We start from the raw sequence: 115,343 nt of genomic DNA on the forward strand, positions 1-115,343 counted from the left end.
CACCAGCGTCCGCTCCGCCTGCCCGGCGGCCGGCGTGCCCGCCGGCACCGGCGACATCACCCTGTTCGATCCGGCCGGCAACCAGCTGGCGAGCGCGATCGACGTGACCGCGACGATCACCAACGTGCGCGCCACCTGCAACGAGTCGGGCGAGGACATCGTCTCCACCGTCACCTTCGACATCCAGGCGCGCCGCACCCGCACCGATGGCGCACGCCAGGTCGACCTGCCGTACTTCCTGACGGTGGTGCGCGGCGGATCGCAGGTGGTGGCCAAGCGCATCAACCATGCCGTGCTCGACTTCCCGGCCGGCGAGGCGCGCGCGCAGGCGACCGGGAGCGCGACCGCGGTGGTGCAGCGCTCGGCCGCGACGCTGCCCGACGCGATTCGCCAGCAGATCGTCCGCCCGCGCAAGGCCGGCGCAGAGGATGCCGCGGTCGATCCACTGTCGACGCCGGAAGTGCGCCAGGCCGTGCTCAACGCCTCGTTCGAGGCGCTGGTCGGCTTCCAGCTGACCCAGGACCAGCTGCGCTACAACGTCACGCGCTGATCTGGCGCCGGCCTAATCGACTCGCGCCGCGCGAGGCCGATTGACTCGGCTCCGCGGCCGAGCCAGAGCGAAACCGTCGATGGTCGGACAAAACGGCCATGGGCACGCGCGGGAGAGCGCCGCCGGCCTTGCAGGCCGCATGCGGCCGCCGAAGGAGCAACCGCCCCGGAATCTCTCAGGCTAAAGGGACCGCGCGCGCCAACGACACTCTGGAAAGCGCGCCGTGATTTCGGCGCCACCGAAGGGGTAAGCGTGGGGTGCCCGCGCGAAAGCTCTCAGGTTCCGTGACAGAGGGGGCGGCGGGGACGCGGGGAGGCCTGTGTCTGCGTCGTGCCGACCTGCCGGAGACTGCGCAATGAGCGACCCGAATTCCTCCCAAGATGCGGACGGCCTGGAGCCGATCGCCCCTTCGCTGCTGCCGCTCGATGCGTGGCATCGCGCCAAGGGCGGCCGCATGGTGCCCTTCGCCGGCTATGTGATGCCGGTGCAGTATGAAGGCATCATGGCCGAGCATCTGTGGACCCGCCAGCACGCCGGCCTGTTCGACGTCAGCCACATGGGCCAGCTGCTGTTCACGGGCGAGGGCGTGGCCCAGGCGTTGGAAGCGCTGCTGCCCGGTGACCTCCAGGTGCTGGCGGCCAACCGCATGCGCTATTCGCTGCTGCTCGCCGACAACGGCGGCATCCTCGACGACCTGATGGTGACCCGCCTGCCGGAAGCGCATCCATTCGGCGAGGCGGGCGAGCCGGTGCCGGCCGGCGAGGCCTTCTACATGGTCGTGAACGGCGCCACCAAATACGACGACCTCGGCCATCTGCGCGAGGCGCTGCCCGACTCGATCACCATCAACCACCTGGAAGATCGCGCGCTGCTGGCGCTGCAGGGGCCGGAGGCGGTCACCACGCTCGCACGCCTGATCCCCGGCGTCGACGCGCTGCGCTTCATGACCGCGGGTGCGTTCGAATGGGCCGGCCATGCGCTGTGGATCAGCCGCTCGGGCTATACCGGCGAGGACGGCTGCGAGATCTCGCTGCCGGCCGAGGCGGTCGAGGCCTTCGCCGACGCGCTGACCGCCGAGGCAGAGGTCCAGCCGATCGGCCTGGGCGCCCGCGACTCGCTGCGCCTGGAGGCGGGCCTGCCGCTCTACGGCCACGACCTGGACGAAGAGACCACGCCGGTCGCCGCCGACCTGGGCTTCGCGCTGTCGAAGCGCCGTCGCGAGGAGGGGGGCTTTCCTGGCGCCGAGCGCATCCTGGCCGAGCGTGCCGAGGGGCCGGCGATCAAGCGCGTCGGCCTGCGCGTCGACGGCCGCCAGCCGGTGCGCGAGGGCGCGACGGTTGTCGATCAGGCCGGCAAGACCATCGGCCGCGTGACCTCGGGGGGCTTCGCCCCCAGCGTCGGCGCGCCGATCGCCATGGCCTATGTGCCGGCCGCACTTGCGGTCGCCGGTACCGAAGTCACCCTGTCCCAGCGCGGCAAGACCCATACTGCAGAGGTCGTGCCGATGCCGTTCATTTCCCACCGTTACGTCCGCTAAGGAGCGCCGTCGATGAGCCGTTATTTCACCGAAGAGCATGAGTGGGTCGAAGTCGACGGCGACGTCGCGACCGTCGGCATCACCGAATATGCCCAGAGCCAGCTGGGCGACGTCGTGTTCGTCGAAGTTCCCGACGAGGGTCGCGCACTCTCCAAGGGCGACGACGCGGCGGTGGTGGAGTCGGTGAAGGCCGCCTCCGACGTCTACACCCCGGCCTCCGGCACGGTGGTGGAGGGCAACCCGGCGCTTGAAGCCAATCCGGCGCTCGTCAACGAGGACCCGGAAGGCGAGGGTTGGTTCTTCCGCCTGACGCTCGCCGACGCCTCCGAGCTGGAAGGGCTGATGGACGCGGACCAGTACGCGGCGTTCGTCGCCAAGCTCTAACCCCAAGTCCTGCCGGCTGCGAGGCCGGCATCTCGGGCGGGTGGCTCTTGTGGAGCATACCCGCCGCAGGAGAACCCGGCGGTCGCCGGACCTTTGCAAAAGGCGCAACAGGCGCCCAGATACTCCCGTATCCCTGCGCAGGCAGGGATCCAGGGCCAGGCAGAACACCGGCTTGCGGCGTCTGGAACCCTGGGCTCCTGCTTTCGCAGGAGCACGAAGCGGGGCTTTCGCAAAGGTCTTACGGGCACCGGGCTACTGTCCCGAAGGATCGCCATGCGCTACCTGCCTTTGACCCAGCCCGACCGTGAGGCGATGCTCGCCGCGGTGGGCGCGTCCTCCGTCGACGCGCTGTTCGCCGATGTGCCGGAGGCCGCGCGCCTCGACGGGCCCATTCCCGGCCTGCCAAACCATGCCAGCGAGCTCGCCGTCGAGCGCCACCTGTCGGCGCTTGCCGCCAAGAACCTCGCCGCCGGCACCGCGCCGTTCTTTCTCGGCTGCGGCGCCTATCGCCACCATGTCCCGGCGAGCGTCGACCATCTGATCCAGCGCGGCGAGTATCTCACCGCCTACACGCCCTATCAGCCGGAAATCGCGCAGGGCACGCTGCAGATGCTGTTCGAGTTCCAGACGCAGGTCGCGCAGCTGTTCGGCTGCGACGTGGCCAACGCGTCGATGTACGACGGCTCGACCGCCTGCTGGGAAGCGATCACCATGGCGCGCCGGGTCACCCGCCGCGGCAAGGCGATCCTGTCGTCGGGGCTGCACCCGCACTATGTCTCGGTCGCGAACACCATGGCGAAGTTCACCGGCGACGTGCTGGAGACCTCCGCGCCGACGCTCACCGCCGACACCGATGCCGAGGCGCTGATCGCCGCGATCGACGGCGACACCTCGTGCGTGGTCGTACAGTATCCCGACATCCTCGGCCGCATCCCGGACCTGCGCCCGATCGCCGAGGCGGCACACGCCAACAAGGCGCTGCTGATCGCCGTTGTCACCGAGCCGGTGGCGCTGGGCGCGATCGCCTCGCCGGGCGAACTGGGCGCCGACATCGTCGTGGGTGAAGGCCAGTCGCTGGGCGTCGGGCTGCAGTTCGGCGGGCCGTACGTCGGCCTGTTCGCCTGCTCGGACAAGCTCGTCCGCCAGATGCCGGGACGTTTGTGCGGCGAGACCGTGGATGCCGAGGGCAAGCGCGGCTTCGTGCTGACGCTGTCGACCCGCGAGCAGCACATCCGCCGCGAAAAGGCGACGTCGAACATCTGCACCAACTCGGGGCTGTGCGCGCTCGCCTTCTCGATCCACATGACGCTCTTGGGCGAAAAGGGCCTGCGCCAGCTCGCCGCGAGCAATCACGCGCGCGCCGTGGCTGCGGCCGACCGGCTGGCGAAGGTGCCGGGCATCGAGCTGGTCAACACCAGCTTCTTCAACGAGTTCACGCTCAAGCTGTCCAAGGAAGCGCGGCCGGTCGTCCGCACGCTTGCCGATCGCGGCGTGCTCGCGGGCGTGTCGCTCGGCCGGCTCTATCCGGGCGAGGCGGAGCTCGCCAACGGCCTGGTGGTGGCGGTGACCGAGACGGTGACCGCGGAAGATATCGAGACGCTCGCAACCGAGCTCGAAGAGGTGCTGGCATGACGATCAACCAGAGCGGCTGGCGCCCCGAGATGGGCGGCAGCGACGAGGCCACCCAGGCGACCTTCACCGGCAACCGCGCGCTGATGCTCGAAGAGCCGCTGCTGTTCGAGATTGGCTCCACGCGCACGACCGGCGTCGACTTCGACGACGCGCCCGAGGCGCCGTCGCGCCTCGGCGGCATGGAGCGCAAGGACCCGATCGGCCTGCCGGGCCTGTCGGAGCCGGAGGCGGTGCGCCACTACACGCGTCTCAGCCGTCAGAACTATGCCATCGATCTGGGCCTGTTCCCGCTCGGCTCGTGCACCATGAAGCACAACCCGCGCCTGAACGAGCGCATGGCGCGGCTGCCTGGCTTCGCCGACGTGCATCCGCTGCAGCCGGTCGACACGGTGCAGGGCGCGCTTGAGGTGATCCACCAGCTGGCGCACTGGCTGGTGACGCTGACGGGCATGGACTCGGTCGCGATGAGCCCCAAGGCGGGCGCGCATGGCGAACTGTGCGGCATCCTCGCGATCCGCGCGGCGCTGGAAGCGAAGGGCGAGGGCCACCGCAAGGTGATCCTGGTGCCCGAGAGCGCCCACGGCACCAACCCGGCGACCGCGGCCTTTGCCGGCTTCAAGGTCGAGGACATTCCCGCCACCGCCGAAGGGCGCGTGGACCTGGAGGCGCTGAAGGCGCGGCTGGGGCCGGACGTGGCGGGCGTGATGATCACCAACCCGAACACCTGCGGCCTGTTCGAGCGCGACATGCGCGCGATCAGCGACGCGGTGCATGGCGTCGGCGGCTATGTCTATTGCGACGGCGCCAACTTCAACGCGATCGTCGGGCGCGTGCGTCCGGGCGACCTGGGCATCGATGCGATGCACATCAACCTGCACAAGACCTTCTCGACCCCGCACGGCGGCGGCGGACCGGGTTCGGGGCCGGTGGTGTTCTCGGCGGCGCTGACGCCGTTCGCACCGCTGCCCTTCGTCGAGAAGCAGGGCGACCGCTTCGCGCTGATCGAGGAAGAGACGGCGGGCGAGCATCATGCCGGCAGCTTTGGCCGCATGGTCGCCTTCCACGGCCAGATGGGCATGTTCACCCGGGCGCTCAGCTACATCCTCAGCCACGGCGCCGATGGCCTCAAGCAGGTGTCCGAGGACGCGGTGCTCAACGCCAACTATGTGCTGCGGAGCCTGGAGGACGTGCTCGACGCGCCGTTCGGCGGCAGCGGCCCGTGCATGCACGAGGCGCTGTTCTCGGACGAGGGGCTGGCCGAGGGCTTCACGACGCTGGACGTGGCCAAGGGGCTCATCGATGAGGGCTACCACCCGATGACGATGTACTTCCCGCTCGTCGTCCACGGCGCGATGCTGATCGAGCCGACCGAGACCGAGTCGAAGGCGGCGCTCGACCAGTTCATCGGCGCGCTGCGCTCGGTGGCGGAACGCGCCAAGGCCGGCGATCAGGCGCTGAAGGGCGCGCCGCACTTCGCCCCGCGCCGCCGCCTGGACGAGACCCAGGCCGCCCGCAAGCCGGTGTTGCGCTGGAAGGCGCCGCAGCCGGCGGCGCAAGCGGCCGAGTAAGTGCATGCAGCCTCCTCCCGGGCGGGCCGTCCGGGAGGAGAAGCGGCCGACACGCGCGCGCGGGCGCCTATCGTCGGGACCACGCCGGAACCGGCCAAGTATCGCCTACGTTGTTCCGAATAGTTCACGCTCCGTTCAACCGCTTTCTGCGATCAACGGCTCATCTCTATTCGGGAGATTTTCCCATGTTTCTGAAGCGCATCCGTACTTTGGCGCTGATCGCGGCGGCGGGCCTGGGCGTCAGCGCCTGCGCCTATGACGATTATGGCTATGGCGGCATGTCGGTCGGCTATGGCTCGGCCGGCTATTACGATCCCTATTACGACGGCTATGGCTACGGCTACGGCAGCGGCTTCGGCTCGCCCTATTGGGGCTGGTACGGCGACTATTATTATCCGGGCACGGGCTATTACGTCTACGACCGCTACCGGCGTCCGCATCGCTGGAACGACGGCCAGCGCCGCTATTGGGAGCAGCGCCGGCACGGCTGGCGCGGCAACGACCGTCCCCGCAACAACTGGAACGACTTCCGGCCTGGCGACGGGCGTCCCGGCGTGCGGCCTGGCCGCCCCGGCGACGGGCGTCCGGGCGTGCGGCCTGGCCGCCCCGGTGACGGTCGTCCGGGCGTGCGCCCCGGTCGTCCCGGCGATGGCCGTCCGGGCGACGGGCGCCCCGGTGTTCGTCCGGGGCAAGGCGGCGAGTATCGTCCCGGCGTCCGCCCGGGCCGGCCGGGTGCCTGGATCCCCAGTTCGCGTCCCGACCAGGGCGGCGCGGGTGCCCAGCGTCCGGATCGGCCGGGCGGCAGCGACGCGCGGCCGGGCGGCCGTCCCAGCCCCAGCTGGGGAAATCGCGGCGGGCGTTCAGGCCCGCGCTGGGGCGGGCAGGGTGGCCGTTCGGGCGGTCCGCGGTTCAGCGGCCGGGGCGGATCGCGTCCGAACTGACGCCGGCAGGCGACGGGCCCGGGGCTGAACTAGGGCCCGCGCCGGCCGAACGCCTTACTGCGCCTTGAGAACGCCGCGGAACGGCGCGTCGGTGCCGTCGACCCCTTCAGCGGGCGGGAGGCCGATCAGGTCGCGCAGCAGCGGGTAGACGGCGACGTTGTCGAAGTCCGGCAGCGTGCGTCCGTTCGCAAAGGCAGGGCCGTGGGCGATGAACAGCGCCGTCATGTCCGGCGCCATGTTGTCGAAGCCATGGTTGCCGCCGGTCTGCGGCTTTGCCGGCGCGGTCGGCAGCACCTGCCAGCCGTCCTCCGCCAGGCACAGGATGGCGGGCACGCGCGGATTGCGGCCATAGTGGAAGCGGGCGGGGATCTCCGCCTTGCGCCAGCACTCCATGTGCGCGTGCGGCTTCAATAGCGCCCTTTCGACCGCCGCTTCCTTGCCGGGCGTCGGCGTCAGCGCGGCGTAGGGGCCGGCCTCCACGACGTGGTAGAGCGACGGATCGGCGAGCTTGTCGAGGGCCACGACTCGTTCGCTGCTGGTGGCGGCCATGCCGTGATCGGCGACGATCACCAGGTTTGCGGGCTGGCCGATCGCCGCAAGGCCGTCGACGAGCGCACCGACCGCCGCGTCCACGCCGGCAGCGGCCTCGTTCACCTCCTGCGAATCCGGACCGAAGCGATGGCCGGCGGTGTCCACCGCCTCGAAATAGAGGGTGAGCAGGCGGGGACGGATCGCGGCCGGGCGACGCAGCCAGTCGAGCACCCCCTGGACGCGCTGCGTCGGGCTGATCGCCTCGTTATATTGCTGCCAGTCCGAGGGGCGGGTGCCGCCGTGCGTCTCGTGCGGCCATTCGGGGCTGCGGGTGGCACCGATCGGAACGTTGGATCCGGGCCAGAACTGGGTCGCGGTACGGATGCCCGCCTGTTCGGCCGCCACCCAGATCGGCTCCGCGCCGTTCCACCAGCTCGGGTCGTCCGTCGCCATGGTGAAGACGTTCTTGGGATCGGCAGGATCCTCCATCCGGTTGGCGACGATGCCGTGCCGGTCGGGACGGACGCCGGTCACCAGCGTCCAGTGGTTGGGAAAGGTCTTGGAGGGGAAGGAGGGGTGCATCGGCCCGGTCACGCCGCCGGCCGCCAGTCGAGACAGCACCGGCGTCACGCCGCGGCCGAGATAGTCCGGGCGGAAGCCGTCGATCGAGACGAGGATGGTGACGGGTGCGCGTGCCTCGGCCGGCGCGGTGCCGGCGACGGTGTCCGTAGCAGGCAGGGTCTGAGTGCAGGCGGTGAGCGAAGCGAGTGCCAGGAACGCGGCGAAGACGGGCTTGAACATGGCCCGCCCTTCGCGCGCGTCCGCGGCAGGAATATGACAGTTGCGGCCCTTGGCCGGCCTTTCGGCCGGCGAAGAATCAGACGTTGAAGCGGAACAGCATCACGTCGCCGTCGTGGACGACATATTCCTTGCCCTCCTGGCGCAGCTTGCCCGCCTCGCGCGCGCCGGCTTCGCCGTTGCAGGCGACATAGTCGTCATAGGCGATGGTCTCGGCACGGATGAAGCCGCGCTCGAAGTCGGTGTGGATCTCGCCTGCGGCCTGCGGCGCCTTGGCGCCGGCCTCCACGGTCCAGGCGCGCGCTTCCTTCGGGCCGACCGTGAAGAAGGTCAGCAGGTTGAGCAGCTTGTAGCCGGCGCGGATGACGCGGGCGAGGCCGGTCTCGGTCAGGCCCAGGTCGCTCAGGAACTCCTGGCGATCGGCGGGTTCCATGGTGGCGATCTCGGCCTCGATCGCGGCGGAGACGACGACGGCCTGTGCGCCTTCGGCCGCAGCCTTCTCGAACACCTTGGCAGAGAGCGCATTGCCTTCGGCCGCGTCTTCCTCATTCACGTTGCAGACGTAGAGGACGGGCTTGGCGGTGAGCAGCTGCGCCTGGGCGAACACGCGCGCTTCCTCGTCGTCCTTGGGCTGGGTCAGCCGTGCGGGCTTGCCCTCGCGCAGCAGGTCGAGCGCCTGGCCGAGCACGGAGGCGCCGATCTTGGCCTCCTTGTCGCCCTGCTGGCCCTTCTTGACCAGGTTGGGGACGCGTTTTTCCAGGCTTTCCAGGTCGGAGAGCATCAGCTCGGTCTCGACCGTCTCGGCGTCGGCGATCGGGTCGACCTTGTTGTCGATGTGCTGGATGTCGTCGTTCTCGAAGCAGCGCAGCACGTGGACGATCGCGTCCACCTCGCGGATGTTGCCCAGGAACTGGTTGCCCAGGCCCTCCCCCTTGGATGCGCCGCGCACGAGCCCCGCGATGTCGACGAAGCCCAGCTGCGTCTCGATGATCTTCTGGGAGCCGGCGATGGCAGCCAGCTTCTCCAGCCGCTCGTCGGGCACGGCGACGTTGCCGACGTTCGGCTCGATCGTGCAGAACGGATAGTTCGCCGCCTGCGCCGCTGCCGTCTGGGTCAGCGCGTTGAAAAGGGTGGACTTGCCGACGTTCGGAAGCCCGACGATGCCGCAGCGGAAACCCATGTCCGGTTCTTCGATCCCGATGGTGAAGGTGAAGCCCGCCGCATAGGGCTTTCGGGCTCCCTTGACCAGCCGGGTGCTGCGGCACCGCCGCGATGGCTAGGCTTTCTTCGCGCCCTTCTTGCGTTTGGCCTTGGCCTTGGGCGCCTCGCTGTCGCGGGAGAGCAGCAGCACGGCGCCGATCGCGAGCGCGCCGATGCCGACGCCGGCGAGGGTCGCCAGGGTCAGGCTGCGCGTCCGCTCGCGATCGGCCTCCTCTTGCGCGCGGCGGGTGGCTGCACGCGCCGCCGTCTCTGCCAATGCCGGTGACGGCGGGGGAGGTGCGTGGCGCGGGTAGGGGGCCTGGTTCGCGTCAGGGACGGGCGGGGTGTGGCTCATGGGCGATCTTTCGGTCTGCTGGGGATGGGGGGGCGGCTTATTGGTAGCCGCCCTCTTCCTCGCGCTCCTCGGCGGCCTCGGCCTGCGCTTCTTCCAGTTCGTCCTGGTTCTGGTTCTCGGTGGACTGGTCGTCGGGGTTGGGATCCTGGATCATCGGGACGGTCCTTTCTGGCTGGGTTCCCCCTTCAACCGTCCAGCCCGCCCCGGCGTTCCCCTTACCAGCGGTAGTTGAAGCTCACGCTGATCCGCTCGCCCTTGCCGGCGTGGGGCATCACCTCGTGCCGAAGCCAGCTTTCCCACAACAGGATGGTGCCGGGCTCGGGGTTCACCTCGACAAAGGTGGCGAGGCTTTCGGGCGCATCCGGCCGGCGGGGCGGGGCCGCCATGAACCGTGCGAGGCGCGGGTCCTCCAGCTTGAGGCCGCCGGCACCCTCGGGCACGGCGACATAGACGGTTCCGGAGACGACACTGTGCGGGTGGATGTGGCCGGAATGGCCGCCGCCGGGCTTGAGCAGGTTGACCCACAGGCTGTCGAGCTTCAGCCGGCGCCCGCCCAGGTCCATCGCGCAGGCTTCCGCGAAGCGGGCGACATGGCGGTCGAGCAGGCGCTTCAAATCGGCGAACGCCGGATCGCGGATCGGCAGGTCGTCAAGCGAGGCATAGCTGGTGTAGCCGCGGTAGCGGTGCTCACGCGACCAGCGCTTGCCGGCAATGTCGTCCTCGGCGAGCGCGCGGACGCTTTCCTCAAGCTCCGCGATCAGCTCGGGCTGGCCGATCTGCTCCTGGTAGAGCGGGGTGGTGAAGAGGTGGCGGACGGGCATGGTCGCTTCCTTAGTCCCGCTGCAGCCGCCGCGCGACCTCGTTCATGAAGCGGACGTCGTCGCCGCGCGCCAGCCATTCCGCCTCGGCCGCGACCGCGCCCAGCATGTCGGACAGGTCCTCGATCTCGGCCTTGGCATAGTTGCCGAGCACATAGCCGGTCACCCGGTCCTTGTGCCCCGGGTGGCCGATGCCGAGCCGGACGCGGCGATAGTCGTTGCCGATGTGCTGGTCGGTCGAGCGCAGGCCGTTGTGGCCGGCAGCACCGCCGCCGGTCTTCACCTTCACCTTGAAGGGGGCCAGGTCGAGCTCGTCGTGGAACAGCGTCACGTCGGCCGGCGTGAGCTTGTAGAAGCGCATCGCCTCGCCGACCGAGCGGCCGCTCTCGTTCATGTAGGTGCCGGGCTTCAAGAGCAGCAGCTTCTCGCTGCCGATGCGGCCTTCCTGAACCCAGCCGTGGAACGCCTTTTTGGGCGGGGAGAAGCCGTGCACCTCGCCGATCGCATCGACGGCCATGAAGCCGACGTTATGGCGCTGCATCGCATGTTGCGGGCCCGGATTGCCCAGGCCGACCCAGAGCTGCATGGCTGTCCCCGTGCTTGGGTGTTCCAAAAGAACATCGCCCCCGCAACGGGTTGCGGAGGCGATGCTGTCTTTACCGATGTCGGGAAAGGAAAGGGCTCAGGCGCCCGCATCCTCGACTTCGGTCTGCGTGTCGCCTTCGCTCGACTTGAGCGCAGACGGCGCCACGATCGTCGCGATGGTGAAGTCGCGGTCTTCGATCGCCGGCTGCGCGCCCTGGGGCAGCGTCACCGCGGAAATGTGGATCGAGTCGCCGACTTCGGCGCCCTTCAGCGAAACCTCGACCTGGTCGGGGATGTTCGCCGCGTCGACCACCAGCTCCAGCTCGTGACGGACGACGTTCAGAACGCCGCCGCGCTTGATGCCGGGAGCCTCTTCCTCGTCGGTGAACACGACGGGCACCTGGACGGTGACGGTCGAGTGCTCGCCGATGCGCAGGAAGTCCACGTGCACCGGCAGGTCGGTGACGGGATCGAAAGCCACGTCCTTGGGCAGCGTGCGGATCGTCGAACCGCCGGCGTCGACCATCACGACCGAGTTCATGAAGTGGCCGGTCATCAGCAGGCGCATCAGTTCGCGGCCGTTGACGTGGATCGGGGTCGGTTCTTCGTTGTTGCCGTAGATCACGGCGGGCACGCGGCCTTCACGACGAAGCGAACGGGAGGCTCCCTTGCCAACCCGATCGCGCGTCTCGGCCGACAGCGTAAGCTGGTCGCTCATCACAGTCTCCGTATTGCGCTTGGTTCCATGTTCGCCGGCCGGGCCTCCAGGGATGACCCCGGCACGACAAGGGCGGGCGCTTAGGCGAAAGTGCGGCGAAAGGCAAGCGAACCGCCGCCGTGAGCGGCCGCCGCTACTTCTTGAGCACGTCGAGCGCCGCTGCCGTCAGCGCCTCCGTCGCGGTGCCGATCACGGCCTCCGCATCCGGTGCCCAGCCAGCGCTGTGGAGCGAGGGCAACTCCGCCAGCCCGTCCTGCGCCGCCGCCCAGTTGTCGGCGGGCACTCCGCCGACCCAGAAGATCATGCTCTGGATCGACTTGTCCGCCAGATAATAGCGGCTGAAGTCCTCGCCGCCCATGGTGGCCGGCACGTCGCGCACCCGCGCGTCGCCGAAGCGGCCGGTGAACAGCGTGCGCAGCTCGCCCGACAAGGGCTCGGTGTTGAAGGTGGCGGGGGTGTAGGTCTGCTCGACCCGGACGGTCGGCATGCGATCCTCGGGGATGCCCGCGGCGATGGCCTCGCCGCGCGCGATCCGGGCGATCCCGTCGAGCAGCTGCTTGCGCGACTCGTCGGTGTAGCTGCGCACGGTCAGCAGCAGCTTCGCCTCGTCGGGGATGATGTTGTGCTTGGCGCCGGCATGGAAGCTGCCGACCGTCACCACGCCCGGCGTCTGCGGATCGAGCTCGCGCGAGACCAGCGTCTGGAGCGCGCCGACGATGCGGGAGGCGAGCACGATCGGGTCCTTGGTGGTGTTGGGATAGGCGCCATGGCCGCCGACGCCGCGGACCACCACGTCGACCGAGTCGACGTTGGCGAAGGTGTAGCCGGAATGGACGCCGATCACCCCGGCCTGCAACCCGGCGCTGTCGTGGAAGGCGATGGCGTGGGTGGGCTTGGGAAAGCGCGTGTAGAGGCCGTCCGCCAGCATCGCCTGCGCGCCGAGCCCCACTTCTTCGGCCGGCTGCGCGATCATCACCAGCGTGCCGGACCATTGGCCTTTCATCGCCGACAGGTTGCGCGCAGTGCCGACCCAGCTCGCCATGTGCGTGTCGTGGCCGCAGGCGTGCATCACGCCCGTTTCGACGCCATCTGCGGTGGTGGCGCGGACTTTCGAGGCGAAGGGGAGGCCCGTCGCCTCCGTCACCGGCAAGCCGTCTATGTCCGTCCGGATCAGCAGCGTGGGGCCGGGGCCGTTGCGCAGCACCGCGACGATGCCGGTGCCGCCCACCTTCTCGGTAACGGTGAAGCCCGCCTTCCGCGCCTCGGCCGCCATGCGCGCGGCGCTCTTCACCTCCTGCCGGCTGAGCTCGGGTGCGGCGTGCAACTCGCGGTAGAGCGCGGTCAGCTGCGGCAGTGCCGCCATCGTTGCGTCGCGAACCGGTTCGGCAGCGGCGGGCGACGCCACGGCGGAGAACGCAGTCGCGAGCAAAGTGGCGGCGAACATCGGATGCATGGCGGTTCCCCCTGAAGTCGACGCCAGCGTGCGACGGCGTCCCGCCCTTGGCAAGCGTCGCTCAGCCGGCGGGAACCAGCTCGATCACGTCCAGCGTGGATTCGAAGCGGGGATAGGGAAGGGCGATCCGCCACCGGCCCTCCGCCACGCGCTCCACCCGGCCGGCCATGTCGCGGGTCGCATCGCGGCCATAGTCCAGGGGGGCGGTCTCGTCGCTGAGCATCAGCGTGCCCAGGAAGATGCCGCGCACGTCGCTGTCGGGCAGGATCAGCCCGACCGGACGCTGTGAGCCGGTGCGCTTGTAGAAGCTCAGCACATCCCCCTCCTGCTCGATGCGGCAGTCGAAAAAGGGATAGGCGACGTAGCCGGGCGTGGCGGCGCGACCAGTGCCGAGCTTGAAGACGCGGCAGCGATAGTCGCCGGGCGGTGGAGGCGAGCCGGGCAGCGCCAGGTCCGGATCGAACAACTCTCCCTGCGCGGCCACTTCCTTCGGACTAATCACCCGTGCAGCCGCCAGTGCCGCCATCCAGGCGGTGCGCCAGTTGCGCAGCCGGTCGCGATCGGCGGCGGTCGCCATCGAGCGCCAGTCGGGCGAGGGGCTCGGCGTGGCGGCGACGGCGGAACGCTCGCCTCCACCATGGGCGCACCCGCTCGCGAGCAGTGCCGCCGCCAACACCGTCCAACACCCGCCAATTCGCATCCGCACCATCCCCCCGATCCGATTTTGTTTTGTCGAACGACCAAGCTTGCCGCTTCGATCCGCAAGCGCAAGCGCAAGCGCCGTCAGGCAGCGGTCCAGCCGCCGTCCATGGAGAGATTGGCGCCGGTGATCGCCTTGGCCTCGTCCCGGCACAGGTACAGTGCGAAGGCCGCGACCTGCTCTGCGGTCACGAACTCCTTGGTCGGCTGGGCGGCGAGCAGCACGTCGTTCATCACCTGCTCGCGGGTCAGTCCGCGCGATGCCATGGTGTCGGGGATTTGCCGTTCGACCAGCGGCGTCCAGACATAGCCCGGCGAGATGCAGTTGACGGTTATGCCGTGGGTGGCGGTCTCCAGCGCGATCGTCTTGGTGAGGCCGGCGATGCCGTGCTTGGCGGCAACATAGGCCGACTTGTTGGGGCTCGCGACCAGCGAGTGGGCGGAGGCGGTGGAGAGGATCCGGCCCCAGCCGTTCCGCTTCATGTGCGGCACCGCGGCGCGCATCATGTGCCACGCCGACGACAGGTTGATCGCGAGGATCGCGTCGAACTTGTCGACCGGGAACGCCTCGATCGGCGCGACGTGCTGGATGCCGGCGTTGTTGACGATGATGTCGACGGAGCCGAACTCGGCCGCCGTGCGCTCCACCATCGCCGCGATCTCGTCCGGCCTGGTCATGTCGGCGGCGTCGTAGCGGGCCGCGCCGCCGTTCAACTCGGCAAGCCCCGCGCGCTCGCGCTCGATTGCGTCCCCCTCGCCGAAGCCGTTGATGACCAGGGTCGCGCCCTCCGCGGCCAGCGCCCTGGCGATCGCCAGGCCGATGCCGGAGGTGGAGCCGGTGACGATCGCGGTCTTGCCCTTCAGGAACATGGCAGTGCCCTTTTGCTGATCAGCGCGGCGCCGGCGACAGCGGCGGCGTGCGGGTGAGGTCGTAGGCGGCAGTCTTGCCGTCGAGGAGATCGGCGGCGACGACGCGTGCGTTGGCCATGGTCTCGGCAACGGCGGCACGGCCGGCGACCCAATGCTCGTGCATGGTGCGCGCGGAGAATTCGAAGTCGCGCGATCCGCCCTCCCAGGCGTTCGCGCGGTAGATCAGTTGCACGAGGCTCACCGGCAGCTCGGCCGCCATCGCGGCGAGCGCCTGCACGTCGGGATCCCCGGACATCTCGGCAGGGAGCTTTGCGAGGACCTTGCGGATCGCCTCGCGCTCCTGGCGCAGCCGCATGCGTTCGTCGCTGATCTGGCGGGTGCGGCTGGAAAAGCGGATCTCCTTCTCACGCGCCAGCACGTCGGTGATCGTGCGCGGGCGTTCGGAGGCGGCGGCGAACAGGTCGACCTGGAACACCAGCATCGCCGCGTCCTGGTGATCGAGCACATGGGTGAGTGGCGTATTGGAGACGAGGCCGCCGTCCCAGTACCAGCAGCCGTCGATCTCCACCGGGGGCAGGCCCGGCGGCAGCGCGCCCGACGCCATGATGTGGCGCGCGTCGATGCGGCGCTCGCGGGTGTCGAAATAGGCGAAGTTGCCGCTCTCCAGGTTCACGGCGCCGACCGAGAGCCGCACCGGACCGTTGTTGAGCAGGTCCCAGTCGACCAGCGCGTCGAGCGTGTCGCGCAACGGCGCGGTGTCGTAGAAGCTCAGCGCCTCGCGGCTGCCCGGAAGGGCGAGGGCGGGGGGCCAGGGCCGCGGGCGGAAGAAGCCGGGGACGCCCTGGCCGAGCACAAAGGCGGCGGACCATTCGTGCACCGCCTCGCGCACGCGGTCGTCGGGAAGGAGCGGGAACTGCGGCAGGGCGCTGCTCGCCTGTTCCCAGAAGGCGCGAAGTCGCTCCATGCGTCGTTCGGGCGGGTTGCCGGCGATGATGGCGGCGTTGACCGCGCCGATCGAGATGCCCGCGACCCAGTCGATCTCGATGCCGGCGCCCTCCAGCGCCTCGACCACGCCGGCCTGATAGCTGCCGAGCGCGCCGCCGCCCTGCAACACCAGGGCCACGCAGTCGGGCAGGGGAAGGACATCGCGGCTGCGGCGCGTGCGGCGCAGGCTGGGATCGGCATCGGCCATCCCGGCGACCATGGACCGGAAGCGCCGCGGCATCAACGGGATGCGCACATTCGGCAGCACCCGTGCAACGTCCCGGCCCGCCGCGCATTTTGGTTGCGGACCTTCAACGAACAGGGATGGCGCGATGCGTCTCGACGATCTCGATCCGACACGGAACGCACGCGACCTGGGAAGCGGCGGGGGCGGGGGCGGCGGCTTCGGCCTGCTCGGCCTGTTGCCGCTGTTGCTCGGCCGCGGGCGGATGGGCTGCGGCAGCTTTGCGATCCTGGCGGTCGTGGTCGTCGGCTATCTGATGATGAGCGGCGGAGGGGGTATCCTGGGCGGCGGCGGTGGCCAAAGCGTGCAGCAGGGCCGGGTCGCCGGCAGCGGCAACAACGTCGCCTGCGATACCGAGGCGGAGCTGTTCTCGTGCCGGGTGATGACCTCGACCGAGCAGACCTGGGGCCGGATCTTTCAGGAACAGGGCGCCACCTATCGCCCGGCCACGATCAACTTCTACCAGGGTGGCGCCCAGTCGGGCTGTGGCGCGGCCCAGTCCGCAATGGGGCCCTTCTACTGCCCGCCGGACCAGGGCGTGTACCTCGACACCAGCTTTTTCCAGGAGCTGAGCCAGCGCTTCGGCGCGGCGGGTGACTTCGCCCAGGCCTATGTGATCGCGCACGAGGTCGGCCACCATATCCAGAACCTGACCGGCACTGCCGAAAAGGTGACGGCGATCCAGCAGCGTTCGAGCCAGGCGGAGGGCAATGCCGCTTCGGTGCGGCTGGAACTGCAGGCGGACTGCTATGCCGGCGTCTGGGCGGCGCGCAACCGCGACCGCATCGAGCCGGGCGACGTCGAGGAGGGCATGCGCGCGGCGCAGGCGATCGGCGACGATACGCTGCAGCAGCAGGCGCAGGGCCGCGTCGTTCCGGAGAGCTTCACCCACGGCACCTCCGCCCAGCGGATGAAGTGGTTGCGCACCGGCCTGGAATCGGGTGATCCGGCCAAATGCGATACTTTTTCCGGAGCGATCTGACCCGATGAGCGTGGCCTTTCGACGTGAGGACGACGACGAGCACAAGGAGCCGAAGTTCGAGCTGCCGCTGCCGCCCGGCCAGAATCTGGTGACCCGCCGGGGCCTGGCGAAGATCGAGGCCGAGGTGGCGCGACTGGAAGCGGCGGTCGCGGCCGAAACCGGCGAGGAGAAGCGCGCGACGTTGAAGCGGGACCTGCGCTACTGGCACGCACGCTTCTCGACCGCGACCATCGCGCCGCCCCCGCCCAAGGACGAGGTGGCGTTCGGCTCCTGCGTCACCTTTCGTCTAAACGGGCAGACCCGCACCGTGTCGCTGGTCGGCAGCGACGAGGCGGAGCCCGCGGCCGGCCTGATCCCGTTCACCGCGCCGCTTGCGGTCGCGATGACGGGCGCGGAAGTGGGCGACCTGATCGACTTCGGCGGCCGTACCGCGGCGATCGAGGTGCTCGACACCCGGCCGATCGCGGAGGCGGAATCCTGAGCGGGGCCATGCGCGTGCTGGTCGACGCCGACGCCTGCCCGGTCAAGGACGAGGTGTACCGCGTCGCCGAGCGCCACGGCGCGCAGGTGACGATCGTCAGCAATGCGTGGCTGCGGGTGCCGCCGGGCGTCGAGCGGGTGGTGGTCGACAGCGGCTTCGACGCCGCCGACGACTGGATCGCCGAGCATGCCGATGCGCGATCCGTGGTGGTCACCGCCGACATCCTGCTCGCGGACCGGGCCTTGAAGGCGGGGGCGAGCGTGGTCGCGCCCAGTGGCAGGCCCTTCACCACCGCCTCGATCGGAAGCGCCATCGCGGTGCGCGCGATCATGGCGGACCTGCGCGCCGGAGGCGAGCAGATCGGCGGACCGCCGCCCTTTTCGAAGGCCGACCGCTCGCGCTTCCTTCAGGCGCTCGACGCGCTGCTGGTGCGGCTCGCGCGGACAGGCTAGCGCAGAGCTCCCAAGGAGAACCGACATGGCCGAACGCTTCGAACGCCATCGCCAGCCGTGGCGTCCCGACGAGATCCAGAAGCTGCACACGCTCGCCAAGAAGGGCATGGCCCTCAAGGCGATCGCCAAGGCGCTCACCCGCAGCGAGGAATCGGTGAAGCAGCGCGCGAAGGAAGACGGGCTGCCGATCGCCAAGCTGCATTGATCGCCCGGGCGGGAGACCCGCGCCGTCGCCTGCGTTGTGCCTGCGTCCCGAACAGGAGAAGCAGACGATGAAGGCGATGACACTAGCCGCCCCCGGCGGCCTCGACAGACTGCGGCTGGAGGAGCGGCCCGAGCCGGGCGATCCGGGCCCCGGCGAGATCCGCGTGGCGCTGCACGGGAGCTCGCTCAACTACCACGATTATGGCGTGGCGACCGGCGCCATGCCCACCGACGATGGGCGCGTGCCGATGGCCGACGGCGGCGGCACCGTGGAGGCGGTCGGCGAGGGCGTCAGCGAGTTCGCCGTCGGTGACTCAGTGGTGTCCTGCTTCTTCCCGGATTGGCTCGCCGGACCGCCCAGGATCGGCGACTTCAGCCGGACGCCCGGCGACGGCATCGACGGCTTCGCGCAGGAGCGGGTGGTGTTGCCCGCCACCGCCTTTACGCGTGCCCCCCAGGGCTATGACGCGGTGGAAGCGGCGACGATCACCACCGCCGGCCTCACCGCCTGGCGCGCGCTGGTGGTCGACGGAAACCTCAAGGCCGGCGACACGGTGCTCTTGCTGGGCACCGGCGGCGTCTCGATCTGGGCATTGCAGATCGCCAGGGCGATGGGCGCGCGGGTGGCGATCACCTCTTCGTCCGACGAGAAGCTGGAACGCGCCCGGAGCCTCGGCGCGGACTTCACGCTCAACTATCGTTCGGAAGCCGAGTGGGGCCGCCGGGTGCGCGACTGGAGCGGGACGGGCGTCGACCATGTCGTGGAGGTCGGCGGGCCGGGTACGCTCGCCCAGTCGATCGAGGCGGTTCGGGTCGGCGGGCACATCTCGCTGATCGGGGTGCTGACCGGGCGAGGCGGCGAGGTGCCGACCGCGGCCCTGATGGCCAAGCAGGCACGGCTGCAGGGGCTGATCGTCGGCAGCCGCGCCGACCAGCAGGCGTTCGTCACCGCCCTGGAGGCGACCGGCATCCGCCCGGTGGTGGACCGGCGCTTCGCACTCGAGGAACTGGCCGATGCCTTCCGCTACGAGGAAAGCGGCAGCCACTTCGGCAAGATCGGCGTCGCGTGGTAGCGCCTCCCTAGGTACGCCAGGGATACAAAAAGGGCCCGGACCGAAGTCCGGGCCCTTGCCGTAGGTGCTGCCGGGCAGGGGGAAGCCCGGCAGCGCTCGGGGGCTCAGCGGAAGGTTGAGCCGCCCTGAGGGGTGGTCCCGCCGGTCGTGCCCGACCCCGCGGCAGTACCCGTTCCCGACGTGCCGCCGGTGTTGGCGGTGGCGCCCACCGTGCCCAGCGTGCCGGTGGTGCTGGAGCCGCTCGTGCCCGAGGTGCCGGTGCTGCGGCCCGCGCCCGAAGCGCCCTGCGCCTCGTCGCCGAACATCGCCTGGCTGCGCTCCTCGTCGCGCCAGTGGCGCTTCGCCTCGTCCGCGGTCTTGCGGATCTTCACCTTGTCGTCGACCGTCTCGATCCAGCGCGAGGGGATCGAGTGGTGGCGGCCGTGGGCGTCGGCATCATTCTTGGTCAGGATGATCCGGTCGCCCCGGACCTTGTCGACGGTCCCGACGTGCTGATCGTCGGAGCCGACCACTTCCATATGCTCCTGAACGCGGTTCAGCGAGGTGCGCTGGCCCTGCCGCTCGGTGCGCCAGCTGCTGAACTCGTTGTGGAACTTGCTCGCATTTTCCTGGCGGTATTCGTCATAGTCGCGATCGAACTCGGCGAGCTGGGCGCTGCGCCAGCTGCTGTAGTGCGGATCGCGGCCATAGCGGTCGTCGCGACGCTCCTGCTGCTCGTCGTAGCGCTGGTCGAGCTCGCGGCGGCGTTCGGCCTCTTCGTCGCCGAACCACGAGCGAACCTCGTCGCCGGCACGTTCTAGGAAGCCGCGCTCGTCATGGTCATAGCCCTGCGGCCGGCCGCCGAAGCGCCGCTCGTCGAGGTCGTCCCGGTCGCGATAGCGGTTCTGCGCGCCATAGCCGCGATGCTCCCGCTCGCCATAGCTCCGCTCGCCGTAGCTCCGCTCGCCATAGCCGCGTTCGCCGTGGCTGCGATCGACGAAGCCGCGCTCGCCATAGCCCGAGGACGCGCCATAGCCGCGAGGGCGCTGGTCGCGGTCGCTCAGGTACCGGCCGCCGGAGTTGCGATCGCCGCCGTAGCGGTTGTCGCGATCCCAGCTGCTGCCCTCGTCCTGGCTGTCGACGTCGGTGAAGCGGTGGCCGTCGCTCGCATAGCTGCCGCGATAGGGCTGGCTCGACCCGCGGTCGCGGTAGCGCCCGCCGCCGTATCCGCCCGAACCTTCGCCGAAGCTGCGCGCGCCATAGTCCCGGTTGCCGTAGTCGCGGCCGCCATAGTCACGCTCGCCATAGCCGCGGCCCTCGTCGCGCCGGTAGCCGCCGCGTCCGCGATCCTCGTCGGAACCGGCCGCCGCATAGTCGCGGGCGCTGGAATAGGTGTAGTCGCGGCCGGAGCCGAAATCTTGGCCATAGTCGCCCGCGGTACCGCGGCCGCGGGGGTAGCGTTCATACGCCATGGATCGTCTCCTGAAACGTCATCCTGCGGCGCCGCGTCTCGTGGCGCGGCTTCCGGGAATTATAACAGGTTAAGGATGGGCCGGTTCCGCGCGCTAGACGCACGGCGGGTGCCGTTCGGCGCACGACGAGCGGTGGTTTTGCGACACGGGGACAGTTGCATCGCCCCGAAAGCCCCGCTAAGGGAGCGGCCCCGGCTTTGCCGGGAACGGGGCGGGGCTGTAGCTCAGATGGGAGAGCGCTGCAATCGCACTGCAGAGGTCAGGGGTTCGATTCCCCTCAGCTCCACCACCCCTTCCGCCGCCGGATTGCCGGGCGGCACGCCGCTCCGGACATTGCGATAGATCGGTGCCTCTCTTCGGAGCTTGTGGGCCCACTGGATCGGCGTCTCAGTGCCGGTGTTCGCGGCGCAAGCGGTAGCGGCCTTCCGAATAGACGTCGAACAGGCCCTGGATGGCGGGATGCTCGACCGGCTCATCGCTTTCGTCCACCACCAGATTCTGCTGGCTGACATAGGCGATGTAGCTCGCCTCCGCATTCTCCGCGAGCAGGTGGTAGAAGGGCTGGTCCTTGCGCGGGCGCACCTCGGCCGGGATCGCCGCATACCATTCCTCGCTGTTGGCGAAGACGGGATCCACGTCGAAGATCACGCCGCGGAAGTCGAACAGGCGGTGGCGCACGACATCGCCGATGGAAAAACGCGCATGTGCGACAGGCGGCATCGCCACCGGCGCTTCCAGCAGATTCCGGGGCTCGGACATTTCGATCATGCGCAATATCTAGTCCCGCGGGAAAAAGGCACAAGGAGGCGCTTGCACTCCCGAACGCTTTGGCCTAACGGCGACCGCTCGCTGACCGGCGCGCCGTTCTTTCCAGGAACGGATCGCGCCAAACCTCTGCGGAGAGGTGCCGGAGTGGTCGATCGGGGCGGTCTCGAAAACCGTTGAGCCCGCAAGGGTTCCGAGGGTTCGAATCCCTCCCTCTCCGCCAGAGCTTCTTATTTTACAGCAACTTAGGGGCATCGGCGGCGGCGCTGCCCACCGGCGTGCCCACTTCTGCAGCGGCTTTAGGCGGACGGCGGCGAACGCTTGGCATCTAAAGCCGGGGCATCATCAGCGTAGGTCTGTCGATCGGGCGACCCAAGAGTTCTGGTTCCTTCGGCTGTGCCAGCGCCTTCCGCTTGGCGCGATGAGTCTGCTCGATGGGCGCACGCGACAATGCTCGGGCTCTGCGCCAAGGTCATACACGACCGGTTCTTCGCAACACGATCGCATCTTCATCAATAAGGCGCCGGCGTGAACCTGCGCTGGCCTGAACGTGGCGGTGGCGCTGATCGAAAGGGTATGGGCACCGTGGTACGTTCGGGGGTGGTCGCAGCATTCAAGCTGCGCGATCTCGCCCCCAGTAGCGATAACCTTTATGGTGCTGATCCACGCATGCAGCATCTGATCAACCCGCTGATGAAGGTAGAGTTGACAGAAGTCGCGGCGTTATCCCCGCGCCAATTCAGCCGCGCCTTTTGAGCTAAGAGCGGCCAGTCGCCGGCCAACCGGGTCCAGCAACGGCGGCGATGTCAGTCACCGGGGCTGTCGTGACGGAAGTCGCGCCTCCCGCACCGGCTTGTGTGTCCGGCATGTGGCGGGCAGTCGCCACCGACCCTGCCGATCAGGCAAACGCCCGATTGCCACTGCGACGGGAGACGGATCATTTCGCCCTCCATTGGGTGGGCGAGTTGGTGACGGCGGCCGATGCCGAGGCTGCAGGCAAGCACCTGGAGTATGTCTGGGGCGAGTTCATCGGCCGCATCGGCTATCCCGAACCCGACTGCACACGCGCCGAAAAGCGCAAGGTCAGTGTCTTTGTCGGCGCGGACTACGGCCTGATCGGCGGTGCCGACAACTTGGGTCAACTCGGCACGTGGATCGGCCTGGGCGGTGTACGCGATAGGTTCGGCTTGGCGCACGAGCGGACCCATGCGCTGCAGGTCGGCTCCGGCGGATTGCGCGATTCGCCGTTCACCGGATGGCTGTTCGAAAGCCACGCCAACTGGATGACCCACCAGCTGCCCGAATTCGGACCACGACCCATTGCTCGGTGCTGTCGGTCAACTATCCGCACCTCAACTTTGGCTCCGCGCGGGTGCGATACTGCAACTGGCAGTTCCTGGAGTATCTGAAGGACCGCTTCGGCTACGGGTCCTCAACGACATTCGGACCAAGTCGCCACGGGTCGGCGCCGCGGACGCGGACCCGATTGAAGTGCTGATGCGCAACCAAGGCTGGACGATCGCGGTGAGTTCGAGCGTGGCATCTTGCTGGCCGGGGGAGGGCAGAACATCGGCGACGTGGAGCAGCGTGGTGCATCGGCAGCCGCCGGCGTTTATTATTATGGCCTCGTCGATCCCGCTGCGACCAGCGACGAGCGCCGGGGGGCGCAGTTGACCGTTCGGGTGAATGAAGTGACGGAAATTCCGGATTATTGTTGGCGCGATTGAGCGACAAGTGCTGCAACGTTCCCGCCCACTCTTCCGGCATGCTGCTCCATCGACAGACAGATACCTGCTAGGCGCCCGCTCGACGGCTCTGGCGAGGTATTCTGTTTGCTCAAAGGCAGGTCCTTAGGGCGCGCTTGCGGTCTGCTCCGCCACTACGCTGCGGGGCCACGGATTGAGGTTCCGCCCACCCGCCGCGATATAGGCGTCCACAGCGCGCTCCAATGTCGGCAGCGGCACCGGGCCGATCTGCAGGATCACGTCGTGGAAGATCCGCTGGTCGAACTTCACGCCGAGCTTGGCCTCTGCCTCGGCACGTTGCCGCCGAATCTGAATTTCGCCCAGTTTGTACGCAAGCGCTTGGCCCGGCCACGCGATGTAGCGGTCGATCTCGGTCGTGATCTCATGCTCGGAGAGCGCGACGTTCTCCCTGAAATAGTCGAGCGCCTTCTGCCGCGGCCAGCCGTAATGATGCAGGCCCGTATCGACGACGAGACGCGCCGCTCGCCACATCTCGTAGGTCAGTCGTCCGAAATCCTCGTACGGCGTTTCGTAAATGCCGGTCTTGGTGCCGAGCCACTCCATGTAGAGCGCCCAGCCCTCGCCATATCCTGAAAAGCCCGCCTGCTTACGGAACTCGGGCCGCGCAGGCGCTTCGAGCGCGAGCGCTGCCTGGAAGCTGTGCCCGGGCGTGCACTCGTGCACGACAAGCGACGGCAAGGTGTAGAGCGGTCGCACGGGCAGGTTGTACGTGTTCATCTGACACGCCTCGAGCCCGCCGCGACCTCCGGTGTAGATCGGCGCGAGCGCAGGCGGCACCGGCACGATGCCGTGCCGGTAGCGCGGCAGGAATCCGATGACGTGCTTCAGCTGATAATCGGCCTTTTTCGCCGTGTAGGCGGCGTTCGCGAGCAATTCTTTGGGCGTCTTGGCATAGAATTGTGGATCGGTGCGCAGGAAGGTCATGAACTCGGCCATGCTGCCGGTGAAGCCCGCCTTCGTCTTCGTCGCCTCCATCTCGGCTCGGATGCGGGCAACCTCCTTCAGGCCGATCGCGTGAATCTGCTCGGGCGTGAGCGTCAGCGTCGTGAACTTCTCGATCATGGCCTGGTAATAGGCGTCGCCGTCGGGCAGCTTGTTCGCTGCCGTCTCGGTGCGGGCATTCGGGATATATTCGGTCCGCAGGAACCGGAGCAGCTTCGCATAGGCCGGCACCACCAGATCGTTCAGAGCGGCGCGGCCCTCCTGTTGCAGCTGTGCCTGCTCGGCTGCCGGGATGGCATTCGGCATTTGCGCGAACGGCGCCCAAAAGGGATTGGTGTCGTCGGCGACGCTATAGGGCTCCGCCGTCTTGTCGCGACCGATCGTGGCCACCTTCGGCACCGTGAACCCTCGCTTCAGGCCGGCGCGCATGTTTGTGATCTGCTCGTCAAAGTACCGTGGCACGTCGCGCATGCGGGCGATGTAGTCGCGGTATTGTGCTGCGGTCTCGAAGCCCTCGCGCGGTGTCAGCCCCGTCCAGAAGAAGGTGTCCGCGTTGAACGGCGCCTCATAGTTCTTGTAGCGGATGTCGGTCGCGTAGCCGCTCACTACGGCACGAAATACGTCCGCGTTGATTTGCTCCTCGGCGGACAGCTGGTCGCGCGGGATTGCATCGAGCTGTTTCAGGACGTCGTTCCAATAGGCGAGCCGCGTCGCCTGCGTCCTGGCATCAACCGCAGGTAGCCGACTGCCGCGGGCGTGGCCCCCGCGGCCGCTCGATCCGAACTGTTCCTGACGCCACTTCCACTCTGCCTCGTACAATGCGCGCAGCTTCGTATCGGCGGGGCCGTCGGCCGCAGGCGCGGGAAGGGTGGTGGTCACGCCTGCGGATTGCGCGAGCAGCGGGGAGGGCGCCGCGCCCGCGCCGACCAGGGAGAGCGTGAGGAAGAGGGACGTACGGCTCACCGGCATGCGGGGCTCCTTTCGTTCAGGATTGGCAACACGCGCTGACGATCACTGCGGTAGCCTGGGCTTGGCGTACGGGTCTTTGCCGCCGCCAGCGATCCAGGCATCGATGGTTGCCTCCAGCACCGGCAGCGGCACCGACCCCAGCTGCAGGATGACGTCGTGGAACCAGCGCTGGTCGAAGGATGCGCCCAGGATGCGCTCCGCATCGGCGCGCTTGCGCCGGATGAGCATCTCGCCGAGCTTGTACGCCAGCGCCTGGCCGGGTGTCGCAAGATAGCGATCCACCTCGATGCGGATCTCGTGATCGGAGAGGGCGGTGTGCGCCGCCATGAAGTCGATCGCCTGCTGGCGGCTCCAGCCCTTGCTGTGCAGGCCGGTGTCGACCACCAGCCGCGCCGCTCGCCACATCTCGTATGTCTCGCGGCCGAACTCTTCATAGGGCGTTTCGTAGATGCCCATCTTGGTGCCGAGCCACTCCATGTAGAGCGCCCAGCCCTCACCATAGCCGGAGAAGTAGGTGGTCTTGCGGATCTCCGGCCGGTCGGGGCCTTCCAGCGCAAGCGCGGCCTGGAAGCTGTGTCCGGGAACGCACTCGTGCAGGGTGAGCGGCGGGATGGTGTAGAGCGGGCGCGCGGGCAGGTCGTAGGTGTTCATCAGGCAGCTTTCGAGCCCGCCGTTCCCACCGGTCGCGAACGGCGCGATGTTCGCTGGCGTGGGCACGATCCAGAAACGATAGCGCGGCAACAGGCCGACCGTGAATTTCAGCTGCCCATAGGCCTTGTTCGCGACATAGGCGGACTTGGCGACCAGCTCGTAGGGCGACTTCGCGGTGAACTGGGGATCGGTCTTCAGGAAGTGCAGGAACGACTTGAAGTCTCCCTTCCAGCCCGCCTGCCTCATGGTCGCCTGCATGTCGGCGTCGATGCGCGCGACCTCCTTTTCGCCGATCGCGTAGATCTGCTCGGGCGTGAGGTCGGTGGTCGTGTGTTCGCGGATCTTGGCGCGGTAATATGCCGTGCCGTCGGGCAGCGCCTCGGCCGCAATGGTGGTGCGCGCACCCGGGATATACTCGTCGCGAACGAACGCCTGCAGCCTGGCGAATGCCGCAGCCGCTTGTGCGACCGCTGTCCGTCCTTCCGCTTCCAGTGCTGCCCGCTCTGCCTCCGGGATGCTGGAGGGAAAATTGGCGAACGGCAGGAACAGCGGGTTCGCCGCCGCGTCACCGCTCCCCAACGGCAGGATCGTGGCTTCGCGACCGGTGATCGCCACGCGCGGGGGCGTGAACCCGCGCTTCAGCCCGGCCCGCAGGTTGGTGGTCTGTTCAGCGAGATAGCGCGGCATGTCGCGCAGCCGGCCGAGATACGCGCGATACTCCGCCACCGAACGGTAGCCGGCGCGCGGTGCCATCCAGGTCCAGAAGCCGAACGGTTGCTCATATTCGCGGAACTTGATCTGCGACACCGAAGCATCGAGCGAGGTGCGGAACACCGCCGCGTTGATCCGGTTCTCGGCCGACAGCTCGGCCTCGGGAATGCCGTCCAGCGTCCGCAACGCCGACTGCCAATAAGCGAGGCGACGCTGCTGGCTTGCGGCGTCGACGCGCGGCAGGTGATCGGGCGCATTCACGCCCGCCTCCTCATCGCCGCCAAACTCGCCCAGCCGCCATGCCCATTCCGTGTCCAGCAGCGTCTTGAGTTGTGCGTCGGCAACACTGGTCCTGGCCGCTGCGGGCGCAGCCGGTTCCTGCGAAGCTGCGGGTGCCGTTCCCACCGCCAGAGTCAGCGCCAAGGCTGGTGCAACTGCAGAGGAAATCTTCATCGCCTATCTCCCTTCGCGGAGACGATTGTGGGTCGCTCCGGCCATCACGCAGCGGCATGGTCGTCAGCGGTGGAAGCGCAGCGCCAGGAAGAAGGTGCGCCCGATCACGTCGTACACGCCCGCGGAGTAGCCGAGCTCGAAGTTGGCGCCTCCCGCCTCGGCGCCCGGGATGCGCGGCGGCTTTCGATCGAAGGCGTTGGTCAGCCCGCCCGACAACTCGATCTGCGGCGTGAGCGACACATAGCCCGAGATGTCGTTGTAGAAGACGTCGGGCGTCCAGACGTCCTGATACTGCTCGGCCGTGATGGTGGTGCTGGCGCGCATCGGCGAATAGTGCCGCAGCGTCCAGGTCAGGCCATATCCCTCGTTCGCATAGGTGGTGCGGACGACTCCCTTCCACTTCGGGGTACCGAAGACCCCTGCATACTCGGTGATCGTCGCGGGATCTTCGGGGTCGAGCGTGTATTCGCGTTTGATCAGCCGCGAGTAGTTGGCATCGACCGACAGCGTGCCCGCACCGGCGCCCAGGCCCAGCTGCTCTAGCGGCACGTTGTAGGTAGCGCTGATATCGACGCCGCGCGTCAGATATTTGGCGAGGTTGAGCTTCTGGGTGATCACCGACTGGAGGTTGCCATCGGCATCGCGCCCGATCAGCGGGCAGAAGATGTTGTCGAGGGAGGCCTGGTCCACGCACTTGTTGATCAGCGTCTGTGCGGGGAAGGCATCGATCGCGTTGCGCAGGTCGATGTTGTAATAGTCGACTGCTACGGACAGCCGCGGAAGGAAACGCGGCTTGAGCACGACGCCGAGCGTGAGCGTCTTCGCCGTCTCTGGCTTCAGGTCCAGATTCCCTTGCGCGATGATGTCGCGATACACCCAATAGGTGCTGGTGTCCGACGGCGCGATCGCGGCGCAGTTGGCGGCGGTGTACTCGCTCCGGTCGACGCGGTTCGCCAGATTATAGGCGTTGCACGGGTCGGTGATCCACAGCCCCGACGTGCTGCTGGCGGTGTAGAGCTCGCCGATGTTGGGCGCGCGCACGGCCCGACCGTAGGTGGCGCGAAAGCGGATGTCCGCGATCGGTGCCCATTCCCCACCGAGTTTGTACGTCGTGGTGCTACCAGCGGTGCTATAGTCCGAAAGCCGGGCCGCGCCGTCGATCGACAGCAGATCGAAAAACGGCCGATCGCTGAGCAGCGGGACGTGCAGCTCGCCGAACACCTCTTTCACGCTGTACTTGCCTACCAGCGGTGTCGCCGAGGTTCCGATCGTCGGATCGTAGAGTGAACTGGTGGGATCATATTCCGGGATGGTGCCGATATCGTTCTCTTCGTGCCGATATTCTGCACCCAGCACCATCTGCACTGCACCGCCCGGAAGGTCGAACAGCCCTCCTGAGACGTAGGCGGAGGCGACTTGCTGGGTCAGCGTCGATTTTGACCAATGCGAGGTGTAGGTGATGTAGTCGATCATCGACTGGGTCAGCGGCACCAGCGGGTTCATCGCGACGCAGCCGTTGCCCGGATCGGTAAGCGTGCTGCGGCAGACCGCGGTGCCGTCGGCGCCGCGAGTCGAGTCGAGCCCCAGATACCAGCGATCATAGGCGGTGGCGTTGACGTCGCGGATCCGCTGCTCGGTGCGGCCGTAGGAATAATAGGCCGAGTAGTTCCACGGGTGCGAGAAGAGGGTGAAGTTGCCCTCACCGCCGACGGTGCCCTGGAACAGCCTGCGGTCGTATTCCGTGCTCGGCTGCGGCAGTTCCATGAACCGCCGGGCGAAATACAGGCCGCCTTCGGGAATCGCGCCACCTGCGGCGTCAATCATCTGCTGGGTTATGAAGGGACTGTCGGCTGGGACGACATCCGACCCGAATGACGTCATCTGCAGCGAGGCGGAGGTCGACCGCGTCCGGGCAAAAGTACCGATCGCGAAGAGCTTCAGCGCGTCGCTTACCTCGTAACTCGCGCTGGCGCGGGTGGAGATGCGTTCGGACGGCACGCTCAGCAGCCAGCCGTCGTAGCGACCGTTGTACTCGCCGCCGTCGGTCAGGAGGGTGCCGAGCGCATCGGCGTTGCCGTTCAGGTTAACGGGTGCTGCGTTGATGAAGCCTCCTGGCCCCAGGATCGGGTCGCGCAGGCTGCCGTTCGCATTCACCGCGTACAGGCGCCCGCCGAGGATGACCTGTGCTGCGTCCGCCGTGTTGATGTTCCGGTTGTGATCGGAGATCGTGTAGGGGACGCGGCTGTTGGGACGCACATAGATCGGGTACCCGTCGGCGGTCCACGGGCGGTCGCTGCCGCTCACTAGCCCGGGTTGGTTCTCGAAGAAGGCATAGGCACTGATGTTGCCTCGCCCCTCGTGGAAGTTGGTGCCGGCCAACAGGTCGTAGCTGTAGGTGTCGAGATCGCCGCGCGTTGAAGCGCTGTAGCGCGCGTTGGCCTCCACCCCCTGAAAATCCTTCTTGAGGATGAAGTTCGCGACGCCCGCTACCGCATCGGCGCCATACAGCGCCGATGCACCGCCGGTGATGATCTCCACGCGTTCGACCAGGCTCGACGGGATGTTGCTCACATCCACGGCCGAGGTGCCCGGGATCGCGGGCACTTGGCGCCGGCCGTCAACCAGCACCAGCGTGCGTTGCGTGCCCATTCCGCGCAAGTCCAGCGCATTGATGCCGGCGTTGCCTGCCAGGTTGCTCGTCTGGTTAGTCTGGGTGACGGCGAGGCTCGGCAGTTGGTTGACCACATCGGCAATCTGCTGGGTACCGGCGGCGCGAATCTGGCCGGAATCGAGCACGGTCAGGGGGGAAGGACTGTCCGCCGCCGAGCGGCGGATGCGCGAGCCGGTGACCACGATATCGCCGCTGGAGTCGACAGGGGCTGCCGCCGAATCGTTAGCCGTGGTCTCTGCGGGGTCGGCCACCGGGGCGTGGGTCTGTGCCGAAGCGTGGAGCGGGACCATCAGGCAAGTCGCCAGCAAGGCAGCCTTTGTGATCGACATCTTGTGGATCGAACCAGTCATGTCAGCGCCCCCGCTTGCAAAGACCAAAATACGGTATACTAAATACGAACATGATGTTTGCAGCTTGTCAACGTCGATGCTGGCGAAGCCTTAAGGACGCAGCGCTGGCGCTGTTGTTGATGAGTGCCAGCGGCGAGGCCGCCGGGCAGGGCATTGCCGATTACGCTGTGCAGGCAATTCGGCCGCCGCCCTCCGAGCTAAACCTCGACCCTTTTTACAAGCGCTATGCCGATGCTGGCGGGATACCCGTCATTGCCTCCGCCAAGGTGCCGGATCTCGCGCTGTTGAACGCGCGCGACATCGCGACGGTCATGCTGCTTGAGCGACCAGATATCCGACAGGTGCTGATTGCGCGCGGAACACGGGTCGCGATCATGGCGATCGACGAGGGCACCGTAGACCTGCCCGAGCATCGCGACTGGAAGAAGCCGGCACGCGACGATCCCCGGCTCACACGGTGCGAGCGCAAGCACTACGACGCGCGCATCGGGCGGTTAAGCGATCGTGCCTATTGGAACGGCCGCGCCCGCGGAATGGGCGGGATCTTCACTTCGGGGGCCGCCGAGAACCTGATGGGTGTGCCGGGCACGCGCTACTATGGCGAGAACATCCTGGTCCACGAGTTCTCGCACAACATCCTGGAAGGCGTCCGCGGGGCCGACCCGCTGCTCTATGGCCGGGTGGAGCGCGCCTATGCGGCGGCCCGCGCAGCGGGCCGGTGGCAGGGCGAATATGCCGAAACCACCGTCGATGAATACTGGGCAGAGGGCACCCAGTTCTGGTTCAATTCCAATCGGCTGGCCGTGATCGATGGCCGCCGGGTGCTGTCGGCGAATGACCTGCTGTCTTATGACCCAGCGCTCTATGCAGTGCTTGAGGAAGTGTACGGCCGCAGCCATCGGCTCGAGGGGGACGTCTTCTACCAGCACCCCGCTCGGGTTCCGCCAGGGCCTGTGCCCAAGTCGACTGCCGAGATATGCTGAACCGTCGGGCCCTCCTTTTGGCAGGGGCTGCAGCCGGGCTTGCAGGCTCCTTGCGCGCTGCCGAGTCGAGCAAAGGAACGCGAAAGCCCCGTAGCGTGTCTCGTGCGCTCGCCGCGCCCGGCACGCCTTTCGTCATCGGCGGCGACGCTCATGGGGTGACGAGCCTGCGCTTTCGGGGAGACCGGTTTGACACCGACTATGTACGTGCCGGAGCGGTGCTGGGCCGGGTGCTGGCGCGCTATCGGCTCGGCGGGGCCGCATGGCACCAGTTGGACACGGTCGCCGGTACTTCCGAATGGCGCCCCGGGGGTGTCGCGGCGACCGTTTCCGATCCCGCGCTGACGCTCGCCAGCCACCTTGAGCTCGTCGGCGAGCGGCTGGAGTGGCGGATCGAAGTAACCAATCGCGGTAGCGACACGGTCGAGGTCGGCGACCTCGTCCTGCCGCTGGCGATGCACACTCGTTTCGCCGCGGGCCAGCCTGCGACAGAAGCCGTGCTGAAGCACAGCTTCGTTTCCGGCCACGGATCGCACCTGTTTTGGATGCGCTCCAACAGCGCCGGTCCCTATTTGATGCTGCTGCCCGCAGCGGGCACGCACCTGGAATATTGGGACCGCCGCGTGCTGGCGGAGGATGGGGAGGAGGACACCTATTGTGCCTTCATTCATGGCGCTGCCGCCGCTGCGGAAACACGTGCCACCGGCACCAACTGGCGCCAGCCGACCACCGCGCTGACTCTGCGCCAGGGCGAGTGCCGCAGCTATCGTTTCCACTTCCGCTGGGTCGCCGATTACGGCGCGGCTCGTTCGGCGATCGCCGACAGCGGCGGAATCGATGTCGAGGTTGTGCCCGGCATGACGCTGCCAACCGACCTGGAAGCCACGCTGGCGCTGCGCTCATCCATTCCGGTCACCCGTATCGATGCCGAATTTCCCGAGCAGACGGACATCACCGCGCTGCCCGCGCGTGCAGGGCGGCAGCTGTATCGGCTGGCATTCCAGCGTCTGGGCGAGAACCGGCTAACGGTTCATCAGGAGGGTGGCCGCAGCACTACCCTGGAGTTCTTTGCGACCGAACCGGCCGAGACTCTGATCGCCAAGCGGGGCGCCTTCATCGCCAAGCGCCAGCACCGCGATCCGGCGCTCTGGTACGACGGGCTGTTTGGCGAATGGGCGATGGACCGCGGCGTGCTGCTCGGTCCGGACGAATACGACCGGATTAAGGGCTGGCGCATCTATGAGGTCACCTGCGACGATCCGGGCTTGAGCAAGCCGGCATTCCTCGCCACCAAGAACGCCGAGCATCCGGTTGCCGCTGAGGTTGCCGCGCTCGACCGCTATATCGATCGCTTCGTCTGGGGTGGCCTGCAGCGTTCCGACCGCGAAGCGCACACCTATGGCATCTATGGCATTCCCGATTGGAAGACCAATCGCGAGAGCGCCGATCCCGGAAAGAAGGGCCGGCTGCACATCTGGCGGCCCTATGACTATCCGCACATCTTTGCGATGTACTTCGCCATGTATCGGATTGCGCGCGACCATCTGCACATCCCGACGCAGTTGAGCGCCGACGCCTATCTGGAGCGCGCACACGGCACGGCGCTCGCGATGTTCACCATCCCTATGCGTGTCATCGACTGGTCTGCCTATGGCACTGGATTCTACAACGAATGCGTGATCCCCGACCTGGTCTCCGCGCTGAAGGAACGCGGGTGGAAAGGTCAAGCGGCCGAACTCCAGGCGCACTGGGCCCGCAAGGTGCGCCATTTTGTGCTCGAAAGCCCGGATCTGTTCGGATCGGAATATCCGTTCGATTCGACCGGATTCGAGTCCACGCAGGCCCTCGCTCGATCGGCACTCGACGACCCTGCCGCGCTGGGTGTCACGGCCGGGCAGGCAAGGGCCTTTGCCGATCGGCAGATGGCGGCGAACCTGTTCTGCCGCGGCTGGCTGGAGCCCGCATACTACCTGCTCGGCAGCGACTACCGCGCGCAAGGCGCCGATTCCTATACGCTCACGTACATGGCGCAGATGGGCGGTGCTCGACCATGCCTTGCACGACCAGCCCGATCCCCATTCGCTGCTGCGGCTCGGCTATGCTTCGCAGCTGAGCGCATGGGCGCTGCTCAACAGCGGGACTGCCGAAAGCGACTATGGCTATTGGTATCCCGGTGCCGAGCATGACGGGGCGGCGGCCGGTGGGTTCGAGCCGGCACCCCGTGGCGAGACATGGCTGGATCAGCCACACCACAGAGGCGCGTGGTATTACTCGTGCGAGATCGACTTAGGCTTCTGCGGCGCCGTGCGCGCGGCACGCACCATCGTCGCGGATGATCCGGTGTTCGGGCGTATCTGCTATGGTGGCGCTTGGGCACAGGATGGCGACGAGATTGCCGTTTCCCCGCGCGACGGTGTCCGGCGACGGCTAAGCGTGCGGATAGCGAGCGCGTGGTTCGACTTGGAGTTGCTCAACGGCCGCTTCGACAACGACGCCTCGATACGAATTGGCGAGGATGGACGAACGCTCACCGTTATGGTCGAGCGGTTCGATACCTCGAGCCCGAAGCTCCGTGTGCGCTTTCGAGGTCAGCCCGGCAGCTACGCGGCAGTCGCGCATGGCGAGGAGCATCTTTTCACGGTTGAAGGCACAACGGCAGCGGAAATCACGCTGCCGGCCGGCCAGCAGCTGATCGTGCGCAAGGTCAACTGACACGCTGCATTCCGCTCGCGCTTTCGTCTTACCGAGCGCAAGAAAGTACGCGTGAAAAGGCTGCGCTTACCTTGATGAAGGCGCCTAGCGCTTGCGATCTTCGCACCACTCTCCCCTTGGAAGCTTGGCGTGCATCTCTGGAAGACTCGTCGCGTTAGACGGACACCAGTCGCGAACGTCCTGCCAAGAGACCGAACACGGACAAGGCGAGGCAAAGAATCGCGCCAGCCGCCAACGGAATGGCCCACCCACCGCTCGTGTCATGTAGCACGCCGGCGAGGATCGGGCCGGTAGCGGCGAGCAGGTAGCCGACACATTGCGCCATGCCCGACAGGGCGGCGGTTTGGCGGGAGGTTCCGGTCCGTAGTGCGAGGAACGTCAGCGCCAGCAATAGCGCGCCGTTTGATCCCATGCCGAATAGCGGCACCCAAAGCGAGGCCCAAGCGGGTACGACGAGAAGGCCGATGAATGAGGCAGACATCACTAGGCCGACCGCCACCCCGGCGAGTCTCTGATCCCGGAGTGCGCGTATCATTGGTCCAAACACTAGACCGGGAAGCACGGCGGCGAGCTGCATCAGGCCGTGGAGCGTGCCTGCCGTCGCCGGTTTATAACCGCTCTCCGTGAGGATCGAGGGCAGCCAGGCTACCACGGTATAGTAAAGGAAGGAGTTTATCCCCATGAACAGCGTGACCTGCCACGCCAGCGAGGATCGCCACAGGTGGCCTCCGCCCCGCTGCTGGGGAGGTTCGGCGATGGGCGGCTCTGCATGGCCAAGCTGCACCGCCCACACCAGTATGGCCGCCGCCGGCAGGACGAGCATGGACGCGAGCGTGAGCTGCCATCCGGCGACGTGAACCAGCGGGACCATCGCCGCTGATGCGATCGCGGCGGCGGTGCTCATCGTCACGGCCGTAAGCCCAGTGATTACGGCCACGCTCGCGGGAAAGTCGCGCTTGACCAAGCTGGGCAGCAGGACGTTGGCGATCGCGATGCCGACACCCAGAACGGCGATCCCCGTGAAGAGGCACCAGGCGGGGCCAGCGGAGCGCAGCAGGATGCCGGCGATCAGGAAAACCATGGCGAGGAAGAGCGACCTTTCCAGGCCGATCCGCCGCGACAGCATCGGCGCCACCGGGGCCATGATCCCGAACGCGAGCAACGGCAGGGTTGTCAGTAGGCCAGCTTCGCCTGGGGTGAGCGCGAACGCCTGCGACACCACATCCAGCACCGGGGCGATGCTGGTGACGGGTGCACGAAGGTTGGCGGCAACGAAGAGCAGGCCCGCCAGCAGGAGGGCCCGAGAGGAGTTGATGCGGGCGCCGTCGCCCGTGCGTGTGCCGGGTAACGTCATAGGTGTGGGCCGGGCTGGCTGGCGCCACCCACGTTCGCGCTGCCGCCGGCGATCCGTTGGCCGTCGGGCCCGAGCGAGTTCAGAACCGGAAAGTACCCCAAATGCCGAGGAACAGCGCATCGGCATAGTCCGCCCGCTTCAACGCCTTGGCCGCCTTCAGATACTCTGTGCGCAACGTGAAGGAGAGGTTCGGAGTGAGCGAGTGCACGGCGTTTAGGCGCAAAAGCTGTGCCACGGAGTTGCCGCGGACGTTCTGTGTGCCGGCAAGGGCGGCACCCACGCCGTTGTAGACCGCGTCGGTTTCGCTGGGGCGCCAGACGGCGGCCGCTTCTGCGAGTACGCGCGTCTTCTTGCCGATCGAGAAGGTGAAGGTCGGCGCGATGTCGAAGAAGTTCGACGGGCCTAGGAACAGGCCGTAGCTGAAATAGGGCGCGGTGCCGAACAGGATGTTGGCCGAGCGCAACGTGCCGTTCCCATAGGCACCGCCACCGGAGGCGTAATCCGCACGCCAGCCCAGCCGCGGTGCGGACGGCCCCTCGCCCATTGCGAAGGTCTGCGCGGCGAAGAGCTGGTAGGCAGAAATGTCGCGGCCGCCTTGCTCACCCTCCTGATAATTGCCGTTGATGTCGATGTTCATACGCCCCACGTCGCCGTAGAGCCGAACGCCATAGAAGCGCCGTTCCTCACGATCGAGCAGGTTCCCCCAGCGCTGGTTGCGGTTGCGGTAGCGGTAGAAGAATGGGTCGAGATACAGCTTCGATCCGCCGAACAGGTCGGTGGGCAGCACGAAGCCGCCGGTCACGCCGGAGAAGCGCCGGCTGTGGTCGGTCGGATCGTCAAACGCGTCGGGACCGCCGGTGACATAATGGAGATCGAACAGGCCGACGCGCGCCTTGGCGCTGCTGGCATAGGCGCGCACCCCGTCGAAGGTGATATGGATGTTGGGGTTTTCCTGGATGCTGACAAGCTGGATGGGACCATCCTGAAAGTCCTGACGCCCGACGCGGATGCCGGCCTGGACGCCCGGGGCAACCTCCCCCTTCACCTCCGCGAACAGCTGCTGCACGAACAGGTCGTTGCGCTGAACCGGGCTGGTGTTGCCGGGATTGCTGCCCAGGATCGCCCCGGACGCGAGCTGACCGAAGGCGCGGAAGTTCTCGCCCACGTGCAGGTCCGCACCGACGAAGTTGCGCAAGAGGAGCGCGTTGGTGTCCTTCCCCGCGCGAAGCCCGGGGCTGGTGATCGTGTCGTGTCGGAGGCGCTGCTCGTCGCTGAGCGTCAGATACACGTCGCCGTCGGCGTCCAGGGGGATGAACTTCAGCGCATCGAAGGGTCCGGTACGCTTGGCCGGATCCCGCAATGAGGACCAATCCTCTGCCCAGCGCGCAAGATAGAAGGCGGGACCGGCCTTGGCGCCATATCCCGCTGCCGCTTCCGGGTAGGTCACAGGCGGCGCTACCTGGGCCGCCGGCGTGGCGTGTGGTTGCTCGTTGCTGGGCAAGCCAGTGGGAACGGGTGAAGCCTGCGGCGATGCTTCAGCGGAGGGGGCCGTCTGCGGAAGAGCAGGCTGTGCTTCCGGTCGCGGGCTCGCAGGTGCACCCGAGGCGGGCGTCGCAGCGAGCAGCGCCGCTGTTCCAAGCGCGAACAATTCCATTCGTCTCTCCACCGGCGCGTGGACGCACCGCCATATCATTGCCCGAGATCGGGAGCGTCACGGTCCGCCGATCCCGCCCCCCAAGCAAATAATGTTCGGCGATGGTGGTGATCATTCCTGTTGATGAGGCCGAACCAGAAATCCATCACAAGCCGTTATCATGACGATAAGTCGTTCTTATTTGTGTTGATACTGGCGTAGGTCGATCATCCTCCGAGGCGAGATTGCGTCCCATGCGTCGCGGCAGCCTTTGGAGAGGATGAATAATGGACGCTTCCACGACCGTTCGCCCCCCGACAACGCAGACAAGCGTCCTTGCGGTTGCCGCGTCCTGCTTCGGCTGGGGGCTCGATCTGTTCGACCTGTTCATCCTCCTATACGTCGCGCCCGCCGTTGGCCTGCACTTCTTCCCTTCCGAAGAGCCGATGCTGTCCCTGGCGGGCGCTTATGCCTCGTTCGCGGTGACCCTGCTCATGCGGCCGCTTGGGTCCGCGCTCTTCGGCTCCTACGCCGACCGCTATGGCCGCAAAGGCGCGATGATCGTCGCGGTGGCAGGCGTTGGCGTCGCGACCGCTGCGTTCGGCCTGCTCCCCACTGTCGAGACGATTGGAATTTGGGCGACGGTCCTGTTCCTGCTGATGCGGCTGGTGCAGGGGGTATTCGTCGGCGGCGTCGTCGCCTCGACCCACGTCATCGGCACGGAATCGGTGCCGGAACGTTGGCGCGGCATGATGAGCGGCTTGATCGGGGGAGGCGGTGCTGCCGTCGGCACGGTCCTGGCATCGTTTGCCTTCATGATCATCTCGTCGATCTTTCCGGATGAGGCATTCAACGACACCGGCTGGCGCTTCATGTTCTTCTGCGGCATGCTGACCAGCGCCGTCGGGTTGGTGCTGTTCCGCGGTCTAGCCGAATCGCCGCAGTTCCGTGCTGCGCAGGACGCGAAGGACGCCAAGCGCCGCGACAAGCAGGCGGCCACCGGCCCCTCGCCGCTGAAGAAGCTGTTCGGCACGCCCGACTATCGCAACCGGTTCTTCGTGAACCTGCTGTTGAGCGCGGGCGGCGGCGGCTTCTACTATCTGACCGCCGGTTATCTGCCGACCTATCTCAAGCTGGTGAACGGGCTTCCCGGGCCGCAGGCGTCGACCATCATGCTGCTGGGTGCGGCGATGGGCGCGCTGTCCTCCATCGCGCTGGGAGAACTGAGCCAGCATATCGGCCGCAAGAAGACGTTTCTGGTGATCGGCGCAGTGGCGATCGTCGCGCTTCCGCTGCTGATCTCCGGCATGGCGACAGCCACCGGAAGTGCCGTCACCTGGTATGCGCTGGCGATCAGCTTCCTTGGCTCGGCCGGTTTCGCGCCATTGATGATCTACCTCAATGAGCGGTTCCCGACCGACATCCGTGCCACGGGCACCGCGCTGTCGTGGAACGTGGGCTTCGCGATCGGCGGGATCATGCCGACGTTCGTGTCGCTCGCGGCCAAGGCGCCGTCCGACATCCCGCACGTGCTCTCCATCTTCCTGGGCGTGCTGGCTGCGATCTATCTGCTGGGCGCGATCATCTCACCCGAAACACGTGGGAGGCTGGCTGCTTGAGCGTTGCTGCGCCATCGGACGGAAAGTGGGTCGGGCAATCGCTGCCGCGCGTCGAAGATGCGGCGCTGCTGACGGGGCGTGGCCGCTATATCGACGACCTGCCGGTAGCCCCTGGCACGCTGCACGCCGCGATCCTGCGGTCGCCGCACGGACACGCGACGATTGAGGCGATCGACGTCGCTCGTGCGCTAGCCCTCCCGGGCGTGGCAGCCGTGATCACCGGCGACGATGTGAAACGCTACGGCAGCAGCATGGTGGTGGGCGTCAAGGCGCCGCTCGACTGCTGGCCGATTGCGATCGACAAGGTGCGCTACTTTGGCGAGCCGGTGGCGGTGGTGGTGGCGGAAAGCCGCTACATCGCCGAGGACGCGCTGGACCGGATCGACGTGCGGTACGTGCCCCTTCCGGCGGTGATCGACCCTGTCGCGGCATTGGAGGAGGATGCTCCGGTGCTGCACGAGCGGCTCGGCCGCAACCTCGTGTCGGAGCGGGCATTCCGCTACGGCGATCCGGAAGCGGCCTTTGCGGCGGCCCCCCACCGGATCGCGATCGACGTGCGCTACCCGCGCAACGCCTGCACGCCGATTGAGACCTATGGCGTCATCGCCGAATATGATCCCGGGCTCGACGGCTACGACGTCACGGCCAATTTCCAAGGTCCGTTCAGTATCCATGCGGTGATGGCCCGTGCGCTGAAGGTGCCGGGCAACCGGCTGCGGCTGCGCACGCCTCCGGACAGCGGCGGTAGCTTCGGCGTCAAGCAGGGCATCTTTCCCTATGTCGTGCTCGTGGCGATCGCGGCCCGCGTTGCGGGGCGCCCGGTCAAGTGGATCGAGGACCGGCTTGAACATCTGATGGGGTCGGTGACGGCCACCAACCGTGCCGTGACGCTGGCAGCGGCGGTCGAGGCGGACGGGCGGATCACGGCACTCGACTGGGATCAGGTCGAGGACACGGGCGCCCATCTGCGCGCGCCGGAGCCTGCGACCTTGTACCGCATGCACGGCAACATGACCGGCGCCTATGCGATCCGGAACGTGGCGATCCGCAATCGCGTGGTGCTCACCAACAAGATGCCGACCGGGCTTAACCGCGGGTTCGGCGGGCCGCAGGTGTATTTCGCGCTGGAACGGCTGGTGCATCGCATCGCGACGACGCTGAAGCTCGATCCGCTGGACGTGATCCGCCGCAACCTGATCCCTGCCGAGGCCTTTCCATATCGCACCGCCACGGGCGCGCTCTATGACAGCGGCAACTATCAGGAGGCGATCGCGGCGGCGGTCCAGGATGGCGGGCTGGCCGACTTGATCGCCAGGCGCGATGCGGCGCGGGCCGAGGGGCGCATCTATGGCATCGGCTATACCGCTGCGGTCGAGCCGAGCGTCTCCAACATGGGCTACATCACCGCCGTCCTGACGCCCGAGGAGCGGACCAAGGCCGGGCCGAAGAACGGTGCGCAGGCCTCGGCCACGATCAGCCTGGATGCGGTCGGGTCAGTCAGCGTCCACGTCTCCTCGACGCCCCAGGGGCAGGGACACCGCACCGTGCTGGCGCAGGTTGTCGCCGATGCGTTCGGCCTCACACCCGCCGATGTCCGGGTCGTGACCGAGGTGGATACAAGCCGGGACGCATGGTCGATCGCGTCCGGCAACTACTCCAGCCGCTTCGCCCCCGCCGTGGCGGGCGCCGCGCGGATCGCCGCGGAACGGCTGCGCGCCAAGCTCGCCGCGATCGCCGCCAAGCAACTCGACGCCGATCTGGAGGACATCCGGTTCGACAAGGGCCGCGTCCATGCCGGCGATCCCGAGCGCTCGCTGGCATTCGGTCGCATCGCCTCCACCAGCCATTGGGCACCCGGCGAACTGCCGCAGGGGATCGAGCATGCCATTCGCGAGACGGCGTTCTGGACTCCGCCCGAACTGACCGCGCCGGACGCTCAGGACAACGTCAACAGCTCGCTGTGCCACGGCTTCATCTTCGACTTCTGCGGCGTGGAGATTGATCGCGAGACTGCGGCGGTGCGCATCGACAAATATGTCACCATGCACGACTGCGGGCGCATCCTACATCCCGGCATGGTGGCGGGGCAGGTGACGGGCGGGTTCGCGCATGCGGTGGGTGCGGCGCTGCTGGAAGAGACCGCCTATGCGCCGGACGGCAGCCTCGAGAGCGGAACGCTCGCCGATTATCTGATTCCGACGGTGATGGAGACGCCCGAGCCGCTGATCCTCCACTATGAAAGCCCGTCGCCTTTCACGCCGCTTGGCGCAAAGGGTGTGGGCGAGGGCAATTGCATGTCCACGCCGGCATGCATCGCCAATGCGGTGGCGGACGCGCTGGGGATCGAGGATGTGACCCTGCCGATCCGATCCTCGGTGCTGGCGGAACATCTGCACGGGCCCGAGCCCGAACCGCTGCGACCGCCGCGCGTGGCGCCGCCTGCACCCGCCACCAAGGCGGGCGAGCGCGTGCTGACCGGCGAGGGGGAGGCCGTGGTGGTGGCGCCGCGCCAGCAGGTCTGGAACATGCTGCTAGATCCCGACGTGCTGATGTCGATCATCCCCGGTGCGCATGGGGTGGAGAAGGTGTCGGAGACGAAGTTCACCGCCGACGTCACGCTGGGCGTGGGGCCGGTGAAGAGCCGCTACTCCGCCGATATCGAGCTGTCCGACCTGGACGAGCCCAACGGCGTCACCCTGACCGGCGGCACCCAGGGCGCGCTTGGCTTTGGCAAGGGCTCGGGACGGATCACGCTGACGGAAACCGAAAAGGGCGGCACGCGCATCGGCTATACCTATCAGGCGGCGATCGGCGGCAAGGTCGCATCGATCGGCGGGCGGCTGCTCGACGGTGCGGCGCGGGTCGTGATCGGCCAGTTCTTTGAGGCGCTGGCCCGCAAGGCAGGCGGGGGCAGCGGGCGGTTGCACGTGCCCGGCTTCGTCAAACGGCTGCTCGCCATGATCGGGATCGCGCGATGAAGTCCGCTCCGTTCGATTATCTCCGCGTCGACAGCGTCGAGGAAGCGGCCCAGGTGCTTGCGGCCGAAGGCGGCGACGCGCGCATCATCGCGGGTGGACAGTCGCTGATGCCGATGCTGGCGATGCGCCTGGCAACGCCGGCCCTGCTGGTGGACATCATGCACGTTGAGGCGCTGCGCCGGATCGACGACGACGGCAAGGTGCTGCGCATCGGTGCGGGCGTGCGGCAGCGGACGCTGGAGCATCACGCCGGGCTGGCCGAGCGGCATCCGCTGCTCGCCAAGGCGCTGCCCTGGGTCGGGCACAGCCAGACGCGCGCGCGTGGCACCGTATGCGGGTCGATCGCCCATGCCGATCCCTCGGCCGAACTCGCCCTTGTGCTGATGGCATGCGGCGGCACCGTGCACCTGCGTGCAGGCCGCAAGAAGCGCAGCGTTGCCGCCGCCGACTTCTTCACGGGCATGATGGCAACCGCCAAGGCCGAGAACGAGATGATTGAGGCGGTGTCCTACCCCGTCGCCGCGCCGGGCCATAGCTATGCCTATCGGGAGATCGCGCGCCGTCATGGCGACTATGCGATCGTGGGCTGCGCCGCGACCGCGCGGCCGGACGGCACCACCAGTCTTGCGGTCGCAGGCGTCGCCGACCAGCCGATGGTGCGGGACCTGCCGCCTCCCGACGACAGCGGCTTCTTCGACGCGCTCAACCAGTTCGCCTGGGACCTGAACGCCCGGGACGATCTTCACGCAACCGGCCGCTATCGCCGCGACATGGTGCGCCGGCTGGGCCGCCAGACCATCGAGGAGGCGGTCCGATGCCGCGACTGAGCGCCGACCGGCGCCACCCCGTCACCCTGAACCTCAACGGCCGCACCGTACGCGGCGAGGCCGAGCCGCGGATGTCGCTGACCGACTTCCTGCGTCACGAGATCGGTGCGACCGGCACGCATGTCGGCTGCGAGCATGGCGTGTGCGGCGCGTGCACCGTGCTGATCGATGGTCAAACCGCGCGCGCGTGCCTGGCGCTGGCGGTGCAGGTCGACGGCTCGGACGTGAAGACGGTTGAAGGTCTGGAGGAAGAGCCGGGGCGGCTGGGCGTGATCCAGGAGGCGTTTCGCGAGCATCACGGGCTGCAATGCGGCTTTTGCACGCCCGGCTTCCTGATGACGCTTGATGCGCTGTTCCGCGAGCGTCCGGACGCCGACGAGGACCTGATCCGGGAAACGCTGTCCGGCCATCTGTGCCGCTGCACCGGATATGCGCCGATCGTGCGCGCGGCACTGGCTGCCCGCGACTGGCTTCGTGACGGAGAGACCGACCATGCTTGACCTTGGCACCAGCTTCATCGCGAGCGTGGAGCGCGCGCCCGACGGCGAAGCGATCGTCGACGGCGATCTGCGCCTCACCTATGCCGAATGGTATGCTCGCATCTCGTCGCTGGTCGCGTCCTTCGACGCGATGGGGCTGAAGCGGGGCGACCATCTCGTTACCGTGTTGCGCAACCGCTGGCAGGCGGCCACCGTCCACTGGGCCTGCCAGTTCACGGGCATCATCCTGACGCCGCTCAACTGGCGCGCCAAGTCCGAGGACGTGAGCTACTGCGTCCATGACGCCGAGGCGCGCGCGATCGTCTATGAGGATGCCCCGGCCAAGGCAATCGCGGCAGCGGGGCTCGATGGCGCGATCCGGCGCATCAACCTCGATCATGCGGGTCCGGACGAAGTCGCGTTCGACAGCCTGATCGCGGAAACTGCGCCCGAGGCGATGCCCCGGGTCGATGCCGACGCCTGGTCGCTGATGCTCTACACGTCCGGCACCACGTCGAAGCCGAAGGGAGTGCCGCGGCGCCACCGCGCCGAGCGCGCGGGTGCGATCGCCCATGTCGCGCAGAACCTGTACGCGACCGGCGAGCGGACGCTGGGCGTCATGCCGCTTTACCACACGATGGGCGTGCGTTCGCTGCTCGCCTCCTCGATCATCAACGGCACCTTTGTGTGCATGCCGAAGTTTGATGCCGGCGGTGCGCTCAAGGTGATCGAGCAGGAGCGGATCGACAATCTCTACCTGGTGCCGACGCTGTACCATGACATGGTCCATCATCCCGACTTCGCCTCAGCGCAACTCGACAGCGTGCGCAAGCTCGGGTTCGCTGGCGCGCCGATGACGGACGGACTGCTCAAGCGCCTGCAGGAGGCGTTCCGGCCCGAATTGTTCGTAAACCACTATGGTTCGTCCGAAATCTACACGATGACGATCGACCAGGACGCGACCCGCAAGCCGGGCAGCGCCGGCCGGTCGGGCATCAACCAGCGGGTGCGCGTGGTGAAGCTTGGGGCCGACACCCCGGGCGACCTGGCCGCCCGCGGCGAGGAGGGGGAGATCCTGGGCGCCCTTGCCGGCGACGAGGCGTTCGAGGGCTATTGGCGGCGCCCGGAGGCGGACGCACGCGCGCTGCGCGACGGCTGGTACTTCACCGGCGACACCGGCTATTTCGACGAGGACGGCGACCTCTTCGTCACCGGCCGCGTTGACGACATGATCATCACCGGCGGCGAGAACGTCTCGCCGGTTGAGATCGAGAGCCTGTTGTCGCTGCATCCTGCCGTCGATGAAGTCGCTGTCGTCGGCCTGCCGGATGAACGCTGGGGCCGCCTCGTCACAGCCTTCGTCAGCCGCGCCAAGCCCGTCACCGCGGAGGAACTGGACGCCTATTGCGCGTCGTCGGCGCTCGCCAACTTCAAGCGCCCGCGCCGGTTCGTGTTCGTCAAGGAGATCCCCAAGTCGCCGGTGGGCAAGCTGCTGCGTCGCAAGCTCGTCTCCGGAGAATATCAGCTCGATCAAAAGGACCAAGCAGCATGACCGACCCCTATTCCGACATCGATGGCTTCCGCGTCGAGATCGATGCCGCGCAGCAGCGCGGCGACATCATCCTCGATCGCGGTGAGTTCAACACGATCAGCATGGAGCAACGCGACCAGCTCAAGCGCGTGTTCGAGGCGTTGGATGAGGACGACCGCGTCCGCGTGATCGTTGTGCGGGCTATCGGGCAGCACTTCTCGTCGGGCGGCTACATCATGGGTTTCCTCGAAGCGACGCCCGAGCATGTTTCGAAGCTTGCCTGGAACATCGCCGCACCCGCGCGTTGTTCCAAGCCGGTGATCGCAGCCAACCGCGGCTATTGCTTCGGCGTCGGCTTCGAACTGTCGCTCGCCTGCGACTTTCGCATCGTTTCCGAAACCGTGCAATATGCGCTGCCGGAGCAGAAGCTGGGCCAGATCCCGGGTTCGGGCGGCTCGGCGCGGCTGCAGAAGATCGTGGGCATCACCCGCACCAAGGACATCGTCATGCGCTCGCGGCGCATCAAGGGCCAGCAGGCCTATGATTGGGGCATCGCGACAGAGATCGTGGTGGACGACCAGCTGGAAGCGGCCACTGACGCGCTGGTGAAGGAACTGGTCGGCTTCTCGCCACTCGCGCAGCGGACGGCCAAGAAGCTGCTCAACGACACCGAGGATTCCACGCTGGCGATCGCCATCGAGCTGGAAGGCCATTGCTACAGCCGCCTGCGCTCCTCGGAGGATTTCGCAGAAGGCGTGAAAGCGTTCCACGAGAAGCGGAAGCCCCAGTTCAAGGGGTTGTGAGCCAGGGGAACGGGGCCGGCGTCGTGCCGGCCCCGATCAGCTCTTCCAGCGTTTGACCAGGCTGGTTTCGATCTCGAACAGGTCGAGCATCCGCCCGACCGTATGGTCCACCATCTCCTCGAGCGACTGCGGCCGCGCGTAGAAGGCAGGCACCGGCGGGGCTACGATCGCGCCCACCTCTGACAGGCTCGCCATGGTACGCAGGTGACCCGTGTGGAGCGGCGTCTCCCGCACCATCAGCACCAGCCGGCGGCGCTCCTTCAACACCACATCCGCCGCGCGGGTCAGCAGCCCGGAAGTAACCCCGGTCGCGATCTCCGACATCGACCGGATCGAGCAGGGCGCGACGATCATGCCGCGCGTGCGGAACGATCCCGACGAGATGGAGGCGCCGATGTCCGCCTGGGGGTGAACCTCCGTAGCGAGCGCCTTAACGTCCGCGATCTTGCGGTCGGTCTCGTGCGCGATCGTGATCTCGCCCGATTTGGACAGCACGAGATGCGTCTCGATGCCGAGCTCGCGCAGGACCTCGAGCATGCGGATGCCATAGATCACGCCGGACGCGCCGGAGATCCCCACGATGATCGGCAGGCCGCTCATCCGCGCGCCACCACGCCCGGGGCCTGGTAGATGTGCTTGAGCTCGGTGAAATCCGCCAGCGCATCATAGCCGTGAAGGCGACCAATGCCGCTCTGGCGGAAACCACCGGTCTCGGCCTCGGGGAACAGCTTGTTGTGCTCGTTGATCCACACCGTGCCATTCCGCAGCGCGCGCGCTAGGCGAAGTCCAGCGGCGCCATCGTTCGTCCAAACGCTGGCGGACAAGCCGAAGGTTGTATGATTGGCGCGTTGCACGGCCTCTGCCTCGTCCTCGAACCGCTCGATGCTGACGAAGGGGCCGAAAATCTCTTCCTGCATGAAGAAGGCGTGCGTATCCTGGTGATGGACCAGGGTAGGGGTCAGAAAGGCACCCGGCCGGTCCGGGATCGTTCCGCGCAGCACCACCTCATCCGCCTGCTCGCATGCCTTCGCGATCTGTGCCGCGATACGATCGCGCGAGGGGATGTCTATCAGCGGGCCCATGGCGATACCGTCGTCGAGCCCGTTGCCGATCGCAAGCGCATCGAGGGCTTTTGCAAGCGCCGCCTTCATCGCATCGAAGCAGTCCGCATGGGCAAGGACACGGCGGACTGCGGTACATTGCTGGCCCGCGATGATCGTCACGCCAGCGGCGAGCTTTTGGGCCACGGCGTCGATATCGGCGTCGGGCAGCACGATCGCGCAGGACTTGCCGCCAAGCTCCAGACTCAGCTTCTTCATCGTGTCGGCGGCCGCGCGCATGATCTCCTTGCCCACGGCTGTGGAGCCGGTGAAGCAGATCACGTCAACCTCGGCATGGGTAGCCAACAGCTTGGCACCATCATGTCCGGTTTCGGCAAAGACGTTGACGACTCCGGGCGGGATCTGCGGATGGCGTAGCAGCGGGTCGAGTAAGGCTGCGTTGAACAGCGCCGTCTGATGCGCAGGCTTCACGACCGTCGTGCAGCCTGCGGCAAGCGCCGGGCACAGGCCGCGCACAAGTAGGATGCCTGGAGCATTCCAGGGCACTATGACCGCCGCGACCCCGGCAGGTTCCCGCGTCATCGTCGACAGCACGCCAGGTTCAGGCTCTAGGACATGGCCGGGGATGTGCCGCGTCAGTCCGGCGTAATATTCGATTTCGGAGATGGAGCCGAGAACCTCGCCCCTGGACGCTGCAAGCGGCTTGCCGTTCTCGCGCGTGAGGAGCTCGGCCAGGGCATCGACGCGAGGGCGAAGTGCTGCCGCCCAGTCGAGCATCACGCGCTGGCGCAGCCGCGGCGCAAGCGGCCAATCGCTAGCCTCAAACGCACGGCGTGCCGCTGCGACACAGGCCTGCGCTTCGGGGACACCGCCGGCCGCGAACCGCCCGACGACTGCACTGGTGGCAGGGTCGATGCTGCCCGCGGCGATGGTGTGGACCGCTGCGCCATCGATCCAGTGCGGAGTGATTATCTGTTCCATCAGTGGGTCACCGATCCGCCGTCCACGACGATCGTCTGGCCGGTCATGAAGTCGCTTTCGCCGCTCGCCAGGAACACCAGCGCGCCGATCAGATCGTCGGGCACGGCATCGCGCTTCAGGCAGCGACTGGCGATGTTCGCCTCGACGATCCGCCCTGCCCAGTCCTGGTTGGCCTCGACATTGGCGCTCATCGTCAGCCCGGGGGCGAGGCAGTTGATACGGATCCCGGCGTCGCCGACCTCCCGCGCGACCGAACGGGTGAGCGCTACGATCGCGCCCTTGGACGCGACATAATGAAGCATCATCGGTGCGCCCTTGAACACGGTGGCGGAGGCAATGTTGACGATCTTGCCATAGCCCTGGCGGCGCATGGCGGGCATCACTGCCTTGATGCATTCGAACGTGCCGCGGACGTTCACGCGCATCACTTGGTCCCATTCCTCGGACGTGATGTCCTCAAGTGACTTGAGCGCCAGGTTTCCGAACAGCGCGGCGTTGTTGACCAGCGCCTGGATGCCGCCATGCTCGCGCTCCACCTCAGCCGCGAACGCAGCCACTGCCGCCGGTTGGGTGATGTCGCAGGCGCGTGCCAGCACCGTTCCGCCTGCTGAGCGGATCGCATCTGCTGTTTCGTCCGGAGGGGCAAGGTCGCACAGCGCGAGCTTCGCGCCTTCGGAGGCGAGCGCTTTAGCGTAGGCGGCGCCAATCCCTTGCGCGGCGCCCGTCACGATGATGCTGCGTTCGACCAGTCTGGCCATGCCTCTCTCCTTCGCCCGCCGTGGTCCGGCGCTGATTTTGTTGCAAAGGTAGGAGCGGTCTGCTCATCAAGTCGAATAATGAGCTGTGATGCGTTAGATCACACGGTCTGATTATCGCTGCCGCCCAGCGCGGTGCGCAAGTGGTCAATGAACGCGAGTCCGGCCGGGCTGAGCGGATGGTGCGGATGATGGATCACCGCCAGCCGCCGCTGAACCGCGGGCAGGATAGGGCGGGTGCGTAGTCGTCCTGCCGCGACGTGTCCCCGCAGGGCAAGGCTTGGCAAGACGGTTGCCCAATGGCTTTGCGCGACAAATGCGCAGATGCCCTCGATCGAATCGATTTCAAGCTTCGGCTCCACCGTGACACCATGGGCGGCGAGGTGGCGTTCGAACTCGGTGCGCAGACCATGGCGGCGGGTCGGGAGGACGAGCGGTAGATCGGCCAGCTGCGCGATCGGCAGCGGCGATTCGTCCGCCAGCGTGCGTGCGGCGAGCACCATGTGTTCGTCGACCATCGGCTCCACAATCAGCCCGATCTTGCGACCGGGTCTATTGATGATCGCAAAGTCGAGCTTGCCGTCGCTGACCTGCTCGATGAAGGCCGAGCTATAGCCGTCCACCAGCGCGACCTCGACTTCGGGATAGGTGCGGGTAAAATCGGCGAGCATCTCCGCACCGACGCTGTTCGCGATCGAGGCGAGCATCCCCAGCGTAAGCCGCCCCGAAACCACCCCGGAGAGCCGCGCCATCTGTTCGCGCGCGTGATTGAGGTTACGCACGACCGGAAGCAGCAGGCGGTGCAGCGTCCGAGCGGCGGCGGTAGGCACCATCAGCCGGGGCGTGCGTTCGAACAGCTTCTGATCGAGTTCGCGTTCGAGGCGGGCGATCTGCATGGAAACCGCCGGCTGCACAACATGGAGTCGCTGGGCAGCACGCGTGACGCTGCCTTCGTCGTAAAGGGCGAGGAAATAGTTGATCTGGCGCAGGTCCATCGAGCCCATCCGTAAGTTCAGATGATGATCGCGATCATCAGGAATTATTTAAGTTTATGCCGGTTCAACCTATCCTGTCGAGGCGCCGAACGATGCGCGACGGGAGAGGACGATGAGACAGGCAAGCAACGGTGCGCTTTCGCTGCGCGCGTGGATGCAGCGACTGCAGGAGACCGGCCGCCTTGCCGTGGGCAAACCCGGTTTGCGTTTGCAGCACGAGCTGGCTGCGATTGCACAGAAGCTGGACGGCGCTCAGGCGACCTTCTTTCCGCGTCCCTCCGACCGCCCCATCAGCGTGATTTCCGGAATCGTTTCGGACCGCGGTTGGATGGCCGAGGCGCTGGGCGTCGCGCCGGAAGACCTGCTCGGGCATTTTCAACAGGCTGCGGAAGCGCCGCTCGCATGGCGCGAGGTGGACGACGCTCCGGCGCAGGAGATCGTCCATCGCGACGTGGATATCCTCAAGCAGCTGCCGGTGCCGACCCATAACGAGCACGACAACGGCGCCTATATCACAGCCGGCATTCTGATCGCGCGCGATCCCGAAACCGGAGTGCAGAACGTTGCGATCCACCGCTGCCAGATCAGCGGGCCGAACCGCATCGGCATTCTCTTGCTGCCGCGCCATACGGACCATTTCTATCGCAAGGCCGAGGCGAGCGGGAAGCCGCTGGAGATCGCCATCTGCGTCGGGGTGTCACCGGCCTGCCTGCTTGCGAGCCAGGCGATCGTGCCGCTCGGTCACGACGAACTGGAGATTGCCGGGGCATTGGGGCATGCGCCTCTGGAGGTGGTTCGTTGCGTCACCAACGACGTGCGTGTGCCCGCAGACGCCGAGATCGTTCTGGAGGGACGCATCCTGCCCAAAACCCGCGAAATGGAAGGACCGTTCGGAGAGTTTCCGCAATATTATGGCGAGCCGGGCGAGCGGCATGTGATCGAGATCGACGCGATCACACATCGGCGCGAGCCGCTGTTCCACACCATCGTCGGCGGCGGCTACGAGCATCTGCTGCTGGGAGCCATCCCGCGCGAGGCGACGATTCTGTCGACGTTGCAGCGTAGCTTTCCAGGCGTGATGGACGTGCATCTCGCGCTGGGCGGGGTAGGGCGCTACCACCTCTATGTGAAGCTGAAGAAGACGCAGGAAGGGGAGGGCAAGAACGTGCTGCTGGGCGCCTTTGCCGCGCACTATGACATCAAGCATGCGGTCGTGGTCGATACTGATGTCGATATCCACGACCCGCGCGAGGTCGAGTGGGCGGTATCTACGCGCTTCCAGGCGGATCGAGACCTGGTGGTGATCAGCGACAGCCAAGGCTCCAAGCTCGACCCGTCGACCGACAAGGGGCTGGGCGCCAAGATGGGCCTGGATGCGACGATCCCGGTCGATGCTCCCGAAATGAAGTTCAAGCGTATCCGTGTACCCGGTGCGGACACGCTCGATCTCGCGGCAGTGCTCGACGCGAACGGGCGATGGCAGGGGTGAGGGAACCGGTGGATCGACGGGTGGAGGTCGACGGCCTCCACCTGGAGGCACGATGCTGGGCAGGAGGCGACGGGACGCCTGTTGTCCTGTTGCACGAGGGTTTGGGCTCGATCACGGCATGGGGGCGCTTCCCGGCTCAACTGGCCGAAGCCTGCGGCCGTACGGTGATCGCCTATTCGCGGCAGGGCTATGGCCGTTCGAGCGGTTGGCCGGGAATACGACCGCTCGACTACCTCGCGCAGGAGGCCCGTCGCGTGCGGCGGGTGCTTGATGCACTGGATCTCGAACGCGCGGTCCTACTCGGCCACTCAGACGGTGGCGCCATCGCAACTGAGGCGGGGGCGCTGCATGGGTCCCGTGTTGCAGGTTTGGTGCTGGAGGCTGCACACGTCACCGTCGAGCGGCCCACCCAACAAGCGGTACGCAGCGTCGGCGAACGCTGGACGTCGGGCGACCTGCGCGAGCGGCTGACCCGTCACCATGACGATCCAGCCAGCGTCTTCCGCGGGTGGCACGATGTCTGGACAAGCGAAGCCTTCTGGGGCTGGTCAATCGCGGAGCTGCTTCCCGAGATCACCTGTCCAGTGCTGGCTATCCGCGGCGCACAGGACGCCCTTTCCAGCGCCCACCAGCTTGATGTCATCACGTCGGGCATCCCTCAAGCAGAAGCGGTGACGCTGCCCGACTGCGGCCATGTTCCGCACAAGGAGGCGCGGGAGCGCACGCTGGCGCTCGTCGCAGCCTTTGTGCGGAAGCTCTAGCGACTCTGCGGCTCTTTGGCAGGTGCATTGCTTCCGCCCAACAGCCGGCTCACGGTCATCACCAGGATTGGGATGGCCACGGCGATATAGGCGTTGTCGATGCCTCCGGGGTTCCCGGCCAGGAACCAGCCGATGACGCCCACCAGCGACAGCCCGATGCTCGCCATCGCGGCACGCGGAGACCCGAAGCGTGGCGCGAAGAAGGCCAGCAGGACCAGCACCGCAAGTGAGGCGCGCAGCGACTTGGCAAGGAAGGTGACGCTCAGCACTTCGGTGGAAAGAATGGCCAGCGGGATCGGCAGCAGGCCGGCGACGATGGTGGCCCAGCGGATGAAGCGCAGCGAAGCGGGATCGTCCCCGGTTCGCCCGCTGATCGGCAGGTAGAAGTCCTTGTAGACCAGCGTGGCTGCACCGATGCTGAGGGCCGAGATGGTCCCGAACAAGGATGCCGCCAGCCCTGCGACAACGATGGTGGCCGGCAGTGCCTGCATGTCTGCGATCAACGACGGAAAGGATTGGGTCGCCTTGATGCCGGGATACAGGATCTGGCAGACCATTCCGATCATCGCGGCAAGGATGCCGAACGGGATTAAGAGCAGCGCTGAATAGAAGCTTGCGCGCTTTGCGGTCGCCTCGTCGGGAACGGCATTGATCGCCTGCACCACATATTGGGTGGCAAACACCGCGCCGATCCCTGCGACCAACCACGCGCAGATCTGCGCCCAGCCGACCGTGTCCACCGCCAGCATCTCCGGCGGCAGCTGTGCCTGCAGTTCGCCGACGCCCCCGATCTGATGGATCGCGAAAACGAGTGCGATGATGACGCCGATATATTTTACGATGGCGTGGATGACATTGGTGTAGATCACGGAACTCATGCCGCCGAGGCTGACGTAAAGGACGCCGGCGGCGGCGGTAATGCAGATTGCGGTGGAGCGGCCGATGCCGAAGAGCGGCGCCACGATCGCCCCGCCGCTCGTGTACGTCGAGATTGCCACGATCTGCAGCGCGAAGATCATGATGACGGATGTCGCGAGCTTGACGTTGCGGCCGTACGTCCGCGCCAGCGCCCCCGAGATGGTGTTCTCCCCAATTGCCTTGAAGCGGGAGGCCAGGAGCCAGGAATAGAGGACAAAGCCGATGCCAAGCGCCGCGACGTTCCACGCCGCCGACACGCCGACGCGATAGGCAGCTTCCGCCGTGCCGACGCTGGCGGCCGTTCCGATGAACTCGCTCATCAGGAGGAAGCCGATCAGCAACGCCGGATAGGTAGTCCCGCCCGAAGAGAATTTCTGTGCGCTGTTCGCGTTCCGCCGCGCCGAGTAGCTGACGAAGGCCAGCACCACCATGTAGAGAACCGTGCCGATCACGATCGTGATCTCGTTGCCCATCGGACTTCCTCTCGTTTCGACCTTGTGCCGGCCGTTACGGATCAACTGATTTCATCAGCAAGCCGATAGCAAATAACGATTGCTTATGGTGCGCATCACACGGGCGTGACCGGTCCGTGTTTTCCGTTCCAAAGAGGGCACGGTGAACCTACCTAGTAGCTCGTCAGACAAATCCCCTGCTCGGTCGATGTGTTTGCTAAACCGCTGCTCCTTTAGCACCAGGTACTGGCGAGCCCTACGGTGCAGTGCCCCAACCCATGACAAATGTATGAATTTGTCACGAGATCAGGCGGCACGTGCGGGCCGCTATCATGCTACCTTCCTCAGTTTGCATTCCGCCATGCTTCGAGAGTGTTGGCGAATTCTGTGTCGTCGGCCGGCGCGAGTAGTGCGCTGGTGTTATCGCTGAGGCGTGTAACCAGCATGTGATCCGGCTTGCACGCGAAGACGATGCTGGGCAGACCATCGTTGTTGCTGAAGCTGAGCCCCGCGCCAACCGGTTCTCCGTACAAGGTCTGTCCCATCCCGTTACCGTTACGAACCTGATACTCAAACCACAGCGTTGCTTGGGTACCATTGACGCTGGCGAGTAGCCCGTCCGGGCTTACCCACTTTCCCTCACACATTCGGAAGGTGGACGGCACGGCCGCCGCATCCCCGCTTTCCTCGGTTGTCGATTGATCGAGCCGGTCGTCCTCTACCACGGGTTCGCTGGTGTCCCGGCTTATGGTCTCGTCGTCAGGCACGGTCACCCGCTTGGCGGTCGCCACCCACTTACCGTCACGTAGCTCGCTAGTGACCTGCACCGCGTTTGACCGAGAAGTGTTTGGAGTGGAGGTGCTTATGCGGGGGGTGAGGAACACACCCAAGCCTCCCGCTGCGACGACGAGCCCGAAGATGGTCAGCGCAACCGCACGGGGATGCGCCTCGCGCTCCTTCGTCTGTTCATGCAGGTAATCCCGTAGGGCGTCGCGGCGGATGCGTTCCTCAGCGTCGCTCGACGCGTGGTAGTGATAATGTCGCGCGCCATCGTCGTTCTCCACGTTGCGGCCGACATCCCCTGGATGGTCGGAGTTGGTGAGGCGACGGGGGTTTTCAGGCGGTAGAATCTTCATGAGAGCCTCTGTGCTATGCACGCTGATTGTTTGGGAGCGCTGGCCGCAAGCGTTGCCGGTCTGGCCGACCTGTCGGGGCAGTGGGTGGGCGCAGCTCTCTGAGCTGGCCGCTCAGATTAGCGGGTGAAGCAGCCCAGCATGCCGACCGGCACGCCGTTGCGCGTGCGGCGGCCCCAAACCCCACCGGCCGCCTGGCAGGCGCGTTGGCGGCGTCGATTTTCAGCTTCGGTCTGGGCCGCTGCCTTTGCGAAGAGCCTGAGCACCTGGACGTTTCGGCGCTGTTCCGCTGCATATTCTTCTGGATGGGTCCTGATCCACTCCGCGCGCTCAACAGCGGCTTGCCGCTCCTGCGCCTCTCGTTGCGCGAGGCGCACCTGCTCGATCTGCGTGGCACGAGCGCTGACTACCTTTGAGAGGTGCGCGTGTAGATGACCTTCGATTGGCCGAGCGCTGGCATCTGTGTCGCCGACATGATCGAAGACCCAACCTGTTTCCCGCTTCTCAAGCACGCCCGCCAGCGGCACACGTAGAGCAGGTGCTTCAGCGTCGGTCGGTTCCTGCTTCGGCAGGGTGAGGGTCACGTCGAAGTTGCACTGACCTTTATAGGCGTTGCCGCTCCAGCCTTTATAGTCGAGCGATACGGCGGTGATTTGCGACAACTCGAGCGCAGCAGTGTCGCGGGGGTCGAGTTCCCCTTCACTGGTGGTGTTCTAATGGCCAATGGGCATGGATCGAACGTCGCACGGGTTTGCCACTCGCATCCGCCATCGTCGATGAACTCGAGGCAATTGCGGCATCAAAACGGTGATCATCGCAGGGGCCAATGCGGCGTGGCGCTGGCTCGCCACACGGTGCTTCACGATTGGTCAGTTACTCTGGCCATGGCTGGAAAAGCTGACGCCGGAGCAAGAGAATACTCTCGAGTATAATCTGAAGAGAGATGAGGCGCGGATCGGTGCGCTAGACTTCGGCAAGGATGGCGATGCGGCGCTTGAGGAGGCCCGCCGCCTCGCCGACAGCGAGGCGGAACGCCGCCGCGGCACCGACCAGAAGGCGGCAACCTATCTCCCGCTCGTTGCCGCACTAATCCCCCTGGTCCTGACGCTGGTGAGTGCGCTGTGGGAGAAGAAAGCGGGCAGCGCGCCGATCTGGCTCAACATGCTGCTACTCGGTCCTGCGGTCGCCTATATCGCCAGCGCTGGTCACTGGGCGTTCCGGGAACTGAAGGTCGGCGTCTCGCACGAACCCGGGCTAACCGATTTCGAGAAGGCCTGGGGCGTCCCCCATCCGAGTCAGACCTTGGCGCGCCGCCTGTTGCTCCACACGCGGCGCAACCGCGACGGGGTCAATTGGAAGGTCACCTGCATCAAGATGGCGCACGAGTATCTGTTGCGAGCCTTCCTAACATTTTCACTGCTGCTGATCGTGAATATCGGGTGGTATCTCGCCAGACCGTTGATCCAGGCTTGGCTGTCCGCGCCCGGTCCGGTTTTGACGACCCCAAGGCAGGCGATTGCTGCCGTCGCCCAGGTCGATAGCCTCGCTGCTCAGCTTCGGACGACCGAGGCTCGGACCGTACTCGATAATGACTGTCAGAGACGGACGGACGGCCGTGCTGCGCTGACCTTCGCACCGGGCGTCGTCACTACATCCGCGAAAATCCCTTCGATCCTTCGGCCCGCGAAGGGGGAGACCGGGGCCGCGCAAGACATCCGTCTAGATTGTGCGGGCAAAGCGGTTGGTCTGGTGCGTGCCTGGTTCATCCCGATGCGATTGGCTGGTTTGAAGCGGTCGCCTGGCTTGCCTGATCCGCTCGCAGTTTCGGCGACTAACACAGTCGTCTCAATCACGAGGAATTGGCCGCCGACAGGCACCAAAAATGATCCGGCCAAATTGCCCGCCACGCTGCTCCAACAGGCGGGCTTGCGGCGCGACGGTAAAGGCCGGCCAATCGTGTGGGCCATCACCGCAGTCGGCCCAGGTGCTGTTACGAACCCGTAAGTCTCATAGATTATTCGCCTGAACGAACGGCGGGTTTCGGAGAACGTCTCAACGGCACTGAATGACCGAATGTGGGTCTAATCGGGCAATTCATGGACCCCTACCATGCGTCAACCCATCGCGAAGCGATGCTCCGGGAGGATGTCGAGGAGGTAGAAGGCGCGCCGCGGGTCTCCCGCAGGACCGTGATGATCATTCAAACGCCGCAAGCCGCGATGGGCGCGGCGGAGAAGAAGGCCGTTGGGCACCGGTCGTAGCGGGTGGCAACGCGACGCCAGTCCTTCAGGCGCCCGAACATGATCTCGATGCGGCTGCGGCGCCTGTAGCGGCGCTTGTCGTACCTGACGGGCTCGAGCCGAGATTTACGACCTGGAATGCAGGGCTGGATGCCCTTCGCCTGCAAGGCATCCCTGAACCAGTCGACGTCATAGCCGCGGTCGCCGAGCAGCCACTGCGCCTTTGGCAGATCATCCAGCAGAGCTGCCGCGCCGGCATAGTCGCTGACCTGCCCGGCGGCCATAAAGAAGCTGAAGGGGCGGCCGTTCGCATCGGCGACAGCGTGAAGCTTGGTGTTCATGCCGCCTTTGGTGCGTCCGATCAGTCGCACGAGACCCCCTTTTTAACCCGCAGGCTCGATGCCGCGCGGTGTGCCTTCAGGTAGGTTGCGTCGATCATGACTGTCTTCGGCTCGGCATCGGCCGCAGCCAGCCCCTCCATCATCCGCGCGAATACGCCTCTCTCGCCTCACCGCTTCCAGCGGTTGTACAGCGTCTCGTGCGGACCATAGTCCTTCGGCGCATCGCGCCATCGCAGCCCACTGCGCTTGACGAAAACGATGCCGCTCAGCACCCGCTGGCCATCAACCCGCGGCTTGCCGTGGCTCTTGGGAAAGTACGGGCGGAGCCGCGCCATCTGCTCATCTGTCAGCCAAGACAGGCCGCTCATGCCCAGTCTCCTCGCGGAGCCTGGATCAGATCGCGCCTCTCACATCAATGGGTCCTGACCCTAGGCGTAAGATAGTTAAACCTGCCGTTGGGCTGCACCACGCCTCAGTCAGCAGCCGCCGACTTATCGGCCGTCGGAGATCGCGCCGCCTTTCCTGATAGGGGTCCTACGTTCATACGGTCAGACAGCTCGCAGCGAATAGGTCGTTCAGGGCAAGCAGTTCCTCGTTTCGCCAGCGGCGGGTACCGGCGCACCCGGCCATTCGGTGCATGGTCTCCCGCTAACCGTGAGCCGGTCTCCTGCCACGGACGCATTGCAAGACCGATAGCTCGCCGGTCGAATGGATCGGCCAAAGAACGGGTAAGCTGATCTTCGTCGATAACGAGTCAATTGGCTGTATGATCACGAGATCGCCATGCGCACCGGAGATGATCTCGGTGCTTGGCCACAGTTGCATTGGAAGTCGAAAAGGGCACTGCTGCTTAGCCAGTAGTTAACTCGCTCGTTACCAATTGCTTGCGCTTAGCTAGAGAATTCCCGTTGTGCCGTGCCGCCGACAAGGCACGTTGATGGTGCTCCGCTTCAAATAACCGGTTGTCGTGATTTCAATAACAAATTACCTTTCAGTCATAGCGGGAAAAACCCGCAGAACCTGGGAGAGCAAGGATGCACGCCTATAAGGTGGGTTTGCTGATCGGAACCGTGTTGGCCGCAGTTCCAGCGTTAGCTCAAGATGGAACAAGGGCCGAGCAAGGGCTTCCAGCAACAACGCAAGACCAGCCTTCGCTTGCAGCGGAAGAGGGGCAGAACGGCGCCTCGGCAGGGGACATCGTGGTCACCGGCATCCGTAGCAGCCTTGCCAATTCAGCCCGCGTGAAACGCGAGGCGCAGCAGATCGTCGACAGCATTTCCGCTGAGGATGTTGGCAAGTTTCCGGATGCCAATGTCTCTGAATCGCTTCAGCGCATCACGGGCGTGGCGATCGACCGATCTGGTGGCGAAGGACAGTTTATCACGGTCCGCGGGCTGGGGCCGGAATTCAATACAGTTCTGGTTAATGGCCGCATCATGGCGACCGATAACCCGGGACGCGAGTTCTCGTTCGACGTGCTGTCTTCGAATATGATCCAGCGCACTGACGTATTCAAATCGAGCGTGCCAGACCTTCAGGAAGGCGGCATCGGGGCCACGGTCAACATCATCACCGCGCGGCCGCTGGACCAGCGTGAGGGGTTGCACTTCGCCGCGTCCGCCGGCGGCATCTATGACACGCTGAGCGAAAAGCTTGGCCCGGATGCCTCGGCTGTCGTGTCCTGGACCAATGCCGACAAGACGTTTGGTGCCGTTCTGTCGGGCGCCTACTCCAAGCGGAAGAACCAGGCCGATCAGATCGCGGTCGACGGTTGGATCAACGGCCGGCCGGACATCATCTCGATGGTCGATGGCGCCCCGAGCTTGGTGACCGGATCGGATTCCCGATACCCGCGGGCCGGCAACGTGAACGTACCCCAGAGCCTCTACTACCAGCGCGTCCAGGAAACGCGCGAACGGATCAATGTCGCGGGGTCGGTGCAATATCGTCCTGCCGACAATCTGGAGATCACGGTAGACGGGATTTATTCAAAGTTCGATGTGTCGGGCGTCGTGCGTCGAATGGATAACTTCCTGGCCGCGCCGTATCTAGAGCCGACGTTCAACGACAATGGCACGGCGACCAGCCTCGGGATGATCGGTGCCGACTTCATTGCGCGCTACCCACAATTCCTGGAAGCTAACCGCGATCGACTTACCAACAACGGACTGAACGCGAAGATCGATCATGTCTACAACACCACGAACCGCCAGTCGGACAGCTATCAGGTCGGCGGAAACGTCAAATGGAACCCGGGCGAAGGTCTGGAGGTGCGGTTCGACGCGTCGCTGACCGGCGCAAACCGCAAGTCGCCGAACCGTTATCTCGTGATCGGGGCACTACTGCCCTATAGCTATCAGTTCGACCTTGAAGGCGGCGCTGGGCTGCCGAGCGTGTCGTTCGACAACAACATCATCAACGATCCCGACCGGATGCGACTGCACTATATGGCGGTCGACCGGAACACGTCGCGCGATCGCGGGTCCGAATTCCATCTCGACACGAAGTTCGACGTTAACGACTCTGTGTTGCGGTCGGTGATGATTGGCGGATCGTATACGCAGCGGCGCAAGACCAACCGGTCGTTCAACAACAGCGACTCCAATTGCACCTATTGCGGGTACCAAGTTCCGATCGAAGCCGGTCTGCTGAAGAACTACGAATGGGGCAGCCTGCTGGGAACCGGAGACAGCATTCCGCCATCCCTGTTCGAATTCGATGCCGATGCGATGCTCGCCTATCTCAACGATCCGGCGACGCTGGCCATCCCGTCCAACGGCCGGACACCAGAGGAACAGGCTGCCTTCGCGCAGCGGGTGCTCGCTCTGCCGGGCGGACCGTTCGGGGTGCGCGAGCAGCTTCGCGGGACGGTCAACGTCCAGGAAAAGCTGACCGCCGGCTATATCAGCATGCAGTTTGGCGGTTCGAACTGGTCCGGCAACGTCGGGGTTCGCGTGATCAAGACCGATGTGGTCTCGTCGGGTTTCAACACGCCGGTTACCAGCATCAACAACACGCCCGGCGACGATACGCTGCAATATACCTATGGTCCGGCAACGGCCGTCTCGGTGCGCAACAGCTATGTCAACGCGCTGCCTTCGGCCAACATCAAAATCAACATCACTGACAACTTCATTACGCGCGCCGCCTTCTCGCAGACGGTTACCCGGCCCACGCTGACCGACTTGGGCGTCAATAATGACTTTGGCGGGCGTATTTCCGTGCCGCAGTCGTCGGGCGGCAATCCGGGCCTGCTGCCGTTCAAGTCGACCAACTACGACCTGTCGGCCGAATGGTATCTTTCCCCGGTCAGCTATCTGAGTGTCGGCGCCTTCTACAAGGATCTGAGCAACTTCCTGGAGCTTCAGACGCTGCCGGTCGTTCGCTTTGGCCGAACATTCCAGGATACGCGCACCCGGAACGGTCAGACCGGTTATATCCGCGGCATCGAGGTTGGCGGGCAGTATGCGTTCGACTGGCTGCCGGGCTTGGCTTCGGGCTTCGGCGTTGCCGGAAACTATACCTATGTGAGCAGCAAGGTGGAGCGGGACCAGACGCTTGCCGACTATGATTGCGGGTATAACGGCCTCTCTCCGCACTCCGCGAACGGAAGCATTTTCTACGAGAAGTTCGGAATTTCAGCGCGGGCGTCGTATAATTGGCGTTCCGACTATCTGCGCTCGTGCCGATCGAGCCAGGGGCGCCCGCGCAATCGGTCATCTTATGGCCAGCTTGACTTCAACCTCGGCTATGACGTGACCGAGAATGTCCAAGTGTATTTGCAGGGCGTGAACGTGTTGAATGAGAAGGTGGACGAATGGTCGGCCATTGAGGAGCGCTACCTGCTGCTCGAGGAGACGGGCGCACGGTACAATTTCGGTGTTCGCGTGAGATTCTAAGGGGCCGATGCGTATGTTCATGCAACGCCAAGAAATCCGACATCTGACTCCGCCTCGGCTCCGCCCGGTGCGATCAGGTGCACCTTCAACCGGCCGAGCTTTTTGACGAGGCCTTGTGCGGCGTCCTCCTCGGAGGCCCGCCTGGAGACGAACACTCGGTCGATCCAGCCTTTGAGGAGCGCCGGCATTAACCACAGTAGACTGGATAGACAAGGATCAGGTGATCGGCCTGATCAATTCGGTGCTGTTCTCTAGGGTCAGGACTCGTTGTTTAGAGCCAGAAGATGACGGTGGCAGCGAGTGCGATGGCGGAGAAGAAGGTGGTGGGGCAGCGATCGTAGGGGGTCGCGGCGCGGTGCCAGTCCTTGAGGCGGCCGAACACGATCTCGATACGGCTGCGCCGGCGGCAGCGGCGCTTGTCGTATCGGACCGGGTCGTTGCGGGATTTCCAACCGGGGATGCAGGGCTGGATGCCTTTGGCCTGGAGCGCGTCCCGGACCAGTTTGCGTCGTAGCGCGATCGACGAGCAACCACTGTGCCTTCGGCAGATCATCGAGCAGCCCTGCGGCGCCGGTGTAGTCGCTGACCTGTCCGGCGGTCAGGGAGAAGCTCAAGGGACGGCCGTTCGCATCTGCGATGGCGTGGAGCTTGGTATTCATGCCGCCTTTGGTGCGGCCGATCAGGCGCCCGAAATCCCCCTTTTACCCGCGGGCTGGATGCCGTGCGGTGCACCTTGAGGTAGGTTGCGTCGATCATCACGATCTTCGGCTCGGCCTCGCCGTCGCCAGCCCTTCCATCATCCGCGCGAACACGCCTCGCTCGCCCCAGCGCTTCCAGCGGTTATTGAGCGTCTTGTGTGGGCCGTAGGCATCCGGCACGAGAACGTGATAGCCGAGGTCGGCGTCAAGCTTTCCGCACGCCTCCAAAAAGCGGATCTCCCAAGCCAACATCCGAGCGTCGCAAGATCTGCCTCGATTTCCGTTATTTCGCGACGGATATAAGCGACAACGTAGTTGCTGGCTGATCGGGTCTGAGACGGTGTCGCGAAACCTAGCACTTTCGCGACAACAAGACGATGTGGAGCGGTGTATCGGGCATCTGGCGCAGACGCAGAGCGGCGTGGAGGCCGGCGCCAGCTCGGGTTCAGACGGGGCGTGACTGCCAGGCAAACACTAGACTTCTGTGACGGTCATGCCCCTCGCGCGGGAATCCGGAGCTTCATAGGACCTCATAACGCTTCAACGCCGGAGCCGGAGGTTGGACAGTTACCGAGAGGTGCCCTCAGGAGGACAGCACATTGGTAAGCGCCTTCAGTAACGCCTGATCTGACCAGAGCTTTGAGCCGACCGGACGCCCTCGCTCGCTTTAGCCTCCGAGCGTCTGATCCTGCTGCCGGAACCAGGCGAGCGCCTGCTCGAAGTGATCGGCTTCGAAGTCCGGCCAAAGTTCATCCCTTACATAGAAGTCGGCGTAGACCGACTGCACCGGCAGAAAGCCACTAAGCCGCCGCCCACCTCCCCAGCGTACAATAAGCTCGAGGCGTGAGACCTCCTGCGAGCGCAGGCCGCCGCTTTCGAGGCCGGCCAAGTCCCACTCCCACCCATAGTTCATCAGAAGATTGACCTTCATCCCGGTGCCGCGGCGATCCCGAAATTCGATAAGTTCGCGGGGAAACTGCAATGAGGTTGCATCGCCCACCACCAGCACGGCTGCGCCGCGAGCCATGATCTCTCGGGCAAAAGCCACCGAGGCCGCCTTGAAGCTTTCTGTCTGCACCGACGGTCGTTTGATATTATCCTTGGTGAAGCAATAGATCGACACCTCCTCGATCCCGAGGAGCTTGCACTGTTCAAACAGGAGTAGACCTGGCTCTACGCCGTTTGCGTAGCCGTCCTGCTTAGGAAGGCCGCGAGATGAGGCCCAGCGCCTGTTTCCGTCTGGAATGAATCCGACGTGCCGCGGAACTCTTCCCTTGGCCATTCACGCTCTCCTGCAGCCGCGTTCTAAGCGATAGCATCTGAAGTGAGGAGTGGTCACGCACGGCCTCTTCCAACGCGGGTTCATTGGTCAGATAGCGTTTGCCGACGGCTCTCGGGGTCTTCGCGATTTAAGGCAATCATGCCCGCCCGTGCTTTGCCGCCTCGGATCACCTCCAGAGCGTCGGCCTCGATCCCCGCGACGATCGCAACGTTCGAGTTTGGTGGGCGTCGCAATCGGGAAGACGTACCCTGCCGCGAAAGACGGAACATACGCAACGCGACAAACTTAGGAGATTCTCGACAGGAGCGGAGACCTCCGTTTGCCCAGGGGCGGAACGGAAGCTCGTTTTGCCTGATCACCGATCTGCGGCCAGCCCCAAGTAGCCCATCCGAGCTAGGCCAGAACCTGAACGAGCGGCCGGCTTCAGGCGGCGGCAACGACGCCTTCGACGTCCGCTTATGGGTCGTCGGGCATCCACTGTGGCAGCCCCGACGGGTGGCGCGACTTTGCCCGACGCTCAAGATGCTCGACGACTGGATCGCCAAGTAGCTAGCCGCACGGTGCCGTTCTCCTCGAGCCGCGGACCGAAGCAATGGACCGACAGTCCATCGACAAGAATCTCGCGTTGAGCCATCGCAACTTCGAAGAAAGACTCAATTGCTATCGAGCAAGATGGCGGGCTGGACTAAACCAATAGAGCTAAGCCACATTGCTTCGACTACTAAGACCAAGGGGGAACAGGGGTGGCCACAAGTCCGATCATGCAGGAGGACGAGGCCCCAACGTCCGTCTTCCAGAGCGATCTGCCTATCGACGAGAAGCTGGACCGGGCCCGCACCGAACTCCTAGACCTGTCGGCCCGCAACCGGCTGCTGAACATGCCTCGTTCCTCAAAGGGAGCCAAGGCGATCGAGGTCGTCGACGAGCGCAGCACAGAGGTATTCCGGCTCCTCGTCGCTGAGACGCGACCGTTCACATTCCTTGCCGGCAAGGCGGCGCCCGCTGGAGAACAGGCGGACAGCGATGCTCCGGTGGACGAAGTCGACGAGATCGCCGATCTCGCCCAGCCGGAGGACGATGTCGCGGACGACCGGGGCGTCTTCTCGCGCCATGCCGACACGCGGCTGCAGACAAGGCTCAGGCCCAAGGGCCTGCAGAAGAGGCTGCTCGAACTCTATTTCGACGCCCGCACCCTGGAGGAGGAGCAGGGTGTCAACATCCTCTACCTGACCCTTGGCGCGCTGAAGTGGATCGATCCGAACAACGCGGCCAACGTGCGGTTCGCCCCGCTGGTCCTCGTCCCGGCGCAACTGGAGCGAGGCAACGCCGGCGAGAAGTTCAAATTGAGGATGCGTCAGGAGGACTATGCCTCCAACCTGTCGCTCGAGGCCTTCCTCGACCGCGTTCACGGCATCAGGCTGCCCGCGTTCGAGGTGGGGGACGCCTTCGATCCCGCCGCGTACTTCGCCGAGGTCGCCGAGGCAGTTTCCGCGAAGCCGGGATGGGAGGTCCAGCCGGACGTGATCGTCCTCGGCTTCTTCTCGTTCGCCAAGTTCCTCATGTACCGCGATCTCGATCCCCAGACCTGGCCACAGGGCGGCAGGATCACCGATCGCGTCCTCGTGCGCGGCCTCCTCTCCGATGGGTTCTCCGGCGCAGACGGGATGATCCCCGAGGACGCGAACATCGACCCCTTCATCCCGCCCGCCGAGATGCTCCACATCGTCGACAGCGACAGTTCGCAGGCGCTGGCGGTGCACGAGGTCCGGCGCGGTCGCGACGTAGTGATCCAGGGACCGCCGGGGACCGGCAAGAGCCAGACGATCGCCAACATCGTCGCCTCGGCCGTCGCCGACGGGAAGACCGTGCTCTTCGTCGCCGAGAAGATGGCCGCGCTCGAGGTGGTCAAGCGGCGGCTGGACGCCACCGGTGTGGGCGATGCCTGCCTGGAACTGCATAGCAACAAGGCCAACAAAAAGGCGCTTCTGGAGGAGCTGCGGCGCACCTGGGAGCTCGGCGCTCCCAAGCACCGGGATCCGGGAAGCCTCCACGCACGGCTCACGGCCGCGCGGGACCAGCTCAACGACCACGCCCGGCGGATGCACCAGCCACACGCCGCATCCGGCCTGACGCCGTTTCAGGTGGTCGGGCAGCTCAGCCGCCTGAGGCTCGACGGCGAGAAGCCGAACGACATCGCGCTTCCAGGTGCGCCGACCTGGTCCGCAGACGACTTCGCCGAACGGCACGGCGTGGTTGGCGAGCTCGCCGAGCGCATCGACGTGATCGGCCGACCGGCGGAGCACGCTTGGCGCGGCGTGGGGCTGTCGTCCGTCCTTCCCACGGATGCCGAGCGCCTTGAGACCCGTGTTACGTCGCTCGTCGACCGCCTGGCCGCCTTCAGAAGCGCGCAGGCGGCGCTCGCTTCGTCGCTGGAACTGCCGGCGCCGCAGTCATTCGGCGAGCTGCCTCCCTTGCTGTCCCTAGCCGCACGCGTCGCGGGCTCGCCCGACATCGATGACATCGCCATGGCCGATCCCACCTGGGAGAGCGGCGTGGACGGCATCGAGCGTCTGATCGCCACGGGTCAGCGCCATTCCTACCTGACGCAGCAACTGGCAGGCGCCGTTGCGGAGACGGGCTGGGATACGGACCTCACGGAGGCGCTCGCCGCACTCGCTGCACTGCCATCGGCCTTTGCGCCCGATGACTTCCGCCGTATGGAGGCGCTCGCGGCCCTCCTCCCCCGTCTGCAGGCGGAGGCTCAAGCGCTCGCCCGGGTGACGGGTCGTGACGCGCCCACCACGCTCGAAGGCATCCGACGGCTCGCTGCCATCGCGGAGCGCGTCGCGAACGCCCCCGAGGCGGATGCAGAGGCTTTCGCCGACGAGGTGTGGAGCTCGGGCGTGGAACGCGCATCGGACGTGGTCGACGCCGTTGCCGCATGTGAACGCGCCTCGTCCACGACGGCCGGGCGCATCACCGGGGCCGCGTGGGACCTCGACCTCTCTGGTGCACGCGCGACGCTGGCGTCCCACGGCGAAGGATTCTTCCGCTTTCTGAGCGGTGAGTGGCGGCGCGCGAACGCACTCGTCCGATCGGTCCTGACCAATCCCGGCACCCGGCTCGCGGAGACGCTTGAGCTTCTCGACGCGCTCGCCGCCGGTCAGGCCGCGAAGCGGTCGATCGAACAGGAGGACGCGTTCTCGCGATCGGCGTTCGGAAGCGAATGGCGTGGCGTCCGGTCCGCATCCTCCCCGCTGCTCGGGGTGGTCGAGTGGATGCGATCACTGCGCGGGCTCGGGGCCGAGCCGCGCCTCATCGCCGCCTCACGACCGGACCGATCCGAGGTGGGGACGCGCGGGAAGCGCACCGCCGACCTCGCGGAGCAGGCACGTGAGCCGATTGAACGGCTATGGTCCGCCCTCGGCGAGGCACAGGCGCTGGCGTTCGGGGACGCCCTTGCCCCGGGTCGGTCCGACCTCCTCGCGCTGCTCACCTTCGTCGCGCGCATCCGTTCCGCCGACGCGACCGCCGCGGAAGCCTTCATCGAGGTGACGGCCGATCTCGACGTCCGCCGGAGGCGGCTTGCGGACCTGGACGAGCATCAGCGCAAGGCGTCGATGCTGCGCGACCAGCACGATCTCGGCGTGGCCACGTTCGGAGGCTCGTGGCACGGCACCTCGTCGGACTGGCGCGTCCTCCGGGCGGCGGCGGACTGGATCCTCGCGAACGGCGACATACGACTGCTGTGCAGCCGCATCGTCGCACGCCGGGAGCCGGCCCAGGCGGCGGAAGGCATCCGCATCGAGGCGGTCGCGCTCGAAGCCGAGTTGCAGGCCATCGCCGAACAGCTGCGTCTCGACATGGCGGCCTCCTTCGGGTCGGATGCGTTCTCCGGCATGCCGCTGGAGAGCGTCGTCGCTCACCTCGACCGGTGGCGCACGTCCGGCGAGAAGCTGTTCCAGTGGACCGCATACCGCGACCGCGCCGAACGTGCGTCCGCGCTTGGCTGCGAGGATGTGGTCCGCCGTCTGGCCGACGGCCGGCTCACCACGGAGGGCGCGGTCCCCGCGTTCGAGATGGCGTATTATGAGGCGGTATACGCCGACCAGATCCGTATTGACCCCGATCTGGGCACCTTCGACGGAACGCTCCACGGCCGTCTGGCCCGTGAGTTCGCCGACATGGACCGCCAGCGAATCTCCACCGCGAGCTTCGAGGTTGTACGCGCGCACCACCAGAAGGTCCCCGCCCGGGACGGCGGCTCGGTCGGCCCGCTCGGCGTGCTCAGGGCGGAGATCGCGCGGAAGCGCGGCCACATGCCCATCCGCAAGCTGATGGAGAAGGCCGCTCCCGCCATCCAGGCGCTCAAGCCCGTCTTCATGATGAGCCCCCTCTCGGTGGCGCAGTTCCTCAGTCCCGGCGTCTTCGACTTCGACCTGCTCGTCATGGACGAGGCCAGCCAGATCCAGCCGGTCGACGCCCTTGGCGCGGTCGCGCGTGCTAAGCAGGTCGTCGTGGTGGGCGATCCCAAGCAGCTACCACCCACCGCGTTCTTCTCGAAGATGACCGGCGGCGCCGACGAACAGGACGACGACGCCGGGACACGCGTCGCGGACATCGAGAGCATTCTCGGCCTGTTCACCGCGCGCGGGCTGCCGATGCGGATGTTGCGGTGGCACTACCGGAGCAAGCACCAGTCACTGATCGCGGTCAGCAATCGCCAGTTCTACGAGAACAAGCTCTTCATCGTTCCGAGTCCCTACACCGCCGAGGCGGGGATGGGCCTGCGCTTCCATCGCGTCCCTCAGGGCGTCTTCGACGCAGGCGGGACGCGGACGAACCAGGTCGAGGCCAGGATCGTCGCGCAGGCCATCGTCGCACACGCCCGTGAGCACCCGGAGCTCTCGCTTGGGGTGGCCGCGTTCTCCGCCGCCCAGCGGCGCGCGATCATGGACCAGCTCGAACTGCTCCGGCGTGGGCTGCCGCCGGAGGTGGAAGCGTTTTTCCAGTCGCACCCGGCCGAGCCGTTCTTCGTCAAGAACCTGGAGAACGTCCAAGGCGACGAGCGCGACGTCATCTTCATCTCGGTCGGCTACGGCCCTCCCGTCCCGGGCGGCAAGGTCCCGATGCGCTTCGGCCCACTCGGGACCGATGGCGGCGAGCGGCGGCTGAACGTGCTGATCAGCCGTGCCAAGCAGCGCTGTGAGGTGTTCGCGTCCATGTCGGACGAGGACATCGACCCCGACTTCGCGGCAACGCGCAAGGGCGTCCTGGCCTTCAAGCTCTTTCTCCACTTCGCCCGGACGGGGCGGATGACGATGGCCGAGAGCACCGGCCGCGACCATGACAGCGTCTTCGAGGAGCAGGTCGCCAAGGCGCTGCAGGCGCGTGGCTACCAGGTGCACCGGCAGGTCGGCCTTGCCGGCTTTTTCATCGACCTCGCCGTGTCGGACGCCGACCGCCCCGGCCGCTACCTGCTCGGCATCGAGTGCGACGGCGCCTCCTATCACGACGCGCGCTCCGCCCGTGACCGGGACCGGCTGCGCCAGTCGGTGCTGGAGAGCCACGGCTGGACGATCCACCGGATCTGGAGCACCGACTGGTTCCAGCGACCGAAGGAGCAGATCGACCTGGTCGTGGCGCGCATCGAGGCAGCGAAGGCCGAGCACGACGCCGAGGCGCAGGGCGCCTCGGCCCGACGCCGGAGCCATGTCGAGATCGTGACCGTCGAGCGGGAAGGCTTCACGGAGGTGGGGCTTGCCGAGGCGGAAGCACCCCCCGCCACTGCCGCCTATGAAGAGGCGCTGGTCGAACGCCCTCGGCATCTCGTCTGCGAACTGCACGATGCGCCACGTGGCGCGCTCTCCGCACTGGCTGAGGAGGTCGTCGGTATCGAGGGGCCGGTCCACGTCTGCGAGGTCGTCAACCGCATCCGGGACGCCTGGGGCCTCAAGCGTGCCGGGGCCCGCATCCAGGACGCCGTCGAGAAGGCGATCGAGGTCTCCGTGCGGGAGGGAAGGCTCGCCGAGGATGGCGACTTCCTCACCGTGCCGGGCAGGACGCCGCGCGTGCGCGACCGCAGCGACGTCCGCTCGCCGTCGCTGCGAAAGCCCGACAGCCTTCCACCTGCGGAACTGGAGGTGGCGATCCTGTCGGTGGTGCGGGAGAATTACGGCGCGACCGACGATCAGGTGGTGCAGGCAGCCGCCCGCGCAGTCGGATTCAAGGCCACTAGCGGGCAGCTGCGCGAACTGCTCGCCGAGGTCATCGCCGACGCAGTCGCGGCCGAGCGGCTGACGCGCCGCAACGGTATGCTCGTCGTCGGGGCAGCGGCCCCAGATGGGGCGAAGCGTCCAACGAGCCCGTTGTCGCAGCTCATCGCGGCAGGGGAGAGCGAGAGCCTCGAGTTCAAGGAGACGCTCCGGTGGGACATCGCCACGAACAGCGCGAACAAGAAGCTGGAGGACGTGGTCGTGAAGACCATCGCCGGCTTCGCCAACGCACAGGGCGGCACGCTCCTGGTCGGGGTCGCCGACGACGGCACGGCCAAGGGACTTGAGCGCGACTACCTCTGCCTCGGCGGCAACCGCGATAAGCTGGAGCTGCACCTGACCAACCTGCTCGGCAAGCACTTCGGGACTGCCTTCCGAGTCGCGCAGATCGGGATATCCTTCCCCCAGCACGAGGACGTCGAGGTCTGCCGGATCGAGGTCCGGCCCGCGAGCGAGGCAAAGTTCGTCTCGCTGGCGGATCGCGGAGGCACCGTTGCGGAGCGCTTCTTCGTGCGCTCAGGGAATTCCACCCAGGAACTTACTCCCAGCCAGATGCACCTCTATGTGGGTCAGCGCTTCCGCAGATCGACGTGAACGGGTTTGGCGAGGCATCGCGCATTAGGTTCCAGTTAACGGCCGCGTTGACGAGCTTCGCCAGCGTTTTTGTCAGCCCAATGTCGATGCAGGTGAAAATCGTGATCTAGCGCTGGATCGGGCACGGCAGCCGAGTGGGCTGGACTTTCCCGAGCGATCGCAAATCAACAAGCGGCAGGTTCTGAGCATCCGGAGGTGGCGCGTGAATGGCGGGTTTTGGGTCCGTGTTACGCTTGGCGAGCCGGGTCCGTGAGCGGCTGGTCCAGGGTGACGGTGTCGTCCGCATCGTCGAGCACTGCATCCAGGTCGCGCACGATCATCCGCTGAACGCGCGGCCGCTGGCCATGCGTGTTCATGGCACGCAACCGATCAGCGACTTCCGCATCGGCCTTGGTCGCACGCTCGTTGTGACGGACATTTTCGGTCCAAGTCGGAGTGTGATAGCGCTCGATCCACACCTCGGGCATTTCCAGGTCGCGTAAGAGCGACCAGTGCCGCGCCCCGTCGCGCCGCCGGACGCGCCGCCGCTCGACCATAAGGGTCAGAGACTCGGGCAGCCGCTCCTCGTCGATATGGTATTCGATGGTCGTCACCACGGGCCCGCTGCGTGCCTCAATTGGAAAGGCGAGCCTTGGCTCCCGCCATCGGCCGAGCGGCTCCAGGTCGAGCTTCTGGGCCGCGGGCAACGGGAACCGAAAACCTATCGCCAAGCAGGCAAGCGACACGCCCGCCGCGGTCAGTAGGGCGATGTCGACCCCCGCGCGCTCGGTTACGTTGCCCCACAGCCAGCTTCCAAGCGCCATGCCGCCGAACGCCGACATCTGATAAAGTGCAAGTGTGCGTCCGACGACCCAGCGGGGCGACGCCATCTGAACGGTGACGTTGAAGGTGGAGAGCGCCAGCACCCAGCCGGCCCCGCCCACGAACAACGCGACCATGGTGAGCGCAACCGAGGCGCTGAGGGCGGTGGCAGCAGACGCCGTCGCCAGCGCCAGCAGCGCCGACCGCACGAACCCCTCTGTCGACAGCCGCTGGCGCAGGCCGCTGGAGTAATAAGCACCCACCACCGCGCCGACCCCAAACGCACCGAGCAGCAGGCCGAAGGTCAGTGGGCCGCCCACCAGCAGGTCGCGCGCGCCCAGCGGCATCAGCGCGGGGACGGCGCTCGCTCCCAGTCCGAACACCAGACTGCGCGCGAGCACTGTCATGATGGCGGGCGACAAAGCGACGTAGCGCACGCCCGCGCTCATCGCGCGCACGAGCGTCTCGCGCTGCAATCCCTCTCGTCGCTTGGGTGAGCGCCACCGGGCGAGGACCACGAGCAGGCCCAGGTAGCTGAGCGCGTTGACCGCAAAGGCGGCGGCCGCGCCAAAGGCGGCAACGATCAAACCGCCCACCGCCGGCCCGGTGCTCCGCGCGACGTTGAACCCCATGCTGTTGAGCGCCACTGCCGAGGGCAAGTCGTCGCGGGGAACCATGTCCCCGACTGAGGCTTGCCAAGCTGGACCGTTGAGTGCCGCGCCGGTGCCGATCAGGAAGGTGAAGGCGAGCAGCAACCAGGGGGGCAGCGCGTCGAACCAGGCGGCCAGCGACAGCGCCACGGACACGAAGAGCATGAAGGCCTGCGCCACCAGCATCAACCGGCGGCGATCAAAAGTATCGGCGAGCGCTCCAGCCAGTAGCGAGAACAGCATGATGGGCAACGTGGTCGAGGTCTGGACGAGACTGATCAGGGTCGCCGATGCGCCCAGCGACACCATCAGCCACGACGCGCCCACCGACTGAATCAGCCCACCGAACCGCGACAGGAGGTTGGCGAACCAGACGTCGCGAAAAATGGGGTGCCGGAAGGGCCTTAGCGGTGAAGTATCGGCAGGCCTGTTGCCGTCTTCCGTCGTGCTCCATCCGCCTGCCAACGCCGCCTCCCACTCTTCGAGCGAAACGCCCTCAGCGAAGTCCATGAACGTGCGGGCACCCATCGAGTGCCCGATGCCTCCAATCGGCCATGCCACTTCCTTGCGACAGGCAGGGATCAGCCATTCTTCCTCTCGATCTGGGTTCCGCTCGCTTCAGGTGCGGGATCGCGGGTGCTGATCGTGCCGGCTCACTCCATTGCCGCGCGATCGGGCGGCACGCATTCGGCACCGGCCTTTAGACAAAGTAGACGGTTCGCCGCCATGATGGGACAATGGCGCGTTTAATCGTCCGATTGAAACAGCTCCGGCGGTCCGATGACCAGATCACGGCCCAGGTTCGGGCGGTGCTGGTGGAGTCGCTCTACGCCTCTCGTCAGTCGCTGATCATCGGTGCGCTGACCAGCACCGCGATCGCCGCCGTCGTGTCTAGCACCAGCAAGGACGCTTGGCTGATCGTCTGCGCGATCCTGATCGGGCTGGTCGGCTTCGTGCGCATCGTGGATGCGGTACGCCTGCACCGGCAGGAACTGGCGGAGGGTCCGCGGGGACCCGGGACGGCCGGGCGGCATGAACTGTTCTACCGGCTGGGAGCGCTGAGCTACTCCGGGCTGCTCGGGCTGTTCGGCCTGCTGACGCTCATCCGCACCGACGATGGCGTACTGCAGCTGCTCTCGGTCACGACCGCGATCGGCTATGCGGCGGGGATCGCGGGCCGGAACGCCGGACGGCCGTGGATCGCGCTGTCGCAGCTCTGTTGCGCGTCCCTGCCGCTGGCCCTGGGGCTGTTGATCGCGGCCGAGCCGTTGAAGGTGGTGCTGGCTGTCGTGATCGTGCTGTTCGTAGTCGCGATGATGGACATCACCTTGCAGACCTATGGAGCGATCCTGAGAGCCACCGTGGCATCCCATGAAAAAGCAGCTCTGGCCGAGCACCATGCCGCGATGGCGCGACGCGACGACCTGACGGGTGTCGCCAACCGAACGGCCTTCCGCGAGGAGTTCGAGGCGCGGCTGCGGGCGCTAGGCTCCGGCGAAGGCAAGCTCGCCCTCCATTGGCTGGATCTGGACCGGTTCAAGGAAGTGAACGACTCGTTCGGCCATCTGGCGGGCAATGCGCTGCTGGTCGCGGTGGCGCAGCGCTTGCGGGAGCAGTTCGGTGCGCCGTGCGTGGTGGCCCGGCTGGGGGGCGACGAATTCGCGATCGTGTGTGCGGTCGGGGACGACCGCGAGGCGGTCGCGATCGGCTACGCCGTCCTGGATCTGGTGAAACAGACGGTCGCCCACGACGGTCACACCCTTCGGACCAGCGCATCGATCGGCGTGGCGATCGCGCCCCAGGACGGGCGCGACGCCGACACGCTGCTGAGGAACGCCGATCTCGCTCTCTACCGCGCCAAAGAGAGCGGGGGCGGCCAGTTTTCCTTCTACGAGCCGGAAATGGACGAGAAGATCGAGCGGCGTCGTCAGCTGGGCGCGGAACTGCACGGTGCGTTGGAGCGCGGCGAATTCCAGCTGGTGTTCCAGCCGATCTTCCGCCTCGCGGACGAGCGGATCACTTCGTGTGAGGTGCTGCTGCGGTGGACCAACCGCCGGTTCGGGGCGGTCTCCCCTGCCGAGTTCATTCCGATTGCGGAGGACAGCGGCCAGATCGTCGAGATCGGCAGCTGGGTGCTGTTCCAGGCGTGCCAGGCGGCGCGCGACTGGCCGGCCGGGATCAGCATCGCCGTCAACCTCTCTCCCATCCAGCTGCGTTCCGCGAACCTCCCCGCGGTGGTGGCGCGCGCGCTCGATCAGAGCGGCCTGCCGGCGGGCCGCCTCCAGCTGGAAGTGACCGAGTCCGTCCTGCTGGAGGACGTCGACGCCTCGATCGCTGCGCTGGAGGCGCTCAATCGGATCGGCGTCTGCACCACCCTGGACGATTTCGGCACGGGCTATTCTTCGCTGAGCTATCTGACCCGCTTTCCGTTCCAGACGATCAAGATCGACCGGTCGTTCATCTCCGATCTGGACCGCAGCCCGGCCTCGATCGCGATCGTCCAGACGGTGGTGGACCTGGCGGCCAAGCTGGGGATGCGCACGGTCGCGGAAGGGATCGAGACGGAGGCGCAGCTGGCCCAGCTCCGCCGCACCCGCTGCGATGCCGTGCAGGGCTATCTGCTGGCCAAGCCGATGCCGGCGAACATGGTCGGGGCCATGCTCGCCGGCGATGCGCTCGAGACTAGCCCGGACGCCTGAACGTCCAGGCGATCAGGCGGGAGCCTTCTCGAGCAGACGGGTCTGCGCCGTGATCAGGCGGCGCATCCGCTTGAGGTCGCCCTCCGTCAGCCGCACCGCGGCATCGGCCCAGAGCTCGACGACCGCTTCCAACTCGGCGAGCGGGAGCGGGTTGATGGCGCGGGACGCCTCGTAGATCGCGCAGTGCGCGGTGTGGCGGCGCCGGTTCTGGCGGATATAGTCTTCCACCACCCGCCGTCCTTCGCCGGGCTCGGCGAGCGCGTGTACCAGGCCCAATTCGTAGAGCGCCTCTGCACTGTAGGTCTGGCCGCTCAGGATCATCTGCTCCGCCCGTGCGGCACCCAGCCGACGGGACAGGAAGCAATGGGCGCCCATCCCGGGAAAGAGGCCGAACAGCGTTTCGGGCAGGCCAAAGTTCGTGCCCCGCTCGGCGATCACCACGTTGAACGAGAGCAGCGCCTCGAAGCCGCCGCCCAGCGCGTCCCCCTCGACCAGCCCGATCGTGACGATCGGCAGGTCCAGGCCGAGCATGTTGCGATGGAGGATGCGCACACACGCACGGCCGTAGCGCGCCAGGGCATCGCGATCGTGCGCACGGATATGCTGGGAGAACAGATCCAGGTCTCCGCCCAGCGAGAACACGCCGGGGAAGCGCGAGCCCAGCACCAGATAGCGGATGGGTGTGGTCCCGCTGGTGCAGGCGCGGACGATGTCGTCCTGCCATTGCGTGAACTCGCGAAGCAGATCCGGGTTGAAGCTCGGCCGAACCCGCGGGCACATATAGGTCCAGAGCGTGTCGAGTTCCGGATCGAAGTCGACGTCCAGCTGCTCGAACTGGAATGGCGGGCGACCGAAGTCGTCGCTCGCGCCTAGTCGATGTGCTTGTGGTGCCCATTCGTTATTGACGCCCAGCTCGAAACGGGGGTGGTTGATCGTCATTGTGCTTGCCTCATGCTGCACAGCAATCTTGCTGCGTGCGCAGAATAGGTCCGCAATGGTGATGATCCGATCGGCACCAACGCGCAGGATCTGAACCTTCTGTTAAGGATAGTTGGTTAGGAAGGGAGTCGCGATGCACCGGGGGGTGCACAGGTTGCAGGCCTTTGTATGAGTGCACGATCCGGCTTCGGGTGCGAACTGCCCCGGTGGTCCTTGACGCGGTGGCTGGTGGAGCCAGGGGAGGACATCCCCGACAGCATGCGCAGGACGCTGCTGCACAGCCTCTATGCGAGCCTGCCGATCTTCGCGGGCGGGGTGCTGAACACCGTCGCGGTCTCGGCGCTGGTCGCCGCCCGGATGCACACGACGGCTGCCTATATCTGGGTCGCGCTGGAGGTGCTCCTGGCGGCGGCGCGGCTGCCGGCGCTGGTGCTTGGACGCAAGGCGATCGCAGAGGGGCGGCGGGGTCCCACCGACGTCTACATCCTGCTCGCCGTGCTGTGGGCGGCGAGCGTGGGCTATGGCACCTTCATGTGCGTCGCGAGCGGGGACTGGGTCGCCGCGGCGCTGGCCTGTCTCTCGGCGGCGGCGATGGTGGGCGGCATCTGCTTTCGCAACTTCGGCGCGCCGCGCCTGGTGGCGGTGATGATCGGGCTGAGCCTTGGGCCTTGCGCGATCGCTGCAGCATTCTCGGGCCAGCCGGTGCTGCTGCTCGTCATGTTCCAGATCCCGTTCTACCTCATCAGCATGAGCGCGGCCGCCTTCCAGCTCAACCGCCTGCTGGTCCGCACCATGCGTGCGGAGATGATCAACGACCACCACGCCCGACACGACCCGCTCACCGGCCTCCTCAATCGCGGCGGACTGGCCCGATGGGCAGCGGAGCAGGCGGGGCGCGGCAATGGCTCGCTTGCCGTTTTCTACCTCGACCTCGACTGGTTCAAGAGCATCAACGACACGATGGGTCACAAGGCAGGGGACACGGTGCTGGTCGGCGTCGCCGAGCGCCTCCAGCAGCTCGCAGTGGGGCGGGGGCAGGTGGCGCGTCTGGGCGGCGACGAGTTCGTTCTGGTGGCGGACGATCTCGATCGCGATGGCGCAGACGCGCTGAAGGAGCGGATGTGTGCCGCGATTGCCGACCGCGCCTATCTCGTGGAGGGGCGGCAGGTACATGTGGGCGCCAGTGTCGGCGTGGCCCGTTCGGAGGAGCACGGCGACGATCTGGCGATCTTGCTGGAGGTCGCGGACCTGGCTCTCCACGACGCCAAATCGAACGGACGTGTCGCATCCGGGACGTCCCGCGTGCGCGACGGCGGACCGGTCGCGTTTCGCGACACCGGGCCGAGCTTTGCGGCGCCGCGGGTGAATTAGTCAGCCGAGCAGCAGGATCGTCTGCGCCGCGTGCGTCCATTCTTCACTGCCCAAGCACCCAATCTCCCGGTGTCGCGTTACCGATCCGAGCGACATCGAGGAGCGATCATGGCAGACACCGACAAAAAAGACCCCTCGAGAAAGCCCGCGGCGCTGCTCGGCCTCTACATCGTGATCGCCTTTCTGGTCGCGATCACCGCGGTCTACTTTGCCTTCGGCTGGGGTGAAGGCGACAACACGGCGGAGGTCCAGCAGATCGGGCAGTAGCGGAAGCCGGGCGCTGTGGTGCGGGGCGGGAAAAATTCCCGGACAAGCTTCTGTGAAGCTTGAACTTTCCGGTCGCGTTTCCATATCGCTTTCACTGTTCAACAACGGAAAGGAGGTGGTCGAATGTCTCATTGTCACATGCCGCTCAACGCGGATCGGATGAGCAATGCCTCCACCCTGGAGGTTCGCTGCCTCTGAGTCCGCCGCCACGCGGCTGACAATGGAAGGGTCGCCCCGGAAACGGGGCGGCCCTTTGTCGTTTGGAACAGGTGCGCCTCGTCGGCGCCGATATGGGTGGTGACGCTGGAGGGCTGCGTCTATCTAGACTGCCGATGGAGCCATGTCGTCGTCCTTTGCGGGCAGGGCAGGCGGATCTTTCAAGTCGGGACACGTGCATGATCGAACGGCATCTCTTGAAGCTGCGTGCGCGTGACTCCCTGAGCGCCGAGGAAGAGCGGGCGATCCGATCCGCCATCGGGGAAGTCCGGGACCATCAGGCTGGCCGCACCATCATCCGCGCCAACGTGGAACTGAGCGAGTCCACGCTCCTGCTCGATGGGCTCCTTTCCCGGTACAAGGATCTGCGCAACGGTCAGCGCCAGGTGACGGAACTGCACGTACCCGGCGACTTCGCCGACCTGCACAGCTTCACGCTCAAGCGCCTCGACCATGATATCATGACGCTGACCCCATGCCGCGTCGCGACCATGTCGCACGAAAACCTGAAACGCATCACCGAAGAACATCCGCACCTGACCCGCGTCTACTGGTTCGGGACCAACCTCGACGCCGCGATCCACCGGGAATGGGAGGTCTCGCTCGGCCGCCGCACGGCGATCGCGCGCATGGCCAATCTGTTTTCCGAGCTGCATGTTCGCCTGGGAATCGTCGGCTTGACGGAGGGGAATAGCTACCGGCTCGACCTCACCCAGCTGGAGCTTTCCGAGTGCCTGGGCCTGACGTCGGTCCATGTGAACCGGGTACTGCGCGACCTGCGCGAACAGGGCGCCGTCGAATTCCGAAGCGGGCGCGTGATGATCCACGACCTCCCCCTGCTGCACCGGATCGCGGAGTTCGATCCGGGCTATCTCTATCTTGAGCAGCGATCCCGCTAGGCCGCTGGCGGGCTGCGCCGGCGCGGTGCGGCTCGCCTGTTCAAGGTGCGGAAACCGGGGCGAATACCGGCTCCCGTCAGGCCCGGAGCTGGTGGCAGGGCGCTCGGGCGGCAAATCGTGCTGATCTACATTTAAGATGGCAACCGAGGGTCTACCCGAGGCTTTTCAAGGATATGCCCGCATATTCCTTCCATCTCTGCACGCTCGACACGAGCCGTCCGATCAAGAATGATCATCACGAGTTTCCCGATGTCGGGGCCGCGTTGGCGGAAGCCGCGCGCATCGGCCGGGGCATGATCCGACAGCGCGTTCGCCGCAAGCCGTGCGAACTGCGCGCCCGCCTCGACGTTCGCGACGAGGGGGATGCCCCGGTCGCCCGCATCCTTCTGGCAGAGCTCGCCCGCCAGATGTCCTGAGGACGCCTCTCTTGACCGAGCCTGAAAACGCGGACGGGGACTCTCCCGTACCTGCGCCCGAGGACGTGCCCTTTCCCGGGCGTATCGCCCTGCATGTGGACGCGACGGACGTCACCCGCCGCATCTTCCGGGTGCGCGAAGTCATCCCGGTACCGAAAGCGGGTATCCTGACCCTGCTCTTTCCGGAGTGGCTGCCGGGCTATCACGCGCCCCAGGCCCCGATCGAGCTCTTCGCAGGCCTGACCGTCACCGCCGGGGGACAACCGCTTTCGTGGAAGCGCCATTCCATCCAGGTGCACGCCTTCCATGTGGACGTGCCGGAAGGTGTCCGGGAAGTGGAGGCCAGCTTCCAGTTTCTGTCGCCGACGGACAGCGCCCAGGGCCGGGTGATCGTGGGTGCGGAGATGCTGAGCCTCCAGTGGAATACGGTGCTGCTCTATCCCGCCGGCTATTTCGCGCGGCAGATCCCGTTCAACGCGAGCCTCACCCTTCCCGAGGGATGGCAGCAGGCGTGCGCGCTTGCGGTGACAGAGGGCGATGGCGGGACCGTCCGCTACGAGACTGCGCCACTCGACGTTCTGGTGGACTCTCCGGTGTTCGCGGGGCGGAACTTCGAGCGCGTCGCACTGGATGACGCGGCACAGGTGCACCTCAACATCTTTGCCGACAGTGCCGAGCAGATCGCGCTCACGCCCGAGAAGATCGCGCCGCATCGCGCCGTCGTCGCCCAGGCCGAGAAGCTGTTCGGGGCGCGGCCGTTCGACCGCTACGAGGTGCTGTTCGCGCTCAGCGAAGAGATAGGCAGCATCGGCGTCGAGCATCACCGATCCTGCGAGGCGGTGACGCTGCCGACCTATTTCACCGACTGGGAGGGGAGCTTCTCCAGGCGGGACACCATCCCGCACGAGTTCATCCACGCCTGGAACGGCAAGCACCGGCGCGGCGAGGACAGCTGGACGCCGAGCTTCGACCGGCCGATCCGCAACAGCCTGATGTGGGTCTATGAAGGCCAGACCCAATATTGGGACCGCATATTGTGTGCGCGCTCCGGCCTCTGGACGCCGGACTGGGCGATGCAGGCGATCGCGCTCACCGCCGCGACGCATGATGCCCGGGCGGGGAGCCGCTGGCGCCCGATGAGCGACACGACGCGCGACCCGATCATCGCTGCGCGCGCGACGCTGCCCTGGGCAAGCTGGCAGCGGAGCGAGGACTATTATTCGGAAGGGTCGCTCGTCTGGCTCGATGTCGATACGCGCATCCGCGCGTTGACGGACGACAGGCGGTCGCTCGACGATTTCGCCTGGCAGTTCTTCGCGGCCGAGGAAGCGGGGACCTGCACTACGCGCACCTACACCTTCGACGAGGTGGTCGTCGCGCTCCAGGATCTCGCCCCGTTCGACTGGGTGCGATTCTTCCGCGACAAGATCGAGGGCAAACACGACGACGCGCCGCTCCAGGGGCTGGAGCGGGGCGGCTACCGTCTGGTCTTCCGGGAGGAGCCGAGCGACTATTGGCGCAATTCCGAAAAGGTGGCGGGCAACGTCAACCTGATGTTCTCGCTGGGCCTGACCGTCGATACCGAGGGCAAGCTGGAGGAGGTGTTGTGGGAGGGGCCGGCCTATGACGCTGCCCTGACCACCGGCACGACGATCCTGGAGGTGGAAGGTGAGTCCTTCTCCCCCGATGCGGTGCGAAGCGCGGTCGCCAGGGCGAAGGGCGCGGACGGGCGAGTCCGACTGAAGGTCCGCGCGGGCCGGCAGCAGCGCACCGTCGAGGTCGCCTGCACGACCGGCCATCGCTACCCGCATCTCGAACCGATCGCGGGCGCCCGCCCGCGGCTGCTGGAGATCCTGGCGCCGCGCAGCTGACGACGGGCGGCGCGGAAAAGTGTCGCCGGACGATTGCGCGGCGCAGGACGGCACGCGACAAGCAGGAAATCAAAAGGGGAGATTTCCATGCGTCCAGCCTTGGCGATGCTGCTGCTGCCGCTCGTGCCGTTGATCCAGGCGAGCGCGCCGCCTGTGGTGCCGGCAGCAAAGGTGGCGGAGGGCGCGCAGGACGCGGCGTTGCTCACCTTCCTCGACCGTGCCTTTGACGAGCAGGTCGCCCTGAGCCCGGAGACGCAGACGCACCTGGGCTTCAGGACGAACTATGACCGGCTGGACGACTATACGGACGCGGCGGCGCAGCGTCGGCGCGACCTGTCGGAGCGGCAGCTGAAGCAATTGCGCGCGCAGTTCCGCCCGGATCAGCTGAGCGAGAGCGCGCGCATCAGCTATCGCCTGTTCGAATATGAGGCGGAGCGCGCGCGCGATTCCTTCCGCTTCCGCAAGCTGCGCTTCCCCGTATCGACCAACGGCAGCCCGGCGGGATCGATTCCGGTGCTGCTGATCAACAACCACAAGGTGGACACGGTCGAGGATGCACGCGCCTATGTCGCCCGACTTCGCGACACGGAGCGGGTGATGCGCGAAGTGGCGGCCACGATGCGCGAGCAGGCCGCCGCCGGCATCGTCCCGAACAAGGTGAACTTCGCGCCGGCACGCGCGGATGCGCGCAAGGTCATCACCGGTGCGCCCTTCGACGCCGGCGCGGACTCCACGCTGATGGCGGACTTCCGCAAGAAGGTCGGGGCACTGGACGCGCCGGCCGCCACCGAGGAGGCGCTGCTGCGCGATGCGCAGGCGGCCCTGACGGGGCCGTTCCGCCGCGGGTTCGACACGCTGTTCGCCGTGCTCGACGAGATCGAGCCCAAGTCGAAGGGCAACTTCGGCGCATGGAGCCTGCCCGACGGCGCGGCCTATTATGCCGATCGGCTGAAGAACTCGACCACCACCAGCCTGACCGCCGATCAGATCCATGCGCTCGGCCTGCGCCAGGTGGCGGCGATCCGGCAGGAGATGGAGGCGATCAAGCGGGAGGTCGGCTTCCAGGGAACGCTGGAGCAGTTCTTCGATCACATCCGCACCGACCCCAAGTTCAAATATCCGAACACCGAGGAAGGCCGGGAGGCATATCTCCGCGACGCCCGGGCGGTGATCGCATCGGTCATGGAGGTGGCGCCGCGCTATTTCCGCGTGCTGCCGAAGGCGCCGCTGGAGGTCCGCGCGGTCGAGAAGTGGCGCGAGGGGACGGCTTCCACCGCCTTCTACAACCAGCCCTCGGCGGACGGTTCGCGGCCGGGCATCTATTACGTGAACCTGGTCGACATGAACCAGACGCAGAAGGTGCAGGTCGCCGCCATCGCCGCGCACGAAGGCGCGCCGGGACACCACTTCCAGATCGCACGCCAGCAGGAATTGAGCGGTATCCCCAAGTTCCGACGCTTCGGCGGCTATGGCGCCTATGTCGAGGGATGGGGCCTGTATTCGGAGCGGCTGGCCAACGAAATGGGGGTCTACAAGGGGCCCTACGACCGATTTGGCATGCTGTCGCTCCAGGTGTGGCGCGCTATCCGGCTGGTGCTGGACACCGGCATCCACGCCAAGCGCTGGGATCGCGAGCAGGCGATCGCGTATTTCAAGGCCAACAGCTCGGTGTCCGACACCGACATCGCGCGCGAAGTCGATCGCTACTTCAACTGGCCGGGGCAGGCGACCAGCTACATGGTCGGCCAACTCAAGATCGCGGAGCTCCGCCAGCGCGCCGAGCGCGAACTGGGGCCGAAGTTCGACATCCGCGACTTCCATGAGGTGGTGCTGGGCCAGGGCGCCCTGCCGCTCGACGTGCTGGAGGAACAGGTGACGCGCTACATCGCTGACCGGCGACGCTGACCGGCGCGCCCGGGCGCGGCGTTTCCGCTGCCGCCGAAGGGGAGTTTTCCGGTCCCATGACAAAAATGTGAAAAGCGCGTGCGGGTGTGCGCGCGCGGCGGTGTCTCCTCACCGAAACCACCGGGTGGGGAAGGGAATTCATGAGGACCTCGCAGCGCGCCATTCGCAATCTTGCCTCCGTCAGCCTTGGGGCGGTGGCAGTGTTCCTCGGGTCGGGCGCAGGTGCGCAGGGCCTGGCCGGTGGGCCTGCAGCTACCGGCAACGAGCTTCGCGCTTCCACCGGCAGCCAATTGGCATCCGGCAGCGGATATGGCGTGACCGCGATCGGCATCGAGGTGGAGGGTGCCGCACCCGCGCCGGCGGGGCGGTTCGCCGCAGCGCGCGCCGTGGCGGATGCGCATTCGCGTCTGCCGGGCCGCGCCGGCGGGGCTTTCCACGCCACCGCGTCGGTCCCGGGCATCCCGGAGCGAGCGGATGCGTGCGGCGAACTGGTCGACGGCGAGGCAAGCTGCACCGCCGCCGACCCGGTGAACGAGGGTGTCTACTACGCCGCTCCGGGTGACGTGACCGTGCACCTGGAGGACGGGCTGGTGATCGAGCCTTCGGCCGGCCTGGCCGGCGTGATCGCGATCTCGGAAGAAGGCATCGCGACCATCGACGGCGCCGGCGCCACCATCCGCACCGAGAATGCGTCCGGCGCGGTGGCGGAGCGTGCCAATGGCGTGGTGATCGACCTCGCGAGCGTGTCCGTCGAGATGACCGATCCGGATGCGTTCGCCTTCGGCATCGCGGCGGCATCTCCATACGGCACGATCGCGATCAACGCGGGCGAGGTAAAGACTAAGGGCGACTACACGACCGGCATCATCGCCGAAGGCTCTTCCAGCGACGTCTTCATCAACGCGGGCAAGATTTCCACCGATGGCTTTTCGTCGGACGGGATCGTCGTCCGCACCGGCGGAGTCGTCGACATCCAGGTCGGCACGATCGAGAGCACGGGTGAGTATAACTGGGGGGTGAACGTCACCAACGGCGGCTATGTCGACGACGCGCTCTGGAGTGGGCCGACGAACGTCGCGGTAGAGAGCATCAAGCTGAGCGGCGACAACAATCGCGGCGTGAACGTGTTCACGTTGACGGACACCGAGATCCAGGTCGGCACGTTGGAATCCGAGGGAAGCAACGGCACCGGCGTGTACGTGACCGCCTATGGCAGCGCCGGCGTCCGCATCGGCGATCTTTCGATGAGCGGCACCGACAACACCGGCGTGCTGGTCCAGACCCTGGGCAGGGCGACCGTCGCGGTGGAGAACGCAACCTTTACCGGCACCGGGGGCGGCATCCTCGCGTTCGGTGAGGCACTTGGCGCGGACATCAGGGTGGGTACTCTCACCACCGAGATGGGGGGCGGCATCCAGGGTGTGTCGGAAGCTGGCGACGTGTCGATCGAAGCCGGCACGGTGCGGGTGAACGGTGATTTCGCTAGCGGTGTCTTGGCCGCGAGCACCTATGGCAAAGGCACCGTCCGGGTCGGCGAGGTTTCGACGAACGGGATGTTTGCTATCGGCGTGAAGGTGGAAGCGCTGCATGGCGACGTGCTGGTCCATGCGGGCAAGGTTTCCACGGAGGGCGAGCAGTCCTACGGCATCAAGGCGGACGGCAAGACGACTTTGGTTGCGGTCGATCAGTCGGTGACGACCTCGGGCGCCGCTGCCTTTGGCGTGATCACCTCGAGCACCGATGGTGACGCCGTCGTGGTGGCGAAGGGTGCCGTCGATACCCGCGGCGACATGGCCGACGCGCTGCGAGCGACGGGTCGCTATGGCACCGGCCGCGTGCTGGCGAGCGGTGCCGTTTCCACGCACGGCGACCAGGCGAGCGGGATCCGGGCGTGGGGCGAGAACGGGCAGGTGGACGTCCAGGCGCAGAGCGTCACGACCAGCGGTGCGAACAGCCACGGCATCGTCGCCCGGACGCTCTATGCCGAATGGTTCCTGGGCCAGGGTGCCCCGAACCCCTATGACTTCACCGGGAACATCGACGTCGCTGCGGCGAACGTCGCGGTCACCGGCGCGGACTCCCTGGGCATCAGTGCGCGAGGCTTGGGCGAGGCGAACATCGTCGCGGGCAATGTCAGCTCGGCCAAGAGCTACGCGATCGAGACCAACATGATCGGCGACGTCGCGCTCGACCTGCGCGGCACCGTGAAGTCGGGGGCGGTCGCGGCCGTCCGATCGACGGGCGCGGACGTGTCGGTCAACATCGGCGCTGGTGCGCAGGTGATCGGCGCCACTGATGCCTTGGTGATCAGCGCCGCCGGAAAGCGCTGCGTCCTGCCGAACCCCGAGGACGGCGTCACCCCGAACCCGTGCCCGAACCCGGGCTATTCGGACTGGCGCGACGCGATGCCCGGCTTCTCGGAATTCGGCGACAGCCTCGGCGTTCCGGAGATCGGCATCGGCGGCGTCGCAGCGATCGTGAACAACGGCACCATCCAGGCGCAGGATGGCTATGCCATCCGCCTGGCGAGCGGCCGCGCGCTGATCGACAACCGCGGGCGCATCGAGGGTGGGGTGCTGTTCGGGGCAGGCGAAGACCTGTTCGACAACTCCGGCGTGTTCGCCATCGGTCGCGACAGTGACTTCGGTGCCGGCGTCGACGTGCTGCGCAACAGCGGCGTCGTGAAGCTCGCCAGCGCCAAGGCGGCGGCAAGCTACAAGCTGGCCGGGCTGGAGCGGTTCGAGAACAGCGGCACCATCGACCTGGGCAACAAGGTCGCGGGCGATGTCCTGACGCTGAGCGGCGACTATCGCGGCAGCGGCAATGCGGCGCTGCTGCTCGACATCGACACGGCGGCCGGGCGTGGCGACCAACTGGTAATCCAGGGCGATGCCACGGGCTCGACCCGGGTGGCGGTCGCGGCCACCGCCGGGACCGCGCAGTTGACCGACGCCGAGGGCATCGTCCTCGTGAAGGTCGCGGGGGACTCGACGGCGGACGCCTTTGCCCTCGACGCTGCGAGCCGCGACATCGGCTTCGTCAACTATGCGCTGGGCTATGATGCCGCGAATGGCGACTATCGCCTGACCGGCCGGGCGGGGGCAGCCGCGTATCGCATGGTAGGCGCGCTGCAGGCGGCCGAGAACCTGTGGGACGCGAGCGCGGACCTGCTGCGGACCGCCAACCTGTCGAAGCGCGATGCGCAGCTGGCGGGCCAGGGCGAGGCGGACACGTCGCGGCTGTGGGGCGTGTTGCAGGGCGGGCGCCTGTCGCGCAACCTGGACACGACGGGTGCGTCCGGCACCATCGACCTGGACTATCGCCAGACGCGCCAGGGCGGGCAGATCGGCTTCGACCTGCTGAACAACGCCGGCGACACCGGCCTGCTGCGGGTGGGCGTGACGGGCGGCTATGCCGACTCCACGCTGAACTTCCGCAACTCTGCCGACCGGATCGAGCTGTCGACCGCCAACGTCGGGCTCTATGCGGGCTATGTCGGCGAGCGGGCGTTCGCCAACCTGCTGGTCAAGTACGACCGCCACGACCTGACCGCGCGCAGCGGCGCGCTTGCCGCCGACGCCGACTTCGACGGCTCGACCTGGGGCGTGGACGGCGAAGTCGGCCTGCGCATGGGTAGTGCCGGCATGTTCATCGAGCCGACCGCGGGCCTCGCCTGGATGCGGACGTCGCTGGACGACCTCGCCAACGGCAACCAGCGCCTCGCATTCCGCGACTCCGACGGGTTCAAGGGCCGCATCGGCGCGCGCTTCGGCGGCACCAGCGTGTTTGCGAACGGCAATGCGCTGACGGTCTATCTGAGCGGGAACCTCGCCCACCGCTTCGGCAGCGACTATGCGGCCGACCTGGTGAGCGGTGCCAGCCAGCGCATCAAGTTCGATCGCGTCGGCACCACGGGCGAGGGGCAGCTGGGCCTGTCCTATCGCACCGCCGCCGGCTTCCAGGCCTTTGTCGAGGGCCAGGGCGAGACCGGCAGCGGCTATTCGGGGGTGACGGGCTGGGCAGGCTTCCGGATCGGTTTCTGATCCGGCGGTCGACGCTCGAAAGGGAGACGCGTTGAGCACCAATGTATCGGCATCGCGCGGCTTGGCCGAGTGGCTGCATGGCCACCGGCTGAGCTTCGCCTGCACCTCCTACCAGACGGGGCTGCTCGCGCTGGTCGGCACCAATCGGGAAGGCGCAGTGGCATTGAGCCGCTGCGCCTTCGACCGTGCGATGGGCCTCGCCTGGCGTGCGGGGCGGCTTTACCTTGCTACGAAACAGGAGATCTGGCGGCTGGAGAACATCCTGGCGGCCGGAGCCGAGACGGCCGACGGCGAAGACCTGCTGCTCGTGCCGCGCAACGCGCAGGTGACCGGGGATGTCGATGCGCATGAGCTGGGCGTCTCACCACGCGGCGAGATCGTCTTCGTCAACACCGCCTATTCCTGTCTGGCGAGCACCAGCGTCCGGCACAGCTTTCGTCCGGTGTGGACGCCCCCGTTCATCAGCCGCCTGGCGCCGGAGGACCGCTGCCACCTGAACGGCGTCGCCTTCGATGCCGTGGGGCAGCCAGCCTATGTGACCGCGGCGGGAAGGACCGATGTCGTCGGCGGGTGGCGCGAGGACCGGCGCGGCGGTGGCGTGGTCGTCGAGGTGGCGGGCGGTAAGGTCGTCGCCGAGGGGCTGTCGATGCCGCACTCACCGCGGCTGGTGGGGCGCGACCTGTTCTTCCTGGAAAGCGGGCGCGGGCAGATCGTCCGGCTGAACCTGGATACGGGCGAGCGGCAGGATCTGGGCTTCTGCCCGGGCTTCCTGCGCGGCATGTCGATCCACGACGGTCATGCGCTGGTCACCGTGTCCAAACCGCGCGAGGAGACATTCGCCGGCTTGCCGATCGACGAGCAACTTGGCAGACGCGGAGGTACCCCGTGGTGCGGGGTGCTGATCGTCGAACTCGCGAGCGGAAACATCGTCCAATGGCTGCGCTTCCAGGGCGAGCAAACCGAGATGTTCGACGTCGTTGCCCTGCCGGGCGTGCGGCAGCCGAAGGCGGTCGCCCCCGGCAGCAGCGAAGCCCAGGGGCTGATCACGATCGAGCGCGAGCCGGATCCGGCAACCCTTTCCGTCCCGGTCCGGCCGCGGAGCGGCTGACGTGGCGCGCGGGCGGGCGATGAGCGAAGCGCGTCCGCCCGACGGGGACGTGGTGCCGCCGCCCTCCGGCCTGGAAGCCGTGTACCTCGCCCATCGGCAGGTGCTGCTGCGTTTCCTGCGCGCGCGTGGCGCCGGGGACCGGGCCGAGGACCTGGTGCAGGAACTGTGGCTGCGCCTCGTCTCCACACCCACGGGTCCGGTCGTCGACCCGCTCAACTACCTGTTCCGCGCCGCCAACAACCTGATGCTCAACCGCTTCCGCTCTGAAAAGCGGGACGAGGCGCGGGACGAGGCATGGACCGACGTCCACCGCTCCATGCCGGACAGCCCGGCCGAAGCGGCACTGGTGGCCCGGCAGGAAATCGCAAAGGCGCGGCAGCGCCTGACCGAAACCGGCAGCCGGGTGCAGGAGGTGTTTTTCCTGTTTCGGGTCGAGGGCATGTCCCAGCGCGCCATCGCCGAGCGCTTCGGCGTGAGCCTCAGTGCCGTGGAAAAGGACATTCAGCGGGCCTATCGCGCGATCGCGGCCCTGAAGGAAGAAGCCGATGCCTGAGCCAGGACAGGCCGCGCCCGATCCCGCGGCAGAAGCGATCGCCTGGCTGGTTCGGCAACGCGATCCGCGCTTCGACGAGTGGGAGGCATTCACGCGGTGGCTGGAAGCCGACCCGATCCATGCGGAGCGCTATGGCGACCTTGCGGCGCTCGATGCCGGGGTGGCGGAAGATCTTGCCGCAGCCCCGCCGGCCTTTGAGACGCCGGGTGCGGCGCAGGTGGAGCGGCGCGGCGTCGGTATCCTGCCCCGTGCAGTGGCGGCGGTCGCCGCGCTGGTGCTGGTGGCGGTCGGCATCTTCCTGCTGCGGCCCGGGACGGCCTATGAACTGGCGACGCCGCCCGGGCAGACGAAGCGCGTGCAGCTTGCCGACGGAACGCGCGTCATCCTGCGCGGCGACACCCGCCTGCGCCTGGACCGCGCGGCGCCGCGCGAGATCGCACTACAAGCCGGCGAAGCCTGGTTCGAAGTGGCGCATGTTCCGGCAACGCCGTTCCGCGTGCGGTTCGACGGCGGGGTGGCCGAGGACTTGGGAACGCGGTTCACCGTGCGGCATCTGGGCGAAGGAAGCGAGGTCGCGGTCGCGGAAGGGGCGGTGGCGGTTCGGGCCGGTCCCGAGCGGATCGACCTCACGCCCGGACGGCGGCTGCGCATCGAGAATGGACGGCGGCGCGTGGAGCCGATCGACGTCCGCGCGGTGGGTGCCTGGGCGACGACGAGCCTCAGCTACCAGGATGCCGCGCTGAGCGTCGTGGCGGCGGACCTGTCGCGCACGCTCGGCGTACCGGTGGCGGTCGCGCCGTCGCTGCGCGGCCAGCGCGTCACCGCGACGATCCAGATCGAGGCCGACGCCGATCGCAGCATGGCCCGCCTTGGTCCGCTGCTCGGCATCCGGGTCGTGCGGCAGGGTGCCGGATGGGTGTTCGCCGCTCCGCGATGAAGGGCCTGGCCGTGGTCCCTGCCGGTGCAGCGCTCGCCGCAGCGCTGTCCGGGGCTGCACAGGCGCAAGTGCCGATCGACGTCGCGCCGGGGCAACTTCGGTCGACGGTCGCGCAGATCGCCGCCCGGATGCGGGTGAGCATCGCCCTTGAGGACGCGACGATCGGCAGTTTGTCCGCACCGCGGGTCGCGGGCACCCTGACGGCCGAGGCCGCGCTGCGGCAGGCGGTCCGCGGGCTTCCTGTGCGCGTGGTGGTGATCGACGGGGCAACCTTCCGGGTGATCCGGGCGGCCGCCGCCAAGCGACCGCAATCCCGGACGCGGCGGCCGCAGGCGCCCACTCCCGCGGCCGAGCGGGCAGCGGACCCGCAGGAGGTCGTCGTCACCGCGACCAAGCGCGATCCGCGCCGCTCGCGCCATGCAGGAACCGTGCTGCTGATCGGCAGCGACGATCTGGCCTCTTCCGGCGCGGCGGGGACGGAGGCGATCGCGCGCGCCGTCACGTCCCTCAACTCCACGCACCTCGGGGCGGGGCGGGACAAGTTGTTCCTGCGTGGGGTCGGGGACTCCAGCTACAGCGGACAGACCCAGGCCACGGTCGGGCAATATCTGGGGGAGGCGCGGCTCAACTACACCGGGCCCGACCCGGCATTGCGCCTCTATGACGTCGAGCGGGTGGAGTTGCTGCTCGGCCCCCAGGGGGCGCTCTATGGCGCAGGCTCCATGGGCGGCATCATGCGGATCGAGCCCAACCGCCCCGATCCCGCTGCCGCTTCGGCGAGCATCCAGCTGTCCGGATCGATGACCCGGGACGGCGCGCCGGGGGCCGAAGCGGCGGCGGTGCTCAACCTGCCCGTCGGGCGCGCGCAGGGTGCGCTGCGTGCGGTCGGCTACCGGCTGCGCGAGGGCGGCTATATCGACGACGTGGCGCGAGGGGTGCGCGACAGCGACCGGCTCGACGTGGAAGGCGGGCGCCTGGCTTATGCGCTGAGCCCCGCCCCGGCCTGGCGCGCGGAGGTGGCCGGGCTGTTCCAGAACATCGATGCGCGCGATGCCGATTATGCCGACCGGCGGGTCGGCGCACTCGCCCGCAGCTCGGCCGTCGCGCAGCCCTATCGCAACCGCTATCGCCTGGGTTCCGTCACGGTGAGCCACGACGGGGACGCGCTGCGGATGGTGGCGAACCTCTCCCACGCACGCGCCGCGCTTCGCGATCGCTTCGACGGCGGCGAGATCGGGTCCGTGCCGCGCTTCCTCGACCGGCGCAACGTCGCCGACGTGACCACGGGAGAAATCCGCCTCGGCAGCCCCGTGCGGAAGCGGAACAGCTGGATGGTGGGGGCAGCCTTTGTCGACAGCAGCGCCACATCGCGCACGCAGCTGAGCCAAGGCGAAGAGGCGTTCGCTTCGATCGACGCCCGCTCGCGGATCGAGGAGAAGACCCTGTTCGGCGAAGGCTCGCAATCGATCGGCCCGGTGGCAATGACGCTGGGCCTGCGGCTCGTGCGGTGGGACAGCGATGCGCAGGCCTCGATGGCTGCCGCCGGCGCGCGGCCACGCACCGCGGACGGCTGGGCGTTCCTGCCCACGGCCGGCGTCCTGATCGACTGGGCGCCGGATGCGCAGATGTTCGTGCGCCATGCGCGGAGCTACCGCCCACCGACCGTGGTCGCCAGCGTGACCGGCGCCAACCGTCTCGCCGGGGATGGCTATGGCGCCTGGGAGGTGGGCGTGCGGCTTTCGCCCAGCAGGGACCGCCCCTTCGACGGCGCGCTTACGCTGTCGCGCGGCCGGTGGCGCGACGTCCAGGCGGAGGCGGTCGACGATGTCGGCAACCTGACGGCGGCGAACATCGGCAACGCGCGCATCCTGACGGTCGAGGGCTCGTTCGGCTGGCAGATGTCGCCGCGCCTGAAGGCGAGCGGGGGCGTCACGTTCAACGACACGGTCGTGAAGCGGGGCGCTCCAAGCATCATCTTTGTCACCCGCAGCCGTCTTCCGAACATCCCGGACGTGGGCGCCCGCCTCGCGCTTGCCTATGCGAGCCCGGCCGACCGCCGTTATCCGTTCAGCCTGGCGACGACGGCGAACTACGTCGGGCACTCACGCGCCGGGATCGGGGCGATCTTCGATCGCGTCCAGGGCGGGTACGTCGATTGGGCGGCGGAGGGAACCGTCACGCTCCGGAACGCAGCGCTGTTCCTGCGGGCGACCAACCTGCTCGACACCCACGGCAGTCGTTTCGGGCTCGGCACCATCGCCCAGGTCGCGCTGGAGACCCAACATGTCCCGCAGCGACCTCGGACCGTGACGCTAGGCGTCCGGTGGAGCGGCAGCCGCTGACGCCCTCGCCGCGATCGGCAGGCGAAGCCGGAAGGCGGCGCCGGACGGGGTGGCGAGCAGTTCCAGCGCGCCTCCGGCCGAGGCCAGCAGCGATCGCGCGATCGGCAGGCCGAGGCCCGTTCCCCCGCGCGCACGCCGCGAGGTGAAGAAGGGCTCGAAGATCCGGCCGCGATCGGCGGGAGGGATGCCGGCACCATCGTCGGTGACGGTGACGCGCAGGTCCTGGTCCTGCCGGATGTCGATCGTGATCTCCCTCGCCCCGGCCTGGCGGCTGTTGTCGAGGAGGGTGGTGAGCACGGCCTCAAGCGTCGCCTGCGGCATGGCGGCGGCCGGCACGGGCGCTCCGGTCGTAACGGCGATGGCGCACTCCGCGCTGCCGAGCGCGCCGGCCAGCCGGCGCGCCGTGGCGACGACGTCGGCGATGCCGTCCGACGGCGCCGTCATCATGTCGGCACGGGCGAGCTCCAGCAGTCGCGAGACCAGCAGCGTCAGCCGCGTCGCGTCCGCGTCCACGTTCGCCAGAAACCGACGCCGATCCTCGGGCCCCATGTCGTCGGCATGGTCCTGCAGCAGCTCGATCGCACCGCGGATGGCGGCAAGCGGCGTCTTGAATTCGTGGCTGACGGCATGGGCGAAGTCGCGCAGGTAGCGCGAACGCTTGTCGATCGCCTCGGCCATGACGCCGAAGTCGCGGTACAGGTCCTGGATCTCGAGCGCCGCGGTGGGGGGCACCGCAGGCACGCTGCCCTGGCCGGCGGCGACGCCCCGCGCGGCCTGGCGCAACCGGTCGATCGGCCGCGCGATGCCGCGCGACAGCAGGCCCGACAGAAGGACCAGCGCCCCCAGGATCGCAAGCACCCCGAACGCGATCTTGCCGCGATCCTCATAGAGGCCGACGAACAATGCGCGTGCCGATCGCGACAGCAGCAGCACGCCGACCACCCGCCCGTCGACGCGGATCGGGCGGGCATGGTGCACGCGGATCGCGGCAGCGCGCGAAAGCCATTCGAAGCGATAGACCGCCCGATAGGCTCCGTTGCGGCGGAGGGTGGTGGCGGGCCTGCCGCCGAGGGCGGAGGCGATCTCGGGCAGGGACGCGTAGCTGCCGCCTGCCTTGCTGCCGGTGACGAGGCGGCCTTGCCGGTCAAGCAGCAGGATCGACGCCAGGGTCGCCTCACGCGTCTGGGCGAGAACGGGTTCGAAGCGCGCCGCCGCCGCACGCGCATCGGCTGCCGGAGGGCCGGCGGGGACGGGGGCCGGGCGCTCGGGAAGGATCGGCGTGCTGCTGAGATCGACCTCCGTGCTGCCGCCAGCCTCGTACGTCCGCCGCGCCGCCACGGGCCCGCGTGCGGAGGGACGGGGAGACGCCCCCGGCCATAATGCGGTGGCGCCGGCTGCGAGCGCAGCGCCCTGGGCGGCCAGTTCGGCCTCCGTCTGGCGCACCAGCGTGTTCTCGTAGACGCGCAGGAACACCGCACCGACCCCGGGGAGCGCTGCCACCAGGAAGAAGCTGGCAAACAGATAGGTGCGCAGCGACAGCCGCGGCCAGTGCCGCTTCGCCCAGGCCTTCGCCGCGCCGATCACGCTCCGGCGCCGGTGCAGGTTCCGAGCCGGTAGCCGATGCCGGGCCGCGTCTCGATCACGTCGGCCCCGCCGGCTTGCGCGAACTTGGCGCGCAGGTTGCGGATGTGGCTGTCCACGGTCCGATCGGTGATGGCGAAGCCCGGGCCATGGAGCCGGTCGATGATCGCGTCGCGGCTGAACACCTTGCCCGGCATCACCGCCAGCGTGCGCAGGATCGAGAATTCGGTCACGGTCAGCGGCACCTCCGTCTCGTCCCAGCGCGCCTGCCAGCCCTCCACGTCCAGAGTGAGCCGGGCGTGGCGGATGGCGGCGCCGACGTGGTCGGCCGCCGGCGGCCGTGCATGGGTGCGGCGCAGGATCGCCATCACCCGCGCCACAACCTCGCGGGGCGAGAAGGGCTTCACGACATAATCGTCGGCGCCCAGCTCGATGCCGAGCACCCGGTCGATCTCGTCGTCGCGAGAGGAGAGGAACAGGATCGGCAGCTCGCCGCTTGCCCTCAGCCGGCGGCAGACCTCCAGCCCATCCATGCGCGGCATGTTGATGTCGAGTACGATCAGGTCGGGACGGCGCGCTTCGGCAGCCTCGAGCGCGGCCTCGCCATCCTCCGCCTCGATCGCGTCGAGCCCTGCCTTGCCGAGGGCGAAGACGAGCAGCTGGCGGATATGCGGATCGTCGTCGGCGACGAGAATGGTGCGGGGCATGGGACACAGGATCATGGTTGCCGCGCCTCCGTCAACGGCGTGGGAGCCGTCGGCGGCGGCGCGGGCGGCGCGACGGGGACGCCGCCGCAGTCGCGGCCATCCGGCGCCGGCCGGGGGAGCGGCGGACTGCTTCCCAGCATCGCCCGCGCCGCGGCAAGGCGGCGGGCGTTGCGCCAGGTCCAGCTGTGCCAGTCCGCCTGCTCGCGCTCCACCCGGCCGAGAGTCTGCGCGCGGAGGTAGGTGACGCGGTCGCGCAGGATCGGCCCACCGGCGCGTCGCTCGAGTTCGATGAGCGGCAGCAGCGCGGACGCGCCGAGGCGCTCCAGATAGCAAAGATCGAGGTCGTCGCCCGCTCTGGCGTGCCGCACGTTCCAGGCGGCGGCGATCGCACCCGGATCCGCCACGCTGGCGGCGGCGAGCACGGTGCAGCCCGCGAGCGCGTTCGCGTTGACGAGCCACCGGCTCGTCCGGCCCGCCAGCATGCGCCAGACGATCAGCACGAGCCCGACCGCCACCAGCGCCATCCACGCAAGCGCGGCGATGCGCAGCCCGGTGAGCGAGTAGGCGGCGACATAGTCGAGGGTCCGCAGGATGCTGGAGCAGACCAGCAGCAGGTTCTGCGCCACCCAGAGCAGGACCAGCCGGCGGACGAAGCGGCTGCGTGCGCCGCTGCTGCCGGGACGTGCGGCGACGAGCACGAATGCGGCGGCAAGCAGTGCCGTCACGATCAGCGGATAGGCGCCGCGATGGGCGTAGTCGGCGAGCGTAACCCCATCCGGCAACGGCGCACCGCTCCACAAGAAGGCGAGGTCGAGCGCGTTCTCGATCGCGAAGATCGCGTTGAAGGTGACGAGCGACAGGGCAAGGGTCGCGAGCGGCACGTCGGGGACGCGCGGCCTTTCGAACGCAGAGGTCTCGCCGATCCGCAGCAGGGCGTGGCGCGGCCGCAGGCTGGGCCAGACCAGCAGCAGCACGAACGACCAGAAGATCAGATGGAAGAGGGCCGAGCTGAAGTCCGGAAGACGGATCGCGGCAAAGGCGTTGCCGATCAGCGGATTCGCGGTGGCGAACAGGGCGAGAAAGGTGGCGCCGCCCAGGAGCGGCAGCGCAAGGATCGCGAGAACCGCCACTGGCCCGGTCCCCGGCCGCGCGGGTGAGACCTTCCGCAGGCGTGCCATGTCCTGCAGCACCGCCACCGGAGTGACAAGGCCGTGGAGGAACAGCCGCCTGGTCCAGCCGATCGCGGACCCGAACCGGTGCTGCGGCAGCAGGACCGCGGAGGCGAGCGCCGCCCAGAACAGGCACCAGTCGAGCGGGTCGGGATCGTCCACCAGTGCGAGACCGGCCGCGACCGCCACCAACAGCGCGCCGAGCGCGGCGCGGTTGCGGCGCAGATCGGGACGCGTGAGCGCGACCACCGCGGTCCAGGCCAGCGCGAAGACGCCGAGGGTGGCGCCTGGCTCCTCGCCGTAGAATAGCAGTTGCGCCACCGCGATCAGCGCGACGGCGCCTAGGGCTTTGCGGAGGAAGGTGAAACGTGGTCGGTACGTGCTGGCGGTCATGCCGATCTCCCTTGATCGGCCAGGGACTAGGCAGCGGCCGTCGAGGTCGCGCGGAAGCGGTCGACCGGAAACCATGGCGCTTCGGTGCAGAAGCCGTGCAGAGGACGACCCGAAGTGCGCGACGGGTGGACATGGCAGCGCTTTGGCGGCACGGCGACGGCGCTTCTTCCCCACCACCGCGGGTCTCCAGCTCATGACGCAACAGCCTGAAAGCCGCCGCGGCCTGATCCACGGCGCCACCGCCTATGGCTTGTGGGGGCTGCTGCCGCTCTATTTCCACCTGCTGGACCAGGTCGACGCAGGCGAGATCGTGGCGCAGCGGGTGCTATGGTCGGTCGTGCTGCTGGTGCCGATCGTGCTGGCGCTGGGGCGTCGCGCCTCCTCGTGGGCGGTGCTGCGCAATCCGCGCACCATGGCGATGCTGGCGGCGAGCGCGGTGCTGATCGCGGCGAACTGGCTGCTCTATGTCTGGGCGGTGCTGCACCACCAGGTGCTGGCCGCGAGCATGGCCTATTTCCTGAACCCGCTGCTCAACATCGCGATGGGCGTGGCGCTCCTGGGCGAGCGGCTGACGCGGGCGCAGGCGGTGGCGGTGCTTCTCGCCGGGGCGGGCGTGGCGGTGCTGGCGCTGGGTGCGGGCGGTGCGCTGTGGATCAGCCTGACGATCGCGCTGAGCTTTGCCTTCTACGGCCTGATCCGCAAGCTGGCGCCGGTCGAGGCCTTCGAGGGGCTGACGATCGAGACGCTGCTGCTGGCGCCGTTCGCGCTGGCCTATCTTGTCTGGCTGTCGGGCCACGGTGGCATGAGCTTCGGCCGGGAGGGCGGGACCACGGCGCTGCTGGTGCTGGCGGGGGCGGTCACCACGGTGCCGCTGCTGCTGTTCGCGGCGGCCGCGCGCGAGCTTCGCATGGCGACGCTGGGCCTGCTCCAGTTCCTGGCGCCGACCATGCAGTTCCTTTTGGCGATCACGCTGTTCGGCGAGCGGCTGGACCTGACAAAGCTGCTGAGCTTCGGGCTGATCTGGGCCGGGCTTGCGGTCTATGTCGGCGGCAGCGTCCTTGGCCGCACCCGGCGTGATGCCGTCGCCTGACGGGAAAGGGGCCGGCAGGCGCCGGCCCCTCCCGACTTAGCGGCAGACCACCTCGCGACGATCCAGCGAGCGGCCGAGCAGTGCGCCGCCCGCACCGCCGATCAGCGTCCCCAGCAGCTGCGAGTCGCCGTTGGTGAGGATGTTCCCCAGCACGCCACCGGCCAGGCCGCCGACGATCAGTCCGGTCGTGCCGTCCGTGCGGCGGCAGTAGTAGCGGCCGTTGCTGCCGCGATAGATGCGGTCGTTCCGGCTGAGGTAGCGCGGCTGGTAGTAGTTGCCGCCGCGATAGTAGCGATCGGCATAGTAGCGGCCCTGGCCGCGCTCGTATCGGTTGTAGTCGTAGTTGCGGTACTGGCGCCAATCGCGCTGGTTTTGGGCGGCGCGGCGGCGGTCGTCGCGGCGGGCGTCCCGACGTTCCTCGGCGCGGCGCTCGTTCCAGCGGCGCTCGTTCCGCTCGCGCTGCTGCCGGGCGCGGGCATTGCGATAGTCCTGATCGCGCCATTCCTGCGCGGCCGGCGCCGCGGACGCGGCAGCGGGGATGGTGGGAAGAACCATGGCGGCCATCAGGCCGGCGATCAGGGGGATACGCATCAACTGTCTCCACTTAAACTAGTGGGTGGAGAACGGGGATCGAGGTGCCGGGTTGCGTGAACGGCAAACTACCTTCCGTTCATGCACAGGCCAGTAGAGACCTCAGCTGCGTCGGGAAACGGTGGAAAGCTGGTGAGCCCTCATGAGAGCAGTTCAGGTACACTTTTAACGATCCATGTGTCGGCGAGCATTTCAACAAGTGGAAGCGCCGCGAAGAAGTATCCAAAGACCCAAGTCGCTGTTGATGCTTCTTTGGACCTCCATAACACCACCGCGCTCCAGACGGCCCCGACGCCATAGGTAACGGGCGCGAGAGCCAGATAATATCCGCTCGGCTTCAAGGCCTTGAGCAATCCCAAAGCAAGCATTGCGCTTTGAACCGCTGAAACACCCAGGAAGATCAGGGTGACGTTCTTGCGTGTCATCCCCTTGTTAAGGCGGTCCTCAGCGGAACCCGGCTTCGCAATCCATCCCATGTCGGAGAAGGTGCCCTAGCCTGTAAGGTGGCGCAAGGTGCGCAACCGGGCGTCACCGGCCGTTACCGTTATGCTTTGCAACCTAGTCCCGGTCTGCCGAGCCGAGTGCCTCTGCAATGCCCGCAGCGGCTTCTCGCAGCATCGCTTCGGATTGCGCGGCGGCTTTCAGGAAGTCCGCCTGGGAGGCGGGCGTATAGTTGCAGCCGACGAACAGATGGTCGGCGGGGGGTGACGGGGGCGCTTCGCCGCCGAACGCCTTGGCCAGCGCCGCCTCGATCGAACCGCCGGTCGGTTCATAGGCGCCGAGCATGGGTCCGGTCTCGGGGTCCACGAAGCGGTAATATTGCTCGGTGACCTTGATGGGCGCGCGCTCCATCTTCTGCGCGGCGATGAAGGCCGCCGCCTTGTCGCGCGGCCAGAACGTCACAACCCAGTCTTTCAGGAAATAGACGGTGGAGACCTGCTCCCCCAGGAACGCGACGGGCTTGGAGAGCGTGTAGCCGTAGAGGCCGATCACGCCCTTTGTCTCCTCGCTCTCCTTGATCTCGCGCATCCAGGCGGGCCCCTTGCCCTGGAGGAACAGCGCGGTGGCGAAGGCGACCGCGGCCGGATGGGACCGGCAGCTGAGCGCATCGCCCAGCGTCTCGGGCGTGAGGGGGATGTCCTCGTCCTCCACCGCGTCCTCGGTCGCCTCAGGCTCGGCCTCGTCGGCCTGGGCGAGCGCGGGCACGGGCAAGGCAAGCGAGAGCGGAAGCAGCAGGCGCAGCAGATTCGTGTTCATCAACCAACCTGTCGAACGGAGGCCGGCCGACCCGAGCGCGGGCGCACGGGTCGGCCGTGTGGATCAGGCGGCGATGCGCTCGCTGCCCGGGTAGGCGAACAGCAGGTCGGCGCCTTCGCCGGCCTCGACCTGCGTGGTGCCGGTCAGCGTCAGGCACTCTCCGGCCTTGAAGGGCGTGCCGTCGGCGGTGCCCTCGCCGGTGACGGGCACGAGCCAGCCGGTGGTGCCTTCCGGAAGCGTCACGGTGCGCTGGCCGGCGGGCCAACGCTCCAGCACGAACTTGGGGCCTTCGACCAGGATGGTGCGGTCCTCGGAAATCTTGCCGGGTGCCGCCGGGGCGACGAAGGGCACCGCGTCCGACACGGCGACGCCGTCGTCGAGGTGCAGCTCGCGCGGGCGGCCATAGTCGTAGAGGCGATAGGTCGTCTCGGAGTTCTGCTGGATTTCGATCAGGGTGATGCCGGCGCCGATCGCATGGACGGTGCCTGAGGCGGAATAGAAGAAATCGCCCGCCTTCACCGGCTTCCAGTCGAGCTTGTGCTCGATCGAGCCGTCCTCGGCCGCGGCGCGCAGCTCCTCGTGGCTCATGGGGGCGAGGGTGCCGAGCGCAATGGTCGAATCCGGCTCGGCGGCCAGGATCACCCAGCATTCGTCCTTGCCGCGCGGAAGGCCGCGGGCCTGCGCCTGGGCGTCGTCGGGATGGACCTGCACCGACAGCTTCTCGCTGGTGAAAAGGTACTTCACGAGCAGGTCGGGGGTCGAATCACCGGGCGACTTGAACCAGACTTCGCCGATCGGATCGCTGCCCGGCGCCGGATCGGGAAAGCCGGGCCACAGGTCGTGGCGGCCCCAGGGCTTTTCGACGCGGTGGGTTTCGAGCATCGTGGCGGGCAAAGTGCTTCTCCGTTTCAGGGCAAATCCAGGGGCTGGACGCGCGGCGAGCGCGCCGTGCGTCCGATCGGTTCCACGTTGCGCGAAAGCTATTGTTCGCGCCACCCCTAAGCGGCTAGACGCATGCCATGCGTAAGTCCCTGTTCCGTGCAAGCACGCTGGTCCTGTTCGCCGCTGGAGCGGCAACCCTCTCCGGCTGCGCGCGCAGCGGGGGCGGCTCCTCCGACACGCCCTATGTGGCGCGCGACGTGGGCACGCTCTACACCGCGGCGAAGAACCGCCTGGATCGCGGGCAGTACAAGCTCGCCGCCGGCCTGTTCGACGAGGTCGAACGCCAGCATCCCTATTCGGTGTGGGCGCGCCGCGCGCAGGTGATGGGCGCGTTCAGCTACTATCTCGACAAGGATTATGCGAAGGCGATTGCCGGCGCGCAGCGGTTCCTGACCGTGCACCCGGGCAACCAGGAAGCGCCCTACGCCTATTATCTGATAGCGCTGTGCTACTACGAGCAGATCGCCGACGTAACTCGCGACCAGAAGATCACCGACCAGGCGATGACCGCGCTGGGCGAGCTGATCCGCCGCTATCCGCAGACCAACTATGCCGCCGACGCGCGCCTGAAGCTCGACCTGGTCCGCGACCATCTCGCGGGCAAGGAGATGGAGATCGGTCGCTTCTACGAGCAGCGCGGCCAGTGGCTCGCAGCCTCGATGCGCTTCCGCCGCGTGGTGGACGAGTATCAGACCACCACCCATGCGCCCGAGGCGCTGATGCGGCTGACCGAAACCTATCTGGCGCTGGGCGTGCCGGACGAGGCGCGGAAGGCCGCGGCCGTGCTCGGCGCCAACTATCCCGGCACCGAATGGTATGAGCGTGCCTACAAGCTGATGCAGGAGCATGCGCCCCATACCGCGGCCGCCAAGGACGCCTGACGCGCGGCGGCAGCCCCTGGCGATGAGGACGGATCGATGCTGACGGCGCTGTCGATCCGCGACGTGGTGCTGATCGAGGCGCTGGACCTGGAGTTCGGCGCCGGGCTGGGCGTGCTGACCGGCGAGACCGGGGCGGGCAAGTCGATCCTGCTCGACGCGCTGGGCCTGGCGCTGGGCGCGCGCGGCGACACCGGGCTGGTGCGCGACGGTGCGACCCAAGCGGTGGTGACCGCGAGCTTCGAGGCGCCGGCTGCGGGCACGCCGCTCGCCACCATCTTCGAAGACAATGGGCTGGAGCTGGAGCCGGGCGAGCCGCTGATCGTGCGGCGGCTGGTGAAGCGCGACGGCGGCAGCCGCGGCTTTGTCAACGACCAGCCGGCGTCGGCGGCGCTGCTGCGCGAGATGGGCCAGCATCTGGTCGAGGTCCACGGGCAGCACGACGACCGGGGGCTGTTGAACCCGCGTGGCCACCGCGCCCTGCTCGACGCCTTTGCGCGGATCGACGTGCGGGAGGCGAGCGCCGCCTATCGCAAGTGGCGCGATGCCGAGGCGGCTCTCGGCGAGGCACAGGCGGAGATCGAGACCGCCCAGCGCGACCGCGAGTGGCTGGAGCACGCCGTCGCCGAGCTCGACGCACTCGCGCCCGAGCCGGGCGAGGAGGAGGCGCTCGCCGACCGCCGCCGGCTGATGCAGCGCGCCGAAAAGGCGTCCGACGATCTGCGGGCGGTGGAGACCCTGCTGGAAGGATCGGGCGGTGGCCTCTCGCAGCTGCGCCAGGCGGCGCGGGTGCTCGAACGGCTGGGCGACGACCATCCGGCGCTCGCCGAGGCGCTGGCGGCGGTCGACCGCGCGGTGATCGAGGGCGCGGTGGCCGAGGACCGGCTGCGCGAGGCGCGGGCGGCATTGGCGTTCGATCCGCGCGCGCAGGAGGACGACGAGGCGCGCCTGTTCGAGCTGCGCGGGGTGGCACGCAAGCACCGCGTGCGGCCGGACGAACTGGCCGAGCTGGCCGACGAGCTGCGCGGGCGGCTGCGGCGGCTGGAGTCGGGTGAGGAGGGGATCGCGGCGCTGGTGGCCGAGGTCGCGACGGCGCGCGCCGCCTATGATGCGGCGGCCGAGGCGCTGACCGAGCGGCGGACGACGGCGGCGGGCGCGCTGGATCGTGCCGTCGCGGGGGAGCTGGCACCGCTCAAGCTGGAGGCGGCGCGGTTCCGCACCGTGGTGGCGACGCTCGCGCCCGAGCAATGGTCGACTGCGGGCAAGGACCGGGTCGAGTTCGAGATCGCGACCAATCCGGGCACGCCATTCGCGCCGCTGATCAAGATCGCGAGCGGCGGCGAGCTGTCGCGCTTCATCCTGGCGCTGAAGGTCGCGCTGGCCGAGGAAGGCGGCGCGGGGACGATGGTGTTCGACGAGATCGACCGCGGCGTCGGCGGGGCGGTCGCCTCGGCGATCGGCGACCGCCTGGCGCGGCTGGCGGAGCGGACCCAGGTGCTGGTGGTGACGCACAGCCCGCAGGTCGCCGCGCGCGGGCGCCGGCACCTGCTGATTGCCAAGCGCAGCGACGGGCTGGTGACGCGCACCGGCGTGACCCCGCTGAACCCGGACGAGCGGCGCGAGGAGATCGCGCGGATGCTGTCGGGCGCGGAGATCACGGACGAGGCAAGGGCGCAGGCGGCGCGGCTGATCGGGGCGGCCTGAGGGGCGGGGAACGACTGCTAGCGCCCAGTTGCGGATATTTGTGCCCTGCGACGCCTCGCTCCGGTGCAGACGTTCCGCGTTGCACAAGGAGGCACCGGCGCTAAGGTGCTAAATTGCCCCGCCGACGCCACCACGCCGATTGGACGGCGCACCAGCAACGTGGGTGTCTGATGCAACGTTCGACCAGTTCTTCGTTGAAGATTATCTTCTACAGCATCGTATGCGCGACCGGTGCGTGGTCTCCGGCACTGCCGATGCCTTGGCGGTTCATCTGGGGCGCCACCTCATGCATCTCGTTGATGCTACTGATCCGTTGCATCCGACGACGCCCATGTCACCATGGGTTTATCAACCAGCGCGGGGCGACCTTCTATCCATGGGTGATAGATCCCTGCCCGAAGTGCGGTTTGAGTATCGACGAAGAGGCCGGGGCAAGTCGTGACGGCTTCGCCGGGAACGACCGCTAACGCCCAATGTCGGTCATTCAGCGTGCTGACCGCAGCGGCTCAAAGCCGCCGCTCGTTCAGGTCGTGAGGCAATGGCATTGTCGTTCAACGAAGCTGATACCCACGAGCTTTCAACTCACGCTTAAGATCAGACCAATACCCAGACCAAGGTTCGAGATCGTCGTTTATGCAGGTCCGTTTCACTTGCAACTTGGCCGTACGCTGTCCCGGCTCCCCATCGGCTTCGATGCCGACGCTAACCTTGGCGCTCTGCAGCCCTAAGGTAAGAGACTCCCGTACTCCCTTCTCTGACGTCATGCCGACCTGCCACGTTGTCATATTGATGAGCTTTGATATTCTTTCGAAGTCGTCACCGAGCTTATCGATGTTGTCGTCCGGTAAAATGATTGTTGCTCTTGCGAGCACTCGCGCTCGCTCCGGATCGCTGCAGATCGTATCGACGATCATGTTTTGCGGCACCGGTGCAGCGAACCACAGCGTAACGGGAAGGATCAGCGATAGCATCTCGCACGCATATCCTAGTAACCGAAGCCTCCGCAAACCGCGAGACAGCCGTTATTTGCACGGGCTCTGGAACGGCGGCTTTCCCAACTTGCGCACCCAAAGCCGCCGGTCGGCTTTCCACCCATTTCCGGACGTTCGTTTGCGTGTGGGGCCAGACGCGCAGGGGCTTGCAGGAGCGGCGGAGCGAGGCGCGGAGCTTGGGGGTCTGGGCTCCTGTTTTCGCGGGAGCACGGGGCGATGGATGCTGACGTTTCGTCAGGATCATGGTGGGTAAGGGGGGGCTTCCCGCTTGTACCCCGGCGGAGGCCGGCGTCTAGGTGGGGGGCGTAGTTCGGGCGTGCTGTGCCTCACAGCAGCTATTCCAACTGGGCCCCGGCCTTCGCCGGGGTACGAAGGGGTACAGGGGTTCGGGACGCAGTGCTTTGGCCTTGCGCCATCCTGTTCTAGGGTGCGGCTTTCCCCCCTTCTGCCGGAAGTCGTCGATGCGTTCCTTGCTGCTTTGCCTGCCGTTGCTGTCCCTGGTCGCGGCCCAGCCTGCGGAGGCGCAGGCCGCGGCGCCTGCCGAACAGGCGGCGCTCTCGCCCGAACAGGCGGCGATCAAGGCGCATGTCGCGTTTCTCGCGTCCGATGCGCTGCGCGGGCGCGAGGCGGGAACGCCCGACTATGACGTCGCCGCCGAATATGTCGCGTCGCAGATGCTGGCGGCCGGGCTGACGCCGGGCGGCGCGAACGGCAGTTGGTTCCAGCCGGTACCGCTGGTGGCGGCCAAGCCCGCGGGCGAGCCGGTGATGGCGCTGACGGTCGCGGGCAGACAGGTGCCGATGGCGTTCGGCACCGACTGGACGATACGGGTCACGCCCTATGCCGAGCGCATCGCCACGTCCGCGCCGGTGGTGTTCGCGGGCTATGGCATCGTCGACAAGGCGTCGGGACGCGACGACTATCGCGGGCTCGACGTGCGCGGCAAGATCGTCGCGATCCTGTACAGCGGGCCCAAGGGGCTCAACAGCGAGATCGCGGCGCATCTGGGCAATCGGCTGGACCGCGCACGGCTCGCCAAGGCGCATGGCGCGGTGGGCGTGGTGGTGATCGAGACCAGCCAGATCCACCAGGTGTTCCCGTTCGAGGCGATGGCCGAGGGCTGGGACACGCGCGGGGTCACCTGGGCGGATGCGGCGGGCAAGCCGCGCGACGCCGGTGTCCCGACGCTGGGCGTGCTGAGCTTTGCCGGTGCCGACAAGCTGTTCGCGGGATCGAAGATCCGCTGGAGCGATGTGCGCGCGGCGGACGATGCGGGCAAGAAGCTGCCGACCGGCCCGCTCGCGGCGACGCTGTCGACCGAGCAGCGCTTCACCGTGGAGCAGGTGCCGAGCGCCAACGTGGTCGGCATGCTGCGCGGTTCGGATCCGGCGCTGGCGAACGAGGTGGTGGTGCTGTCCGCGCACCTCGACCACATCGGCGTCACCAAGCCGATCGAAGGCGATGCGATCAACAACGGCGCGCTCGACAACGCGATCGGCATCGCCTCCATGCTGGAGGTTGCCAAGGCATTCGGCGCGGCGGGCACGCGGCCGAAGCGGAGCCTGTTGTTCGTGGCGGTCACCGCCGAGGAAAAGGGGCTGATCGGCTCCGACTATTTCGCGGTGCACCCGACGGTGCCGAAGGAAGCCGTGGTCGCCAACGTCAACCTGGACATGCCGATCCTGACCTATCGCTTCGTCGACCTGGTCGCGTTCGGCGCGGACCGGTCGAGCATCGGCCCGGCGGTGGCGGCTGCGGCCAAGGCGCGCGGGTTCGCGCTGGTGCCGGACCCTGCGCCCGAAGAGGCCGATTTCGTACGCACCGATCACTACAGCTTCGTGCGTCAGGGCGTGCCTTCGGTGTCGCTCAACCCGGGGCCGGGCGGGCCGGGGGCGGCTGCAACCAAGGCGTTCCTGGAGAACAACTATCACCAGCCGTCCGACGAGATCGGACTGCCGATCGACTGGCAGGCGGCGGAGGCGTTCGTCGACGTGAACCAGGCGATCGTCCAGACGCTCGCCGACGCGCCCGACCGGCCGCGCTGGAACCGGGGCGATTATTTCGGGACGCTCTATCACGGGCCGATGGCGAAATAGGGTGGGCCCTTCCTTTCCGTTTGCCTCGAGTAGCCGTCGCGCTTGTCGAGACGGTGTATTGAGAGGTCGGTTGTTGGGGCTCTCTCGATACGGGCTATCGACAAGCTCGATCCCTACTCGAGACAAACGGAAGTGAGGGGCGGTCGTGATGATGATCGGTCGAGGTTAGGATGCGGATGCTGGTGTTCGGCCTGGGCTATGCCGCGGGGGTCGCTGCCGACCGGCTGCGCGCGCGTGGCTGGCGAGTGATCGGGACGAGCCGGGATGGGCGCGAGGGGACGGTCGCGTTTGCCGACGAAGATCGTGTGCGGTTCGAGATCGCGGCGGCCGATGCGGTGCTGTCGAGCGTGCCGCCGGCCGAGGACTCCGATCCGGTGCTGGAGGCCTATGGCGGCGCGCTGGCCGCGCGGGGGTGCTGGCTGGGCTATCTGTCGTCCACCGGCGTCTACGGCGATGCCGGGGGCGGCTGGGTGGACGAGAGCGCGCCGCTGGGCGGGCGGCGGCCGGCGCGGGTGGCGGCGGACCGGGCGTGGCTGGGGCTGGGCGCGCGGGTGCTGCGGCTTCCGGGGATTTATGGGCCGGGGCGCTCGCCGCTCGACCGGGTGCGGTCAGGGGCTGCGCATCGGGTGGACCTGGCCGGGCAGGTGTTCAGCCGGGTGCATGTCGAGGATATCGCCGCCGGGATCGCGGCGGCGCTGGATGCACCGGCGGGAGCCTACAATCTCGCGGACGACCTGCCGGCGGACCAGAATGCCGTCGTCGCCTATGCCGCGCGGCTTCTGGGAGTGGCGCCGCCGCCGTTCGTGCCGCTCGAAAGCCTCTCGCCGATGGCGCGGGGCTTCTATGCCGAGAACCGGCGGGTGGCGAACGGGCGGGCGAAGCGGGTGCTCGGCTGGCGGCTGCGCTATCCCGATTACCGGTTCGGCCTGCGCGCGCTCAATGCAATGACCAGTCCGGCGAGCACCAGCAGTGCGCCGGCGCCGGCGAGCAGCGACCAGCGATAGCCCTCGAACAGGGTCGAGAGCAGCATCGCGATCACCGGCACGACGACGCCGTTGTAGGCTGCCTTGGCCGGGCCGATCGCGCGGATGATGCCGAAGTAGAGCGCGAACGCGATCGCCGAGCCGAAGATCGCGAGATAGAGGATGCCCGCGACATAGGCCCAGCGCCAGTCGAACACCGGCGGGCCGACGGTGGCGGTGGCGAAGGCGGCGTCCATCGCCGCGCCCATCAGCATCGCGATGCCCAAGACAGGGGCCATCGGGTAGCGCTTCGCGGTCTTGGTCGCCTGCATGACGTTGGCGACCGAGGCGCAGAGCACGCCGGCGAGCGTGATGCCCATGCCCAGCAGCACCGTGTCGCTGTCCGCCGCCGCCTGGCGCAGTTCGTGGACGAACAGCAGCGCGACCCCGGCCATGGCGATGCCCGAGCCGACCAGCAGCTGGCGGCCCATGCGCTGGCCGAGGAAGATGCGCGCGAGCGTCGCGTTGGGGACGATCAGCAGCGCATAGACCACCGCCACCAGCCCCGAGGTCACGGACTGTTCGGCGCGATAGACGAAGTTGAAGTTAAGGCAGAACTGGGTGAGCGCGAGCACGGCAGCGAAGCCCCAGCCGCGCGCGTCGAGGCGCAGGGAATCGCGCCGCAGCAGCGCCCACACCAGCATGGCGATCCCGCCCACGCCGAAGCGATAGGCGACCGACCAGGTCGGCGGCACCACGCCCAGCTGGTCGCGGATGACGATCCAGGTCGACCCCCAGATCAGCGTCACAATCCCGAACGGGATCAGCACGCCGAGCGTGGCGGAACGCGGCGTCTCGCCGGCGGGGACGGGCGTGGTCACAGTGCCGCGATGGCTTCTGCGAGCGGGCGGATCTGCTCCTCGGTCTGGTCCCAGGAGGTGACGAGCCGGATCTCGCCCGGCGCCCAGTCGTAGAAATCGAAGCCGAGCGCGCGCAGCGACGCGGCTTCCGCAGGGGTCGCGCGGAGGAAGACCTCGTTCGCCTCGACCGGGTGGACGAGGCGGTCGCCGGCCGCGCGGGCGAGCAGCGCGGCACCTGCATTGGCGGCACGCGCGTTGGCGAGCCAGAGGTCTTCCTCCACCATCGCCAGGATCTGCGCGGCGAGGAAGCGGCCCTTGGACGCGAGCAGGCCGGCGCGCTTGCGGCGGTATTTGGTGGCGGCGGCGAGCTCGGGCTTGAAGAACACCAGCGCCTCGGCGCTCATGCCGCCGTTCTTGATGAAGCCGAAGCTCAAGGCGTCGACGCCGGCCTTCCAGGTGACCTCGGCCGGGGTGCAGCCGAGATGGGCGACCGCGTTGGCGAAGCGCGCGCCGTCCATGTGGAGGCCCAGGCCGCGGGCGCGGGTGATCGCGCCGATCTCGGCCACTTCGGCCGGCGTGTAGACCAAGCCGTATTCGGTGGCGTTGGTGATCGAGACGGCGTGCGGCTGCACCCAGTGGACGCCGGCCGCGACGCGGTCGAGCCGCTCGGTGAGGGTGTCGGGCGTGAGCTTGGCGCCGGGGCCTTCGACCAGCAGCAGCTTGGCGCCGTGAGTGTAGAATTCCGGCGCGCCGCCCTCGTCGTTCTGGATGTGCGCGTCGGCGTGGCAGACGACCGCGCCGTGCGGCGGGCACAGCGCCGCGAGCGCGAGGCAATTGGCGGCGGTGCCGGAGGGGACCCACAGCGCCGCAACCTCGGTCTCGAACAGTTCCGACAGCCGGCCGTCGAGCGACTGGCTGAGCGCATCGCCGTCATAGGCGGTGTCAAGCCGGTTGGCGGCGAGGATCGCGTCGATCACCTGCGGGCAGGCGGCGGCGGCATTGTCGGAAAAGAAGCGCATTCCAGCGCCTTGGGCGGGGCCGCGGCGGAGGTCAACGGGGAGTTTTTTAGGCGTGGAAAGCGATTGACCTTCACCGACGCTGCAGGTGCGCGACGCCGGAGCCGTCGGCAACGCTGGCACTCCCGGCAGCCGTCATCCCGGCGAAGGCGAGACCTTTGCGAAGGCGCCTGCCGTACCCCTGCGCAGGCAGGCGCCCAGGGCCACAAGTCGTTGTCCTGCTTGGCCCTGGCCCCTACCTGCGCAGGGGTACGGGGACTCGGGAACGGTTGTCTCGCCTTTTGCAAAGGTCCGGCGAAGGCGGGATCCGCCGGGCCACAGGCGCGAGCGGAGGCGTGGATCTCGGCCTTCGCCGGGATGACGAAGAAGGCAGACGGACGGCAGCTCGCGCCCAGTAGCGGATGTTCCTGTTGCTGCTTAGGATCAGGGCATGACGCCCTTCACCGAGGCCGAGCTACTTGCCGACAGCGCAGAGTATCTCGCACAGCTTGAGGCTTCCGGCCGACTGGGTGCAGCAGAGCCACGGGTCTGCCACCACTTCTTCCCGTTAGATGGCGCTTCCGAGGACGCCTACCTGCCGGCGTTGCCAAGCGCGCTCGCCGAACTCGACCCGGATGCTTTGATCGCCGTCATCGGCGATCCGGTAGGGGTCGAGTTGTGGCAGCTCGTTGAGCCAGATCGCAACTGGCTCACGGGCCAAATCCGCGCGTTCCATTTGGCGGCTGTGTCGTGCTCTGCCGTCTATGCTGGATGGTCTTACGAGCCTGAGCGGGAACGGACGAACGGCAGCTAACCCCGTCCAGCCGTTCCGTTCCTGCCGTTCGGTTCGCTCACTCCTCCTCCTCGAAGCGGCGAGCGTCGGGTTCCCGTGGCGGCGGAGGGCCGCGGCGGTCGCCGCCGCCGCGTTCCACCTGGATGCCGCCGTCGCGGTCGAAGCGGAGGTTGAGGCCCATGCCCTGGACCTGGTCCTCGATCGTGTCGCGGGCCTGGTCGATCGTCATGCCTGCCTCGTCCAGCGCATCGCCGGCGGCGTCGAGGCTGTTGTCGGTCGTCTCCTCGACGTCCTCGTTCACTTCCGGCGGCGGAGGCGGCAGCGGCACGCCCAGCGCTTCCGTCATGAAGTCGCGCCAGATGCGTGCGGGCAGACCGCCGCCGGCGAGGCCGGGATTGGGCGTGTTGTCGTCGTTGCCCAGCCACACGCCGGTGACGATGTCGCCGGCATAGCCCACGAACAGCGCGTCGCGGGAATCCTGAGTGGTGCCGGTCTTGCCGAACGCCTCGATCGGCAGATTCGCCTGGTGGCCGGTGCCGCGGATCGAGGCGGCGAGCAGTTCGCGCATGCCCTCCAGCTCGCGGCGGCCGAGCGGGCGGCTGCTGTTGCGCAGCCGCTCGAACCAGCTGGTCTGCTCCTCGTCCTTCAAGCCGTGGGGGCGGACCGGCGCCTCGCCCGCAGCGATGGCGGCATAGGCGGCGGTGAGTTCGAGCAGCGAGACGTTGGCGGTGCCAAGCGCGATCGTCGCCTCGTTGGGGATCGGCGTCGAGATGCCGAGGTCGCGGGCGGCACGGATGACGTTGCGGACGCCGACTTCCTGCGTCAGCCGCGCCGAGGCGACGTTGCTGGAGCGGGCAAAGGCGCGGGTGAGCGGAATGGTGCCGAGATAGCGGCCGTCGCTGTTCTTGGGGCTCCAGTCGCCGATCGTAAGCGGCTCGTCCTGCACAGGGGAGTCGGGGCTGAGGCCCGAGCGCAGCGCCGCGAGATAGACGAACAGCTTGAAGGTGGAGCCGGGCTGGCGGCGCGCCTGCACGGCGCGGTTGAAGGGGCTGGCCTTGTAGTTCTTGCCGCCGACCATCGCGATAACCCGGCCGTCGGGATGCATCGCAACCAGCGCCACCTGGGTCTGGCGAAGCCCGGCACGGCGTACCGCACGTTCGGCGGCGCGCTGGATGCGGCTTTCCAGGGTGGTGGTGACGCGCAGGTCGGTACCGACGCCGCCGGCGCGGTCGCGAGCGGCCGGGATCACCCAGTCTGCGAAATAGGTGCCGCTGGGCAGATCGTCCCCCTTGGCGACGCGCAGCTTGGCCGGCTGTACCGCGCGCGCTTCGGAAGCGGTCAGGAAGCCCGCCGCCTTCATGGTCGAGACGACCACGGCCTGCCGCTCGCGCGCGCCCTTCAGGTTGCCGGTGGGCGCGAGCCGGGAGGGTGCCTTGACCAGCCCGGCCAGCATCGCTGCCTGGGCGGTGGTCAGGTCCTGCGGCTTGCGGCTGAAATAATGCTGGGATGCGGCCGACAGGCCATAGGCGTTGTCGCCGAAATAGACGTTGGAGAGGTAGCGCGAGAGGATTTCGTCCTTGGTCAGCCACGCCTCCAGCCAGAAGGCGATCATCACTTCGCGCAGCTTGCGCGCAGCCGTGCGGTCCGAATCGAGGAACGCGTTCTTGGCGAGCTGCTGGGTGATGGTGCTGCCGCCCTCGCGCACGCCGCCCGACATGGTGTTGTGCACCATGGCGCGCAGGATGCCGCGCGGATCGATGCCCCAGTGGCTGTAGAAGCGGCGGTCCTCGACGGCGAGGAACGCCTGGGTCACGTGCTTGGGGAGCTTGGTCGCGTCCACCGGCTTGCCGATGTTGGCGCCGCGCTGCGCGATCGGCGTGCCCTCTGCCGAGAGCAGCGTGATCGAGGGCGGCAGCGGCGGCTGCAGCGACTTCGACAGGGGAGCGGTGAGTGCCAGCCAGGCGATCGCCAGCACCAGCAGGATGATGCCCGCTGCCACCAGCCGGATCGTCCAGCGCAGCCAGCGGGGGCGGCCGCTCCGGACGGGTGGGGCCGGCGGCGGCGGCGGGGGCGGTGGGGCTCCGAAGCCGCCGTTGCCGCCGAGCGGCGTGGTGGTGCCGGCACCGGTGCCTGCCGCCAGATCGAACTCCGCCAGCGCGGCATCGAACTGTGCCATTCGGGCGCGGCGCTGCTGCTCCAGCTCGCGCAGGGCGGCAGGGGAGCGGCCGACGCGGGCCGGATCGAGCGGGTGGGCCTGCGGAAAGGGATCGTCGTGCATCTGAACAGCTGTGTTACGTGTCTAGCACAGCCTAGGCAAGCGCGGCTGCGCGTTGCGGTGTGTGCGGGCTGGAGCTAGCGCTATCGCAAGACCTTGTTCGCGAAAAGGCACGGCGCATGGTTTCGACGTTTCCGCTTCTCCTGCTGTTCCCCCAGGCGCTTGCCCCCCAGGGCGGCGCGCACGCGGGCTCGCATGCGCATCCATCTTCCGAGCCGTGCGCTGTTTCCGGCCGCCTCCCGGCCGAACTCTCGGGCTGGTCCCGGCCGCAGCCGCTGCGCGCCGCGGCGGCGACGGACGGAAGCTTGCCCGTGCTGACCCTTGGCCGGGCCGCACGCTGCGGCTGGCGGATGCCGGGGCCGGCACTGCGGCAGATGCGCGCGGCGGCGCCGTCGCCTTCGACGTGGCGGAGCCGGGCACCTACCGCGTGGCGCTGGAGCACAAGGGCTGGATCGACGTGCTCGAAGCGGGGCGTTCGCTCGCATCGAGCAAGCACGGCCACGGCCCCGCCTGCACCGGCATCCGCAAGATGGTGGATTTCCGGCTCAAGCGCGGCCGGCATGTGCTGCGATTGTCGAAGCTGGCCGAGGACGAAGTCCGCGTGCTGATCACCCGCGGCTGAGGTCAGGCCTCCAGCTCGACGTCCCAGTAGAGCCAATCGTGCCAGGTGTCGTGCAGATGGTTGGGCGGAAAGCGGCGGCCGTGTTCCTGCAGCTGCCAGTTGGTCGGCCGGATCGGCGCGACGTGGAGCGGCATCGCCGCCTGGCGCGGGGTGCGGCCGCCTTTTCTGAGGTTGCAGGGCGCGCAGGCGGTGACGACATTCTCCCAGGTGGTGCGCCCGCCCTGGGCGCGCGGCACGACGTGATCGAAGGTCAGGTCCTTCGGCGATCCGCAATATTGGCAGGCGAACCGGTCGCGCAGGAACAGGTTGAACCGGGTGAAGGCGGGAAAGGCGGACGGCTTCACATATTGCTTGAGCGCGATCACCGACGGCAGCTTGATCGACGCGGTCGGGCTGTGCACCTCCCGCTCGTAATGCGCGACGATGTCGACGCGGTCGAGGAACACCGCCTTGATCGCGGTCTGCCAGGGCCAGAGGCTGAGCGGATAGTAGCTGAGCGGGGTGTAATCGGCGTTCAGCACAAGGGCCGGGCAACTGTCCGGGTGGCGGATCAGATCGGGATGAAACATGCGTTCCCCTCGCCCTCGTTCCCGGCTGCGTGTGACAGCGCGTGGTGACAAGGGCATGACAGCATGGGCCGCAAGGGGCGGTCAAGGGGGAGTTGCATGATCCGCACCAGTCGCTTCGCGCCAAGCCCCACCGGACGGCTGCACTTGGGCCACGCCTGGTCGGCGGTGCAGGCGCACGCGCTGGCGGGCGACGGCCGCTTCCTGCTCCGCATCGAGGACATCGACCAGGGGCGCAGCCGGCCCGAGCATGTCGAGGGGATCCTGGCGGACCTCGCCTGGCTCGGGCTCGAGCACGACGGGCCGGTGCTGTTCCAGTCGCAGCGGCTGCCGGTCTACGCGCAGGCGCTCGATCGGCTGAAGGCGCAGGGGCTGGTCTACCCCTGCTTCTGCACCCGCGCCGACATCGCGCGCGAAGTGGCAGCAAGCGCGTCCGCCCCCCATGGCAGCGATGGACCGGTCTATCCCGGGACCTGCCGCCAACTCGCACCCGATGCCCGCGCCCGCCGCATGGCCGCGGAGCCGCACGCGTGGCGCATCGACATGGCGCGCGCGGTGGCGGTCGCCGGCCCGCTTGACTGGCGCGATGCCCATGCGGGCGTGGTGCGCGCCGATCCGGAAGCGCAGGGCGACGTCGTGCTTGCCCGCAAGGACGCGGGCGTCAGCTATCACCTGGCCGTGACGGTGGACGACGCCGCGCAGGAGGTGACCGACGTGGTGCGCGGCCGCGACCTGTTTGCGGCGACCCATGTCCATCGCCTGCTTCAGGCGCTGCTCGGCCTGCCCACGCCCGCCTACCACCACCACCCGCTGCTGGTGGGCAGCGACGGGGAGCGGCTTGCCAAGCGAAACGGTGCGCCGACCCTGGAAGCCATGCGGCTGGCGGGCGTCGACGGGCGGGCACTCGCAGGCGAGTTGCGCGCCGGCCGCCTGCCGCTTGGCTTCGCGCTGGCAAGCGCCTAGGCTCCTCTCATGAACACGTTTCTCGTCCTGCTCCTGGTCGCGGCGATGATCGCGACGGTGGTTGCGCTGGTCCGTGGCGTCGTCACGTTCCTGAAGACCTCCGGCGAGGAGGCGCGCGGGCAGGGGCCGAGCGCCGCGAGCGTGAAATCGAACAAGATGATGCAGGCGCGCATCCTGTTCCAGGCGATCGCCATCCTGATCGTGGTGCTGATCCTCTTCGCGGCCGGGCGCACCTAATGGTCAAGCTCAACAAGATCTATACGCGCACCGGCGACGACGGCACGAGCGGCCTGGCGGATGGCTCGCGGGTTGCGAAATCCTCGTTGCGCATGACGGCGATCGGTGACGTGGACGAGGCGAACAGCGCCATCGGCGTCGCACGCACGGCGCTGGGGCAGGGGGTTGTGGAGGAGGCGCTGGCGCGTATCCAGAACGACCTGTTCGACCTGGGCGCCGACGTCGCGACTCCGCTGGCGGAAGGGGAAGCGGCCGGCGCGGCGCTCCGCATCGTCGCCTCCCAGGTCACCCGGCTCGAGCAGGAGATCGATCGCCTGAACGACGCGCTGGGTCCGCTCACCAGCTTCGTACTGCCGGCAGGGGACGCGGCCGCGTCCGCCCTCCACCTCGCGCGCGCCATCGCCCGTCGGGCCGAGCGCAGCGCGGTTGCCGCTACCCAGGATGCGGCGCTCAATCCGCTGGCGCTCGCCTATCTCAATCGTCTCTCCGATTATCTGTTCGTCGCCGCCCGCTGGGTGAACCAAGCCGGGGCCGGAGACGTTCTCTGGGTTCCAGGGGCACAACGGTAGGCGAAGCGGCGGGCGATGCAGGACATTCAGTACGAGCCTGCGCATCCGCCGCTCCAGCATCGCTTCGCCGAGGTGCGCGACTTGAGCGAGGCTCTGGTCGCGCCGCTTTCCGACGCGGATGCAAGCGTCCAGTCGATGCCCGACGCCTCACCCGCCAAGTGGCATCTGGCGCACACCAGCTGGTTCTTCGAAACCTTCGTGCTGCGGGACCATGTGCCGGGCTATACGCTGCACGACCCGCGCTTCCCCTTCCTGTTCAACAGCTATTACGAGGCGGAGGGAAAGCGGCACGCCCGCGCCCGGCGCGGGATGGTGACGCGCCCGACGCTCGCGGAGGTGCTCGCCTATCGCCGCGCGGTGACTGAGGCCGTGCTGGCGAACTGGACGCGCCTGCCACCGCATGCCCTGGAACTGGTCGAGCTCGGCTGCCACCACGAACAGCAGCACCAGGAGCTGCTGCTCACCGACGTCCTGCACCTGTTCTCCGAAAATCCGATCGAGCCCGCGCTGTGGCCGGCGCCGCGCAAGCAGCCGGTCGCGGTCCCGCCGCCGATCGGCTGGATCGAGCATGGCGGCGGCATCGTCGAGGTAGGGCATGACGGCGAGGGTTTCGCCTTTGATTGCGAGGGGCCGCGCCACCGGGCGCTGCTGCACCCCCATGCGATCGCGGATCGTACCATCACCAATGGCGAATGGGCGGCCTTCATCGCCGATGGCGGCTATCGCGAGCCGCGTCACTGGCTGTCGGACGGCTGGGCCTGGGTGCAGCGCGAGGGGATCACCGCGCCGCTCTACTGGGCGGAAGGCGAGGGCGGCGGCTGGACGCGCTTCGGCCTGGATGGGCGGCGCCCGGTCGATCCTGCCGCCCCGGTCACGCATGTCAGCTTCTATGAAGCGGATGCCTTTGCCAGCTGGGCGGGTGCACGCCTCCCGACCGAGCAGGAGTGGGAAGCGGCAGCCGCCGGCGAGCGTGCCGACGGCGGCAACCAGCTGGACGCGGCCGGGCCGGTCGAGCCGCGCCCTGCCGTGGCCGCTCCCGCCTTCTTCGGCGATGTCTGGGAATGGACCGGCAGCGCCTATCGTCCCTATCCGGGGTTCCGCGCGGCCGAGGGAGCCGTCGGCGAGTACAACGGCAAGTTCATGAGCGGCCAGTTCGTGCTGCGCGGTGGCTCCTGTGCGACCCCGCGCGGGCACCTGCGCGCCAGCTATCGCAACTTCTTCTACCCGCACCAGAGGTGGCAGTTCACCGGCGTGCGGCTCGCCAAGGACCTTTGATTCCCCGGATGTCAGAACACCAAGCTGCCGCGCCCGCCGCCGCCGACCCGCGCTTCCGCGCCGACGTGCTTGCGGGCCTTGCCATGCGCCCGCGCGCGATCCCGGCGCGCTGGTTCTACGACCGCCGCGGATCGGAGCTGTTCGAGGAAATCACCCGGCTGCCGGAATATTACCCGACCCGGACCGAGACGGCGTTGCTCCACCGGGCGGTGCCGGAGGTGGCGCGCCTGTGCGGGCCGGGCCGCGCGGTGGTGGAGTTCGGATCGGGCTCCTCTGCCAAGACGCCGATCCTGCTCGGCGGCATCGCACCCGCGGCCTATGTCCCGATCGACATCTCCGGCGACTTCCTCCGCGACTCCGCCGCCGAGCTGCAGCAGGCATTCCCGACCTTGCCGGTCCTGCCGCTGGAGGCGGACTTCCTGCGTCCCGTGACGCTGCCCGGTGCTGTCGACGGCCAGCCCAAGCTCGGCTTCTTTCCCGGCTCGACGATCGGCAACATGGAGCCCCTGGCCGCGGTCGACCTGCTGCGGGCGATGCGCGGATCGCTCGGGGAGGGCGCGCAGCTGCTGATCGGGATCGACCGGGTGAAGCCGGAGACGGTGCTGGTTCCCGCCTATGACGACGCGCAGGGCGTCACCGCCGCCTTCAACTGCAACCTGCTCGAACGGATCAATCGGGAGCTGGAGGGGACGATCCCGGTCGCGCACTTCGTCCACCGCGCGGTCTGGAACGATGCCGCCTCCCGCATCGAGATGCATCTGGAAGCGCGGCGGGACCTGCGCTTCACCGTGGCGGGCCAGTCGTTCGAGATCGGCGCGGGCGAGACGATCCACACCGAGAACAGCCACAAATACGGGGAGCGCGGTGCCCGCGTGCTGCTGCGCGCCGGGGGCTGGACCCCGATCGGCGAATGGTCTGACGATCAGGGCTGGTTCGCCCTGATCCTGGCGGAGGCGCAGCCCTTCGCGACCGCGCCCTAGCGCCTCAGCGTACGACGCGGGCGCGCCACGTCGGCAGGTACACCTTGCTGCCGCGGCATTCCGGCATCTCCTCCTGGCGGGAAAGGCGGAAGCGGGAACCGTCCCAGACGAACTCCTGGCGGATGCCGCAGTCGCCGAGCCCCCGGCCGCGCGCGAAGCTGGTGAGCACCTCGTTCTCAAAGCTGCCGTCCACGACGTTCTGGATCGGCGAACCGTCTTCGGACATGCCCGAGGGCGCGTCAAACTGCGCCGGCGTGTGCTTGCCGTCGCGCACGGTGAACACCGCCATCATCAGATTATAGGCGCCAGACGAGCAGGGGAGCAGGACCAGGGTGCGATCCCCGAGGGGCTTCGTCTGCGGTCGGCCCAGGTCGCGATCGGTTTCGCAGCCCGCCTCGCGCTTCATTGCGGCGACGCGCGCGGGATCGAGCAGCGCGGCTTCCCCTCGCGCCTGCGCGGCGCGGATCACCGGCAGCGCCGGGGCCGGCGCCGCGTCCGCCTTGTTCCCGCGCGCCACCAGCGCTCCGCTGGTGCCGGCGCGTCCTTGCCGTTCGTCGATCCAGCGGAGGGCTGCGGCGGCGCCCGACAGGCTGGCCGCGCCGATCGTCTCGCCACCACTGCCGGTCACCGTGAGCCGTCGACCGTTGCCGAGCGCGGAAGCGATCCGCTCCGCGTCGCTACCTTCGAACTGCACCGCGCCATTGGCCGCCGTGCCGCCCTTGGCGAGCTGCGTGCCGTCCACGGAGATGGTGAGCGGCGGCAGGCGCTCTTCCTGTCCGATGAACTGCAGGGTGGGCACCGCTCCCGGTCCCGCGGCGCGGTCGAGCGTGAGCATCAGCGCCGGCTGGATTTCATCGTCCGGCGCCAACGCCACTGCCCGGCACGCTAGACCATTGTCGCAGCCGGCAACCCAGTCCCGGAACGTCCTGGTCTCGCCAGGTTTCGGAGGCATGTGGCTGTCCGCATCCGCCTGCTGCGGCACCTGGGCGAGCGGCTGGGGAGCAGCGGCGGTCTGGCCGGGCTGCGGCGCGGAGGGCGAGGTGTCGTTGCCGCAGCCGGCAAGGGGCAGGAGGAGAAGGCAGGCGAGCAGGGGAAGGCGGTGCATGGGCCGACACTATCGCGCTGTGCCGGCCGTCGAAACCCGCTATTGCCGCACCAAAGACAGGAGGATGGATGATGCAGGCAGTCGGAGTGATCGGCGCGGGGCAGATGGGAGCAGGGATCGCCCAGGTGGCGGCGCAGGCCGGCTAT

The 115,343-nt window shown here is 67.5% G+C and carries 94 protein-coding genes, 2 tRNA genes, 2 pseudogenes and 1 riboswitch (2 of these 99 running past the window's edge); of the genes and pseudogenes, 55 read left to right on the forward strand and 43 right to left on the reverse strand.

What is annotated here, in order from left to right; all coding sequences use genetic code 11:
• From EO081_RS10855 to EO081_RS16955, 6 genes are all read left to right on the forward strand, one after another.
• On the forward strand, positions 1–550 hold the 3' portion of the coding sequence (locus tag EO081_RS10855; RefSeq protein ID WP_183947925.1) for a hypothetical protein. Its footprint begins 98 nt before the window's first position; only the last 550 of its 648 coding nucleotides appear in the window; the start codon falls outside the window, past its left edge; the stop codon is at positions 548–550.
• 99 nt (positions 551–649) lie between these two features.
• Positions 650–752, forward strand: a riboswitch (glycine riboswitch).
• Between the two features lie 153 nt (positions 753–905).
• Positions 906–2,087, forward strand: coding sequence for a glycine cleavage system aminomethyltransferase GcvT (gcvT, locus tag EO081_RS10860; RefSeq protein WP_129341944.1), 1,182 nt, complete (start codon positions 906–908; stop codon positions 2,085–2,087).
• A 12-nt stretch (positions 2,088–2,099) separates the two neighbouring features.
• The gene (gcvH, locus tag EO081_RS10865) at positions 2,100–2,471 is read left to right on the forward strand and encodes a glycine cleavage system protein GcvH (protein ID WP_129341945.1); all 372 of its coding nucleotides are present in this window, start codon (positions 2,100–2,102) and stop codon (positions 2,469–2,471) included.
• Between the two features lie 273 nt (positions 2,472–2,744).
• On the forward strand, positions 2,745–4,103 hold the full coding sequence (gene gcvPA / locus EO081_RS10870; RefSeq protein ID WP_129341946.1) for an aminomethyl-transferring glycine dehydrogenase subunit GcvPA: 1,359 nt from the start codon (positions 2,745–2,747) through the stop codon (positions 4,101–4,103).
• Positions 4,100–5,671 carry an aminomethyl-transferring glycine dehydrogenase subunit GcvPB gene (gene gcvPB, locus EO081_RS10875; protein WP_129341947.1) on the forward strand — a complete coding sequence of 524 codons (1,572 nt, stop codon included), beginning with the start codon at positions 4,100–4,102 and terminating at the stop codon, positions 5,669–5,671. The genes gcvPA and gcvPB overlap by 4 nt, the downstream gene beginning before the upstream one ends.
• A gap of 185 nt (positions 5,672–5,856) precedes the next feature.
• On the forward strand, positions 5,857–6,612 hold the full coding sequence (locus tag EO081_RS16955) for a chromosomal replication initiator protein DnaA (protein WP_183947923.1): 756 nt from the start codon (positions 5,857–5,859) through the stop codon (positions 6,610–6,612).
• A gap of 54 nt (positions 6,613–6,666) precedes the next feature.
• On the opposite strand, the gene EO081_RS10885 is transcribed toward EO081_RS16955, so the two are convergent.
• The 10 genes from EO081_RS10885 to EO081_RS10930 form a co-directional block, all read right to left on the reverse strand.
• Positions 6,667–7,944, reverse strand: a complete 1,278-nt coding sequence (locus EO081_RS10885) for an alkaline phosphatase family protein (RefSeq protein WP_129341948.1) — start codon at positions 7,942–7,944, stop codon at positions 6,667–6,669.
• 76 nt (positions 7,945–8,020) lie between these two features.
• The gene (gene ychF, locus EO081_RS10890) at positions 8,021–9,121 is read right to left on the reverse strand and encodes a redox-regulated ATPase YchF (protein WP_129341949.1); all 1,101 of its coding nucleotides are present in this window, start codon (positions 9,119–9,121) and stop codon (positions 8,021–8,023) included.
• Positions 9,122–9,217: 96 nt separating this feature from the next.
• A complete protein-coding gene (locus EO081_RS10895; RefSeq protein WP_129341950.1) occupies positions 9,218–9,496 on the reverse strand; it encodes a hypothetical protein in 279 nt (92 codons plus the stop codon).
• Between the two features lie 215 nt (positions 9,497–9,711).
• Positions 9,712–10,317: a TIGR02466 family protein gene (locus EO081_RS10900; RefSeq protein WP_129341951.1), complete on the reverse strand. Its 606-nt coding sequence runs from the start codon at positions 10,315–10,317 to the stop codon at positions 9,712–9,714.
• Positions 10,318–10,327: 10 nt separating this feature from the next.
• Positions 10,328–10,900 carry an aminoacyl-tRNA hydrolase gene (gene pth, locus EO081_RS10905; RefSeq protein WP_129341952.1) on the reverse strand — a complete coding sequence of 191 codons (573 nt, stop codon included), beginning with the start codon at positions 10,898–10,900 and terminating at the stop codon, positions 10,328–10,330.
• A gap of 96 nt (positions 10,901–10,996) precedes the next feature.
• On the reverse strand, positions 10,997–11,617 hold the full coding sequence (locus EO081_RS10910) for a 50S ribosomal protein L25/general stress protein Ctc (protein ID WP_129341953.1): 621 nt from the start codon (positions 11,615–11,617) through the stop codon (positions 10,997–10,999).
• Positions 11,618–11,750: 133 nt separating this feature from the next.
• Complete coding sequence (locus EO081_RS10915) at positions 11,751–13,070, reverse strand: amidohydrolase (RefSeq protein ID WP_375781655.1); 1,320 nt, start codon at positions 13,068–13,070, stop codon at positions 11,751–11,753.
• A 61-nt stretch (positions 13,071–13,131) separates the two neighbouring features.
• A complete protein-coding gene (locus EO081_RS10920; RefSeq protein WP_240697638.1) occupies positions 13,132–13,746 on the reverse strand; it encodes a DUF4893 domain-containing protein in 615 nt (204 codons plus the stop codon).
• Positions 13,747–13,853: 107 nt separating this feature from the next.
• A complete protein-coding gene (locus EO081_RS10925; protein WP_129341955.1) occupies positions 13,854–14,639 on the reverse strand; it encodes a 3-hydroxybutyrate dehydrogenase in 786 nt (261 codons plus the stop codon).
• Between the two features lie 19 nt (positions 14,640–14,658).
• Positions 14,659–15,831, reverse strand: coding sequence for a patatin-like phospholipase family protein (locus tag EO081_RS10930; protein WP_129342487.1), 1,173 nt, complete (start codon positions 15,829–15,831; stop codon positions 14,659–14,661).
• A 124-nt stretch (positions 15,832–15,955) separates the two neighbouring features.
• Here EO081_RS10930 and ypfJ point away from each other — a divergent pair, with 124 nt between their 5' ends.
• The 5 genes from ypfJ (at position 15,956) to EO081_RS10955 (ending at position 19,059) form a co-directional block, all read left to right on the forward strand.
• Positions 15,956–16,849, forward strand: coding sequence for a KPN_02809 family neutral zinc metallopeptidase (ypfJ, locus tag EO081_RS10935; protein WP_129341956.1), 894 nt, complete (start codon positions 15,956–15,958; stop codon positions 16,847–16,849).
• 4 nt (positions 16,850–16,853) lie between these two features.
• Positions 16,854–17,330, forward strand: coding sequence for a GreA/GreB family elongation factor (locus EO081_RS10940; RefSeq protein ID WP_129341957.1), 477 nt, complete (start codon positions 16,854–16,856; stop codon positions 17,328–17,330).
• A gap of 8 nt (positions 17,331–17,338) precedes the next feature.
• Positions 17,339–17,782 (forward strand): YaiI/YqxD family protein, encoded by a 444-nt coding sequence (locus EO081_RS10945; protein WP_129341958.1) that lies wholly within the window; start codon positions 17,339–17,341, stop codon positions 17,780–17,782.
• 25 nt (positions 17,783–17,807) lie between these two features.
• Positions 17,808–17,987 (forward strand): hypothetical protein, encoded by a 180-nt coding sequence (locus EO081_RS10950; RefSeq protein ID WP_125962215.1) that lies wholly within the window; start codon positions 17,808–17,810, stop codon positions 17,985–17,987.
• A 67-nt stretch (positions 17,988–18,054) separates the two neighbouring features.
• Positions 18,055–19,059: a zinc-dependent alcohol dehydrogenase family protein gene (locus EO081_RS10955; RefSeq protein WP_129341959.1), complete on the forward strand. Its 1,005-nt coding sequence runs from the start codon at positions 18,055–18,057 to the stop codon at positions 19,057–19,059.
• Between the two features lie 104 nt (positions 19,060–19,163).
• Here EO081_RS10955 and EO081_RS10960 read toward each other — a convergent pair whose 3' ends face one another.
• Positions 19,164–20,510: a DUF2171 domain-containing protein gene (locus tag EO081_RS10960; protein WP_129341960.1), complete on the reverse strand. Its 1,347-nt coding sequence runs from the start codon at positions 20,508–20,510 to the stop codon at positions 19,164–19,166.
• Between the two features lie 213 nt (positions 20,511–20,723).
• Between EO081_RS10960 and EO081_RS10965 the strand changes: the two genes are divergently transcribed.
• A tRNA-Ala gene (locus EO081_RS10965) sits at positions 20,724–20,799 on the forward strand.
• Positions 20,800–20,897: 98 nt separating this feature from the next.
• On the opposite strand, the gene hspQ is transcribed toward EO081_RS10965, so the two are convergent.
• On the reverse strand, positions 20,898–21,278 hold the full coding sequence (gene hspQ / locus EO081_RS10970) for a heat shock protein HspQ (protein ID WP_129341961.1): 381 nt from the start codon (positions 21,276–21,278) through the stop codon (positions 20,898–20,900).
• Between the two features lie 130 nt (positions 21,279–21,408).
• Here hspQ and EO081_RS10975 point away from each other — a divergent pair.
• From EO081_RS10975 to EO081_RS10990, 4 genes are all read left to right on the forward strand, one after another.
• A tRNA-Ser gene (locus tag EO081_RS10975) sits at positions 21,409–21,498 on the forward strand.
• A 305-nt stretch (positions 21,499–21,803) separates the two neighbouring features.
• A complete protein-coding gene (locus EO081_RS10980; protein ID WP_129341962.1) occupies positions 21,804–22,031 on the forward strand; it encodes a hypothetical protein in 228 nt (75 codons plus the stop codon).
• A 47-nt stretch (positions 22,032–22,078) separates the two neighbouring features.
• Complete coding sequence (locus EO081_RS10985) at positions 22,079–22,684, forward strand: DUF6055 domain-containing protein (protein WP_129341963.1); 606 nt, start codon at positions 22,079–22,081, stop codon at positions 22,682–22,684.
• 135 nt (positions 22,685–22,819) lie between these two features.
• Positions 22,820–23,002 carry a hypothetical protein gene (locus tag EO081_RS10990; RefSeq protein WP_129341964.1) on the forward strand — a complete coding sequence of 61 codons (183 nt, stop codon included), beginning with the start codon at positions 22,820–22,822 and terminating at the stop codon, positions 23,000–23,002.
• A gap of 123 nt (positions 23,003–23,125) precedes the next feature.
• Here the strand turns inward: EO081_RS10990 and EO081_RS10995 are convergent, their stop codons facing one another.
• The 3 genes from EO081_RS10995 to EO081_RS11005 all read right to left on the reverse strand — a co-directional run bounded on the left by EO081_RS10995 (position 23,126) and on the right by EO081_RS11005 (position 29,788).
• Positions 23,126–24,952, reverse strand: coding sequence for a DUF885 domain-containing protein (locus EO081_RS10995; RefSeq protein WP_129341965.1), 1,827 nt, complete (start codon positions 24,950–24,952; stop codon positions 23,126–23,128).
• Positions 24,953–24,994: 42 nt separating this feature from the next.
• Positions 24,995–26,767: a DUF885 domain-containing protein gene (locus tag EO081_RS11000; protein ID WP_129341966.1), complete on the reverse strand. Its 1,773-nt coding sequence runs from the start codon at positions 26,765–26,767 to the stop codon at positions 24,995–24,997.
• A 63-nt stretch (positions 26,768–26,830) separates the two neighbouring features.
• Positions 26,831–29,788: a TonB-dependent receptor plug domain-containing protein gene (locus EO081_RS11005; protein ID WP_240697639.1), complete on the reverse strand. Its 2,958-nt coding sequence runs from the start codon at positions 29,786–29,788 to the stop codon at positions 26,831–26,833.
• A gap of 119 nt (positions 29,789–29,907) precedes the next feature.
• Between EO081_RS11005 and EO081_RS11010 the strand changes: the two genes are divergently transcribed.
• From EO081_RS11010 to EO081_RS17065, 3 genes are all read left to right on the forward strand, one after another.
• Entirely contained in the window at positions 29,908–30,771 is an 864-nt protein-coding gene (locus tag EO081_RS11010) for a glycoside hydrolase (protein ID WP_221215042.1), read from the forward strand.
• Positions 30,772–30,866: 95 nt separating this feature from the next.
• A complete protein-coding gene (locus EO081_RS11015; protein ID WP_129341967.1) occupies positions 30,867–32,954 on the forward strand; it encodes a DUF5695 domain-containing protein in 2,088 nt (695 codons plus the stop codon).
• A 118-nt stretch (positions 32,955–33,072) separates the two neighbouring features.
• Positions 33,073–33,480: a hypothetical protein gene (locus EO081_RS17065; protein WP_240697679.1), complete on the forward strand. Its 408-nt coding sequence runs from the start codon at positions 33,073–33,075 to the stop codon at positions 33,478–33,480.
• Between the two features lie 154 nt (positions 33,481–33,634).
• Here the strand turns inward: EO081_RS17065 and EO081_RS11020 are convergent, their stop codons facing one another.
• Positions 33,635–34,834 carry an MFS transporter gene (locus EO081_RS11020; RefSeq protein WP_129341968.1) on the reverse strand — a complete coding sequence of 400 codons (1,200 nt, stop codon included), beginning with the start codon at positions 34,832–34,834 and terminating at the stop codon, positions 33,635–33,637.
• A gap of 79 nt (positions 34,835–34,913) precedes the next feature.
• Positions 34,914–36,281 (reverse strand): alginate export family protein, encoded by a 1,368-nt coding sequence (locus EO081_RS11025; RefSeq protein ID WP_165284602.1) that lies wholly within the window; start codon positions 36,279–36,281, stop codon positions 34,914–34,916.
• Positions 36,282–36,754: 473 nt separating this feature from the next.
• On the opposite strand from EO081_RS11025, the gene EO081_RS11030 reads away from it, so the two are divergent.
• The 6 genes from EO081_RS11030 to EO081_RS11055 are packed head-to-tail and all read left to right on the forward strand — an operon-like array spanning position 36,755 to position 44,704.
• Positions 36,755–38,086 (forward strand): MFS transporter, encoded by a 1,332-nt coding sequence (locus tag EO081_RS11030; RefSeq protein ID WP_129341970.1) that lies wholly within the window; start codon positions 36,755–36,757, stop codon positions 38,084–38,086.
• The gene (locus tag EO081_RS11035; RefSeq protein WP_129341971.1) at positions 38,083–41,064 is read left to right on the forward strand and encodes a xanthine dehydrogenase family protein molybdopterin-binding subunit; all 2,982 of its coding nucleotides are present in this window, start codon (positions 38,083–38,085) and stop codon (positions 41,062–41,064) included. Before EO081_RS11030 ends, EO081_RS11035 begins: the two co-directional genes overlap by 4 nt.
• Positions 41,061–41,891 (forward strand): FAD binding domain-containing protein, encoded by an 831-nt coding sequence (locus tag EO081_RS11040; protein WP_129341972.1) that lies wholly within the window; start codon positions 41,061–41,063, stop codon positions 41,889–41,891. The genes EO081_RS11035 and EO081_RS11040 overlap by 4 nt, the downstream gene beginning before the upstream one ends.
• On the forward strand, positions 41,879–42,391 hold the full coding sequence (locus EO081_RS11045) for a (2Fe-2S)-binding protein (protein ID WP_129341973.1): 513 nt from the start codon (positions 41,879–41,881) through the stop codon (positions 42,389–42,391). The genes EO081_RS11040 and EO081_RS11045 overlap by 13 nt, the downstream gene beginning before the upstream one ends.
• The gene (locus EO081_RS11050) at positions 42,384–43,922 is read left to right on the forward strand and encodes an AMP-binding protein (RefSeq protein WP_129341974.1); all 1,539 of its coding nucleotides are present in this window, start codon (positions 42,384–42,386) and stop codon (positions 43,920–43,922) included. The genes EO081_RS11045 and EO081_RS11050 overlap by 8 nt, the downstream gene beginning before the upstream one ends.
• The gene (locus EO081_RS11055) at positions 43,919–44,704 is read left to right on the forward strand and encodes an enoyl-CoA hydratase/isomerase family protein (protein WP_129341975.1); all 786 of its coding nucleotides are present in this window, start codon (positions 43,919–43,921) and stop codon (positions 44,702–44,704) included. The genes EO081_RS11050 and EO081_RS11055 overlap by 4 nt, the downstream gene beginning before the upstream one ends.
• A 36-nt stretch (positions 44,705–44,740) precedes the next feature.
• Here EO081_RS11055 and EO081_RS11060 read toward each other — a convergent pair whose 3' ends face one another.
• The 4 genes from EO081_RS11060 to EO081_RS11075 form a co-directional block, all read right to left on the reverse strand.
• Positions 44,741–45,304, reverse strand: a complete 564-nt coding sequence (locus tag EO081_RS11060; protein WP_129341976.1) for a UbiX family flavin prenyltransferase — start codon at positions 45,302–45,304, stop codon at positions 44,741–44,743.
• Positions 45,301–46,746, reverse strand: coding sequence for an aldehyde dehydrogenase family protein (locus EO081_RS11065; protein ID WP_129341977.1), 1,446 nt, complete (start codon positions 46,744–46,746; stop codon positions 45,301–45,303). The genes EO081_RS11060 and EO081_RS11065 overlap by 4 nt, the downstream gene beginning before the upstream one ends.
• A complete protein-coding gene (locus EO081_RS11070) occupies positions 46,746–47,504 on the reverse strand; it encodes an SDR family NAD(P)-dependent oxidoreductase (RefSeq protein ID WP_129341978.1) in 759 nt (252 codons plus the stop codon). Before EO081_RS11070 ends, EO081_RS11065 begins: the two co-directional genes overlap by 1 nt.
• Before the next feature lie 98 nt (positions 47,505–47,602).
• The gene (locus EO081_RS11075) at positions 47,603–48,496 is read right to left on the reverse strand and encodes a LysR family transcriptional regulator (protein WP_129341979.1); all 894 of its coding nucleotides are present in this window, start codon (positions 48,494–48,496) and stop codon (positions 47,603–47,605) included.
• A gap of 112 nt (positions 48,497–48,608) precedes the next feature.
• On the opposite strand from EO081_RS11075, the gene EO081_RS11080 reads away from it, so the two are divergent.
• Both EO081_RS11080 and EO081_RS11085 read left to right on the forward strand, forming a co-directional pair.
• On the forward strand, positions 48,609–49,985 hold the full coding sequence (locus EO081_RS11080) for a UbiD family decarboxylase (protein WP_129341980.1): 1,377 nt from the start codon (positions 48,609–48,611) through the stop codon (positions 49,983–49,985).
• Positions 49,986–50,005: 20 nt separating this feature from the next.
• Positions 50,006–50,746, forward strand: coding sequence for an alpha/beta fold hydrolase (locus EO081_RS11085; protein WP_165284603.1), 741 nt, complete (start codon positions 50,006–50,008; stop codon positions 50,744–50,746).
• Here the strand turns inward: EO081_RS11085 and EO081_RS11090 are convergent.
• The 3 genes from EO081_RS11090 to EO081_RS11100 form a co-directional block, all read right to left on the reverse strand.
• The gene (locus tag EO081_RS11090; RefSeq protein WP_206364373.1) at positions 50,743–52,137 is read right to left on the reverse strand and encodes a sodium:solute symporter family protein; all 1,395 of its coding nucleotides are present in this window, start codon (positions 52,135–52,137) and stop codon (positions 50,743–50,745) included. The two genes, EO081_RS11085 and EO081_RS11090, sit on opposite strands and share 4 nt — an antisense overlap.
• 323 nt (positions 52,138–52,460) lie before the next feature.
• Positions 52,461–53,252 (reverse strand): hypothetical protein, encoded by a 792-nt coding sequence (locus EO081_RS11095; RefSeq protein WP_129341982.1) that lies wholly within the window; start codon positions 53,250–53,252, stop codon positions 52,461–52,463.
• Positions 53,253–53,368: 116 nt separating this feature from the next.
• Positions 53,369–53,911 carry a hypothetical protein gene (locus EO081_RS11100; RefSeq protein ID WP_129341983.1) on the reverse strand — a complete coding sequence of 181 codons (543 nt, stop codon included), beginning with the start codon at positions 53,909–53,911 and terminating at the stop codon, positions 53,369–53,371.
• Positions 53,912–54,056: 145 nt separating this feature from the next.
• On the opposite strand from EO081_RS11100, the gene EO081_RS11105 reads away from it, so the two are divergent.
• Complete coding sequence (locus EO081_RS11105; protein ID WP_129341984.1) at positions 54,057–55,253, forward strand: hypothetical protein; 1,197 nt, start codon at positions 54,057–54,059, stop codon at positions 55,251–55,253.
• A 196-nt stretch (positions 55,254–55,449) separates the two neighbouring features.
• Here the strand turns inward: EO081_RS11105 and EO081_RS11110 are convergent.
• A pseudogene (locus EO081_RS11110) lies at positions 55,450–56,198 on the reverse strand (IS5 family transposase).
• A gap of 666 nt (positions 56,199–56,864) precedes the next feature.
• Here EO081_RS11110 and EO081_RS11115 point away from each other — a divergent pair.
• Positions 56,865–59,729, forward strand: coding sequence for a TonB-dependent receptor (locus EO081_RS11115; RefSeq protein ID WP_129341985.1), 2,865 nt, complete (start codon positions 56,865–56,867; stop codon positions 59,727–59,729).
• Positions 59,730–59,746: 17 nt separating this feature from the next.
• Here the strand turns inward: EO081_RS11115 and EO081_RS17280 are convergent, their stop codons facing one another.
• The 3 genes and pseudogenes from EO081_RS17280 to EO081_RS11130 all read right to left on the reverse strand — a co-directional run bounded on the left by EO081_RS17280 (position 59,747) and on the right by EO081_RS11130 (position 61,709).
• Positions 59,747–59,917, reverse strand: a complete 171-nt coding sequence (locus EO081_RS17280; protein ID WP_129341986.1) for an NAD(P)H-dependent oxidoreductase — start codon at positions 59,915–59,917, stop codon at positions 59,747–59,749.
• Between the two features lie 83 nt (positions 59,918–60,000).
• Positions 60,001–60,604: pseudogene (locus tag EO081_RS11125) on the reverse strand (IS5 family transposase); the annotation flags it as partial.
• A gap of 490 nt (positions 60,605–61,094) precedes the next feature.
• Positions 61,095–61,709 carry an undecaprenyl diphosphate synthase family protein gene (locus tag EO081_RS11130; RefSeq protein WP_129341987.1) on the reverse strand — a complete coding sequence of 205 codons (615 nt, stop codon included), beginning with the start codon at positions 61,707–61,709 and terminating at the stop codon, positions 61,095–61,097.
• 743 nt (positions 61,710–62,452) lie between these two features.
• On the opposite strand from EO081_RS11130, the gene EO081_RS11140 reads away from it, so the two are divergent.
• On the forward strand, positions 62,453–68,578 hold the full coding sequence (locus tag EO081_RS11140) for a DUF3320 domain-containing protein (RefSeq protein ID WP_165284604.1): 6,126 nt from the start codon (positions 62,453–62,455) through the stop codon (positions 68,576–68,578).
• A gap of 227 nt (positions 68,579–68,805) precedes the next feature.
• Here EO081_RS11140 and EO081_RS11145 read toward each other — a convergent pair whose 3' ends face one another.
• Positions 68,806–70,557 carry an MFS transporter gene (locus EO081_RS11145; RefSeq protein WP_240697640.1) on the reverse strand — a complete coding sequence of 584 codons (1,752 nt, stop codon included), beginning with the start codon at positions 70,555–70,557 and terminating at the stop codon, positions 68,806–68,808.
• Between the two features lie 209 nt (positions 70,558–70,766).
• Between EO081_RS11145 and EO081_RS11150 the strand changes: the two genes are divergently transcribed.
• Entirely contained in the window at positions 70,767–72,728 is a 1,962-nt protein-coding gene (locus EO081_RS11150) for a putative bifunctional diguanylate cyclase/phosphodiesterase (protein ID WP_129341988.1), read from the forward strand.
• Between the two features lie 12 nt (positions 72,729–72,740).
• Here the strand turns inward: EO081_RS11150 and EO081_RS11155 are convergent, their stop codons facing one another.
• The gene (locus EO081_RS11155) at positions 72,741–73,667 is read right to left on the reverse strand and encodes a crotonase/enoyl-CoA hydratase family protein (protein ID WP_129341989.1); all 927 of its coding nucleotides are present in this window, start codon (positions 73,665–73,667) and stop codon (positions 72,741–72,743) included.
• Positions 73,668–73,925: 258 nt separating this feature from the next.
• Between EO081_RS11155 and EO081_RS11160 the strand changes: the two genes are divergently transcribed.
• The 11 genes from EO081_RS11160 to EO081_RS11205 all read left to right on the forward strand — a co-directional run bounded on the left by EO081_RS11160 (position 73,926) and on the right by EO081_RS11205 (position 89,595).
• Positions 73,926–75,038 (forward strand): GGDEF domain-containing protein, encoded by a 1,113-nt coding sequence (locus EO081_RS11160; protein WP_206364374.1) that lies wholly within the window; start codon positions 73,926–73,928, stop codon positions 75,036–75,038.
• 108 nt (positions 75,039–75,146) lie between these two features.
• Entirely contained in the window at positions 75,147–75,305 is a 159-nt protein-coding gene (locus EO081_RS16865) for a hypothetical protein (RefSeq protein WP_165284606.1), read from the forward strand.
• Positions 75,306–75,574: 269 nt separating this feature from the next.
• On the forward strand, positions 75,575–76,420 hold the full coding sequence (locus EO081_RS11165) for a Crp/Fnr family transcriptional regulator (protein ID WP_311721257.1): 846 nt from the start codon (positions 75,575–75,577) through the stop codon (positions 76,418–76,420).
• Positions 76,421–76,593: 173 nt separating this feature from the next.
• Positions 76,594–76,836: a DUF6894 family protein gene (locus EO081_RS11170; protein ID WP_129341991.1), complete on the forward strand. Its 243-nt coding sequence runs from the start codon at positions 76,594–76,596 to the stop codon at positions 76,834–76,836.
• A gap of 11 nt (positions 76,837–76,847) precedes the next feature.
• Positions 76,848–78,707, forward strand: coding sequence for a M61 family metallopeptidase (locus EO081_RS11175; RefSeq protein ID WP_129341992.1), 1,860 nt, complete (start codon positions 76,848–76,850; stop codon positions 78,705–78,707).
• A gap of 87 nt (positions 78,708–78,794) precedes the next feature.
• On the forward strand, positions 78,795–80,612 hold the full coding sequence (locus EO081_RS11180) for a DUF885 domain-containing protein (RefSeq protein ID WP_183947920.1): 1,818 nt from the start codon (positions 78,795–78,797) through the stop codon (positions 80,610–80,612).
• Between the two features lie 140 nt (positions 80,613–80,752).
• Positions 80,753–84,655: an autotransporter outer membrane beta-barrel domain-containing protein gene (locus tag EO081_RS11185; RefSeq protein ID WP_129341993.1), complete on the forward strand. Its 3,903-nt coding sequence runs from the start codon at positions 80,753–80,755 to the stop codon at positions 84,653–84,655.
• 31 nt (positions 84,656–84,686) lie between these two features.
• The gene (locus tag EO081_RS11190) at positions 84,687–85,763 is read left to right on the forward strand and encodes a TIGR03032 family protein (protein WP_129341994.1); all 1,077 of its coding nucleotides are present in this window, start codon (positions 84,687–84,689) and stop codon (positions 85,761–85,763) included.
• A 19-nt stretch (positions 85,764–85,782) separates the two neighbouring features.
• Positions 85,783–86,316: an RNA polymerase sigma factor gene (locus EO081_RS11195; protein WP_129341995.1), complete on the forward strand. Its 534-nt coding sequence runs from the start codon at positions 85,783–85,785 to the stop codon at positions 86,314–86,316.
• The gene (locus EO081_RS11200; protein WP_129341996.1) at positions 86,309–87,253 is read left to right on the forward strand and encodes a FecR family protein; all 945 of its coding nucleotides are present in this window, start codon (positions 86,309–86,311) and stop codon (positions 87,251–87,253) included. Before EO081_RS11195 ends, EO081_RS11200 begins: the two co-directional genes overlap by 8 nt.
• The gene (locus EO081_RS11205; RefSeq protein ID WP_129341997.1) at positions 87,229–89,595 is read left to right on the forward strand and encodes a TonB-dependent receptor; all 2,367 of its coding nucleotides are present in this window, start codon (positions 87,229–87,231) and stop codon (positions 89,593–89,595) included. The genes EO081_RS11200 and EO081_RS11205 overlap by 25 nt, the downstream gene beginning before the upstream one ends.
• On the opposite strand, the gene EO081_RS11210 is transcribed toward EO081_RS11205, so the two are convergent.
• Genes EO081_RS11210 through EO081_RS11220 form a run of 3 tightly spaced genes read right to left on the reverse strand, consistent with a single transcriptional unit; the run spans position 89,566 to position 93,445 of the window.
• Complete coding sequence (locus EO081_RS11210) at positions 89,566–91,179, reverse strand: sensor histidine kinase (protein ID WP_129341998.1); 1,614 nt, start codon at positions 91,177–91,179, stop codon at positions 89,566–89,568. The two genes, EO081_RS11205 and EO081_RS11210, sit on opposite strands and share 30 nt — an antisense overlap.
• Positions 91,176–91,898, reverse strand: coding sequence for a response regulator transcription factor (locus EO081_RS11215; protein WP_129341999.1), 723 nt, complete (start codon positions 91,896–91,898; stop codon positions 91,176–91,178). Before EO081_RS11215 ends, EO081_RS11210 begins: the two co-directional genes overlap by 4 nt.
• Positions 91,895–93,445: a DUF4153 domain-containing protein gene (locus EO081_RS11220; protein WP_129342000.1), complete on the reverse strand. Its 1,551-nt coding sequence runs from the start codon at positions 93,443–93,445 to the stop codon at positions 91,895–91,897. Before EO081_RS11220 ends, EO081_RS11215 begins: the two co-directional genes overlap by 4 nt.
• 193 nt (positions 93,446–93,638) lie before the next feature.
• Here EO081_RS11220 and rarD point away from each other — a divergent pair, with 193 nt between their 5' ends.
• Positions 93,639–94,535: an EamA family transporter RarD gene (rarD, locus tag EO081_RS11225; protein ID WP_129342001.1), complete on the forward strand. Its 897-nt coding sequence runs from the start codon at positions 93,639–93,641 to the stop codon at positions 94,533–94,535.
• Between the two features lie 36 nt (positions 94,536–94,571).
• Here rarD and EO081_RS11230 read toward each other — a convergent pair whose 3' ends face one another.
• The 4 genes from EO081_RS11230 to EO081_RS11245 all read right to left on the reverse strand — a co-directional run bounded on the left by EO081_RS11230 (position 94,572) and on the right by EO081_RS11245 (position 97,277).
• Positions 94,572–95,126: a glycine zipper 2TM domain-containing protein gene (locus EO081_RS11230; RefSeq protein WP_129342002.1), complete on the reverse strand. Its 555-nt coding sequence runs from the start codon at positions 95,124–95,126 to the stop codon at positions 94,572–94,574.
• A gap of 140 nt (positions 95,127–95,266) precedes the next feature.
• Positions 95,267–95,551, reverse strand: a complete 285-nt coding sequence (locus tag EO081_RS11235) for a hypothetical protein (RefSeq protein ID WP_165284607.1) — start codon at positions 95,549–95,551, stop codon at positions 95,267–95,269.
• Between the two features lie 133 nt (positions 95,552–95,684).
• Positions 95,685–96,383, reverse strand: a complete 699-nt coding sequence (locus EO081_RS11240; protein ID WP_240697641.1) for a hypothetical protein — start codon at positions 96,381–96,383, stop codon at positions 95,685–95,687.
• Between the two features lie 63 nt (positions 96,384–96,446).
• The gene (locus EO081_RS11245) at positions 96,447–97,277 is read right to left on the reverse strand and encodes a class I mannose-6-phosphate isomerase (RefSeq protein ID WP_129342004.1); all 831 of its coding nucleotides are present in this window, start codon (positions 97,275–97,277) and stop codon (positions 96,447–96,449) included.
• Positions 97,278–97,402: 125 nt separating this feature from the next.
• Here EO081_RS11245 and EO081_RS11250 point away from each other — a divergent pair, with 125 nt between their 5' ends.
• Positions 97,403–98,206, forward strand: coding sequence for an outer membrane protein assembly factor BamD (locus EO081_RS11250; protein ID WP_129342005.1), 804 nt, complete (start codon positions 97,403–97,405; stop codon positions 98,204–98,206).
• Between the two features lie 36 nt (positions 98,207–98,242).
• Positions 98,243–99,907 carry a DNA repair protein RecN gene (recN, locus tag EO081_RS11255; protein ID WP_129342006.1) on the forward strand — a complete coding sequence of 555 codons (1,665 nt, stop codon included), beginning with the start codon at positions 98,243–98,245 and terminating at the stop codon, positions 99,905–99,907.
• A gap of 551 nt (positions 99,908–100,458) precedes the next feature.
• Here the strand turns inward: recN and EO081_RS11260 are convergent.
• Positions 100,459–100,878 (reverse strand): hypothetical protein, encoded by a 420-nt coding sequence (locus EO081_RS11260; protein WP_129342007.1) that lies wholly within the window; start codon positions 100,876–100,878, stop codon positions 100,459–100,461.
• Positions 100,879–101,360: 482 nt separating this feature from the next.
• Here EO081_RS11260 and EO081_RS11265 point away from each other — a divergent pair, with 482 nt between their 5' ends.
• Positions 101,361–102,995 (forward strand): M28 family peptidase, encoded by a 1,635-nt coding sequence (locus tag EO081_RS11265; protein WP_129342008.1) that lies wholly within the window; start codon positions 101,361–101,363, stop codon positions 102,993–102,995.
• A gap of 170 nt (positions 102,996–103,165) precedes the next feature.
• The gene (locus EO081_RS11270) at positions 103,166–103,999 is read left to right on the forward strand and encodes a Rossmann-fold NAD(P)-binding domain-containing protein (protein WP_129342009.1); all 834 of its coding nucleotides are present in this window, start codon (positions 103,166–103,168) and stop codon (positions 103,997–103,999) included.
• Here the strand turns inward: EO081_RS11270 and EO081_RS11275 are convergent.
• The gene (locus EO081_RS11275; RefSeq protein ID WP_129342010.1) at positions 103,909–104,838 is read right to left on the reverse strand and encodes a DMT family transporter; all 930 of its coding nucleotides are present in this window, start codon (positions 104,836–104,838) and stop codon (positions 103,909–103,911) included. The two genes, EO081_RS11270 and EO081_RS11275, sit on opposite strands and share 91 nt — an antisense overlap.
• The gene (locus EO081_RS11280) at positions 104,835–105,836 is read right to left on the reverse strand and encodes a threonine aldolase family protein (RefSeq protein WP_129342011.1); all 1,002 of its coding nucleotides are present in this window, start codon (positions 105,834–105,836) and stop codon (positions 104,835–104,837) included. The genes EO081_RS11275 and EO081_RS11280 overlap by 4 nt, the downstream gene beginning before the upstream one ends.
• A 427-nt stretch (positions 105,837–106,263) precedes the next feature.
• On the opposite strand from EO081_RS11280, the gene EO081_RS11285 reads away from it, so the two are divergent.
• Positions 106,264–106,626 carry a hypothetical protein gene (locus EO081_RS11285; protein ID WP_129342012.1) on the forward strand — a complete coding sequence of 121 codons (363 nt, stop codon included), beginning with the start codon at positions 106,264–106,266 and terminating at the stop codon, positions 106,624–106,626.
• A gap of 37 nt (positions 106,627–106,663) precedes the next feature.
• On the opposite strand, the gene EO081_RS11290 is transcribed toward EO081_RS11285, so the two are convergent.
• Positions 106,664–108,883 carry a transglycosylase domain-containing protein gene (locus EO081_RS11290; protein WP_240697642.1) on the reverse strand — a complete coding sequence of 740 codons (2,220 nt, stop codon included), beginning with the start codon at positions 108,881–108,883 and terminating at the stop codon, positions 106,664–106,666.
• A 214-nt stretch (positions 108,884–109,097) separates the two neighbouring features.
• Here EO081_RS11290 and EO081_RS11295 point away from each other — a divergent pair, with 214 nt between their 5' ends.
• Positions 109,098–109,502: a hypothetical protein gene (locus EO081_RS11295; RefSeq protein WP_129342013.1), complete on the forward strand. Its 405-nt coding sequence runs from the start codon at positions 109,098–109,100 to the stop codon at positions 109,500–109,502.
• A 2-nt stretch (positions 109,503–109,504) separates the two neighbouring features.
• Here the strand turns inward: EO081_RS11295 and EO081_RS11300 are convergent, their stop codons facing one another.
• Positions 109,505–110,071: an HNH endonuclease gene (locus EO081_RS11300; RefSeq protein WP_129342014.1), complete on the reverse strand. Its 567-nt coding sequence runs from the start codon at positions 110,069–110,071 to the stop codon at positions 109,505–109,507.
• 96 nt (positions 110,072–110,167) lie between these two features.
• Between EO081_RS11300 and gluQRS the strand changes: the two genes are divergently transcribed.
• From gluQRS to egtD, 5 genes are read left to right on the forward strand one after another with little or no spacing between them, the layout of a single operon-like run.
• Positions 110,168–111,031 (forward strand): tRNA glutamyl-Q(34) synthetase GluQRS, encoded by an 864-nt coding sequence (gluQRS, locus tag EO081_RS11305; protein ID WP_129342015.1) that lies wholly within the window; start codon positions 110,168–110,170, stop codon positions 111,029–111,031.
• Between the two features lie 9 nt (positions 111,032–111,040).
• A complete protein-coding gene (locus EO081_RS11310) occupies positions 111,041–111,268 on the forward strand; it encodes a twin transmembrane helix small protein (RefSeq protein ID WP_125961666.1) in 228 nt (75 codons plus the stop codon).
• A complete protein-coding gene (locus EO081_RS11315) occupies positions 111,268–111,837 on the forward strand; it encodes a cob(I)yrinic acid a,c-diamide adenosyltransferase (RefSeq protein ID WP_129342016.1) in 570 nt (189 codons plus the stop codon). The genes EO081_RS11310 and EO081_RS11315 overlap by 1 nt, the downstream gene beginning before the upstream one ends.
• A 15-nt stretch (positions 111,838–111,852) precedes the next feature.
• Positions 111,853–113,112, forward strand: coding sequence for an ergothioneine biosynthesis protein EgtB (egtB, locus tag EO081_RS11320; protein WP_129342017.1), 1,260 nt, complete (start codon positions 111,853–111,855; stop codon positions 113,110–113,112).
• An 8-nt stretch (positions 113,113–113,120) separates the two neighbouring features.
• Complete coding sequence (gene egtD / locus EO081_RS11325) at positions 113,121–114,092, forward strand: L-histidine N(alpha)-methyltransferase (RefSeq protein ID WP_129342018.1); 972 nt, start codon at positions 113,121–113,123, stop codon at positions 114,090–114,092.
• 4 nt (positions 114,093–114,096) lie between these two features.
• On the opposite strand, the gene EO081_RS11330 is transcribed toward egtD, so the two are convergent.
• Positions 114,097–115,197, reverse strand: a complete 1,101-nt coding sequence (locus EO081_RS11330; protein ID WP_129342019.1) for a DUF1176 domain-containing protein — start codon at positions 115,195–115,197, stop codon at positions 114,097–114,099.
• Positions 115,198–115,268: 71 nt separating this feature from the next.
• On the opposite strand from EO081_RS11330, the gene EO081_RS11335 reads away from it, so the two are divergent.
• A protein-coding gene (locus tag EO081_RS11335) for a 3-hydroxybutyryl-CoA dehydrogenase (RefSeq protein WP_129342505.1) crosses the window boundary here: on the forward strand, positions 115,269–115,343 show its 5' end (the start). 795 nt of this gene lie beyond the right edge of the window; only the first 75 of its 870 coding nucleotides appear in the window; it begins with the start codon at positions 115,269–115,271; its stop codon lies beyond the right edge, outside the window.

The sequence above is a fragment of the Sphingomonas desiccabilis genome, assembly GCF_004135605.1.
GTDB lineage: Bacteria > Pseudomonadota > Alphaproteobacteria > Sphingomonadales > Sphingomonadaceae > Sphingomonas > Sphingomonas desiccabilis.

Excerpts from the sequence above, each read along its gene's own strand:
- gcvT (WP_129341944.1), top strand. The coding sequence starts at position 906 with ATGAGCGACCCGAATTCCTCCCAAGATGCGGACGGCCTGGAGCCGATC.
- gcvH (WP_129341945.1), top strand. The coding sequence starts at position 2,100 with ATGAGCCGTTATTTCACCGAAGAGCATGAGTGGGTCGAAGTCGACGGC.
- gcvPA (WP_129341946.1), top strand. The coding sequence starts at position 2,745 with ATGCGCTACCTGCCTTTGACCCAGCCCGACCGTGAGGCGATGCTCGCC.
- gcvPB (WP_129341947.1), top strand. The coding sequence starts at position 4,100 with ATGACGATCAACCAGAGCGGCTGGCGCCCCGAGATGGGCGGCAGCGAC.
- EO081_RS16955 (WP_183947923.1), top strand. The coding sequence starts at position 5,857 with ATGTTTCTGAAGCGCATCCGTACTTTGGCGCTGATCGCGGCGGCGGGC.
- EO081_RS10885 (WP_129341948.1), bottom strand. The coding sequence starts at position 7,944 with ATGTTCAAGCCCGTCTTCGCCGCGTTCCTGGCACTCGCTTCGCTCACC.
- ychF (WP_129341949.1), bottom strand. The coding sequence starts at position 9,121 with ATGGGTTTCCGCTGCGGCATCGTCGGGCTTCCGAACGTCGGCAAGTCC.
- EO081_RS10895 (WP_129341950.1), bottom strand. The coding sequence starts at position 9,496 with ATGAGCCACACCCCGCCCGTCCCTGACGCGAACCAGGCCCCCTACCCG.
- EO081_RS10900 (WP_129341951.1), bottom strand. The coding sequence starts at position 10,317 with ATGCCCGTCCGCCACCTCTTCACCACCCCGCTCTACCAGGAGCAGATC.
- pth (WP_129341952.1), bottom strand. The coding sequence starts at position 10,900 with ATGCAGCTCTGGGTCGGCCTGGGCAATCCGGGCCCGCAACATGCGATG.
- EO081_RS10910 (WP_129341953.1), bottom strand. The coding sequence starts at position 11,617 with ATGAGCGACCAGCTTACGCTGTCGGCCGAGACGCGCGATCGGGTTGGC.
- EO081_RS10915 (WP_375781655.1), bottom strand. The coding sequence starts at position 13,070 with ATGCATCCGATGTTCGCCGCCACTTTGCTCGCGACTGCGTTCTCCGCC.
- EO081_RS10925 (WP_129341955.1), bottom strand. The coding sequence starts at position 14,639 with ATGTTCCTGAAGGGCAAGACCGCGATCGTCACCGGCTCCACCTCCGGC.
- EO081_RS10930 (WP_129342487.1), bottom strand. The coding sequence starts at position 15,831 with ATGGCCGATGCCGATCCCAGCCTGCGCCGCACGCGCCGCAGCCGCGAT.
- ypfJ (WP_129341956.1), top strand. The coding sequence starts at position 15,956 with ATGCGTCTCGACGATCTCGATCCGACACGGAACGCACGCGACCTGGGA.
- EO081_RS10940 (WP_129341957.1), top strand. The coding sequence starts at position 16,854 with ATGAGCGTGGCCTTTCGACGTGAGGACGACGACGAGCACAAGGAGCCG.
- EO081_RS10945 (WP_129341958.1), top strand. The coding sequence starts at position 17,339 with ATGCGCGTGCTGGTCGACGCCGACGCCTGCCCGGTCAAGGACGAGGTG.
- EO081_RS10950 (WP_125962215.1), top strand. The coding sequence starts at position 17,808 with ATGGCCGAACGCTTCGAACGCCATCGCCAGCCGTGGCGTCCCGACGAG.
- EO081_RS10955 (WP_129341959.1), top strand. The coding sequence starts at position 18,055 with ATGAAGGCGATGACACTAGCCGCCCCCGGCGGCCTCGACAGACTGCGG.
- EO081_RS10960 (WP_129341960.1), bottom strand. The coding sequence starts at position 20,510 with ATGGCGTATGAACGCTACCCCCGCGGCCGCGGTACCGCGGGCGACTAT.
- hspQ (WP_129341961.1), bottom strand. The coding sequence starts at position 21,278 with ATGATCGAAATGTCCGAGCCCCGGAATCTGCTGGAAGCGCCGGTGGCG.
- EO081_RS10985 (WP_129341963.1), top strand. The coding sequence starts at position 22,079 with ATGTCAGTCACCGGGGCTGTCGTGACGGAAGTCGCGCCTCCCGCACCG.
- EO081_RS10995 (WP_129341965.1), bottom strand. The coding sequence starts at position 24,952 with ATGCCGGTGAGCCGTACGTCCCTCTTCCTCACGCTCTCCCTGGTCGGC.
- EO081_RS11000 (WP_129341966.1), bottom strand. The coding sequence starts at position 26,767 with ATGAAGATTTCCTCTGCAGTTGCACCAGCCTTGGCGCTGACTCTGGCG.
- EO081_RS11005 (WP_240697639.1), bottom strand. The coding sequence starts at position 29,788 with ATGACTGGTTCGATCCACAAGATGTCGATCACAAAGGCTGCCTTGCTG.
- EO081_RS11010 (WP_221215042.1), top strand. The coding sequence starts at position 29,908 with ATGAGTGCCAGCGGCGAGGCCGCCGGGCAGGGCATTGCCGATTACGCT.
- EO081_RS11020 (WP_129341968.1), bottom strand. The coding sequence starts at position 34,834 with ATGACGTTACCCGGCACACGCACGGGCGACGGCGCCCGCATCAACTCC.
- EO081_RS11030 (WP_129341970.1), top strand. The coding sequence starts at position 36,755 with ATGGACGCTTCCACGACCGTTCGCCCCCCGACAACGCAGACAAGCGTC.
- EO081_RS11040 (WP_129341972.1), top strand. The coding sequence starts at position 41,061 with ATGAAGTCCGCTCCGTTCGATTATCTCCGCGTCGACAGCGTCGAGGAA.
- EO081_RS11045 (WP_129341973.1), top strand. The coding sequence starts at position 41,879 with ATGCCGCGACTGAGCGCCGACCGGCGCCACCCCGTCACCCTGAACCTC.
- EO081_RS11050 (WP_129341974.1), top strand. The coding sequence starts at position 42,384 with ATGCTTGACCTTGGCACCAGCTTCATCGCGAGCGTGGAGCGCGCGCCC.
- EO081_RS11055 (WP_129341975.1), top strand. The coding sequence starts at position 43,919 with ATGACCGACCCCTATTCCGACATCGATGGCTTCCGCGTCGAGATCGAT.
- EO081_RS11060 (WP_129341976.1), bottom strand. The coding sequence starts at position 45,304 with ATGAGCGGCCTGCCGATCATCGTGGGGATCTCCGGCGCGTCCGGCGTG.
- EO081_RS11065 (WP_129341977.1), bottom strand. The coding sequence starts at position 46,746 with ATGGAACAGATAATCACTCCGCACTGGATCGATGGCGCAGCGGTCCAC.
- EO081_RS11070 (WP_129341978.1), bottom strand. The coding sequence starts at position 47,504 with ATGGCCAGACTGGTCGAACGCAGCATCATCGTGACGGGCGCCGCGCAA.
- EO081_RS11075 (WP_129341979.1), bottom strand. The coding sequence starts at position 48,496 with ATGGACCTGCGCCAGATCAACTATTTCCTCGCCCTTTACGACGAAGGC.
- EO081_RS11080 (WP_129341980.1), top strand. The coding sequence starts at position 48,609 with ATGAGACAGGCAAGCAACGGTGCGCTTTCGCTGCGCGCGTGGATGCAG.
- EO081_RS11090 (WP_206364373.1), bottom strand. The coding sequence starts at position 52,137 with ATGGGCAACGAGATCACGATCGTGATCGGCACGGTTCTCTACATGGTG.
- EO081_RS11095 (WP_129341982.1), bottom strand. The coding sequence starts at position 53,252 with ATGAAGATTCTACCGCCTGAAAACCCCCGTCGCCTCACCAACTCCGAC.
- EO081_RS11115 (WP_129341985.1), top strand. The coding sequence starts at position 56,865 with ATGCACGCCTATAAGGTGGGTTTGCTGATCGGAACCGTGTTGGCCGCA.
- EO081_RS17280 (WP_129341986.1), bottom strand. The coding sequence starts at position 59,917 with ATGCCGGCGCTCCTCAAAGGCTGGATCGACCGAGTGTTCGTCTCCAGG.
- EO081_RS11130 (WP_129341987.1), bottom strand. The coding sequence starts at position 61,709 with ATGGCCAAGGGAAGAGTTCCGCGGCACGTCGGATTCATTCCAGACGGA.
- EO081_RS11145 (WP_240697640.1), bottom strand. The coding sequence starts at position 70,557 with ATGGGTGCCCGCACGTTCATGGACTTCGCTGAGGGCGTTTCGCTCGAA.
- EO081_RS11150 (WP_129341988.1), top strand. The coding sequence starts at position 70,767 with ATGGCGCGTTTAATCGTCCGATTGAAACAGCTCCGGCGGTCCGATGAC.
- EO081_RS11155 (WP_129341989.1), bottom strand. The coding sequence starts at position 73,667 with ATGACGATCAACCACCCCCGTTTCGAGCTGGGCGTCAATAACGAATGG.
- EO081_RS11160 (WP_206364374.1), top strand. The coding sequence starts at position 73,926 with ATGCGCAGGACGCTGCTGCACAGCCTCTATGCGAGCCTGCCGATCTTC.
- EO081_RS16865 (WP_165284606.1), top strand. The coding sequence starts at position 75,147 with ATGGCAGACACCGACAAAAAAGACCCCTCGAGAAAGCCCGCGGCGCTG.
- EO081_RS11170 (WP_129341991.1), top strand. The coding sequence starts at position 76,594 with ATGCCCGCATATTCCTTCCATCTCTGCACGCTCGACACGAGCCGTCCG.
- EO081_RS11180 (WP_183947920.1), top strand. The coding sequence starts at position 78,795 with ATGCGTCCAGCCTTGGCGATGCTGCTGCTGCCGCTCGTGCCGTTGATC.
- EO081_RS11185 (WP_129341993.1), top strand. The coding sequence starts at position 80,753 with ATGAGGACCTCGCAGCGCGCCATTCGCAATCTTGCCTCCGTCAGCCTT.
- EO081_RS11195 (WP_129341995.1), top strand. The coding sequence starts at position 85,783 with ATGAGCGAAGCGCGTCCGCCCGACGGGGACGTGGTGCCGCCGCCCTCC.
- EO081_RS11200 (WP_129341996.1), top strand. The coding sequence starts at position 86,309 with ATGCCTGAGCCAGGACAGGCCGCGCCCGATCCCGCGGCAGAAGCGATC.
- EO081_RS11205 (WP_129341997.1), top strand. The coding sequence starts at position 87,229 with ATGGGTGTTCGCCGCTCCGCGATGAAGGGCCTGGCCGTGGTCCCTGCC.
- EO081_RS11215 (WP_129341999.1), bottom strand. The coding sequence starts at position 91,898 with ATGATCCTGTGTCCCATGCCCCGCACCATTCTCGTCGCCGACGACGAT.
- EO081_RS11220 (WP_129342000.1), bottom strand. The coding sequence starts at position 93,445 with ATGACCGCCAGCACGTACCGACCACGTTTCACCTTCCTCCGCAAAGCC.
- rarD (WP_129342001.1), top strand. The coding sequence starts at position 93,639 with ATGACGCAACAGCCTGAAAGCCGCCGCGGCCTGATCCACGGCGCCACC.
- EO081_RS11230 (WP_129342002.1), bottom strand. The coding sequence starts at position 95,126 with ATGCGTATCCCCCTGATCGCCGGCCTGATGGCCGCCATGGTTCTTCCC.
- EO081_RS11235 (WP_165284607.1), bottom strand. The coding sequence starts at position 95,551 with ATGACACGCAAGAACGTCACCCTGATCTTCCTGGGTGTTTCAGCGGTT.
- EO081_RS11240 (WP_240697641.1), bottom strand. The coding sequence starts at position 96,383 with ATGAACACGAATCTGCTGCGCCTGCTGCTTCCGCTCTCGCTTGCCTTG.
- EO081_RS11250 (WP_129342005.1), top strand. The coding sequence starts at position 97,403 with ATGCGTAAGTCCCTGTTCCGTGCAAGCACGCTGGTCCTGTTCGCCGCT.
- recN (WP_129342006.1), top strand. The coding sequence starts at position 98,243 with ATGCTGACGGCGCTGTCGATCCGCGACGTGGTGCTGATCGAGGCGCTG.
- EO081_RS11260 (WP_129342007.1), bottom strand. The coding sequence starts at position 100,878 with ATGCTATCGCTGATCCTTCCCGTTACGCTGTGGTTCGCTGCACCGGTG.
- EO081_RS11265 (WP_129342008.1), top strand. The coding sequence starts at position 101,361 with ATGCGTTCCTTGCTGCTTTGCCTGCCGTTGCTGTCCCTGGTCGCGGCC.
- EO081_RS11270 (WP_129342009.1), top strand. The coding sequence starts at position 103,166 with ATGCGGATGCTGGTGTTCGGCCTGGGCTATGCCGCGGGGGTCGCTGCC.
- EO081_RS11280 (WP_129342011.1), bottom strand. The coding sequence starts at position 105,836 with ATGCGCTTCTTTTCCGACAATGCCGCCGCCGCCTGCCCGCAGGTGATC.
- EO081_RS11285 (WP_129342012.1), top strand. The coding sequence starts at position 106,264 with ATGACGCCCTTCACCGAGGCCGAGCTACTTGCCGACAGCGCAGAGTAT.
- EO081_RS11290 (WP_240697642.1), bottom strand. The coding sequence starts at position 108,883 with ATGCACGACGATCCCTTTCCGCAGGCCCACCCGCTCGATCCGGCCCGC.
- EO081_RS11300 (WP_129342014.1), bottom strand. The coding sequence starts at position 110,071 with ATGTTTCATCCCGATCTGATCCGCCACCCGGACAGTTGCCCGGCCCTT.
- gluQRS (WP_129342015.1), top strand. The coding sequence starts at position 110,168 with ATGATCCGCACCAGTCGCTTCGCGCCAAGCCCCACCGGACGGCTGCAC.
- EO081_RS11310 (WP_125961666.1), top strand. The coding sequence starts at position 111,041 with ATGAACACGTTTCTCGTCCTGCTCCTGGTCGCGGCGATGATCGCGACG.
- EO081_RS11315 (WP_129342016.1), top strand. The coding sequence starts at position 111,268 with ATGGTCAAGCTCAACAAGATCTATACGCGCACCGGCGACGACGGCACG.
- egtB (WP_129342017.1), top strand. The coding sequence starts at position 111,853 with ATGCAGGACATTCAGTACGAGCCTGCGCATCCGCCGCTCCAGCATCGC.
- egtD (WP_129342018.1), top strand. The coding sequence starts at position 113,121 with ATGTCAGAACACCAAGCTGCCGCGCCCGCCGCCGCCGACCCGCGCTTC.
- EO081_RS11330 (WP_129342019.1), bottom strand. The coding sequence starts at position 115,197 with ATGCACCGCCTTCCCCTGCTCGCCTGCCTTCTCCTCCTGCCCCTTGCC.